Below are 115,343 nucleotides of genomic sequence, written 5' to 3' on the forward strand. Positions count from 1 at the left end.
AATCTAAGCCTGTTCAGGTGTATGGCGTCAACCTAGTTACTGGTGAAACAAACCTACTTGAAGGTAATACAGGAACAACCGGGAATATAAATGCGGTTGGCTTTGATTTCGAAGATAAGTATATCTACGGCTATGACACAACACACAAAGAAGTTGTTCGCTTAGGTAAAGACTTCCAGTCAGAAACATTGAACGTCACTGGGCTTCCTGATCATACATTCTATGTTGGGGATGTTTATGACCACGTTCTCTATTTCTATCGTAAGGGTCAGGGTTTATTCAAGATTGATTTATACCCACTGGACACAAACCCTAATGCAACCCTAGCTCTTGAGCTTATTACTACCACAGCCACTGTTTCACTAACTGATTTCGCCTTTCACCCTGCAAATGGGAAACTGTATGGTGTCGATAACTCTACAGGTGGACTATACGAATTCGATATAACCAACGGTGGCGAAACCTATCTTGGTAACATTGGAGAGACAGGGACATTCGGTGCTGGTTATTTTGACGTTGATGGCTATTACTATATTTCACGTAATGCAGATGGCCACGTTTTCCGTATCAACCTATCAGACCCTGATGACCTTAATGACGACATCATAGCCGCTCAAATTTTTGCTTATGGCCCAGCCTCTGGACAAAACGATGGTGCTCGATGTGCTAATGCGCCTGTTATCGATGAAGATTCAACCATTGATTTTGGTGATGCTCCGGATAGCTACTTGACGCTTCTAGATTCAAATGGCCCTCGTCACGGTATCGGATCTGGATTCTATCTTGGATCTGTTGCTCCTGACGGTGAAGGTGATGGTTTATTAGCGCCACTAGATGACAACAAAGCGGGGCTACAAGATGAAGACGGTGTTGGATTTGTAACCGCAATCGAAGCAGGTATGACAGCACTTGTTTCTGTGCAAGCATCAACAAATGGGTATCTTTCTGCGTGGATCGATTGGAACAAAGATGGCGACTTCACAGACGAAGGAGAAAAAGTATTCTCAGATACGTTGCTGGTACCCGGTAACAACTCCCTTATGCTTTCGGTACCCAACGATGTAACCATGGGTTCTACATGGAGTCGCTTCCGCTTTAGTGACCAAACGGGAATCGATTACTTCGGCGGCGCTCAAAAAGGTGAAGTGGAAGATCACCCAGTATTGATTACAAAAGACGGTGTTGCTATTCGCCACTACCCAAGTGAATCTGGATTCGTTACAGCTGCGTTTGAAGATAACTGGCCATATACGACTGATTACGATATGAATGATCTGGTTATTCGTTACCGCGTCACTGAAACACTTCAAGACGGTAAGGTTTCACGCTCAATCATCGAAGGCTATGTCGCGGCTTATGGCGCCGGTTACCACAATGGCTTTGCTATTAGGCTTGCTGGACTCAATCGCACAGATATTGACGACGCCCTTACCACTATGACTATCAACGGGTACTTACAACCAGCTAATGGATTAGAAGCCATTTCAGAAGAAGCTATTTTTATCATATCAGACAATATGTCTAACGTATTATCGGATACCTGTGAGTACTTTAGAACGCGTCAAAACTGCCAAGAAGCATTGAACACTTCATTTAAGCTTGATATTTCAACGACCGATGCTGCTGATACGTCAGGATTAATGGCTATGCCCTACGACCCTTTCATCTTTGCTTCTCCAGACTATTATCATGGCGATGGGATAACTTTTCAGCCTGGTAGAAAATGGGAAGTGCACGCTGCAGATCAAGCGCCAACAGAACAATTTGATGAGTCACTATTTGGACGAGGCGTCGACACCAGTAACCCTAGTGAAAACCGTTACTACAAAACCGCTAATAACCTTCCTTGGGCACTATTAGTCACTAGTGAATGGATGTGGCCACAAGAGCGAGTAGATCTCGTTACCGCCTACCCAGAGTTTGCCACTTACGCTGAATCTGCAGGGCAAAATAGTCAAGACTGGCATTCCGAGGATAACGCGTCTTCTAACCAATTTTATCTTCCAGAGGAGTAAGGACAATGAATATTAAATGGACTGCATTATCAATCGTATTTGCTCTTACTGCCTGTGGTGGAGGCGGTGGTGGTGAAGGAGGAGGTAGCTCATCATCAACAGGAAGCAGCGGCTCTGGCTCGGCAGGAAGTACGAGCACGATCATTGAAGAGTCTTCGACAGAAAGTGCTGTTGTCGCTAGAACAATGCAAGATCTCGTTGTTCCTGATGACTTTAGCTATAACCCGGTAATGGGCCATCATTTTGATGTGGACATTAGTGCATACTCAAGCCAGCGTGCCTATATATCCGTTTATGGTCAATTCACCGTGAATCAAGATGGTAGCTACAAACCTGATTTCAATAGCCGTATTACCTCTACGTCGTTAGATAACGGTACTGCTTCGCTGGAATTTTGTATCAGTGATTCACAGTCATCAGTATTAGCTGAAATCTGGTTTTACGACGGAAGCGACCCGATTCAACATCAATTTACAACAGCGCAAAATCAGTGGATTTGGTAGCAAGGTTCAAGTATTGAGGTGAGAGACAGGCTAAACTGTCTCTCACTTAGTTGTTTGGGAAATAGTCAGATTCAACAGATGAATAATTCTAAAGTTTACCTATCCGTGTTTGTCGCATCTATCTTATCGCTTCTGCTCCTACTCCAATTGATACCCAGTGACACTAATGAAGCTGAAGTAGTAGGGATCATTATAGATCGCTCTATAACTCAATCTCTCGATGGGCACAGGCAGTACCTTATCGTTGAAGTACCTAATACCGGTATTGTAAGAGTTTCTATCCCCACTACCAAAGAGTGCGATGTCGGCCAATCAGTCAAACTTAAAGCCAATAATCATGATGTTAGCAAAGCCACTAGCTTTCAATTTATATCCTGCTAAGGTTATTTAGTTTATACACTGAGTATTTGGTCTAACCTGTCTATACCTGAATAATAAAACATCAATACAAGGAAACGTAATGACACCTCTAGTATCGCCACAATGGCTTCATGGACAAGCTTCTAACCCAAACTTGGTCATCTTAGATGCAAGTATTGATTTCCAAATTCCGAGTGAAACAGCAAAGGACAAACAAAATATAATCCCAAATGCCATTCGTTTCGATTACAACTCAGATTTTAGTGACCCAGACAATTCGCTCCCACACATGATGCCTAGCGAAACTCGCTTCAATGAGATGGCTAAAAAGATTGGCCTAAACAACGAGTCTGTGATCATTGTTTATGACAACAGCGGTACGTTCGCCTCTCCACGCGCATGGTTTATGTTAAAGGCTATGGGGCATAAAGACGTGTTCATACTCGATGGCGGGTTAACTGAATGGAAGAACTCTGGGTTTGAAGTAGCGCAAACCTATGCCACTCAAAAACAGAAAGGAAATTTTAATGGAGTACTCAACACCGACTATTTCTTATCCGCTCAACAAGTGCTTGATAAGATAGAAGACGACTCAAGTTTAACTGTAGATGCTCGGGGATTAGCTCGTTTCAAAGCAGAAACAGAAGAGCCAAGAGCTGGTATCAGAAGTGGGCATATCCCTAAGTCTGTCTGTCAGCCATTTTCAGAGCTGATGAATGGTCACAAGTTAAAGCCTGTCGAACAACTCAAATCGATTCTAGACCAATCTATTGAACCATCCAAAGATCATTACATATTTAGCTGTGGCTCTGGGGTGACGGCTTGCATTGTCCTTCTAGCAAGTAAGGTCTGTGGTCATGAAAACCTTTCAGTTTATGACGGTTCATGGACTGAGTGGGGGCAAAGACCTGACCTTCCTATCGAGAAATAAACGCCTAGGAACATTGGGGGATATGCTGCCTAAAACAAAAGAGCCGCTCACGTTAGTAAAAACATGAGCGGCTCTTTTTATTTATAACGATTATTTGTGCTTGTCTTGAACAAACTTTTTACTTACATCTACAATAGCCACATCTTTAAAGAAGCTACGACCAAGAAGGATTGAAAACTTCATATGATTGCGATCTGACAAGGTAAATTCTGTTTTCTCTTTTAAATCACCAACTTGAACCCATGCTACAACCACTGGGCGCTTCTCTGATTCTTCACTATTAGATTGACGGATCTTAACCCAACGTTGGATAGGTAGTGCAATTTCTTTACTAAGTGTATCGCCCATATCCATTTTGAATTTAACCCAGTCTTTACCATCTCGCTCAAATTGAACGATATCTTGTGCACTAACTGAAGATGTTGTTGCACCAGTATCGACACGCGCTTTAAAGCTCTGTTTCATACCCGGTATGTACACCCACTCTTGATCACCAAGTATCAACTTGCCATCTTCCGTTTTTTTCGGCTGAGGCTTTGGCTTTTCAACGGGTTTATCTTCAGGAACTGGATCAGGTTTAACTTCTGGCTCTACTTCCGGTAGCTGCTCAGGTATCACTTCCGGCTCAACAGGCTCAGGATCAACCTCAGGTTTTTCAATAGGATTCACTGGCTCAGGTATCGTTTCTTGATCAACTTGGCTAGTCGTTGAACAAGCCGTTAATCCGAGGCTCAACATAACCATTAATATGAGGTTTTTTTGTTTGTTCATATCACTACCTTGTTATTATTATCGTGAAACTTGAGCAATAGCGTTTGCTACGTAAGCGATGTGGTTTTCAGAAAGCCCAGCTATATTGATTCGACCATCGCCCACGCCATAGATGCCATACTTCTCTCTAAGCGTCGCCATCTGTTCACTACTAAAACCTAATACAGTAAACATGCCTTTATGATGTTCAATAAAGTTAAATTCATCGGTACCGTGTACTGTTCTAAATTCATTACATAGGCTATTTCTTAGGCTTAGCAACCTTTGCTGCATTTGACTCAGCTCAGATTTCCAAGTTTCAGTCAGTTTCTCATCATTTAAAATAGTTTTAACTAACGCAGCACCATGGTCAGGTGGCATTGTATAAGTTGAACGAGCAAGAGTAAGTAACTTGCCTTTAGCATTAGTCACATCTTTAACTGATTTACCAACAACAATTGCAGCACCAGTACGTTCTCGGTATAAACCAAAATTCTTTGAACAAGATGTGGTAATCAGCATCTCGTCAACGTTATCCGCCATATAGCGCATGCCTTTTGCATCTTCTTCTAAGCCATCACCAAAGCCTTGATAAGCAATGTCGACAAAAGGAATAAAACCATTTTTTTGTGACAATTCGGTAATCGCTTGCCAAGCAGCAAAGTCAATGTCTGCCCCTGTTGGGTTATGACAGCACCCATGAAGAAGCACGACATCATTTGGACCAGCTTGCGCAAGTTCTTGAAGCATTTTTTCGCTATCAACCTGTTTGGTCTCATAGCTAAAGTAGCTGTAGTGTTTCACTTTTAAGCCAGCAGCTTCCATAACTGGTTTATGGTTAACATAGCTAGGATTCGAGATCCATATCGTAGTGTCTGGTTGAGCAAGCTTCATTAAGTCGCCCAACATTCTAAGCGCCCCACTTGCTCCAGGTGTTTGAATAGTAGCTACTCTGTCCATTGCAGAGGTGCCAGAGAGCAATAATTTAGTCATCGATTGATTAAATTCTTCGCAGCCCGCTAACCCAACATAAGCTTTGGTTTTTTGAGTGTCGACAACAATATCTTGTGCTTGTTTAATCGCAGTCATAATTGGGGTTTGTCCCTGACTGTTGCGATAAACGCCAATGCCGAGATCAACTTTGTCAGGACGTACATCTTGACGGTAAGCAATGGATAAAGAGAGGATAGGATCTAGTGTTGGTTCAGATAAGTGTGAGAACATGAAAGTCACAACCCTTTGAAATTCAAGTAATGACATCACGGTAACATTAGATCCATAAAAATCGAAGCGATATTTTAATGCTTTGTTAAATCGATATTTTATACTTTTTCAAATGCAGCAAAGATACATCGCTAAGTTATTGATGATACGCACCTAAGCCATTGATAATCAGCCGTCTAAAACTCGTTAAAGGTGTGAATTATTTGGTTTTCACTGCCGCGCCACTTAAGACTCGGGTCATATTTGTCTTGTTCAAACTTGCCATCGATAAGCGTATCAATATAAGGCAAAATTTCTTTTTGTTCAGTGTTCAACTCATCAAGTTCGTAACCAGTCCATAACCAGATGTCTTTATCTGGGCACTCGGTTTTAACTCTTTTCACTAGCTTTAGTATTTCAGAGACATTCGCAGGGTGCATTGGGTCACCACCAGAGAGTGACAATCCTCTGCGCTTAATCCGGCTATCGGTTAGATCTGCAATGATCTTATCAGTAAGTTCTTCGGTAAATAGATGACCAGAGTCGAGACGTTGAGTCGATTGGTTATAGCACCCTTTGCACTGGTGTATACAACCAGAGACAAACAGCGTGCATCGTGTACCTGGTCCGTTAATAACATCAATGGGGTGATACTGGTGATAATTCATTTCAAAGATACCGATTGCTAAATTAAAAGCCGCGCTATTGATAGCACGGCTTCTTACTATATCTTAGGGTAAGAACGCTGTTCTAATGACAGGAGCTGTTACCTCAAAACAAGAGCTGTAGCTGCTTCTCTACAGGTGCATCTCTATAGGTGCTTAACGCGACGCTTAACTTCTTCTTGTTTACCGAAGTTAAATGGGCGTGCATCAGGCGAGCCTAAGTAGCCACATACACGGCGGGTCACCGACACTTTTGTCGAGTCATGATTGCCACATTTAGGGCAGGTAAAACCCTTACTTGTACAGTCAAACTCACCATTGAAGCCACATTCGTAACACTCATCTATCGGTGTGTTAGTTCCATAATATGGCACGCGGCTGTAGCTGTAATCCCAAACGTTCTCTAATGCTTCAATGTTATTCTGCATGTTCGGAAACTCGCCATAGCAGATAAAACCGCCAGAAGAGATATGCGGATAAGATAATTCGAAGTCAATCTTATCGTATGGGTTTACTTTCTTTTGAACATCTAAATGGAAGCTGTTTGTGTAGTAACCACGATCAGTGACACCTTCGATAACGCCGAACTCTTTAGTGTCAATACGACAGAAACGGCTACATAGATTCTCACTTGGCGTTGCGTACAAGCTAAACGCGTAGCCCGTCTCTTCCGTCCATTGATTCACTTGATCCTTAAGGTAGCTAACGATCTCTAGTGCTTGTAAGCGAAGTTCCTCGCTATCATAGATATGGCTGTCCGCTCCGTGAAGAGCAGTGATCATCTCATGAATACCGATGTAGCCTAACGAAATTGAAGCACGACCATTTTTAAAAATATCAGCAATAGATTCGTCAGCTTTTAAACGAACACCACACGCACCTTCCATATAAAGGATTGGTGCAACACGAGCTTTAACGTTCTCTAAACGGCTAATACGGGTTTCTAAAGCTCGACGAGCAAGTTTTAGTTTCTCATCAAGTAGTTCATAGAAAGTCTCGATCGAACCATTCGCTTTTAATGCGATACGTGGAAGATTTAAGCTAACAACACCTAAATTGTTGCGGCCTTCATGTATTAATTCGCCATTTTCCTCGTAAGTACCTAGGAAGCTACGACAGCCCATCGGCGTTTTAAATGACCCGGTTACTTCAACCACTTTGTCGTAATTCAAGATGTCTGGGTACATGCGTTTCGATGCACACTCAAGAGCCAACTGCTTAATATCGTAGTTTGGGTTATCAGATGTATGGTTCAGGCCATCTTTAATTGCAAAAACCAGTTTTGGGAATACGGCTGTTTTCGCATTTTTACCAAGGCCTGCAATTCGATTTTTCAAGATAGATTGCTGAATTAAACGTGATGCCCAACTTGTACCAAGGCCAAAGCCAAACGTAACAAATGGCGTTTGACCGTTTGCTGTATGGAGAGTATTTACTTCGTACTCAAGTGACTGGAATGCGTCATAACACTCTTTTTCAGTACGTGTATTAGCAAATGCTTCTGGTTCACGAATGTCCCACTCTTTAGCAATTTCTAGATGCTTCTCGTAGCTTGCTTTAACGTAAGGTTCCAGCACTTCATCAATACGGTTAATGGTTGTTCCACCGTAGATGTGGCTAGCAACTTGAGCGATGATCTGTGCAGTTACAGCGGTTGCTGTAGAGATTGATTTTGGCGTATCAATCTCAGCGTTACCCATTTTAAAACCATGAGTCAACATGCCTTTAAGATCGATAAGCATACAGTTAAACATTGGGAAAAATGGCGCGTAGTCTAAGTCATGATAGTGGATGTCACCTTCTTCATGAGCTTGAACAATATCACGTGGTAATATATGTGTTTTTGCGTAATGTTTTGCAACAATACCCGCTAATAAGTCGCGTTGAGTCGGGATAACTTTTCCGTCTTTATTAGCATTCTCATTGATTAGATCAACATTGCTCTCTTCAATAAGACCTTCTATCTCGCGAGTTAATGCACTCTGTTTTTCACGTGCTATATCTCGGTCATGGCGATATTCAATATAGCCACGAGCTAAAGACTTAAATGGCCCTTGCATGAGTTCATTTTCAACAAGAGTTTGAATTTCTGAGATATGGACTTCATCGTGATCTTTCAGCTTCAGCTCAACCGCTAACGCAACATTCAGTGCGTAAATTGCAATTTCTTTATCCACGTTTTCCGCCGCACTTTCCACTGCTGCTTGAATACGATCCCTACTGAACGGAGCTCTTGAGCCGTCACGTTTGATTACGATTGGTTTCACTATTTCCCCTTACCCTAAGTATACCCACAGACTTATCCACAAACACACTATATAGGGTGATTATTTGACCGACTGACACTATATATTGTGGTGTATTTAACAAAAAGCACAACGCGAGAGTATTGATTTGGATCAAGAAAACGTGATGCCTGTTCAAGATCAATTCGATCTTTTCTCCTCACTTCTCACTTAGAAAAGAAACGATGAAATAAGTATGTTTTATGAAAATCACACTTGATTTTTTTATAACACTGGTAGAATAAAGGCTCTGATTGGATTCACAGTAACTATTGTATGTATCTTAACCATCTACTTCGAATATTCATCACTGCAGCGATTTTTCTATCGTTTTCTATTCAAGCTGAAAAACCATTAAAAATTGCGAGCTGGAACATTGAATGGTTAACCTCGCACCCAAGTCCTAATATTTCTTCATCATTTCGATCCTCAGATGATTACAAAAAAATTGCCCACTATTATTCAATGCTAGGCGCCGATGTTTTAGGCTTCCAAGAAGTCAATGATATTGATGTGATTAAAGGCGTCGTCGGGAGTGACTATACGATCTGGATTTCTGACCGTTCGTTGCAAGAAAACAAACAGCATCAATTTCATGACATAAACCAATACACTGGATTCGCTGTTCATAAAACATTTGCTGTTACATCAATGCCAGATATACGCTTGGAATCGACAGCCACAAGTAAACTCCGCTTCGCATCATACATAGTACTCGGGCCTAACACTGCCCAACCCATTCATATGCTATCAGTTCATTTAAAAGCGGGATGTATTGCGAAATATAGAAATAATAAGAGTTGTAGGCGGCTCAAAGCGCAGGCAAAGCGTTTGAACCTTTGGATTAGAGATCGAGAGTTGGATAATGATGCATATATAATTCTAGGTGATTTTAACCATAATCTTAGCTACCCAAGTGACTGGATGTGGGCACAATTAACCGTCGATACTCAGGCGGCACTAGCAAGTGCAGCAACCAAGGCAGATTGTAAAGTAAAGTCACGTAAACAACCCGAAGAAACCTTTCAGTATCGATCAGTCATTGATCATGTTGTAACCAGTAAAACGTTATCATTTACTGTTGCCAAACAGCAACTCTACGAAAGAGAAGACTTAATTAAATATCACCTGAGTGATCACTGCCCTGTTGTTTCCGAGATACATTATCGCAAGTAGCCAATAGTACTGTTTCTAGTCTAAGGCTATTCGTTCTGCTTGCGCGCCCCAACAAACGGTAACGGCAATCGACCACTTAAGTATTGTTTCGCCAAAGTGATGCCCACCAACATGCTCAATACAAAAACAAGAATCACATTTGAACCACCTGATATACTGCTTACTGCGGGACCAGGGCAGATTCCGGCTATTCCCCAGCCTACCCCAAATATGACTGAACCAGTAAGCAATGTGGAATCTATTTTAGGTTTTACTGGCCAATTAAATTTAGCGCCATCAATTGCTGCTGTCCGCTTTTTTATCACTAAGTGGTAAAACGGTGTGAACACCATAAGCGCACCACCCATAACAAAGATTAAACTAGGATTCCATTGACCAGTTACATCTAAAAAGGCCAAGACTACTTCAGGGTCAGCCATGCCTGATACAATCATCCCTGAGCCAAATAACGCTCCAGAAATAAGGCCCACAACGATATTTGATAGATTCATTACATCCACCCCATCATTCGTTTAAACATTACAACAGAAATCGCCGTAACCATAAATGTTACAGTAGCAACGATAGAACGCATGGAGAATCTTCCCATTCCTATAATACCGTGCCCACTTGTACATCCATTCGCTATTCGAGTCCCAAAACCAACTAAGACACCCGCTATAGCAATCGTTACTAAATTATTGCCTGATACATCTGGAAGTTGGAAATCAAACGGAGCCACTATATATGCACTGAAAATCATCCCTACGACAAAAGCTGCTCTCCAGCTTGAATCATGCTTTTTTAATGACAACAGTCCACCAACTATGCCGCTAATGCCTGCAACTTTCCCGCTAAACAACATCAATATCGATGCTGATAGGCCTAACAACATACCACCAAATAGTGCTTCCAAAGGAATGGAAAAAACCATACATCACCTCTAACTGTAATAACTTTCTTATTTAAGCACCCTAGCACTAGCTAAGGTTCAACTTATTAATTCGGTATTTTTGAAGTATATATGGAAACGCAATATTAGCAATGGCTAATTAAGCGTATTGACATATAACACTACAGACATTAGCATGTCCTAAAGTAAGATATTTCTCGTTGGGCTTAATCAGTAAACAAACCGTACCCTGTTATAGTGAATGGTCGGTAATAGATTGTTAATGTGTTTGCGATTCATCATCAAGACATAAAAAATCAAACGTAATTCGGAGAAAGTAATGACTAAGATCTTAATTGTTGGCGGTGTAGCTGGCGGTGCTTCCGCAGCTGCTCGTGCTCGTCGTTTGAGTGAAAACGCTGAGATTGTGATGTTTGAACGAGGACCATTTGTATCGTTCGCAAACTGTGGGCTTCCGTACCACATAGGTGGCGATATCAAAGAGCGTAGTAAGTTACTATTACAGACACCTGATAGCTTCCTTGCTCGTTTTAACGTTGACGTTCGTGTAATGAACGAAGTCACTAGTGTCGACCGTTCAAACAAGACAATAACAGTTAAAAACCTATTGGATAATAGTGAATACAAAGAATCTTACGACTTCCTTCTGCTTAGTCCAGGAGCAGGTCCGATTGTTCCTCCTATCCCTGGAATTGATAACCCGCTTACTCACTCACTGAGAAACATTCCAGACATGGATAAAATTCTCACCACCCTAGATTGTAATAAACCACAACATGCTACGGTTGTTGGTGGTGGATTTATTGGCTTAGAAATGATGGAAGCCTTTCATCAACAAGGTATCAGAACAACACTTGTTGAAATGGCTGATCAAGTCATGACGCCTGTTGATCGGGAAATGGCAGGCTTTGCTCATAATGAAATAAAAGAAAAAGGTATCGACTTAAAACTTGGCGTTGCCCTTGAGTCTGTCGAATATAAAGATAACTCTCAAAGCCTTCTACTTACCTTAAATAATGGTGAGCAAATAGAAACTGGCATTCTAATCATGGCGATCGGTGTGCGCCCTGAAACAACACTAGCATCGGAAGCTGGTCTTAAAATTGGTGAGCTTGGCGGAATTTGGACCACTCCAACTCTGCAAACTAGTGATCCTTCTATCTATGCAGTCGGTGATGCGATTGAAGAAAAAGACTTCGTGACTGGCTCACAAACCATGGTTCCATTGGCTGGCCCTGCAAACCGTCAAGGTCGCATGGCTGCAGACAATATGCTTGGTGGTCAAGAAACCTATCAAGGTACGCAAGGTACAGCGATTTGTAAGATCTTTGATCTTGCAATTGCATCAACAGGGAAAAATGAAAAGCAACTTAAACTCGAAGGTACCGACTACGAAAAGGTATTCGTTCATACTGCAAGCCATGCCAGCTACTACCCTGGTGCAGAAATTATTTCTTTTAAAATGCTTTACTGCCCTGACACGAAAAAAATCCTTGGCGCACAGGCCGCAGGTAAAGATGGTGTAGACAAACGTATTGATATTATGGCTGTGGCTCAACGAGCAGGCATGACTATCGACCAACTACAACACCTTGAACTTACGTATGCACCACCATTTGGTAGTGCAAAAGATGTCATTAATCAGGCCGCATTTGTTGCCAACAATATTGAAAATGGTGATGCAAAAGCGATTCACTTTGATGAACTTGATAGCCTAACGGATGAACAAATCATCTTGGATGTTCGTACACCAATGGAAATTCAAAACTTCGGTACGCTAGAAGGTGCAATCAATATCCCTGTAGATGAACTCCGCCCTCGCATGAACGAGCTACCAAAAGATAAAGAAATCATAATCCTTTGCGCAGTAGGGTTACGTGGTAACGTTGCTTATAGACAGTTGGTCAACAAGGGATTTAAAGCTAAGAACTTAATTGGTGGGTATAGGACGATCATTTATTCAAAAGCATAGTAATACTATTAGAGGGGAGAATGAGAACTTCTGCTTTAAATTCAGGAGCATGCTTAATCCGTATTTTTTAAGTTGTCATTGCTCATCTCTCTAGTAAGAGTGCTCACTTAATTCCGTTTTCAAAACTTCTGGTACGGGTTATTTGAAAATTGTGTAGTTAAACTATACTTTTTCAAAAGCCTAAAAAAGAGGGACTGAAATGACTAATCATAGCAATATAACGTCTTTTCTAGAGTACTTGGGTGAAGCAACAATTCTAGTGAATAAAGAGTGTATTATCTCATTTGCTAACACTGCTTGCCTAAATCTATTTGCTTATAGTGAAAATGAATTAATAGGTAAATCAATTAATATTGTGGTGGAGCCTAAATTTAATGAGCACCATTCAAAACTAGTTGAGAGTTACATTGCATCTGAATCTATGCCAAAAAGAATGATGTCTCGCACAACGATTAACTGCATAGCGAAGAGTGGCGAAATACTTCAGGTAAAAATATCACTAACGACATTAGAAATTGACGGTGACAAGTTTGGCCTCGCTATTATTCAAGATTACACAGAGCACCATCAGTTTATTGAAAACTTAAAAGAAGAAGTTAACACTGACCCACTTACTATGTTGCACAATAGGCGTTACCTAGATGCCATTATTCTAAGTGACAGTCGTTGGTATAAATCGGTTCATTCAGTTGCTGTCTTATACTTAGACTTAAATAACTTTAAGCCTATCAATGATGATTATGGTCACGACTATGGTGATCACATTTTAAAAACGGTAGCGTTACGAATGAAAGAAACCCTTCGCTATAACGATCTTATTTTTAGGGTCGGTGGCGATGAGTTTGTGATTATGCTTAACTTAGAAGAATCCAAACAACCTTTGCAAGATGTCAGATCTGTTTCGGAAAAATTACATCATAAAATATCATGCCCTATCACTGTCCAAGGTACAGTGTTCACCGTGGGTGCCAGCATTGGTATCGGACTATTTCCGCAGGATTTTGAAGATATAGAAATTGTACTGAAGTTGGCAGACAAAGCCATGTATCACGGAAAGAGAAATATGCAGGCCATTAGTTATGTCGCTGATTTGCCGACTATTAGTAAAGGTGAGTGATCGGAGTAATGTATGACCCAAAGCTTACCGATTGTTAGTTTTAGATAAGCACGTTTAACGATGCTAGGTCGTTTTGATCGTTCGAGCTGGTTTTAAGGGTATTCCTTCCTATAAGTAAAAGAAAGGCAGTGGCTTTGAAACGAACCAGCGCCCCTTTATGTATTACCTTTCTCTTTATGTATTACCTTTCTCTCCACGCATATTCCTACACACTTTCATTAAACAATTTATTTGCATATATATTTGGGTTTCCCTCAATTATTGACCATACTTTTCAATTCATTGCGATAGATATGAGTATGGGATAGCACATAAATGATCAAACTGTTCAAACAACCTCTTATCCATTTTTTATTTGCAGGTGTTCTGTTATTTGTGGTTTTCGGTCAATGGGGAAGCGAAGGTTTTGATGAAAATAGCGGAAAAATAATAGTAGACAAAAATTCTCTGCTCACCTTTATGCAATACAGAGCCAAAGCATTTGATAAGCAACGTTTCGAGCAACAACTTAGTAATATGAACGCGGAGAATAAACAGCGTTTAATCGGGGCTATGATCCGAGAAGAAGCACTTTATCGAGAAGCGAAACGGTTAGGGCTTGAGCAAAATGATTACATTATTAAGCAAAGGCTTCTACAGAAATTAGAATTTATAAATCAAGGCTTTAACAATGCCATGATTGATATACAACCACAGCAAGTTGACGACTTTTATAACCAATACAAAGATATTTATACTGTACCTTCAAATGTGACCTTTACCCATGTGTATTTTGATAAAGATAAGCTTGGCGGTCATCCAGCTAGGGAAATCGCAGAGAAAACAAGATTAAATTTGAACCTTAATAAAGTCCATTTTACTGATGGTTTTACTCATGGAGATCGTTTTCCATATCACGTTAATTATATTGAAAAAGACCAAGATTTTATTCAATCACATTTCGGCGGCGAATTCGCACAAAAGTTATTTACATTAGCAGCTAATGAAGAACTTTGGTTCGGGCCAATCGCTTCTAACCATGGCCAGCACTTGGTTATGATTAGCAATATCACCCAAGAGAGAGTGCCCCCTTTAACTGAAATTCAAAGAGTAGTGCACGATGATCTACACAGGCAGTTGCTCCAGAAGGCAACTGACAGTGCCAATCAAAATATTATAGATAGCTATGAGGTTAAAATATCAGACGAACTACTAACGCCTGATCAGTCCATGAACATTGCTAATCAAGAAATGGGAATGGGTGGTATGAATAAATGAATTCGACCCTATCCATAGCTATAGCCCTATTCGTTTTATTTGGCTCTGTTGGTACTGTCAATGCACATGAATCTCGCCCTATTTTAATAGAAATAACAGAACTTGCTGAAAAACATGGCGCCGGTAAAAATAGCTCGTCACATTTTGCTTATCAACTCTATTGGAAAATCCCTCCCACGGTACCAAGAAATAGCTTGCCAATAGTTACCCTTCCTATAGGTTGCTCTGCACTTGAAAATAGAGGTGTTAGCCAACAAGGTTCGCAGTATTTAGGCAAGAAAATATACTTATGTAAAAAGACCTTATCAGAGCAATCTATTGGATTGAAATATCCTACTGTTAACCCTTCGGTCACTTCTTTATTTCGACTTCACTTTCTTAACGGCGAACAACATAGCCGCCTATTAAAACCTGGTGAGACTAAATGGCAAGTGCCTAAAGCTGAGGACTTTTTCAGTGTGGCTAAAGGTTACACTGTGCTTGGAATACAGCATATATGGGAAGGGATAGACCACTTATTATTTGTCGCTTGTCTAATTTTCATCGCTGGTAAATTCAAGCGCATTTTAATAACGATTACTGGCTTTACAATCTCTCATTCGGTGACTCTTATTTTGGCTACGCTTGGCTGGGTAAGACTCCCTATTCCCCCTGTTGAGGCGGTGATCGCATTAAGTATTGTTTTCTTGGCGCATGAGATCGCGATCAACGACAGGCAATCATGGACATTTAAGTATCCCGTTATTGTCTCTTCATCTTTTGGCTTATTGCATGGTTTCGGCTTTGCTGCCGTGCTTGGCGATCTCGGACTACCGCAGACAGAGCTAGGATCTGCTCTACTATTCTTTAACCTTGGCGTAGAAATTGGGCAGCTGTTGTTTATCTGTGTTCTGGTGCTAATTTTTACAACCTTCACGAAGTTGTATTTGAAACTTTTAAATAGGCGCGTTCTAACTCAGAACGCAATCAACAACCTACAACTCCCAGCAAGCTACGTTATCGGCATTGTTGCCAGCTATTGGATGACAGAGCGTGTTCTTGGGTTTTGGAGCTAACTATGAAACTTAGAAAATCACTACTTCTTATGCTACCCATTTTATCTATACCTACTTTTGCACAAGAAACGACTCTTCTTTGGGGAGATACACACTTACACACAGCCCTATCTCCAGACGCATACGTTCAAAGAAACACAACCGCCATGCCTGATGATGCATATAGATTTGCCAAAGGCGCTCCGGTTATTGATGCCAACACGCGAGCAAAACTACAAATTGAGACACCACTAGACTTTTTAATCGTTGCCGACCATGCAGAATATCTCGGCGTCACCAAAATGATATTTGAGGGCGATGATAGACTCGATTCATCAGAAATTGGACAACGTTTTAAAAAAATGATCGAAGAAGGCAAAGGGCGAGAAGTCTTCTTTGAACTTGTTCAATCAGTTAACAATAATACCCCAATAGAAGAACTTGTAACGCTAGATCTCCGTAACTCGGTATGGCACGAAATAGTTGATGCGGCTGAAAGACATAATGACCCCGGTAATTTCACAGCGATAATCGGTTGGGAATGGTCTTCCTTGCCTAATGGCCAAAATCTACACCGGATTATTTTCATGCCAGAAGGTGGTGACATTGCAAAGCAATTCACACCAATTACGTCATTTGATACTGACATTGAAACAGAGTTTTGGGATTGGCTCGAAAAAACATCTAAGGAAACAGGGGCTAGCTTTGTTGCCATACCGCACAACGGTAACATTTCCGGTGGTCTCATGTATCCATTGAACGACCGGTATGGAAACCCTATAGATAAAACATACGCCAATAAACGTATGCGTTGGGAACCTGTGATGGAAACGACCCAAATCAAGGGTGACTCAGAAACTCACCCTGCTTTGTCTCCTGATGATGAATTTGCTGATTTTGAAACCTATGAAAATCTGATTAGAACCAACGACGGTGAAGAGATCGATATTGATTCCCTGCGAGCAGGTAGCTATACACGTGAAGGGCTTAAAAGAGGATTGGAATTTAAAGAAAGCATAGGTGCCAACCCATTTAAATATGGCCTTATCGGAGCTACCGATAGTCATACCGGTTATGCAACTGTCGAAGAGAATAATTACTGGGGTAAATTCTCTATAGATTCTAACCCTGACAACAAAAACTTTGAGGTCGCTCCAGGAGGTACTGGATGGGACATGTCAGCGTCAGGCTTGTCTGGGGTATGGGCAACAGAGAATACCCGTCAATCGATAACTGATGCATTTATACGTAAAGAGGTTTACGGTACTTCTGGCCCTCGAATCCAACTGCGATTCTTTGGCGGCTGGGACTTTAAGTCAAACGATGCAAATGAGACTGAGCTAGCAAAAGTGGGTTATAAAAAAGGGGTGCCAATGGGAGGTGACCTTGTTAACGCACCTAAAAATAGAGCACCATCGTTCCTAATTCAAGCAGTAAAAGACCCTAAAAGTGCCAATCTTGATCGTGTTCAAGTCATCAAAGCTTGGGTTGACTCAAGTGGTCAGTCACATGAAAAAGTCTTTGATGTCGCTTGGTCCGACGATAGAAAACCAAATGGAAAAGGGAAATTACCTGCAGTAGGAAATACCGTAGATCTGTCTACTGGCCTTTATACTGACGACATTGGTGATGTCGAACTTACAACCGTTTGGTCAGACCCTAATTTTGATGCAGGGCAAAATGCGTTCTATTACGCTCGTGTTCTTGAGGTTCCAACACCTAGAAACTCAACACTTGACGCAATTGCGTTAGACATAGATCCAAAAGAAACTGGACACTCAATTACGATACAAGAGCGCGCCTATTCTTCACCTATTTGGTACTCACCTAAATAATACATAGCGATAAGAAACTGTTTAGAATTGTTCCATCTAAACAGTTTCTTTACTTACGTCTTGTTATTCACTCGTTAATGCTAAGTCTCTACAAGGACTCTTATGGACAATCGATCATCTGTATTAAAGCTTATCGAACAAACGGAGCAGTCTATCATTGGTCAATCCGATGTCGTCAGAGCATTAGTCATCGCTCTACTAACGAATGGAAATTTACTACTTGAAGGGCTACCCGGTACGGCTAAAACTCGATCGATTAAAATGATAGCTAATGTTTTAAACGCCCAACTTGGTCGCGTTCAATTTACCCCTGATCTACTCCCTTCGGATTTGACAGGAACAGAGGTTTACCAAGAAATTAACGGCCACCAAAAACTACACTTCCAAAAAGGACCACTATTCAATAATCTGGTCTTGGCAGACGAAGTAAATCGTTCGCCTGCAAAAGTGCAAGCAGCACTTCTTGAGGCAATGGAAGAAAGGCAAGTGACCATTGCGGGTAAAACCTACCCTTTACCTAAGCTATTTTTAGTCATGGCAACCCAAAACCCTATAGAACAAGAAGGTACATACCCCTTACCTGAAGCCCAACTTGACCGATTCGTTATGAAGGTTTCGGTTCATTATCCAGACGATGATGCAGAAGAAAAAATCGTTGAAATGGTTCGTCGAGAAGAACGAACTAACGATGGTGATGATGAACTTTGTCATATTGAACAACGTGTCATTTTTAGTGCTAGAGACGAAATTAATGCTATCACCGTTGCTAAACCATTACTAAAATATATCGTCGCTCTCGTTATGGCAACTCGACACCCCGATCGTTACCCTTCGACTGACTTGGCAACATGGATCAGCTATGGCGCAAGCTCTAGAGCGACGATTGCATTGGATAAATGTGCGAGAGCCAACGCATGGTTAGATGGTAAATCATTTGCCGATCCTGACGATGTCCGAAACGTTATTCATTGTGTACTGCGCCATCGAATCGTACTTTCATATGATGCCATTGCTGATGGAGTCACGACTGATGACGTCATTAATGAAATGATTAAAGTCGTGACTGTCGTGTAAGGTGAACGCTATGTATCCACTGTTTAGGAAAGTATCTGCTTCGCTAACTGTACAAGATGAACGTGTTTACACAAACCTCAATACATTGATTAAACTACAATTTAGAGCTAAGGCGTTTTCATTAATGCCCAATCAACCTATCAATAGTACTTTGAACGGAAGGCATGGCTCTAAAATTAGAGGGCGTGGATTAAACTTTGAAGAGCTTCGTCATTACCACCCTGGAGATGACATTAGAACCTTAGATTGGAAAGTAACTAATCGTACTAAAAAGCCTCATGTACGGCTCTTTACTGAAGAGCGACAACGTAACGTTATTTTACTCATCGATCAGCGTATATCTATGTTCTTTGCCAGTCAGAATAAAATGAAATCTGTTGTGGCTTCCGAAATTGCGGCGCTCTTGGCATGGAATGTCATCGCGGCAGGGGATCAAGTCGGGGCTGTTATCTTTAATGATAAAAAAATCATCACCCTCCCCCCTAAACAAAATCGAGCTAGCCTTATCCGGTTATTGAGCCAAATAGTAAACATCAATAATGCATTACAGGTGGGACAAGTTCCTAAAGCAACGCAACTCAATACTGCTTTAAAAGTCGCTCATCGTTGCGCTCGTAGCGATACATTAATCATTTGTATAAGTGATGGATTTGGCTGGACAGATGAATCATCAAACTGGGTTCATCTATTGAGTAAGCATAACGAGACTATTGGGGTCACCATTTTTGATGAGTGTGAGCTGTATCTTCCTCAATTGAAAAACATGGTCATTACCGATGGTTCTCAGCAAATTAGTATTTCTACATTTGATAAAAAACTACGCCATCGCTTTACACAAAGCTATATCCATCAAAGTGAGGTGATGCAACGTGCATTCAAAAAGGTTGGAGCACCACTAATTTCTATCAGCACAGATAAAGACACCTCTTGGCAACTGACTAAAGCGTTAGGAGGAATACATGCCTGAACACGTAGCGATTTCACCTATTTCGTTAAGTTGGTCTCATCACTCGTTTCCTGATTTTGTTGAAATCACAACACCAGAACAAATCAGCTTGATGCCACAAACCGTTGGATGGCAAATTTTATTTAGTATCATCATATTGTGGTTAGCTATTGGCATTGTTCGTCTATTTTTACGTTATTGGAATAATAGCTATCGACGCCGCGCGTTAAGGGAGGTTGATGATATTGAGCAACGAATACTCACCGGTGATTGGCTGGCAATACGACGGCTCCCAGAGCTACTTAAATACACAGCCCTGAATGCATATCAAAGAAAGTCGATAGCTCATCTTTATGGTACACAGTGGGAGCTTTTTCTTGATAAAAGCCTCGCTAAACAATCTTTTCACCTACAATGCACGGGGCTGTTGCATTCCTTGACTTATAATCCCTCATACTTCTTGTCACCTGAAGAATGCACTAAGCTCATTACGTTATCTCGATCGTGGATAATGCGACACCCGGGTGAACTATGATCGAATTCGACAACTCTTGGGCATTTCTTTTATTGTTTCTACCACTGCTTGCTCGCTGGATCGCGCCTGCACACAAACGAAGTACTGACGCATTGCAAGTTCCCTATTTTAATAAAATGGTGGAACTTACCGGTACTAAGCCATCCTTAAAAGCCTCTATTGTGACTAGGACTAAGCTACAAGCAGTCGTATTATGTCTTGGTTGGTTGTTTTTAGTTATTGCTGCCATGAAACCAATCCGAGTTGGCGAACCAATAGTAATCCCCAAGTCTGCTAGAGATTTAATGGTTATTGTCGATTTATCAAGCTCAATGCAAGCCCGAGATTTTACCAACTTATCAGGCGTATTACTCGACCGATTAGAGGCTGTAAAACTAGTTCTTAACGAATTTTCTCGCAACCGACAGGGTGACCGATTAGGTCTTATCGTATTTGGCGATGCACCTTATCTTCAAACCCCATTTACTTCTGACATTGAAGTTTGGCAAGCATTACTCGACGAGACTGAGGTCAGCATGGCAGGAGGGAGTACGGTAATTGGTGATGCTGTCGGTCTATCCATTGATGTATTCCAACAATCAGACACCCAAAATAAAGTCATCATACTACTTACTGATGGGAACGATACTGGCTCGAAAGTCCCTCCTCTAGAGGCTGCTTTGATAGCTAAGGCACGAAATATCAAGTTATATACCATTGCTATGGGTAACCCAAAAACAGTAGGCATTGAAGCGTTAGACTTAGACACCCTGAAAAAAATGGCGGCGATCACGGGAGGTAAATCTTATTTGGCAGAAAGTAGCCAAGAACTATCAAATGCGTATGCACAAATTGATTCCTATGAACCAGAGCTGTTTCAATCAGTCTCTTATCGACCACGCCAATCTGTCTATTATTACCCCCTTGGGTTATGGGCGATTATCTGTTTAATTGCGTTGTTGTGGTGTGCTATCCCAACCCTAGTGCATGGGGCTGAGAATGAACATCTTTGATAATATCGCTGCTTTTCACTTTCTACGCCCATTATGGCTAATCGGGGTTGGGGTAATAATATTACTGTATTGGACACAACTGAAAACTCACCGGCGCCTCGTGCAATGGGAAAAAATCATTGAAGTGCATTTACTTGAACATCTTGTCATAAATGCACATAGGCCCTCTTTTTACGGTCCCGTACAATTACTCCTAGTGACTGGCTTAATCCTATTTGTTGCATTAGCAGGCCCAACGTGGGCTCGGACAAACACTCCATTATCACAAGACAAGGCCGCGATGGTTATTGTCTTAGATGTCAGCCTAACCATGCAACAAACCGATGTCGAGCCAACTCGGTTAGACAGGGTTAAACAAAAGGTCGCAGAGCTATTAGAAGCGCGGGGTAACGCTTCTGTCTCATTAATCGCTTATGCTGGATCAGCCCATACAGTATTACCTTTGACAAATGATACCGAATTGGCTCTTTATTACCTTGATGCGATAAGTGCCGACATTATGCCGAGCTACGGAAAAAGAGAGCACCTTATCCCTCCGGTTCTCACTCAACTTCTAACCACTAAGCAGACACCTGCCACTATTGTGTTATTTACTGATGGCGTATCACAAACAAGTACCGGGGTATTTCAACAATATCTAGAGCACTCTTCCCATCAATTACTAGTCATAGGTATTGGTAAGACGAACGCGACTTCAGATTCGTCTATCATTCCATTGATTGTCGATGAATTAGAGCAATTTGCCGTTCAATCAGGGGGACGTTATTTTACCAGCACCATAGACAAAACTGATGTTAATTGGATACTTCGTCGTGCACATAGTCACTACCTCTTGAGCGGTGATCATAATTCAAGACCTTGGAAGGATTCAGGATACTATCTTGTATTCCTACTCATGTTATTAACCCTTAATTGGTTTAGAAAAGGCTGGAGCTTAACATGGTAAGCTGGGTTACTCTTTTTAACCGAGGTTTAAGTTGGGTGTTTCATCACCCACTGACTGGCGCTTCCATCGTCGGTTTTGTTCTTCTTATCGGGGCATGGTCAACGTCTGATAAATTTATAGATTTATGGCTAACGCCCGATCAACAAGGTTACTTCCATTTTAGGCAAAGCGATTACGCTAATGCTTCTCTTCATTTTGAAAACTCTTCATGGAGAGCGACAAGTCATTACATTCATGGAGAGTTTGACAAGGCGGCGACTCTGTTTGCATTAGTCCCAAATGACTCTGCTCAATTTAACTACGCCAATGCACTAGCACACAATGGTCAATACTCTGAAGCCTCGATGATATACCAACTGTTGCGCAGCAGTATATCGCATGGTGCAGGAGCAAATATAAACCTTGCTATTATCAAACCTCTTGCTGAAGAAAGTATCAGCCAGTCTTACAGTCTAAGGGGTGAGATCTATCAGGACGATAACATTCACCCATCACAAAAAAATCGAACTGAAAAACGTGCTCGCAACTCTTCACCAGAGCAGCAATATAGCGCTTATGCTATTTTACGAGATCCCGCTCTTAACGAATTATGGATGCAACAGATAAGAAAAGATCCTGCACAATTTCTTAAAGTTAAGTTTCAATTGCAAAATCGCGATCCGAGTCGCTTTGCCCCGACAACTAATGAGGTAAGTGATGAACAATAAATACTCAGCCTCTATATCCCCTATACTGACGAGAATTTGTCGAGTAGGTTTTATGTTAGTGATACTCACTTTTCCTAATATAGTCAAAGCGTTAACCATTGCTGAGCTACAAAATAAAAACCAGCTTAATGTGATCAGCTACATCAACGTTCAAGAGCCTGTATTAGCGTCTGAAACCATTGAGTTAATTGTCGAGGTCAGTTCATCTCAACGCTTTTTTGGTAAAAGCGAGTTAGTAGATTTTTATTTACCAGAAGCAAGCGTATTTCGACATAATGGACTATTTTCTGTACGAGCTGAAGGTAGCGGCGAAGGTTATAGAATAATTCAGCAGATTCGTGTTCTGATTACTCCGCAATCAATCGGTATTATTGAAATTCCTATCATCGAGCTGAAAGTAGCTGTTATGACCGAGGAGCGACAACGAATTGAAGGCTCTTTGTATACTTCTCCTGTGTCGTTTAATGTTATATCTCCCTCAACCTTGATCAGCAGCACAAGCTGGATAGCGGCTAACGAGCTCAAAATCACTCGTCAAATCGACGGGAAAAAAGAACATTACCAATTAGGCGATGCAATCACTGAAAAGCTTGTGATTCAAAGCGTAGGTATTCCGTCGATGGTGCTTCCATCGTTCACACCGCAAGAATATCCAGGGCTCGCTGTGTATGTGCGTTCGCCATCAGTTATTGAGCATGTAGTAAATAACCGCTTTATTGCGACCAAAGAGCAAGAATTTATTTATACCATTGAGAAAAGTGGGCATTACTCAATCCCTAAACGCCAGTGGACTCACTTTGATACTCTTCAACGCGAAGAGCACATCATTACACTCGAGTCGGTTACTATTAATACTAAGCTCTCATTACCTCAGCATATTGCCATCGCCATAGATACCATTCGACATCACTTGTTCTCATACTCTTCTTTTTACACGGTACTCGCCATTTTTTTTATATTCTTATTAATCAAATTTTCTGACCTAAAGCATTTGTACATTAACCTTAAGCAAGTGAGAGCACACCGGAAGAAATATATTCGAGCGATTTCTCGTCATGATCACATGACTATTCTTCTTCATTTGTATCAAAGACTTGATACCTTAAGAGAAGCTCATATATCCTTAGATAAAGAATTTGCAACTCAGCCTCCCTTTTCACACCAACTACAATCTTTACAAAAAGTGGTCTTTGGCCATGAACTAAATCCTACGCATATTCAACGTAACGTCCTGATACAAATGTATAATTATTTATCGCCCCCTAATTATTGGCAACGGTTAAAAACGAGAGTTCAAAACCTCTATAGACCACTCATCAATTATCCATAACAAATGGATACATCATCAAGAGGTTTATCCGTGAAACATCAAACAATCAAATACAGTAAATGTGAGAACAGAGCGTATAGCCAATTAAATAGATTACCTCTATTAATCATTGTTTTACTATTCCCCACCATGTCCAACGCCTGCCAACTATTCTATCCGATGCTACAAAAAACATTAGCAGATCGTTTAATTGAAAGTGAAAACGTTGTTATGGTTCGCACATCCGCTGATAGTGACAGACTATTTCACGTAAAAAATATATTGAAGGGTGAAGATTTACCTGTGGCTATTGAACAGTATGTGCCTTTGGCTTTTCGTAATTTCATATCAGTTGATCCAGATTATACGATTGTGATGATACAACGAGAAAATGGTCAAGACTGGTTACCACTTGGAGTTGCTCGACGAGGGAACTACGAGCAGTTAGTAAAGCAAATCATTGATAATAAACATTGGATAGCAAATAAAAGAGATGATATCGACAGGCTATTAGTATTTGCCAAATTACTGGGAAACCAGGATCTTAGAATACATGAGTTAGCCTACTTAGAGGTTGCTCGTGCTCCCTATGAAATGATTATGGAAGTAAGTCAAAGTGTAGATCTACCGACTATGCGAAACACACTAAATAACTTCAATTATGCCAATTGGCATGGTCTTGCCACCTTAATATTAGGCTCATCTTCTGAAAAACAAGACGAAGAGTGGTTGAGTAATGAATTGCAATCAAAGCACAAATTCCAGATAAGTCGCAACCTAGCTGCTGTTGTTACTGCGTGGATCGAAATGAAAAGCACTCAGGGCTTAGATGAGATTATCTCGCTGTACATAAAGGATCAAACGCGAACTGAAGTTGAAATAGAAGAAATTATCCTGGCACTGTCTACTCACGCTAATGCCACACCAGCTCTACAAGATGAGGTAGTTGATATTTATTCTCGCTTACTTAAGCGTAACCCTAAGTTAGTGACACGAATAACAAAAGATTTAGTGACTTGGAAAAGGTGGGACCTTGTCAATCAATATCAACAAAGTAAGCTCGTTTTACAGTCAGATCTACGTAGCCAAATACTCATCAACACCTACTTAAACGCCGCTATATCTTATCAGCGGTAAGTGCTAAGAAAATTATTGTTATGGCACCATAAAAATATTGAGGGTCATAATCAAGTAAAAGCCAGAGGCAAGCTTTATTGCATTTCTATTTATTAGGTCGTAAGGCTTTAGCCCTGAATAAGCCTGAAACTTCAATAATGAGTCCTGCAATTGATGATATTGTGACATAGCAGATGATTTGCTGCTTCTTGATGTTCGTAATCATAATGAGTTACAGAATGTTGGGTTTATTGATGGCGCAATTAACATTCCGGTTGAGCGACCCCGTCAAAAGCCAAGTTCGTTACCAAAAGATAAAGTGATCATCATCTACTGCCAAGTTGGTTTACAAGGTGATGTTTCATTTCGAGAATGGGTCAACAATGGTTTCAGAACAATAAACCTAATTGTTGGATTCAAAACATGTACAGGGTCGGAATTATAACTATAGGGATTATGAAACTAGAATCGGCCGGTTTAAATCGCCACATAAAAATGAACACCGCTCGTTACATTCTTCGCATAACTCAGAATTTACGTAACTCAGTGGTGTTCATTTTTGATGTAAAGAAACAATGCATTAAACCGTTTCTACTTTAACGTCTTCGTCAGTGTTAGCAACTTTGCCTTCAATCGGAAGCACTTGTCTCACATATGTTCCCGGAGCAGTACAAATAACAGGGTTATTTTCAGAGCCCTGTGAGTATGGCTCAACTTGTTCTTTCTGGTTATAAGTCAATAACCACTCGTTCCAATGATTCCACCAAGAACCCTCAGTTCGTGTCGCATTCGATAGCCACTCTTCTGGTGAATCATCTAGATTATCATTCAACCAGTAACCATATTTGTTTCTAGAAGGGTGATTAACGATGCCGGCAATATGACCTGATTCGCCCAGAACAAAGGTCTTGTTACCTCCAGATTTCAACGCACCGCGGTAAGTCCCCTGCCAAAGTGCAATATGATCTTCTTTGGTCGAAATAAAGTAGCTCGGTATCTTTATCTTATTAAGGTCTATCCATACACCGCCAATTTTCACACCTTTATCTTGAACCAATTTATTTTCAAGATAGCACTGTCTTATCAAGAAGTTATGGCATGGCGCTGAAACATTTGTACTATCACTGTTCCAATACAACAGGTCGAAATCTACCGGACTATTACCTTTCAGATAATTATCAACGTAGTAATTCCAATACAAACTGTTTTCTCGTAATAGACTGAACGTTACACTCAGAGATCGGCCATCCATATAACCTTTAGCGCTGTTCTGTGCTTCTAACGCACTCACTATGGTTTCATTAATGTACGCCCCGACTTCGCCTGGTTGCGAAAAGTCTAACAATGTCGTGAAGAATGACGCAGATTTAATGCGTTTTTTCATTCGCTTAGCAGCGTAGTAAGCAACGGTTGATGCTAACACGGTACCACCGATGCAATACCCTGCAGCGTTAATCTGCTCTTGTCCGGTGATCTCTTCAATTGCCGAGACGGCTTTAACAACACCTTCAGTAACGTAATCACCAAACTCTACATGCGACTGTTCTTGACCTGGGTTTCGCCATGACATCATAAAGACGGTATGCCCTTGCTCAACTAGCCAACGCATCATGGAATTTTTTTCACGCAAATCCAAAATGTAATATTTATTAATGAACGGCGGAACAATCAGCAAAGGCGTGGCATTAACAGTCTTAGTTAATGGCTTATATTGGATTAGTTCGAACAATTCATTTTGAAAAACAATGTCACCTGGTGTATTTGCAACATCATCACCAATACGAAACGCATTATTATTGGTCATACGAACTTTTAAAATGTCCGCACTAGACTCCATGTCTTCATTAAGCTGCTCTAAACCTTTAAGCAGATTTTCACCATTTTGTTCAAGTGTTAGCTTCAACAATTCAGGGTTGGTCGCAATAAAATTGCTTGGAGATAATGCGTTTATAGCTTGGCGAGAGAAGAACATGATGCGTTCTTTCGTTTTTTCATCAACGCCTTCAATACTGTTTACAGTATCAAAATACGTTTTGCTAAAAAGCAGGTACGACTGCTTTATAAAACTATAAAAGGCATCATTTTTCCACGCTTCATCAGAAAAGCGCTTATCACCCTTTTCTGCTTCAAGAAAACTTTTTGAATTGCCTTCTAAAGCAACATTTTGCCAAATTTGAAGCTGCTGCTCCCACCATTGGGTTTGCAACTGAAGTAACGCGGCGGGTTGATTCGCAGCTTGCTCAAAGAACTTTGCTGAATCTTCAAAGTTTACTTCTTGCATCGCCTTATTAAGGGGAGAGTTAACGGCTTCCTTGTTGACTTCAAGCTCCTTCCACCACTGTTGATTGGTTTCTTGGAGTTTTACAAGGTAGTCCGAAAAGAAGTGTTGGAACATGATTTCTACTCCTATCTTCGGAAAAAAGCCGCCTAATTAAAGGCGGCAAGGGCTGTACTATGCAGGAGTTACAGTTTTAAGATTTTCCGTAGTCATCTGATCAACGTCATCTTTAAACTCTTTTGCAATATTTTGAATCTTATTGCTGTCATCTGTCAGTTGCTGAGACAATTTAGTCATTGCAGACAGCTGTTGACCGCTAAATGCTGTTAGAGAAGTTACGTCGCGAACTTCACTTGCAGCTTTCATTTGGCTGATACCCATTTCGCTATAAGTACGCATTGCGTTTAGCTGGAGCTCAGTCAACACTTCAATATTCTTAGTCACTAGCTTATTGAATTTTACATAAGGCTGTAGAGACTGTTCAGTTTGGTCTGTGAATGATTTGAAAAAATCTGTATACATGGTCTTGCTCCTAAATAAAGGGAATATTCCGTTTAACAACTAGATTGATTTAACTATGACAGCCGTGCCCATGCCGCCACCTACGCAAAGCGAGGCGACTCCATATTGACCACTTCGTCTATTTAGTTCGTGTATAAGAGTTACGAGGATACGATTTCCTGAAGCTCCTAATGGGTGACCAAGTGCAATTGCACCGCCATTTACGTTGGCATTATCTAAAATAGATGATGCCGAAACTTGATGTTCTTTTGCCAAAGAGTGCACAACGCCCAACGCTTGAGCCGCAAATGCTTCATTAAGCTCATAGAGATCGATATCACTAATGCTTAATTGTGCTTTTTCCAACGCTTTTGTGACCGCTTTAACTGGCCCCAGCCCCATCAATTTTGGGTCTAAACCTGTTTGCGCATAACTTGCGATTTCAGCGATTGGTTTAAGGTTGTACGTTTTTACTGCTTGTTCTGACGCTAACACCAATGCACTCGCACCATCGTTAATGCCTGATGCGTTACCTGCTGTTACACTGCCTTCTCTATCAAAAGCTGGACGAAGTTTTTCTAATCCGCTTAGAGTGGCTGTTGCCTTAGGGTATTCGTCCGTATCAAAAACGATAGTTTCTCTGCGTTTTTTTACATCAACGGGTACGATTTCATCCTTAAACACACCACCTTCAATAGCAGCAACTGCTTTTAGTTGGCTTGCCAATGCAAATTCATCTTGCTGCTGGCGACCAATTGAACATTCTTTAGCGACATTCTCAGCGGTTACACCCATGTGATACTGATTAAATACATCAGTTAAACCATCGTTAATGAGTAAATCCGTCAAATTTAGGTTACCCATTTTATGACCATCACGTACCGAAGCAGGGACAGTAAATGGAATTTGCGACATTACCTCTACGCCTGCCGCTACCACAACTTCGGCATCACCAGAACGTATATGCGAAACTGCATCCATAACAGATTTCATTCCGCTGCCGCACACCATATTTAGGCTATAAGCAGGAACACTTGCAGGAATTCCAGCATATATCGCAGCTTGTCTACCGACACTCATACCTTGCCCAGCACTGATAACGTTACCAACGATCACTTCATCAACGTTTTGCGCCTGTATGTTTCCAGACTCAAGTGCACCTTTTATTGCTATAGAAGCAAGTTTTCCAGCAGTTATATCTTTAAGACTTCCACCAAATGAGCCGAGGGGGGTTCTTTTCGCTGCTACTACAAATACTCTTTCCATCATTTCACCTTAGTGCATGTATAATCCGCCATTTACCGATAATGTTTCACCGGTAATGTAGGCCGCTGCATCGCTTGCTAAAAAGCTAACTGATTCTGCTATTTCTTCTGGGGTAGCCAAACGCTTCATTGGAATCTGAGCCTTAATTGAATCAAGGACTTCAGGTCTCATTTGTTCAACCATTGGGGTTCCCGTATAACCAGGAGCAACAACGTTAACTGTCACACCACTACGAGCACCTTCAGCGGCTAATGCTTTTGAAAATCCAATCATTCCAGCTTTTGCTGCTGAATAGTTTGTTTGGCCGAACTGACCTTTTAGTCCGTTTACAGAAGAGATGTTAACGATACGACCGCCACCTTTCTCACACATAGAAGCGAAAAGAGGTTGAGTCACATTGAATAGGCTATTTAGATTGGTGTCGATCACATCACGCCATGCTTCCAAAGACATCTTCTTAAATTGACCATCTTTAGTAATACCGGCGTTGTTGACGACTACATCAATGGTTCCTTCTTCTTCTAAAAGTTGGCTTAAACGTTCTGCACACTCCGGTGCATTAGTAACGTCCAACTCGAATAAGCGAACATCTTCTTCAGTAAACCCTTTTTCGGTAAACCACTCTAACGCGCACTCATAATTACCCGTGTAATATGTAGCAATTACACGAAAACCATCTTCGACGAGTTTAGAAGAGATCGCGGAACCTATTCCGCCTTTTGATCCGGTGATCAAAGCGAGCTTTTTCATTGGGGACTCCATTCTTAACAGCAATATATAAGCGTATTTCAAATGGTGCATGCAATAGCACCAACTAACGTGTTTAATATTTTGATTCTTTCTTAGTTGAAGAACCTTTCTGTTAATTAATCTAAGCCTGTTTTATTACAAATAAAATACTATTTATTTTTTAAGATCCATAAAGTTGAACAAGATCCCACTTATGATGAAATGTTAAGGGCATGTTAAACGCCATAAGTCATTGATATCAAAGCTATTGTTACACTTATCATCAAGAAATTGTTTTTGCTAAGTTATTGATTTGTAATGGGCATTGGTCGTGTAACAAACGCGTTGCAACATTTAATGTAATTTCAAAGCTATTAATTCCAGCTCACATTATTGATAGGTATGTCATTATTTAAAGTTGATTTCAAGGTGCACTAAATTAATTCATAACTTTAATAAGATGCATCGTTTTAGGGCAATAAATATATGTAAGGTAATAATTTAAATATCGTCATTTAATTGTATAACGATATAGATATGTAAAATATTTATGTGATCGGATATTTTATCAATATTACCTATTGGTAATAATTCAAATATTGAAATGGTTATCAATTACAAAGTAGGTGGGGTGTGAGAGGTATTAGCAATTAATAGAGTAATATGAGAGCAAAAGTATTCATGACCAAAAGAGCACCTCTTGGCCATGAATGTAGAGGTTTGAATTATGTGCTATTTGCGCTTGCCACGACCCGCATGTATTTTCATCTTCGCTTTCATTTTTTGTTTCTCTGAAGAGCGTCCACGCTTCTTGGGCGTATGTGCATTAACAACTTCCTCATTCAAACTCGGCTCAAATCCCTCTAACCACTCTTGTGGTAGATGGGTATCAAGTAGCTCTTCTACCGCTTTTAGTAAGTAGTCTTCATCGCGGCTCATTAATGACACAGCTAACCCGGTTGCACCCGCGCGTCCTGTCCTTCCGATGCGGTGAACATAATCTTCAGCTTTGTATGGCAGATCATAGTTAATGACCTGTTCTAGCTGCTGAATGTCTAGACCACGGGCTGCTACATCGGTAGCGATAAGAGCGCGTACTTTCCCAGACTTAAAGTCATCTAGCGCTTTCTGACGCGCACCCTGACTTTTATCTCCATGAATTGATGCCGCTTTTATTCCATCTAACTTGAGTTCTTTAACTAGCGCGTCGGTACCCTGCTTTGTTTTGACAAACACGAGCACTTGTTGCCAGTTTTTTGAACCAATCAAGAATGCCAACAGTTCACTTTTACGTTTTTTATCGACTGGATACACCATCTGCTTCACAGAGTCAGCCGTGCTATTTGATGGTGATACCTGCACTTCAACAGGATCAGCCATCATTTTATGTGCGATAGCTTTAATCTTGTCATCAAATGTTGCGGAAAAGAATAGTGTTTGACGTTCGTCATTCATGCGATTGAGGATCCGCTGAATATCAGGCATAAAGCCCATGTCTAACATTCTGTCCGCTTCATCAAGCACCAGTACCTCTGTCTGACTCAAAACTATGTTTTTGCAAAATAGATGATCTATTAAGCGCCCTGGGGTCGCGACTAGAATATCCGAGCCACCCTTTAGATTGGTAGTCTGCACATTCATGCTCGTGCCACCGTACGCCGTCACGACTTTAATATCGGTATCTATTGCATAACTTTCTATGTTGTCAAAAACCTGCTGAGCTAATTCTCTAGTTGGGACCAGAACTAATGCGCGAACAACACGGCTATTCATTTCTCTGTTCATGGGATTATCGAGAAATCGTTGAATAATCGGTAAGCCAAAAGCTGCTGTTTTTCCCGTACCCGTCTGAGCACCAGCTAATACATTCTTCTTAGCGAGAACGTGAGGAATGGCTTGTTGTTGTACCTCGGTAGGCTGTTTGAACCCGAGCTTTTCTACAACACCAACAAGCGAAGATGAAAGACCTAAATTTTTGAAAGGATGCGTCATGTTTTGTACCCACTATTAAACTCGCGCGGATTCTATCAGAACAAACCTACGAAAGCAGGTAATTGTGAATGTTGTGGCGTTTCAGGTTTATTGTGTTTTCTGGAATTTAGCCCATAAAAGCCATGAGAACCAATCCGTAAACATTAGTATACACGAGTGGATATTCTGCGTTACAAAAAGCTTGCCTTCCAAAGTCAAATACTACAGAATTCAAACCCAACAGACATATAACCTAACAAAGTAGCAATTGTGCAGTTACATACACCACAAGAGCAGCTCCGTACAAAAAAGTATACACATGAAAAACTCAAAGATATTTGGTAGTACTCTGATTATAGCTGGCACTACGATTGGTGCTGGAATGCTTGCTCTTCCTATTGCTTCTGCTGGGATAGGATTTTCCACATCGCTAATGATCATGCTTGGTTTATGGTTTCTGATGGCTTTTACCGCATTGTTAATGCTTGAATTGCACCAACATGCCGATAGTAAAGCGACACTTCACACCCTTGCAAAACAAATACTTGGCAAGAAAGGTCAGTTGTTGACTAGCTTCTCTATGCTGTTTTTATTCTATTCATTGTGTGCGGCATACATAGCGGGTGGTGGTGCACAGTTCTCAGATCGAATCACGTCTTGGACAGGTTCAGACATAAACCCACAGATAGCGACTATATTATTTACCTTGATTGTTGCGGTAATCGTGACTTTTGGAACAAGTACCGTCGATAAAGTAAATCGCGTTTTGTTTATCACTAAATTGATCACCATGGTGGTCGTACTTAGCTTCTTAGCTCCAAATGTTACCCAAGGCTACCTGCTCAGCATGCCTATTCAACAAGGCTTCGTAATCGCTGCTATCCCTGTGATTTTTACGTCATTTGGCTTCCACGGAAGTATTCCGGCTGTCGTAAATTATTTAGACGGCGACACACGATCACTACGAAAAGCAATTATTATTGGCTCTTCAATTCCATTAGTTATTTACATCTTTTGGCAAATCGTCACTTTAGGCGTAGTGAGCCAAGAACAGCTAATTGAGAACTCAGGTTTATCATCACTGATCAATGAACTCGCTATCACTGTACAGCAATCAAATATCAGCCAAATTGTCGGTATTTTTGCTGACCTAGCACTACTCACTTCTTTTCTGGGTGTAAGTCTAGGATTGTTTGAGTTTCTAGCGGATTCGGTAAAAAGTAAGACGAATAAAGTTAACCGAAGCTTTGCAGCTTTGATTACCTTTACTCCCCCACTTGGTTTTGCTCTTTTCTATCCTCAGGGCTTTATCATGGCACTGGGTTACGCTGCTATTGCGCTAGCAATCCTTGCCATTTTCCTTCCTGTATTAATGGTATACAAGGTTAGGAAATCTGACGAATACCAAGCGGATTACCAAGTTTTCGGTGGGCAGCCTGCACTCATCATCACAAGTGCTGTTGGTGTCTTAATTGTGTCAGCTCAACTAGCAATCAGTGTTGGTTTATTGCCTGCTCTTGGCTAATTTAAATCGCTCAGCCCTTTAGCTCGATAATAAGAAACGCTGCTTAGATTAATATAGGCAGCGTTTTTCCTTGTTTTACCTGACGAATCGCTAAGTGCGTGTGAATGTCTTTCACTGTTTGGATTCTCTGCAGGTAACGGGTAAATTGCTCATAACCTTCGAGATCTTTCGTCACCACTTCCAATAGATAATCATACGCGCCAGAAACAACATGGCAGTTAATCACGGCTTGAGTATCATGCATCGACTGCTCAAACGCATCGATTGAATTCGCTTGGTGGTTATTTAAGCTCACTTCAACAAAAAAAGTCATCCCTATCCCTAGCTTTGACTTATTAAGACGGGCGTTGTAACTGTCAATTATTCCGTTGTCTTCCAGCTTTTTTAAACGTCTAGCGCACGGGGAAGCAGAAAGCCCCACATGGTCGGCTATTTCGGCAGTAGGTAATCTCCCTTGCTGTTGTACTAAATCTAATATACGACGATCTATCCGATCCAATTCCATCAAATACCACCCTTACGCTCGATTAACTCAATATTATCAATTTACGCGATATATATCGTCACAGAATTATCACCTCGATACCGAAAACGACCGAAACATGCGTAAAGTTTAAGGGATAATAGTACTTATTAACAAAAATGTAACGATTATGTTTTCTGGATACCTAGCGATCATCACGACCATCTTGTTGTGGTCCGGCTTTTTCTTATCACTAAGAGGCGGAGCGATATCAGCACTTACCCCTGCTGACATGGCCTTAACTCGATTTCTTATCCCAGCATTAGTGCTGCTACCGATTACGTTCTACTCAAGGAAACTGATTTTCTCAGTACCAAAACGGTACCTTGTTGGAATGGTTGTTGGCGGAGGGCTTCCTTATCTTCTAGTCGCGGGACTAGCCATGAATTATGCAACCGTTTCTGACGGCAGTGCACTGGTACCTGGCACACTTCCTTTATTTGTTTCTGCTATTGCGGTTTCACTTTTCGCACAACCACTGAGTCAGCATCGTAAAATCGGGCTCGTCATGATCGTTCTCGGCATTTCACTATTCTTATGGTCTGGCATTTCTGAGGCTGAAACGACGCTTGTACAGGGTCATGTCCTATTCTTATTAGGCAGTATGATGTGGGCTGTTTTTACTATTTGCGCTCGTATCGCGAACTTTCCGGCTTTAGTATGCGCTGGTTTGATTTCGCTCGTTTCATTTCTATTGCTGTTGCTACTTATAGTAACCAATTCGATTGAAAGCTCTTTGTTCGTATTCGGTAGTGGCCAATCTTGGTCGTCAAATGTAGAGAACTGGCCATATCAAGAGCTCTTTGGTCATTTGTTACTTCAGGGAGTTGGGGCAGGCTTGATCGCTTCCTTTACCTATTTGCACGCTATCTCAAAATTAGGCGCAGAACGAACTGCAGCCTTTGGCTCACTCACTCCCGTCATTGCCACACTTTTGGCCATTGTTATCTTTGGAGAAGTACCGCCGGTAACGACATGGTTGGGGTTGGTCTGTATTTGCACGGGAAGTATTGTCGCAAGCAATGTGTTCATGCGTGAGGATGCCTCTTTGGCTTACCAACCACCTAAACACTCATAACTATTGCAGCCATCACTTTAACTAAGCGAAAAAGTGATGGCTAATTTTTTTAAACTTTAAAAAATCGAAGTTCAAGAATCAATCGTTCATTTAAAGCAGATATCAGCCCAACGAGCGAGGCCTGCTGTCACTGAACCAAAATAATTGCCACTCACGACTGGAATATTCGGTAATAGGTCCTCTACGGATTTTCTTAAAAACGGAGATCTCGCTGAACCACCAGTCATAAAGATCACATCCGGTTTAACACCGCTCATCGCGACAGCTTCTTTGACTAGATCAGCCATTTTAGACTTAGGTTGGTCAATGGCATCAATCATTTGTTGTTGGCTAATATCAACAGCAATAGTTTCAGATAGTAAATCAACATGAGCTTTATATTGCGTGTCGGAAGAGAGTGCTATTTTTGCTTCTTCAGCACGACGTACGATGCTATAGCCCAATGTCTCGTTATAGACCTTTAGCAGCCTCGCCAACTTCTCAGGCTCACCCGCTTCTTTTTGCAGTAACTTCAATGCTGCCAAATTCGATCTTGTGTAAAAATCTTTTTGCGCTTCGACATTATTAATGGCAATCGGATTCCAAAACTGAGTAATTGGCATCTCAATACCGGTTGTCGTTTTACTTCCAAAACCAAACGGGCTCATCAACTGTCTAAACGCGAGGTGAATATCGAGGTCATTTCCACCAACCCTTTGCCCACTATGAGCAAGTAGTGACTGGGTTCTATCAGCTTTCCCTTTCCAATCAGGTCCCATCTGGATTATTGAACAGTCAGTGGTACCACCGCCAATATCCACAACGAGTACCGTTTGATTTTCGGTCAATGTCGCTTCATATTCCAACCCTGCCGCAACAGGCTCAAACTGAAAGATAACATCATTAAATCCAGCTCGAGTAGCTGCTTTCATTAAGATATTTTCTGCTTGTTTATTTGCGTCTTCACCACCACGGCCATGAAAGTTAACAGGTCGACCTATGACCGCTTGAGTAATGGATCGCTGTAGATTCAATTCTGCTTTGTTTTTAATATTTGCCATCATGGCGCAAACTAAATCTTCAAAAAAGCTTAATTGAACATCATGTAAACCCGACGCACCTAAGAACGACTTAGGCGACTTTACGTAATAAACATCTCTTGGGTCTTCAAGGTATAGATCAAGAGCCGCTTGACCAAATGCTACATCTTCTGGCACTAGGTCAATGCTTTCTTCCCGATTGAATGCGATTGAACGTCTTAGTACTTGCTCGCCAACAGCGTCTGCAGGTGAAATGTTGCAGTGTCGAAATAGATGCTCAGACACTGACTCCCGAGTGGGGGCACATATAGTCGAGGGAATATAATAGCGATCACCTTCAAGTGGAATGAGGGTAGGACTCCCATCTTGCATAGATGCAACAGAGCAATTTGCTGTTCCGTAATCAAAACCAATAAACATGGCGACCTCAACTTATCTCATCATGAGACAGACAATAAAAAAGGTCGGCAATGCTACACCAACATCGTGATAATTTCTAGAATGAATCAACGTATATCTCCGAGTCTGATATACTCATCCCATCTGCAAAATAGCCACTTAAAAATATGAAATCTCCATGTATCGGTGCGTGTAAAAGTAATGGTGACATGTGCACCGGATGCCAGCGTACAACAAAAGAAATCGCCGAATGGCAAAGCTATAGTGATGCACAAAGAAACGTTATTATGAATGAGCTTAGAGGAGAGGCTTCTAGCCATCAATGCCCTAAATGTAACGCTCAAACCCAATGTGACGTACAAAATGGAAAAGAGACTTGCTGGTGTTTTTACATTGAAAAGCGAGATAGCGCTGACGTTAAGGAGTATGGGGTATGCTTATGTAGAAAGTGCTTAAGTTCACTTCCTATACTCTAGAAACAACATGAGGGAGCGATAAGCTCCCTCTGTTACAACTGTACTTCTTATGTCGATTACGTTTTACTTGGCTTTTAAAGCTTCCCCTTCAAACGTAACCCCTTCCCAACCTGAAACCATGAAGTTTCGAATATTTTGATGATCATCATTCTCAGGATTTTGTAATACATCTTCACGGTAAAAGCGGCCAAAGCACGCTAATGTTTGCTCAACAGATAAATCTAGAAGTTTTCCTAAAGCGAAAATTTTACATGAACCATTATTCTGATTCTCTAGGTTCACTGTTTTTCCATTATTAAATGCGGTTGGAGTAAACTCAAAGTTTTGCTCAATAACAGCCATAGTTTGTTCAAACTCAATAGCGTCAGTTGCTTGATTCAGTTCATCAACAAATAGGTTCAATTCCATTCTATCTCTCTTCATGATTTCCGATTGAATTGGAAACATACCACAAACTCATGCATCTATTGAAGAGTTCAATTTACATTGGATTCCAGTGGATTGGCGGTGTTAACCCCCACCTTTTCATTTCAGCAGGATGATAAACGGCGCGTCCTTTTCGACCAATTTGAATAGGGATCATTGAAGCTAGTTCGCCACCTAAAATCCGCATCACCAATTCACCTGCTTGCTGTCCTTGTAATTCTCCAAATAAAACTACACCACCAGCCGCTTTTCCCCCGCCAATTGAAAAATCCCAAAAACCAAACAATGGAACAGTACTGTGTTGATTTGTCCATCTTAAAACCTCGTCAGCAAGTACACTGCTACCCTGCTTGTCTACAATCGTGTGGTACAAACCAACCACAATCGCACTAACCTCCTCTCTAGCACTATTTTCTACGCTGTGATGCCACTGTTCTAATGTCTCTAGAGCCAATAATTCAATTTCTATATTCAGATTATTACTAATAGATTGAGTCTGAGTTTTCATGTAGTCGATTGCTATTTGAGAGGTGATCCCGCTGTCAAACATGATGCGAATTTTCCGCTTATCATCCGCTATCATTGAACCTATATCTGCCATCGTTTTAACAAACAGTGGCTGCTCTAATACTCCCGTTACAGAAGCGGCTCCTTGATACTTGTTCAGTAATGACCTTGGATTGGAGTTAACCCCTAAAAATACGATTGAAATTGGCTCATCATATAGTTTGGGGTACATGTAACGAAGCGCATTATCATCTCCAAGCACTACAATACTGGGACGTACTTTTTGATAGTATTGATAAGCTTCATCCGCCATTTTCTCATACTCATTCTCTGGAATTCTCTTCGTATCCATCTGAAAAGTGGCTAGCTCAACATCAGAACTAAGAGAACTTTCTAGACCTTGGATATAGCTCTTATCCCAATCATATTCACTATGGTAGCTTTCAATCACTAACACTGAACTTGATGATACTGAAAAGCTGATTAAACTCAGAACAAAAACGAGAAACTTCATTTAACCACCTCAAACTCTGCTAGAACTCATCACTGCAACCCTACTGATAGTTTAGTCGGTTAATTGCTGAACACCGAATTCGAACTAACATCTATAATGTAGTAATCGATATACAGATTAGGTGGCGCATGGGTAAGAATAAACAGTTTGAATACAGCATAAACAACCCACTCTATAGCCGTATTGGTCGCAGAATCATCCTAATCATGATTATTTTGAGTGGTTCGATTACCTTGCTAACTACTCTTATGCAGCTCTATTGGGATTACAACAAAGAGTTCAATGCTGTTGATCAACGTCATTATGAAATTCAAAGTGTCCATGCCCCTCTACTTGCTTCATCACTATGGAGTTTTGATCTGGTTGTTTTACAAGAGCGATTAGATGGTTTGGTTAATTTGCCTAAAATTGATTATCTGCGTGTAGAATCAGGAAATTACTCTTTTAGTGCCGGTGTAAAAGTAGCTGGCGATTCAGTTTCGGTAACCTACCCTCTAGAATACTCGACTAAAGACAGCTCAGAGGCAGAACTGATAGGAAAAATCTATATTGAGTCTGATGCTCAGCACATATATGACGCTCTACTTAAACAATTCTTTATTACCCTAGCGCTAAACGCAATTAAGACAACATTGGTCTGTTACTTAATTTTGATGGTCTTCCACGAAAGCATAAATCGACGAGTGTTTTTAATTGCAAAGTATCTAAGAAGCTACAACCCGAGACACCCTTCTGACCCACTCGTTCTATTCTATAAAAGTTGGATAATGGAAAAAGATGACGAATTAAACTGGTTGGCCGATGAAACAAACAAAATTACGGGAGATGTAACTAAGCTTTATAGCAACATTAAGTTCGAGCAAGAGCGCCTTACTGACTTTACCCACGTTTCCTCCGACTGGTTATGGGAAACGGATGCACATGGACAGCTAACCTTCTGTTCAGAATCAATGTCAGAGGCTCTAACTATAGATCCTTTTAACAAACCACTTATCTTCGATGTACCCCAGTTTGAAGATCTAACCTCGTTGCACAAGGTAATACGTTCTACCAACGACTTTACGATGTGTGAACAGTGTATCGTTATCGATGGCGTTACTTATCATATGCTTTTTCAAGCGTTAGCTAAATTTCTAGACGGCAAATTCATAGGCTATCGTGGAACAAGTATTAACATTACTGCACTTAAATCTGCACAGTTGGAATTGGAAGAGCTTAATGCCAGCTTGGAACACACTGTCGCAGTAAGGACATTAGATTTAAAGCAAAGCATGGAGCAATTACAAGCGACCCAAGAACAACTGATTGAATCAGAAAAATTGGCCGCTCTTGGTGGGTTAGTGGCAGGTGTTGCCCATGAAGTGAATACACCGCTAGGCATTTCAGTAACAGCGGCTTCTGTAATTCGTGATGTTACCTCCGAGCTAAATAGTGCATTTTCCAACCAAACATTAACAAGCACTCAGTTTAGTGAACTTATGGGGCAAATCGATGAAGGTAACAGCATGCTCGAGCAGAACCTTAATCGAGCAGCAAAACTTGTAAAAGACTTCAAACAAACGGCAGTCGATCAAGTCTCTGAAATTCGAACTCAATTTGGTGTAAAACAAGTTCTCGACGCCTTGATAGCGAGCCTTCACCCTGAAACGAGACGAATTCCGGTCACACCAACAATCGCTGGGGACGAACTTATAACCATGAGTAGCTTACCGGGAGTTCTTACACAGATCGTGTCTAACTTAGTGATGAATAGTATCAATCATGCCTTTGAGGAGACTAAAAGCCCTGAAATCTCAATCCACTTTTCCCAACAAGATGACAATATTGTTCTAGAGTATCAAGATAATGGTTCCGGCGTTCATCACTCATTACATCAAAAAATATTTGAGCCCTTCTTTACCAGTAAACGCGGTAAAGGCGGCAGTGGCTTAGGCTTGAACCTAGTTTTCAATCTGGTTAAGCAAAAGTTATGTGGAGAGCTACAATTTGAATCACAACCAGATAAAGGGGTTAAATTTAAGATCACAATGCCCCAACAATTACCCGCGACAGTAAATACCACGTTACCAACGGAGTGATTTCAAGCCGCATACCCAATAGAGATCATGAGTTATCGATAACCGAGAAAGAATACTTCGTGGTAAAAAGGAATGCCTCGGATATTAACGTTGATAATAGTGTGCTAATCAGGAAGATCGTTTCGAATTTGAATAAAATCATCCCAGTTGTCGATCATTAGATCAACCAATTCTGGTTCAAAGTGCTTACCCTTTTGAGCAATGAGTTCTTGCATGATTTCATCATCAGGCCATGGCTCTTTATACGACCGCCACGCCCCTAGTGCATCAAACACATCTGCCAAGGCTACAATTCTTCCGCTAACGGGGATGTCATAACCAAGCAAATTCGAAGGGTATCCAGAGCCATCCCACTTCTCATGATGACTGCTCACTATCTCCTTCCCTGTCACGATGAGCTTTCTCTTAGAGTTACTTAATATGTCGACCCCGAACTCAACATGCTTTTGCATGATTTTCCACTCATCGGCATCCAATTTCCCTGGCTTATGCAAAATGCTATCAGGAATAGCAACTTTACCAATATCATGAAGCGGAGCCGCGTCTTTTATAAGAGTAACCACGGCTGCCGGTAAGCCATACAACTCGGCTAGTCGTTTGCTTATTAGGGAGACTCGCTGTACGTGCGCCCCTGTTTCTTTACTTCGTGCTTCAACGGCATTAGCTAGATTGTGTACGAGCTCTTTAGACGTTTCTCGTAAATCAATTAGTAAGTTCAGGTTTTCAAACGTGAGGCTGATGTTGCGCATGTAGATCTCTAGCAACTGCTCATCTAACGAGTTTAGGTTTCGATTTAAATTCACATACAGAAGGCTATCAGCGCCCTCATCGGTATAGGTGTAAAGCACAAATGCATCATCAAAGCGTGCCGTCTGTTTATTCTTCAATACTTCATGACAGCGTTCTGATACTAATTTAGGTAACTTATCCAGGACACATTCATAATAGAAGTTTACATACCCCCCGGTTGCAGCAAGCGTTAAGGCTCGTGACGCTTCCGCTTCAGGGCCAGGTTGAACGACACAATAAAATGCAGATTCTTCTAGCTTTAACAAAGAGGTTAACTGGCTTAATACTGAAGATGCATACTCCTGTAAGCTACTCGTATTTTGGACCAATGCAGACGCTTTAATTACACGCCTTAACCCTTTTTTCTGGTCTTCTATAAGGCACAAATCTCTGTATGACCGAAGCATTGAATAGAGGAGTGTTTTTAGCTTTTGTGTGGTGAGTTCGGTTTTCTCTTTATAGTCATCAATTTCATATTCTTGAATAACCGTATCTTCAGGAGCTTGTCCTGCTTGCCCTGTTCGCAGTACTAGACGTATTAAATGGTTTTGATCTTGCTCCCTTATATGCCGCACAAGATCTAAGCCTGCGTGCTCGGTTTCCATCACAACGTCAACCAAAGCCAGAGCTATGTTATCTTCTTTAGCCATTAGCTCTTTCGCTTCTTTTGCAGACAAGGCAGATAAAATTTCCAAAGGTCGATCTTGAAATTTAAAGTGACTTAACGCAAGACGAGTGATCTGATGCATTTGCTCATCATCATCTACAAGCAATAAACGCCACGGATTGTTGTTGTGTTTAATCACATTAGATTCATCGTCGTCACTTTTATCATCGCGCCGATCTGCAAACAATTGCATACAACCTCATTTTTTATCTAAACCACCTCTTAAGTTCTAGCACAAAATCGTATATTTGCACCTATATACAGCGAGCTTTAAGCATCTCAATTACACGATTTCACACAACAAAAAGTCAGCGTAATAGATTAAGGATTACGAAGAACATCGTCATTCAATTGTGACGAGATTTTTCACATACAATACATAAATACATAATATAATGAACAAATAGCTGCATAGGTGCTCTGAATGGCGCTATGTCGTGTAACAACTCACCTCTAAGCCGATATGCTTCTGTGTCTAAATATGTTCGGCCTGACGTTATACAAAGCACCTCACATCATCACATTGCACAATTACTCCTTACTCAGCTTTCAATCGTTGAATACAGCCCACTTGAATATTAAGGGCACAAAAAAAACGAGTAATTAGATTACTCGTTTTTCATATCGACTAATTAATCCTAGTATTTAAATTGTGATATTTCTGCACTCAGTTCTTCAGATTGATTCGATAGCCCTTGCAGTACTTCATCGACATCGTTAACTTGCACTGAAACAGCTGAAGACGCATCGGCGATGGATGTGATACTTCCGCTTATCTCGTTTGTTACCGCTTTTTGCTCTTCCGTCGCTGAAGCTATTTGGACATTCATTTCGTTTATCTCGTTTAGCATTGAAACCAATTGAGTGATCATTTCAGTGTTTTTGCCGCAGGTGTCTACGCCTCGTACAACCGTAATATTGGCGCTTTCAATACCTTTAGCCACACTATTGGTCTCTTTTTGAAGAGCCTCAATTTTGTCACGTATTTCTTCAGTTGAAGATTGTGTACGTCCCGCTAATGATCGCACTTCGTCTGCCACTACTGCAAACCCCCGACCCTGCTCACCAGCCCTAGCAGCTTCAATTGCGGCGTTAAGTGCTAACAAGTTCGTCTGCTCCGCAATGCCTTGGATAACATCAAGCACTTCAGCAATAGAGTTTGTTTCTGTATGTAGCCTTGTAATTGCTTCAACAGCAGTATTCATTTCATCGCTTAACTGGCTGATTTCTCCACCAAGGGAGTTCCCAATCTCGACTCCTTGAGTACCCGTATCATTTGCTTCTTGTACATAATCAGCAGCACGGCTTGCATATTGAGCGACCTCGCCAATAGACGCACTCATCTCATTGACTGCCGTAGCAACGGATTCAGAACGATGGTTTTGGTCTTGTACAGCGTCACGCGTGCTATTCATGTTGCTCGACATGGTTTGAGTATTACTATTCAGCGTCTCTGTTGCACTAGCAAATTGTTTGATCATGTTCTGCAAATGAACAAACAGAGCGTTTAGTGAAACGGCTAGGTCTGTCATTTCATCCTGGCCTTGCTCATTTAAACGTGCCGTCAAATCGTTATTCTTACTGATTTTCTGAATCTGGAACGACGCAACACGAATTGGTTTCGATATACCAGAACCGACAAGATATGAGAGTGCAATAGAAATGGCGACAATAACCACAATTGCAATCAGAACAGTTATTAACATCGAATTAACTAATGTCGCTACATCTTGTAGAGCTTCTTGTTCGTCGATCTCTGTTAAAATGCCCCACTGCATCCCAGCGGCATTTATTGGCGCATAAGCAGAGAAAACCATGACTCCTCGATAATCAGCTAAAACCTCAATACCGCTTTGTCCCTGTAACGCACGTTTTGCAGTCGTAGTCTGAACACTCTGTCGTCCAATTGCAGAGCCTTTATCTTTGATCTGGTCAATCAAGTTTTGAGATACTCCAGCCCGACTAAGTGCTGAGAAATAATCGTTTGGTGCTTCAATCAAAAAACGTGATTGACTTCTTAACAACCCGTCTTGCCCTATAAGATAAGTTTCTCCGCTGTCACCTAAACCGGCATAGCTCCAGTTCTCATCAAAGGTCATAATGGCGTTAATAACATCCACTGGCATTTGGAAAATAACGACACCGACTTTATTTCCATTAGAAAATACAGGCGTGGCTATAAACGAAGCCGCAGCCTCATAGGAAGGATAATAAGGGGCAAAATCTTCTAAGTGAAATTGTGATTCTCCCATTCGTACGGCGGAATTAAACGCTTTAGCGATACCACTACCTCTATACGGTCCTTTTTGTAAATTTGTCGCAAAGTCCAACTCTTTGAAAACCGAATAAACAACATTCCCCTCGAGATCAACTAAGAAAATATCATAGTAACCAAACGCCTCTAAATAATGTTTTATGCCTGGATGATACTTACCATGTAGTTCATCGTATTGATTCCCTAGACTGTCTGCTTGGAGCTCATGTTTATTACCTAATCCATTGGGGTTTACCGCTATATAGCGAGCTTGAAGCGCGGTCCCCACCTCTGAAATTTGGGCTAGCTTTTGCAGCTCATTGCCTGAATTTCCGCTATTGGTATTACGATAGGTTGCGCCAAACTCAGACGAGTAATAAGACTTCAACTTTTGCTTATCACCATCAGAAACACTATTGACCGGATACGCATCAAAGGCATCATCAAAACCGACCATCGCTTCTTGAGTAGAAACATCATCGGCAAAGGTTTCAATCTGAAAATGCAGTTGATCGAAATAACGTTCAATTTCTGATTTTTTGATTTCTCGTACTGAAATAAGTTGACTGGATGCCCGATCAAACAAAGCTTGTTCTGACATAATTGATGCGCGCCAACCAACGAAACCGCCGGTAGCAACAACGCCTAAAGTACATAGTAATGTACATGCGATAATAATTTTTGTAGCAATCTTCATAACCAAACCCTACAGCCTCAAGCTGAAATGTTCCCTGTCAATTGTGCATTCAAATAACACAAAGTTAGCCAACTGGTTTGTATGAAATATGTTTTATTATTTGTAATGAGTTTAGATGCAAATTTCCAATATATCGACGCGATTTTAGGCAGTTACTAATGATTTTTTAGAAAACCCTGTCATTTCTTAAACTTAGTTGCATAGTAAATCTAACGCGCGTCGTTATTCTATAATGCAATCGGCACTAGGTATTGATGCTTAACCTGAAGACTCTTGGCGTCATTCCACTCCATGTTTTAAAGCGAGTACTAAAGTTTGATGCATTTGGGTATCCAACGATTTCGCCAATATGCTGCACTGACCACTCAGTTGAAACCAATAAACGCGCGGCGTATTCCATGCGCATTCTCATAACATGCACTTTAGGGCTATGATGATAAAACTGCTGGCACAAACGGTGAAAATGAGGTTCAGAGCAAGGAAATTCAGACGCTAATTGCTTAACCGTCCAATCCTTATGAAGTTGCCTTTGTACGAGATCGAACACACGATTCATGCGGTTTTTTGTTCTCGATTGCTCTAGGTTTATCGGTGCATTTATGAGTAGTTCTATTTGTTCTACCGCCCTTAGGCCGACCGCTCCCCCTAAATCGATAGGTAAAGAGATAGAACGCAGCATTGATAGAATTGCAGCATAGATTACTTCTGAAATTGGGCTCAAGAAATATTGTACTTGGTTACTAATAACCTGTGACCAATCCTTTTCGGGATTTAAAAATACCCAAGCGATTTGCCAGTCTTCTTCTTCAATCCCAAAAGCAATTTCAACAAATGCTGGGGTCGATATCACCGAGCTAGATTCTAAAATATACCGTTTACCATTAACCTCTAGCCAGCCTTTTCCTTTTACGGTGTAAAGTAACATATGCTTATGTTGATTCTTTCTGTAGACAGAAAAAACATCGCGGCAAGTTGCTATGCCACACTGAATAATTCCATGTTCTTCAAGCAGCATAACGTTGCTTTGGTCAATGAATTCATGCTGGGTTTTTTCTGAAATCAAGAGTCTTTCTTGTTTATCGTTCATCTGTTTATTTAGATCCCTTAATCATCCGAAAATTCATTATGATAGTTTTGCAAAAGTTATTGATATATTTAGACAATACATACCGCCAAACAATAATTAAACTTCTCTGTATTAACTAAGAGGAAATTTGCGATGCTCTCTACTTATCAAACACTTGACCGACAGTTTTGGCGTAAGCTGATTGACATAGGACTACCAGTCTCAATGCAAGCGATGCTATTTTCTTTGCTTGGTGTGGTCGATATCTTTATGGTGAGCCAGTTAGGCGAGTCAGCAACTGCTGCTGTCGGCGTGGGAAACCGAATCTTCTTTTTCAATCTTATCGTCATCGTTGGGACAAGTGGTGCAGTCAGTGTGCTAGCTTCACAATACTTTGGCGCAGGTAACATTGACGGAATAAAACGTACTCTAGCGCAAACTTGGGCGGTCGCTATACTCGTTACCCTACCCTTTGTAATTCTATATACATTCGCACCAGTATCGGTTGTATCAATCGTGGCATCAGACCCAGAATACATCACACTAGCAACCGATTACCTCTGGGTTACAGCTGTGAGCTTACTGTTAACAGCCGTTGTTGTACCGATGGAAAGCGCTCTTAGAGCCGTTGGCGAAGCAAAGATGCCAACCAATGTCAGTATTATCGCTATCTTCATCAACGCTTTTCTGAATGCTCTTTTGATTTTTGGTTTATTTGGATTCCCCGAACTCGGTGTGCTTGGTGCCGCTATTGGTACGCTCGTTTCACGCATATTCCATACCGTAATACTGTTTTACCTAGTAAATAAACGTTATTCACATTTACTACCAACTCAATGTAGCTGGCAAGATGCTAAGTTACCTGAACATCGAAGGCGTTATATCAAGATCGCTACCCCTATGATAATTCATGACACCTGTTGGGCTGGCGGTCTAATCATTTACAGCGTAATTATTGGACAGTTAGGGGTAGGTGAATTAGCTATCATCTCTTTGCTAGCCCCCATTGAAAGTGTTCTTATTTCCGCTTTCCTTGGTTTTGCGGTCGCGGCATCAATTATACTGGGCAACGAGATCGGAGCAAAAAACTATCAGCGCGTTTCTGATACCTCTTGGTGGTATGTGATCACTAGTTGCATCTTGTCTATTCTACTCGCTCTGCTTTGCCTAATTGCCGAACCATTGATAACCAAAGCGTTTTATCATAGCCCGCTCAGTGACCCTGAAATGGCCGTGAAGGTCTGTTTAGTTATGGCATTTGGCATGATTCTTAAAGTCTTTAATATGGTGGGGATTGGTGGTGTATTGAAAAGTGGCGGTGACATTAAATACAGTATATTCATCGACCTGTTTGGACAATGGGCTATTGGTATCCCACTCGCCTACTTCACAGGTATTGTATTAGGTTGGCCTTTGCACATGGTTATGATGGTCATACTTTTAGAAGAAGTAATAAAGATTTTTCTTACTGCACAGCGTATTCATTCTAAAAAATGGATTAATAACCTAGTCGAAGAGCCTAGCCCTCAAATGATTTAGTTTTCCCGAACTCACACCCAAAGGCCTTTAGCATTTGTCACTGACCCGTGATGTTGCTCTTGGCCTTTTTTTAGTTACCAATATCTTCCTCTCCAATTTCTAAAGATAAAAGTAATACACAAGTCCAACCGTAGTGCTTACTCCAAACGTATTGCTTACTCAAAATGTATTACTTACTCAAAACGTATTTTTAGTCCAAAAATGAGCCTATTGCTTGTCAGAAGCGAGTAAATGAACTTGCTAGATTAACTGGAATTTCACTGCATCTTAGAATGTGACTATCCACGACATAGGCTTATTATGAATTTTTCACCAACAAAACTGATCACGAGCGCTCTCATTTCAACGCTCTTTCTATCCCCACAGCTAAGCGCTGAAGAAACTGCAATCAAAGAAGGCTCGACTCATAAACAGCAAGAAAAAAACGTCGATATGAGCGACCCAACCGCTGTTTATTCTTCCGTTGGGACGAGCATGTCATCCGATGGTGATATAGACGTATCAGCCGGGTTTGCGTGGGGAAAGAATTTGCTCTCAATTGAAACAAAGCAAGGTACAGACGCTTTAAATACTCGTTATGCTTGGATGACCGAAGGGAAAGGCATCTACGCAGAAGCCTATTTTAATAGGGATACAGAGACTCAATCAGGCAGTGTCGGTTATATCCATACATTTGAACTCTCCGAAACTATAAAGATCTACCCTCTCGCAATGGTTGGAATTAATAACGACGAACTATCTAATACGACCATTGCCACAGGTACTATTGGTATGTATACCCGCATTAACATTGGCAGCGGCTTCCACCTTGGTGTTGACCCATTTTACACCCTAGGTGAAAGCGATCATAAAACCCATTCTGTCGATACATTTGTCGGGAAACAAATCGATAATCACCGTGTACGAGTAGGTGTAAACTCGGCGGAAGAAGAGATGTATTTTAAGTGGCAAATGGCCTTTTAATTCAACATAGGTAATGAGTTAAATGCGTCATATAACAGGCCTTTCGGCATTTAACTCAGTTTGTCTTCAAAGACGCCAAGTTCACGTCCTAGCCAGATTGCTCTTTCGGTGTGGTCAAGTAATTCTTCTTCACTTACAGGGTGAATTAAAACAGCCATTTCACCGCGAAATTCATCTAACCATTTGATAAAATTACGCTCATCATTAGCAAAGTGAATTTCAAACATTGGCATTTTATGCGGGCCAACTAGTCCCATATTTAACGGAAATACTTGTAGAACATCACGCCTTTCAGCGGTGATAAGCTCTTTTAATTGCTCAGCTTGCTTGATGTTTTTTAAAGGAAAGTAAACATGTGCATGAAACATTTTTGTACCTGTTAATTGTTGTGCTTAATAATTGTTGTCGTTGCTTCTTAGGGTAATTAGTTATTGTATTTCAATGATGAGTTTCTATTTCGGCCCATTCTTTTGCCGTTGTATCACTTGGGAGGTACTTTAAAACTTTACAGGGATTCCCCACTGCGATGACATTTTCTGGAATATCTTTAGTCACGACACTACCCGCACCTATTACCGTATTCGCTCCAATAGTGACTCCACCCAAAATAATTGCACCACCGCCAATCCAAGTATTATCTCCAATCTTAATCGGTTCACCACATGCGACTGGGTGACACCGTTCAGATGCGAGTGCAGGATGAGACGCACCACAGATCTGAACGTTAGGCCCAATCAGGACATGTTTACCAATAGTAACAGGCGCGATATCCAAGATAATCAGGCCATAATTACAAAAGCCACCACGGCCAAACGATATATTTTTTCCCAAGTCGCAGCGAAATGGAGGAACGATAATAGTATCTTCAATATGACCAATAATCTCTTTTAAAAGCTCAGTGCGCTTTTGTTTTTCACTCGGTCTCGTCTGATTAAAATCATAGAGTTTCTCTTGGCATTGATCGTATAACTCATCCAGCTCTGATGTGATTTTCGTCTGAACTGAGAAATCACTAATTTTCATTGACATATACAGCCTCTAATACGTCTTTAAATTTGGTAATTAGCCTTATTTCCGATATCAAAATGCAGTGGCATTTGCCATTTTTTTAACGCTAAATATGAGAATATTAAGGCACAAATAGCAGTCAGACCAAAACAGACCAACCAAGCCTCTATGGCCATAAAAAGAGTTGTTAGTAATAACAAAATTGGTATTAGTTTTAATCCAAATACGTTAAAACAAAACGATTCCTTTAATGCTATTCCTGAAAAGGTGACAAAAATAAATCCATAAGCAACCCAAGCAAAGTCACTATTGATTAATACTGTAAATAAGACGATTCCTATCCAACTTGACCACGTTATTACTGCTCTAATATTCTTGTCATAAACATGAAGGTTAGCTGAACTAAGTGCTGCGGATATGACAAACAAAATGGCAGGGTTAAATAAAAACGTCGAGGGTAAATCACCCCAACTCAACTCTACAAAACCAATGACGCAATACCAAGCTAGAGAGATAGAAAACAAGCTGATGCCAGTTCGATAAGCAACCACACTTAATTTATCAAATTGGTCCAATTCTTCTTGATGCTCAGTGTTGGCCATAACTTTCCATTAGTAAAATAAGTGATGAATTTTTTAGGATGCTTTTAACGAAGACTTTAAGTCCATGAGGATAATCTTACCAATGACAACAATACAGATTAACGACAGCACCTCCTCGACCACAATGAGGTAAGAGACCCATAAATCCGATTTGTTCTTTGGTAAGTCAGTCAAAGGTAAACCAAGAACGCCAACCCAAACTATGATATATACGCACACTAAAGTAATACTGATCTTAACCATATTAGACACTGTGTATTTCCTTTCCTAGTTTGTGCGATTTTAGAAAGGCCAATTTTACTGCTCAGCAAGATGAATTACAATCTTACAAATAGCTCAGTTTGTGACAATTCATGTGTAATTTTTAATCAATTGAATCTACAAAGAGTACTTTGCATAATCTCAGCTTTGTCTCCCCTCCCCTTTAACTTATAATGAGCGCGATTTTACTCGAGATTTAAACATGATTTCTAAAAACCAATTAAAAACACTTCGTGCTCTAGGCCAAAAGAAGCAGCGTAAAACGCTGGGATTATTTTTAGTGCAAGGCGAAAAAAACGTCTTAGAACTGGCCAATAGCTCTCTAGTGACTAAACACGTATTTGCAACGCAAGAATTTATATCAGTGAATAGTGGTGAATTAGAAGGTTTAGATTGTGTTGAAGCATCTTTAGATGACTTAACAAAAGCCAGCACGCTGAAAAGTAATAATGCTGCTATTGCCATCGTAGAAATACCAGCAATAGCAATACCAGATTCAAAAGGTCTAATGATTGCGCTAGATGGTGTCTCAGATCCAGGAAACCTAGGAACGATCATCCGATTTGCAGACTGGTATGGCATTAAGCATATTATTGCCAGTAGCGATTGTGCGGATCCATACAACCCTAAAACAATAAGTGCAACAATGGGAAGTTTTGCCCGTGTTGAAGTGACACTTGTTGATTTACCTTCCTATTTGGAAAACTCGCCGCTGCCTGTCTACGGTGCTTTTCTAGAAGGAGAGAGTGTCCATACAACTACCTTTGAGTCGGAAGGCATTCTACTGATGGGCAGTGAGTCACACGGTATTCGAGAACACGCGGCCCCTTTTGTTACAGATAAAGTAACTATACCCGCTTTCGGTGGTGCAGAGTCTCTTAATGTTGCAATGGCAACAGGGATTATCCTCGATAATATGAAACGCCAAGTTACGAACTAGTAGGCATAAAAAAGCGCTAAGTTCTCACCTAGCGCTATCGTTCAATGTATCTATAACAAGCTTTATTTCTCTAACATGCTTTATTTTTCTAACAGACTAAGTTTGTTTGGTACACCGTCCCACTCTTCAGCGTCATCCAGAGCAGGCTTTACTTCGGTAATATTTGGCCAAATTTCCGCAAGTTCTTCATTTAGCTTAATGAACACTTTTTGATCGTCTGCCAGTTCATCTTCTTGAAAAATCGCTTGAGCATTACACTCAGGGACACACAACCCGCAATCAATACAATCAATAGGGCTAATCGCTAAGAAGTTTGGGCCTTCATAAAATGCATCCGCGGGGCATACAGCCACACAATCGGTGTATTTACATCTTATACAGTTATCCGTTACGACAAATGCCATGAATATTAACTCTTAGTTCATCAAATTAAGGATGGGCGATGATACTGATCCTTAGTGAAAATACAATCGTCTGAAAACAAAAAACGATGAAAATCGAAAAAAGGACCCTTCAAATTAATTTCCATCAAGTATATGACACATAGAGCTACTTCACGTAAAATACGCGCCATTGTGAGCTTTGTAATGACCAAAACGCCATTACTCAGCTAAGACACCTAAATAACATCGAGAATGCCATGATACGTTTAACTGAAATTAAGCTTCCACTTGACCACGAAGAAGAAGCACTCTCCGCTGCAATTATTAAGAAGTTAGGAATCAACCCTGAGCAATTACTTTCGTTTACTATGTTTAAGCGTGGGTATGATGCTCGTAAGAAATCCAAAATTTTATTGATCTACACTCTCGATGTTGAAGTAGATGGCGAAGCCGATCTTCTAGAAGCTTTCACTAGCGATCCTCATGTGAAAGTAACACCTGATATGGAATACAAGTTTGTAGCAAAAGCACCCGAGTCTCAAACAGAGCGCCCTGTTGTTATTGGTTTTGGACCTTGTGGTCTTTTCGCTGGGCTTGTATTGGCACAGATGGGTTTTAATCCAATCATCGTTGAACGTGGTAAAGAAGTACGGGAACGTACTAAAGACACGTTTGGTTTTTGGAGAAAGCGCGTACTTAATCCTGAATCAAATGTTCAGTTTGGTGAAGGCGGCGCAGGTACATTCTCTGATGGTAAACTTTACAGTCAAGTTAAAGACCCAAAGCATTACGGCCGTAAAGTCATTACCGAGTTCGTCGAATCTGGTGCTCCTGCGGAAATCATGTACGTGAGTAAGCCGCATATTGGTACATTTAAGCTAGTTACAATGATTGAAAAAATGCGCGCTAAGATCATTGAATTAGGTGGTGAAATCCGCTTTAGCACACGTGTTGATGATCTTCATATGGAAGATGGTCAGCTTACTGGTGTGACGCTTTCCGATGGCGAAGAGATCAAAACTCGCCACGTTGTCTTAGCGATTGGACACAGCGCACGTGACACATTCGAAATGCTGCACGAACGCGGTGTCTACATGGAAGCTAAGCCATTCTCAGTTGGTTTCCGCATTGAACATAAACAATCAATGATTGACGACGCTCGTTTTGGCAAGAACGCTGGAAACCCAATATTAGGCGCTGCGGATTACAAACTGGTTCATCACTGTAAAAACGGCCGCACAGTATACAGCTTTTGTATGTGTCCAGGTGGTACCGTGGTTGCAGCAACGTCTGAAGAAGGTGCCGTTGTTACAAACGGTATGAGCCAATACTCTCGTGCAGAGCGTAACGCAAATAGCGCGATTGTTGTTGGTATTTCACCGGAGCAAGATTACCCGGGAGACCCGTTAGCTGGAATTCGACTACAACGCGAACTTGAAACAAGTGCCTATAAACTTGGAGGTGAAAACTATGACGCTCCTGCTCAAAAAATTGGTGACTTCCTTAAAGGTCGAGATCCTAGTGCGATAGGCAATGTTGAGCCATCGTTTACACCAGGTATCAAATTAACCGACTTATCAAAAGCATTACCTGAGTTTGCCGTTGAAGCAATTCGCGAAGCTATCCCTGCTTTTGATAAAAAGATCAAAGGCTTTTCAACTTACGATGGTCTTCTTACTGGCGTAGAAACACGTACTTCGTCACCTGTATGTATTAAACGTGGTAAAGACTATCAAAGCATAAACCTAAAGGGCTTCTTCCCTGCCGGTGAAGGTGCAGGCTACGCTGGTGGTATTTTGTCTGCCGGTATAGATGGTATTAAAGCAGCAGAAGCTGTAGCTCTATCTATGGTAGAACAATCTTCGTAGAGTTAACCAAATAGCACGTTGAACAAAACAAATGCCCAAGTTGTATACATACACAACTTGGGCTTTTTTGTAGCACATCTAAATATCAATATATACATAACAGTGTAAGGTAAGATTCAATATATGTGATCAATGTACGCATTAATTTGCACTGCTACATTGAATTAACATTTAGAAACATCTTTAATTACCGTACAATCCTCCTATAAATGAATATTGATGGACCTATATAACCCGACACATTCGCTTAGAAACTTGATTTTACAGGGTATTTGTATAGTTTTTGGTATTCTCGCTCTCTTACTAAGCGCCGTTAACTTCTACCTCTCTAATGATTACTATCTAGGTACGGGTCAAGTAATTCTCTCCATCTATTCACTGTTTCTCTTCACAAAATTAAAGCAAAATACCGTAACCAACACGCATATTAATATCTACACAGCAATGTTAACGTTACTCATCATCTACGGTGTTAGCACGACATCGCCGCTGTCTGGTGTTCTTTATTGGTCTTTTCTTTTACCTGCGATATACCATGTTTTCTATTCCATTCGATGTGCGTTATTTGGTTCGGCGCTACTGTTAGTCATCGTTTCTACCATTCTTCTTCATAAACACAACGGTACTGTCCCCTTCCCGATCATAAACTACACGCTCATGTACATCGCTATATGGGCTATATCTTGCTCACATGAAGTAAGCAGAATGAAAATTCAAAAAACACTGGAAAACGCCGCCCTTACCGATCCCCTAACAGGGGTAAAGAATCGACTGTCACTGCAGCAGGATAGCGAGCTGGAGTTAAAGGAAAAATCTGAACTTAGTGCTCTCTATTTAGACATTGACCTCTTTAAGTCAATCAACGACAACTACGGACACGCAGCCGGAGACCAAGTATTGACCTTCACGGCAAAACTCATCACAAACACCGCCAACGTTGATTGGGTATACCGCCTTGGAGGTGAAGAGTTTTTAATTATTGTTGAAGGTGACGTGCAGCACGGCTTTGAAATCGCCGAAGATATTAGGCAAGCAATCTATTCATCCAAACTGATTTATCATGGGCAAGAGTTAATATATTCAGCTAGTATTGGCGTTGCTAAATTGGATCTTTCTCTTAGCCTTGAACAAGCCCTAAATCCATCAGATTTAGCTTTATATCAGGCAAAATCTGATGGTCGAAATAAGGTCTGTGTGAATATCTAGTCTCAGAAGTTACTAGCTTTTTAATTGTTGAAGCACATGCTCATAAACAGCTTCAGCTAAACGATGAGTCGCTATATTTCTTTCAACAATATGATGATCAATTGACCCACGCTGAACCACGTTAAACCAATCTTTAATCATACTTTCAAACCCTTTGCTGGTTAGCATAGGAGTCCAATCTTTTAAGAATACTTGGGTTTGATGGTTGTTTTGCCAAACCTTTCCTTGTAGAAACGAGTCAAATTCAACCGTTTTATTTTCATAGCATGCCATCACTCTTTCACATGTGACCCCATAACTTCGATTCATAGACGCATTAAGAATGGTTTCTCCCGCTTGCCATTGAATATCGAGCCGAGTCAATGCCGCGCCATTCGACTGATGGGTCACGAAGACGTCCTCCAATGTCGCCTGACCATTTAGGTTGATGCTATCAAGCGGGTGAATAAAATCATCGAAAATGAAGGTTCTCAACTCACCCGGTAGGTTATGCCTATGTTTTTCCCATCTCAATGCTGTTAAAGAACCTGTATTACCGTGTTTGAGTTCTTCTATTTGCTGATTGAATAGAGGGATGTGGCGACGATTAAAGCCTACATACAGTGGGACAGATTGTTGACTAGCAATGTCGTAAAGCTGTTCAACCTGCGAAGCTGTGTCTGCTAACGGTTTATCGACAAACGTTGGAATGCCTTGTTTTAAAAAGTAACTCGCAATATTAAAGTGAGCAGCCGTTGCTGCATGTATCATAACTGCATCAACATTCATCATTGGGAGTGAATGGTAATCTACACAATACTCTTTAATTCGAAACTGATCGGCAACGGCATGTAATACTTCCGAATTACGAGTGCAAAGTACCAACTCTAACCCTTTAATTTGAGCCAGGATGGGTAAATACGCCTTAAGGGCGATGTCACCCAACCCTATAATTCCAATTTTCATTTACCTTCCTTCTCTATTGTAGAGTGTTTAATCATTTTTTTAGCGCTTTTAAATAGGCGCTTTCCCTGAGTAATTAACTTCTCACCCTTAAATTGAGCTTCTCTGTTTTGCCTATTTCTTTGTATATTTTTAGCTTGGCTGTATTGTTGAGACAATCTTGTTTTTAGCGCTGCTACGCCAAAAGGTGCGCGTGCTTCTCCTATAGATAAAGCATACAGATCATCAAATTCAAGTAAGCTTTGATTATATTCAAGTGCTGCAACTATCGTAGAGGATTTTTTGCATGTTGGTTTGTCTAAATCATAGGGAGGAGACCATTCAAGTGCAGGGGCCAAACGATCAACTTGATTGAGTACACCTACAATAACAGGCTGTTTTTTAGAAATGTTCTTTCTTTCATTATAGAAATCATGAAAAGCCTGCTTTAGGTTACTATCTAGTTGACGAGACGACTGATTAGCTTTCAAGACCCACAACACGATATCCGCATTGATCATTTCTTCCAGCATCTGCCGCTGAGTTTCAGACGTTCCATCCAGTCCTTCCACATCAATTAGTGTTAATGCTTCCTTTTCGTCAAACTGACAGTTGTATGTGGTTACCCCTTTAGAAGATGGAATCTCATCAGTTTCGGCTGAAAACTCATCTTTTAGTGCATTAACCAATGACGATTTACCTACGCCAGTTTGTCCAACTAATACAATCCGCACGGGCTCAAGTTCAGGTGCTTCTCTGTGTTTATCTATTGTGGCTATTGATGAGGCCGTCACCTCTTCATCATTAATGGTGAAACGACCACTATAGAGATCGATACTGACAGACGCGGCTTCGTGTAGCAGAGCTTTCTTTGCGTTTATTTGAAGTGCTGTATAACGACTTGAAGACTCGGTCATTAATATCTTGTTTCTGATTTCATCATTAACCAATTTAATCGGATTAACATAAGCGAGATAGGCTTTTCGCCCTAAGTTCGCAAGCTGCATCATGGCTAATGCTTTATCACCATATTGATCTTGGGTTTTATAAATCCACTTAATATGAGAAACATTTATCGCTTCGATGCCTGGTACATGCTCACTCAGGGTACAGCGGTAACGTCGGCTAACCTCCTCTAGAAGCTTAAGCCCTTCGGGTACGGTAAATTCAAGTTCTTTCTTACCATAAAATTCTGCGACTTTTTCGACCACACCTAACCCGTGAATGTAAAGAGAAGACCACTCATCATCCTCTTCAAGTTTCTCATCTACATGCTGTTTAACTTGATGCCATATTTCAATTTCATTTTCAGACCAATCACTGGATGCTTGAACAAAATCTTCATCAGGCTTTTCCTCGGCGTGATTTTCTAATTTCTTCGACTCTTTATATCGAATTATCAACATCGGTAGCAATGTAACCACACTAACCAACATCAAAGAAATCGAGAGTTCGATTAGATAGCCATGTTTAAATGAAAGGAAAAGGCCAAAAAGCGCCATAATAAACATTGGAATCACGGCTAATACGATACCAAGGCCAATTCCGCCTTCAGATAAATGCGCCAACACATGTGAAGCTTTTTTCCATTTACTCATCGTTTTTCGTTTCTCCACTACTCTCTTTGGCCTTGCGTCCCTTATCTAATGCTTCTTTATATAACCCCTGCATGACTTCTGCGCTCACTGGCTCATTCCTACTTTTATGATAAAAATAGTAACAAGCCGCTCTTCCTAAGCCATAAGTTGTTCCGAAGCTCAGCGCAGCTGCGGTTACTGCACCTATGGTTTGTCCGTAACCAGGAATTAATTTCGTAAGCTGTCTAGCGCCTAGTTTAAGGCCATATTGAATGCCGAAACTGCTGCCTAACGTGCCAGTCAACTCTGCGAAGGCTCTTTTATCCCACGTAACACCATATTGATTAGCCAAGCTGTGAAGCATTTTTGCTTGTATGGCAGGAACCGAAACTAAACCCACTGCAGGAATAAGCTCAGATGCACTGACTGAACCGCAATACCACAATATTTCGTTTTCTAATTTATCGAAATTGGCTTCTTCTACACTGGCGTGCTCACTCTCTTCTACCATCAAGCCAATGATGGGCAGCAACTTAGCGAGCCTATCTATTAAACGGTCAACATTATAGTTACTCTTACCTTCATTCGAAGGCTCAGGGGCAAGCTCGAAATCAACTTCTATTGAATCAATACCTTTACCACAGGCTTTAGCCAACTTTTCTTTATGGAAAGCAATCAATCTTGTCCGATCAGAATCGGAAACTTGCTTAACTGCAGTATAAACAACAAGAACTTTCTCTATTTTACGGCTATGTTTGACTTTTTTTAGCGCCGACATTAATGAGCTTTGTTCAGGCTCATCTATTTTGATAACGACAACTAATGCCCGCCCTTGTTTTCTTAATTTACTATTTGAAGTGTCACCATGGATAAATAGTTCTAAATCATCACTAGGATCGTAGCCAGCTTCTGCCAGCCCACGCGTATCTAGAAAACGGAAAATAGGCTTATCTAGTGGGAAGTCATAGATTTGAGCGGTTTTAGTGCACGGCTGAAAACCATTACCAACTTCAACCGAGGTGTTTCCTGTCAACGCTTGTATTAAAGAGGACTTTCCAGCGCCTGTTTTTCCTAAGAGCCAAAGAGTTGGTAGACTCTGACGTTGTAGCTGATGAGCTTCGGTCAAGTCTGAATTTTTTTTAGGATTGATAAACTCTTTTATCGACTCGTACATCTTCCGACTCCGTTATTGGTTGTTATAGCTGATCTTCAATGGGCAGCAACCCAGATAACCACGCGCCCATTCTTCGCCATACGCTCGCTTCTGGTTCAGTCGTTAACGTTAAGCTATTTGAAGGATCATACCAAGCGACATTACCGTCATGAATAACGACTTTGTATGCATTCATTTCCAATCGTTGTGCTATCTGGGCAAGCGATTTTCGAACGTACTCTTCGTGCTCAATAACAACCGCCATTTCCGTATTTAGGTTTGCAGAGCGAGGGTCCCAATTCAACGATCCCACAAAAATCTTGTTGTTATCGAATAACATGGCTTTAGCATGTAAGCTTGAGCGACTGCTACCGGTAATTGTCCATTTATTCTCAATATCGGCACTCGCCTTCACTTCCCAAAGTTCAACACCACCTTCAACTAGCTCTTTCCTGTATTTTGCATACCAACCGTGAACGGCAAACACGTCATTAGAAGCGAGCGTATTGGTAATGACGGTGATTTTCTTTCCCGACTGTACCGCTTCAACGAGCTTTTCTGTCCCTTCTTTTGTAGGAACGAAATACGGTGTAATCAGCACCAATGAGTGCTCTACTCTGTTAAGTAACTCAATTAAATTATCCACCAGCAAGCTGTCTTCACCCGACACTTTATCTGGAGAGTCATACCATAGCTTCCCTGGGCCCCAATAAAGCGTAAAGTCACGGTCAAGTAACTGTTGATACAAAGGAAGTTTCGTAAAGTTATACATTCCTGAGGTAAACTTCGATTCTAGCTGCTTCTCTTCAAGAATCTGATCAACGGCTTCCGCTGACAGTACTTGTGCATCTGGGTAAATCCACTTCATTGGCGTTGCGTAAATGCTATTCCAATAAATATCAAACTGGTTCGCAGTCTCTTCTACCGTATTACCATAAAGCAGCAGATCAAAATCACCGAATTCTACGCTGGATTCAAACGAAAAATATTCATTACCTATGTTCCGCCCACCAACAATAGTATTAACGGAGTCTACTGTGAGTGACTTGTTGTGCATACGGCGATTCAAACGATCAAAATCCGACACGAACGCCAAACCTCTAGCCGTTCGATATTGGTGAGGGTTAAACAAACGAACTTGAATATTAGGATGGGCATCAACTGTCGCCATTCCTCTATCATTACGACTTTGCATATCATCCAAAAGAATTCTGACCCTTACTCCTCTCTCCGCTGCTTCGTACAGACGCCATGTAAGTAACTGACTGGTCTCATCGTCTCGGTATATATAGTACTGAACATCAATACTCTTTTGAGCATTTTCAATTAGAGCTAATCTTGCTAGAAGTGCATCGTGACCACGCGTCAGAGGGAAGAAGCCCGTAAATACATCAGTATCAAAGCTAGTTTGGTTGAATATATCATGGAGAGGAGAACTTTCTTGATAACCAAAGTGGTGAGTGACTGTTTTCGGCTGATCTCTGTCTACATAACTCATTGAGCTACAACCGTATAAAGTAACTAGTAGTAAAATACTCACTATCAATCGATTTGGTTTTCGAACTTCCAACACTAACAAACCTATACACTTACCAATGTAAGTAAAACATTATTCAATATAAGGATTATTGCATATTTCAACAGGTTAGTTTTTTATATTAACCAAGTAGGAATGCTATTAGATGTGAAAGATGGATAGTTCAAGAAGAGTAAAAACAAAACTGCCCAAGAGTTGTAAACTCTCAGGCAGCCGAAAATATAGAAACTGGGTGTTTAGTACCACGTCAAAAAATTAACGTGGTTTTACAAAATATTATGAACGACGATTATATCGACCGCCACCTGCAGCACGCGCTTTATGAGAAGAAGCAGCCTTCGCTTGTGAATTAAGAATAGATTCAACCGTTAGGGGCATAGGATCGCGGGGAATAACACCTACTGCATAAGTTCTTTGACGTGGCGGAAGCTGGTATTGCTCATCACTCGCTTTTGGCATGCGCTTAAATCGTGACAAGTAGAAGTTTTCAAGTTTCTCACGCGCCCACTCTGTTTTACGTAAATATTTCAAACTACTAGCGATAGATGGATTAGTATTGAAACAGTTGAAACGCATCGCGGCATCAAGAATATCCCACCCATAGAAGTCAACAAGCTCAGTTAAGAGTTGTTCTAGTTTAAGACCGTGTAATGGATTGTTTTGTTGCTCTTCTAACATGTTTGCCCTATTGATAATATGGTGAGATCTTCGCGATTATACGCGTAATTAGATCTGAATCTAACTATTATCGACATTCAATTCTCTCCTAAACGAGTGAAGATATGAGATGCCCTCGATATGCGTGACTTTTGAACTACCTATGCTCACGAATCGCACTGTTAAGCTCAAACATAAACATTGGATTCTCTTCTACAAAATCATTCGACACATATATGCCAAACTCCTTCTCCTTTTCTAATATGATTTTGTATTTGTTTGATCCTTCAGCTAAATGGCTAAAAACGACTTCTGCTACAAAAATTGCATCTACCTCTTTTTCGTCCAACGCAGTGACTAATGATTTTATATCTGCTGCAGGAGGTAACGCTTTGTACTCATTGCGTAACAACCAATAACTGGTATTGGTATTGAGCAAGCTCATCACTTTCGCATCAGTTTTGAAAGCGAGGCTTTTCGGGCGAAGGTTCTCACTGCCTTCCATTAGTACCACCCATACCCAGCGATTGATCATCAATGACTCTGAAAATACAGCGTATCTGTCTCGTTCGTCATTTTTAGACGCCATATAGAAACCATCAGACCGCCCACGCCTTAACTCTTTTAGAGCCCTGCCGTGATTAGACCCAACTTCGATACTGTATTTAACATCGATAGAATCAAGCACTAAGTCCATTTTATCGATGCCTATACCTACTGGAACACCTTCAGAATTAACGGTTGTATAAGGAGGAAAATCAGGTACGAAGAAGTGCATGTTGTATTGGGCACTAGATGAAAATGAAAAGAGAACTGCAGTACATAAGCCAATAAAAGGACCAATTCGTTTTAACATAGTGTTCTTACTTGTCATTCCAAACTTAATCTAAGTATAGGAATGAATGAACAAATCAGATCATGTTTTGTATTCTTTTCGATTTGCTTATTACTAACGGCCGAATTTATCACCTGAACAACTTAGTTAAAAATAGTACCGATTAGGCTTTAGAACGCACTCAAATAACGATTTTTCCTTTCAAATACAGAACACCATAACCTGAGACCATGACTCTCTCATCAGCAACTTCACAATAAAGCACTCCACCTCGTTTTGATGCTTGATAGGCTACTAGATCATTCCTTTTTAGTACCTCTGACCAATACGGAGCAAGCCCAGTATGCATCGATCCTGTAACCGGATCTTCATCTCCACCATTTGCAGGCCAAAAATAACGAGAAACAAAGTCATACTCTTTTGATTTTGCTGTAACTGAAACATCAAATGGCGCTAGTTGTTTTAGTTGTCCTGTATCGTATTCTACTTTACCAACATCTTCTTCCGATGCCATCACCGCCACATAGGCCTGACGATTCTTAAGCACTTTAACGGGTTTAATTGATAGTCCTTTTAGTAACTCATCAGGGCAAATCAATACAGGCTCTAACTCTTGCTTAGGGAAGTTCATTTCGATACGTCCATCTTGCTGTTGAACGACGGTTAGGTTGCCTACATACAAAGTTTCAAACTCTATTTCACCGATACAAGAGTAATAGTTGAATAGCACAAACGAAGAAGCAAGGGTTGCATGGCCACAAAAATCAATTTCCGTAAGCGGTGAGAACCAGCGAATCTGATATTTGTTATCAGCCAATTTTTTTACAAATGCTGTTTCAGAAAGGTTATTTTCAGCCGCAATATTTTGCATCAGTATTGGATCTAACCATTCCACCAACGGCACAACCGCTGCTGAGTTCCCTTTAAATTTTTCATCTGTAAAAGCATCTACAACGAAGATATCTAACTCTTTTTCCATATTGGACTTGTCCCTATAAGATTATCGCTTGACTATTATTAGTACAATTTAATATCACAGAACACCGGTGCGATGTATAGGATTCTATTTATAGAAACAACCAACGCATTTCTTAGTTACTCATCATATTTACAGCCATGGCTAACAATAACACTGCAAAGATTTTCTTTATCGTTGGAACAGGTAAAGTCTGCGTAGATTTTGCTCCCATAGGCGCCGTGAACCAAGAAGTACTCACAATACCTAATAAAGCGGGCAAATATACAAACCCAGCAAAACCATCGTCTAATGAAAAATGACTGCTACCTGAGCTTATGTAACCGATAGAGCCAAATAGTGCGATGACAATTCCGCAAGCTGAGGCACAACCGATCGCTTTTTTCATATCGAGTGAGAAAAACGTCAACAAAGGCACCAAGAGCGCACCACCACCAATACCTATCATGGCAGACAGCCCTCCAGTAATCGTAGTCAGAATAGTTAACAAACCTTTATGTGGCAGCTGGCGCTCTTTCGGTGACTCATTTTTACTGCTTAAGAACATCTTCAATGCGATAAGGACAACGCTTACAGCGAAGACCATACGAACAACCAGCTCTGGTAACAATGCCGCCATAAAGCCACTGACAAGCGCACCTAGGGCAACGCCTGTCATGATCCAAGGGGCTATTTCCCATGGCACATTACCATTTTTGTGATGAGCGATTGCTGAAGACGTTGATGTAAATAAAATCGAAGCCAAAGACGTTGCAATTGCTGCGACGACCACCTGCTCTGATGGTAAAACTTCAAAGTGAAGCAATATACTGCTGAGGATAGGGACAATCACTAACCCCCCACCAATCCCTAACAGCCCAGCCAAAAAACCAACGCCACTGCCTAGCAATGCGCAATAAATAACTAATAACAGTAAATCACTCACTTAATAAACCTTGTTAATAATATGGATAAACATGCTATGTAAATTAGTCATGTTCGAATTGGTCCAAGTAATATAACGATTTAAAATAGAATGAAACATGAATATTTCTCATGTTGAATGTGAAGTAAATCCATTATTAATCAAGTGCCGATAAGCGTTATAAATAACACTCTGCTCTTAACCACCGTTTTGGATCTTTAGGAATAAATAATAAAGGCAGTGGTAATACAAACTGGGGAAATAAAAAATAATCATTAATCCCTGCAAGAGTAATGAAAAACTCAGCTTTCATCTAGGATATAGGATACAAATCACCATGAACAAAGATTTTACATTTACAGTTAAGAGCCTTAGTCTCGATGAAAATTATCATCCGTCAGACAGCACTCGTATTACAACGAATTTCGCTAATTTAGCTAGAGGCGTTAGTCGTCAAGAGAACTTGCGTAATGCCCTAAAGATGATAGACAACAGTTTCAATGCCTTAGCGCACTGGGATAACCCAAAGGGAGATCGTTATTCGGTCGAGCTTGATATTATATCCGTTGATATGGACATTGAAAGCAGTGAGCAAGCATTCCCTTCGATTGAAGTATTGAAAACCAATATTGTCGATCATAAAACGAACAAACGTATTGAAGGTATTTTAGGGAATAATTTCTCCTCTTACATTCGAGATTATGATTTTAGTGTATTACTACTTGAGCATAATAAGGATCAATCTCAATTTAGCATTCCAGATAATTTTGGCGACCTACATGGAAAGCTCTTCCAATATTTCGTGAACTCTAAAACATACCAGCAGCACTTTCAAAAGTTACCTGTTATCTGTCTCAGTGTTTCAGATAACAAAGTTTATAGCAGAACGGAAAACCAACACCCAGTGTTAGGTTTTGAATATGAACCAAACGAATCGTCTTTAACTGAGCAATATTTTAATAAAATGGGCTTACAGGTTCGCTATTTCATGCCGCCAAATAGTGTTGCACCATTAGCCTTTTATTTCTTTGGTGATTTACTTAATGATTACTCTAACCTTGAACTCATCAGCACCATAAGCACCATGGGTACATTTCAAAAAATATACCGCCCTGAAATTTACAATGCGAACGCAATTGCGGGTAAATGCTATAAACCAAGTTTGAAGAGTTTGGATCACTCATTAACTCAAATTGTTTATGACCGAGAAGAGCGTAGCCAGTTAGCTATTGAGCAAGGAAAGTTTGCTGAAGAGCACTTCATCAAACCATACCAAACTGTACTTGAGCAGTGGTCTGCCAATTACACTCTTTAACTAACTAAATAATATGACGGCATTGATTATGAAAACATTATTACCTACTTCAACGGCAGGCAGTTTACCTAAGCCCTCTTGGCTCGCAGAGCCTGAAACACTTTGGTCACCTTGGAAATTACAAGGTAAGGAATTAATAGACGGTAAACATGATGCGTTACGTTTGTCTTTTCAAGAACAAGAACAATCTGGCGTCGATATTGTTAGTGATGGTGAGCAAACGCGCCAACACTTTGTTACTACGTTTATTGAGCACTTGAGCGGCGTTGATTTTGAACAACGAAAAACCGTTAAAATTCGTGACCGCTATGACGCGAGTGTACCTACCGTAGTTGGCCCCGTTTCTCGCCAAAAACCCGTTTTTGTTGAAGACGCTAAGTTTTTGCGTAAGCAAACCAATAAACCCATTAAATGGGCCCTACCTGGCCCAATGACGATGATCGATACTCTTTATGATGACCATTATAAAAGTCGTGAAAAACTCGCGTGGGAATTTGCCAAAATCCTCAACCAAGAAGCAAAGGAATTAGAAGCTGCAGGGGTTGATATAATCCAATTTGATGAACCTGCTTTTAATGTATTTTTTGATGAAGTCAATGATTGGGGTATCGCTTGTTTGGAAAGAGCGATAGAAGGCCTAAAATGCGAAACTGCGGTACATATTTGCTATGGGTACGGCATTAAAGCCAATACCGATTGGAAAAAGACTTTGGGGTCAGAATGGAGACAATACGAAGAAGTGTTTCCCAAACTCCAAAAATCTAATATCGATATTATCTCATTAGAATGTCATAACTCTCGTGTTCCAATTGAACTACTAGAACTTATTCGCGGTAAAAAGGTAATGGTAGGTGCTATTGATGTCGCAACCAATACTATTGAGACGCCAGAGGAAGTCGCTAATACCCTACGAGAAGCACTTAAATATGTTGACGCTGACAAAATTTATCCGAGCACCAATTGTGGCTTGGCACCTTTATCTCGTCATGTAGCAAAAGGTAAGTTAAGTGCTTTAAGTGCAGGAGCAGAAATCATTCGAAGAGAACTTTCGATTTAGTACTAACCGATAATATAAAACTGGAGGAAACTAGTACGTTCTAAGGAATAATCTTCAATTGACCATAGAAAGTTGTTTTCGACCAAAGTGCTCAGTCATTAGGCTGAGCACAAAAAACAAAAAACTGAATATAGTAACCAATTCCCTTTCGAACAATAGGTTGATCAACTTTTCACTACCATACTTCCACCTAACGAATAACCTAGATTCGTTCTCAAATGGTTAACGCTTACATAGCAAACGCCAAAGTCCTACGACTTGCCTAGTCCCTTTCCTAACTAATAGATAACGACTCGTTTATAACGTACAATATGGCCATCAGTTCCAATCAGAACAGCGCTAGTTTTATGTTCCCCACTATGTAATCCATAACTCTAGTTTTCACAACAAAGGCAATATATTCAAATGGTTAACAACGCAATACAATGGTTCCCTGGGCATATGCACAAAGCCCTTAAAGAAATTGAAGAAGCGATCCCTCAAGTCGATGTCATTATTGAAGTTCTTGATGCTCGTATACCATTTAGTAGTGAAAACCCGGTAATTTCAAAATTACGTGGCGACACACCAGTTGTAAAAGTACTGAACAAAAGAGACTTAGCCGATCCTGAACTCACAAAGCTATGGATCGAACATCTTGAGAAAGAACAAGGTGTTAGAGCAATTGCAATTACTACTGCGCACTCTCATGAAGTGGCTATGGTCATGGATGTTTGTCGTAAGCTTGCACCTCACCGTGAAACAATTGGCAAGAACATCCGTACCATGATCATGGGCATCCCTAATGTGGGTAAATCGACCATCATCAATTGCCTTGCGGGTAAAACAATCGCAGTTACAGGCAACCAGCCTGCTGTAACGCGTCGTCAACAGCGTATCAATCTGCAAAATGGCGTTGTGCTTTCAGATACCCCGGGGGTTCTGTGGCCAAAAGTAGAAAACCCTCATAGTGGGTTCCGCTTAGCAGCAACTGGCGCGGTTAAAGACACAGCAATGGAATATGACGAAGTCGCTTTTTACACGGTTGAGTACTTAGCTAAACAGTACCCTGAAAAGCTTAAAGAGCGTTATATGATCGATGAACTGCCAGAGTCTGATGTTGAGCTCATGGAAGAAATTGGTCGCAAGCGTGGCGCTTTGCGTTCTGGCGGACGTGTTGATTTACATAAGGCATCAGAAATCCTTCTTCATGAGCTTCGTAGCGGTACACTTGGTCAGGTTACTCTTGAATTACCAGAAATGATCACCGAAGAGCTAGTCGAAGTTGAAATTGCTGCTGCTAAAAAAGCGGAACAACAGATTAAGAAGAAAGAAGAACGCCGTAAACGTTATTTGAGAAACAAACGCTAATAGTTCGAAATACCCCAGCTCTGGCAATGACTAAATTCAGAAACAAAAAAAGATACCATCAATTCGAGGGTATCTTTTTTTTCCTGTTTTTAAGTTGCTATAGCTGAAAACAAACCTTTAGTTGAAAAGATTCTTAGGTTGATGCAACCTTAAACTCGCCTACCATTGCCTCTAAAGAGTTTGAAAGCTCATCAAGTTGCCCACTCGATTCTGATATCTGGTGTACTGAACGTTCAGCTTCAATCGACATCAAGCTTATCTCTTGGATATTTCGATTTATCTCCTCAGTCACACTGTGCTGTTCTTCTGCAACCGTTGCTATCTGTGTTGTGATATCGGCTATAACATCCACGGATTCAGACGCCACTTTGAGCGATTCTGTTGTTTTTAAGGCGTAATCAGCAACATGTTCAGCGTGCTCAATGCCATGTTCCATAACCTCTTTCGTTTCTATGGCATCACGTTGCAATACCTCTATCATTTGTGAGACTTCTTCACTGGATTCCTTCGTACTTGAAGCGAGTGAGCGAACCTCATCAGCAACGACAGCAAAACCTCTTCCTTGCTCTCCTGCTCTTGCCGCTTCAATTGCAGCATTTAGTGCCAGTAGATTTGTACGCTCAGAAATTGAAGTAATGGTCGTCAATATGTTCGAAATATTATCAGCGCTGCTATTCAAGCGAGTGATCTTTTCACGGGAGTTATTTAACCCATCAGATAGTTGACGGATCTCACCTGATACGTTGGTGACTTGTCTATAGCTAGTGGTGACTTTTTCCTGTGCCAAAACGGCGGCTTCCGCTGCTTCATTTGTGCTTTTTGTCACCTCAGCTACTGTTGAAGATAACTCATTCATTGCATTGGCGACTTGATCGGTACTTTGTCGTTGTTGATTGACACTTCGGTCAGTGTCACTCGTTACTTCCATCAATTGCTGAGAAGCGGTTGACTGCTGTAGAGCAGCATCAGAGATCTTAATCAACATCTCTTTCAAACTTGTTGCCATTTGGTGCATCGATAGGTAAACACCACCAGCAGACTCATGAATTTCAAGCTCTTCTGAAAGATCGCCATTGGCAATATTACTCGCTATACGTTGCATCGCACTTGGTTCGCCGCCTAATGGTTTCATTATGCTCTTGGTAATAAAGGTCGCTACTGCGAATATGCATAGAACGACTATGCCACTCAACGTAAGCATAATGTCGCGTAACTCATAGAATGCAGCGCACGCTTCTTGTTCATCAATTTCAGTAATGATCGCCCAATTTAAGCCATGTACGCTTAAAGGCTCGTAAGCGGAAAGAACTAACGTTTCATTGTAATCGAATATAGCGCCGATACCTGACTCACCATTCAGTGCTTTTCTTACTGAATCCGTATTTACACGGCCCGTTTCCGGTCTTGCAAACGAGGCGTTAACACTTCTATTCGTCGGGTCTAAAAAAGAGTCCGAGCGCATTAACTTATCGCCACCAACGAGATACGTTTCGCCCGTTTCTCCTAAGCCGGATCTTTCAGACATAATCATATTTAAACGATCGATAGGAAACTGAAACGCCAACACTCCTACTTTAATTCCTTTATCGAAAACTGGAACGGCAATAAAGCCAGCAGGAGCGTTATACGAAGGAAGATATGGTGTGAAGTCTACTAATGAGGCTCCTTGAGTTCTACTGGCTGATTTCGCCTCTTTAAACGCTTTTGCCAAACCACTATTTGCATAAGGACCATCAATCATCGATGTCCCATAATCGACCTCTTTAAATACCGAGTAGATAATATTTCCGCTATCGATATCTAACAAGAAGATGTCGTAATAACCAAACCTATCTAGCAAGTCTTTTAAATACGGATGAATACTTTCATGCACATCATCGTAAATAGAGTTTCTACTAGAGCGAATTTGGCTATCTTTGTTACCAACTTGCGCTTGGTTATTTACTATATAATCAAGCTGAAGCAGTTTCCCGCTAGAACTAATGTCTCTAGTAAGTTGCAGCGAGGTTACCTCACCTTTAGTGGCTGGCGATTTCTCTGTTAGTGTCGATATGAAGTTTTCTTGATAGTAGTTAGAAAGTGTACGATCAATGTCTGCCTCAGACGTATTGTTACTGTCTAAAGAAATTTGATGAAATGCGTTTGTAAATGCTGTTGTAGCATCAATGATCGATTGATTATTTGCTAATGAATTTGCTTGTTCTACTCTGGTATTTAGATATTCAATTACGGCCGATTTCTTCACCTCTCTTAACGCTATCAATTGACTAAACGTTTGCTTTTCGAAATTGCTATTAGCCACATTTAGTGACCAAGCTGAAATAATAATAGCAGGAGTTAGACCGATAACGAGTAACGTTATCAGCAGTTTATATTTTAATGACATGGTTACCTTCCCAATCAACGAGGTATTGCCTATCACTAACATTCAAAGCTTTAAATGATAGGTAGACTGACGGTTACGTATCATTTCTGAAAAATAGCGCAGACACGATGACGTAAGTTGTTTGGGTGCTTAGCGCACCTAGCCTTTTTAGTGACTTTATTGTCACTTATTTATTACTGACTCACTAATCGTAGTAGAGAACTGGTTGCATAAAAAAACCGCCTCTGTATTTTTGACCTAGATCAATTAACAGTGACGGTTCTTGTTGAGTGTTTCATTAATAAAACACAATTGCAATGTGGTTATTGTATCGTAATGTAGGGGTTAACTACTCAATATTTGCTAATTTTATGAGTACACCTTCAAGTTGATCCCAAGGAAGAGGTTGTGAGTCAATCACTTCAATACGAGACTCAAACCCATCCAAAGAAATCTCGTTCACAGAAACAACTCCATTCGCCGAATTGAACGCGAAACAACCTTGATCCGTGTTAACTACGGCCTTAACACGCTCGGCAGTTAACGCACTAAACATTGAGAAAATCTCGTCGAAATCAAATTTATGCTCAGCCCCAAACAGCCAACCACAGCTAAAATAACCCTGACCTTTGTTCTCTTTTCTTATATAAGCTTGACCAGGAGGAAGTTGGAATTGAGGTTCCATTTCAGCGTGTTGATGATGATGCTCTTCAATCTGAGCTGAAGCGCTTGATTGCAATCTAACATTATCAAGGACTTCTAGCGGTAGATCGCCATGCTTAACAAGCTTACTGAACGTTTTGGGTGGGTTTTGATCGGTAATCCAGTCATTAAACGCGTCAATATCAGAAACATTACATTGGTCGACTTTGTTTCCAATGACTACATCTGCGGTATCCAATTGATCATTAAAGTTCTGATTATCTAAATACTTAGTATTCTGTAAGTTTCTTGGATCAACTAAGGCTATCGTCGCTTTTAAATCCACATAATTTTGATACTGCGGCGAAATTAGGGTTGCGACGACTTTTTTAGGGTGACCAAGCCCTGTCGGTTCAATCAGTAACCGGTCGGGCTTTGTACGTAGTAAGGTATTGATACCTACAGACATAGGAACCCCAGCAGTGCAGCACATACAACCACCTGGGACTTCCTTAATTAAAGCTCCTTGTTCAGTTAAAATAGCACCATCAATGCCTATCTCACCAAATTCATTAACCAATACCGCCCACTTTTCATTCTCCGGCTTATTTTTTAGCAAATTCAGAATCGTCGTGGTTTTACCGACTCCGAGAAAGCCAGTTATAATATTTGTTGGGATTCGCTTTTCCATTGAATAGCCTTAACGCAGGAATAATTTTGAAGAGTATATCGAGAATTGAAAATTATTGAATGTAAACTTCACTAGTTTATAAACGACGAAAGGCGCACTACTGTGAGCGCGCCCTATCCCTCGCTACTCAATCGTGAGTTCGCGAATCAAGCCGACTGATGTTGCGACTTGAACTTGTGCGAGGATCTACAAATTTGTTACTTTGAATCCATCCAAATTGTATGTAAGGCCCTAATTATCCTCCATGCGAGTCGGTAGTTCAGAATGCCTTACATATTAACTATGGCTTAGATCCTGACAATTACAAGTGACGTTCGTGAGCTAGATCTCAATTTCAAATACTATTTATTAACGTAAAAATAATATCGATAGAGCAGCTATTTTGAGTAACTTATTTTGCATCTTTAGGTAGTGTAATTTTCAGTATCACCACCAATGCCATCAGTACAAACCTACTTAGATTACAGGACTAAGAAAATAATAGCTTTAAGGTGCCATAATCTATTTCCGTTGATTGCATCTAAGCCTATTAGGTTGTTATTATGCGCACCTTAAAGCCCCTATCCATTGGCTCAATTTTCATCATTCCCAAACGGAGTAAAGCGTTGAACTGGAAGAGATTCACCCAATTTAGCAGTGTGCCCCCATCACAAGCTTCATTGGCATTAGGCATGATTGGTTTAGGCCAAGCATGGGACCTATATATACCAGTATTCGGGGATCTGATTAGACCCTACCTAGCCGGGCTAGGTGCGCTTCTTCTTTTTCCTGTGTTATTGAAATATCTTACAAATCATAGGCTGTTCATTAGCGACTTACGACACCCTTTAAGCGGCAGTTTAATGGCGCCTATTAGCATGTCTCTGCTGATACTCTGCGACTATCTAGCAGCAATATCTCCCATCATTGCATACCCTATCTGGTTTGCAGCGCTGACGCTGCACTTAACGATGATGACATTATTTTTCAGTTTTCAACTCTCAAACTTTAAGATGTCTAATGTAGTACCCAGTTGGTTTCTCTACCCTGTGGGACTAATCAGCAGTTCATTGGCTGGTACACAGTTTGGATACAATGTCTTTTCGTCAACCCTTGTGAATACCTGTATTGCCATCTACTTTTTCATGCTACCACTGGTATTGTATCGATTAGTTTTTGAAGGTGCGCTTTCTATTAGAGCAAAACCAACTTTGGCAATTATGGCTGCACCAATTAACTTAACGTTAGCCAGTTATTTGGTTAACTTCCCTGACCCTGATCCAATTTTAACAGGGGCTCTAGCTGGTATTGCGGTCACCATGACCTTATTTATTTACCTTTGTTACTTCCGTTTGGTACGTCTTCAGTTTCGCCCATCGATAGCTGCACTAACGTTCCCTTCGGTAATAAGCTCTGTTGCCATGTACCGACTCACTGACTTCTTTGAAGAATTTCACCCTCACTGGCACTGGTTACATAAGTTTGGTTTATTAGAGCTGACGATATCCACCGGGCTAGTTATTTGGGTTTCTATCCGTTATGTGAAAATGTATTGGCCTACATTAGGCAAAAATAACTAGGCTCTATATTCACCCTTTAAGGAATAAGGTAGGGGTTCCGCCCTCCTTATTTTTCCACCCTACAACCCTATTAACAAATTACTCATTAACTAGCGCTCTAAAATTGCCTTCCTTTATTTACAATCAATTCAATGCAAAAATTTAATACACTTATAATAATATTGGTCATAATTAAAAATAGATTAGACTTCGTGATGGTACGGATCTGTATCCTTTTGTATTGATGATATATTTTTATTTGTAACCTTAACTAAAAAATAGATATTTCGTAGTCGACCAGTTCATATTTTACTGTCATATATATTTTGTCAGCTGGCACTGAACTATTTACAATTAGAAAGGTATGACTATGAAATATACGACAAAATCATCGTTACCCGATGTGCTGGTTAAGCGATTATCACAAAGCATCGATAATCTGATTTCCCCCAAAGATCGAGGCCGAAACTTAGTCTTAGGAAGAGAACCACAACATAACGATGTGATTTTGCAAAGTAACGATTACTTAAGTTTAGGCAGCCATCCGGCGATTATCGACACACAAGTTACGTCTCTTATCTCTACAACTGATAATGCTTTCATGTCCAATGTGTTTTTGCATAACGATGGCATAACTCAACGAGTTGAAAGCGAAATGGCGGAATTTACCGGCTTCGAACATTGCACAATTGTACCGTCTGGATGGATCGCAAACACCGCTCTAATGCAAACAATATGTAACTCTTCAACGCATGTTTACATTGATTTCTTTACTCATATGTCATTATGGGAAGGTGCCCGTTACGCTGGGGCTAATATTCACCCATTCATGCATAATAACCCCCGTCATTTAAAGCGCCTAATTCGAACTCACGGCCCAGGTATTGTTGTCGTTGATTCAATATACAGTACATTGGGCACTGTCGCCCCGCTTGTAGATATTGTTGAAGTTTCTAATCAAAATGAGTGTGCAACAGTAATCGATGAATCCCATTCATTGGGTACTCATGGTCCTGAGGGGGCTGGATTATTGAAAGAGTTAAACTTATCTTCACAAGTTGATTTTTTAACGGCTAGTTTGGCCAAAACCTTTGCTTTTAGAGCTGGGGGAATATGGTGTAACAATCGATTTGGCGAAACACTGCCCTACGCCGCTTATTCATCCATATTTAGCTCTGCAATGATGGCAAATGAGTTAGACCGAATTAGCGCAACGCTTCGCATCATTAAATCTAGCGATAATGATAGAACAAATCTGTTTAGTCATTCGCATGATTTGATTGAAGGATTAAAAAAGATTGGATTCAATATTCGCAGTGAATCACAAATAATTGCCCTAGAAACCGGGGATTCATCTAATACAATGAAAGTAAGAGATTTCTTAGAAAGTCACGGGATACTAGGTTCCGTGTTCTGTACACCAGCGACACCAGATAATAAAAACATTATTCGTTTGTCGGTCAAAAGTAACATGAAGTATAAGGAAATATCTCATGTTCTAAGCGTATGCGAAAAAGCTTATAGTCACCCTGAACTGTATTTTATTTAGCGGATATCGAGCTAATATTGTAACGTACAGATTACTATTTCAATGCGCTATTTTGAGTAGCGCATATTATATATAATGTTCTAATTTTGACAACAGAGCCTCACTAGTTGCAGGCTTTATAATATAATCATTCATTCCAACACTTTTCATCTGCTCTATACACTCAGTGCTATTATCGCCTGTATGCCCAATAACCGGAATATCAGACCGTTCTATTAATGATTCACGGAGTAACTTAGTGGCTTCGAAACCATTTACATGTGGCATTTCAATGTCCATGATGACGACATCAATATCCTCTGTTTCAACACATCCTAGAACTTCACTCCCATCTTGTGCTTCAATTACTTGAAAGCCTTGCTGAGATAGCAAAATCGACGTTAGAGAGCGGAAAGAGTCGTTATCGTCAACGAGAAGAACTTTACGGTCATAGGAAATTGATTTCTTGGGTATGATATTTCTTCCACAGCAGCCATCTACAAAAATTAACTGATCCAAAGTATCTGTAAATGAGTAAGTCATATCTGACTTGCTGACTGCTGAGAACTGTAAAAAGCGATTGAAGTTGGTGTGGTACTGCTTATCTGAACGATATAGATAAATAATCTTTGCTTCGGTAAAGCACAGCTTTCCTTCGAGTGAATTCAAATCTATCTCTGAGATGGTATCAAGATCAATAAAAATCAAATCGTATTCAAATTGATACTCTTCTAATTCAAGCGCTTCGCCTATACCGACAGAGGTGAGCTGATAACCTAAATAAAAGGAGTGTTCGTTCAAGTTTCGAGTAATGACAAACTCAGTTCCAATAGACAATATGGACTTATTGCGTACTAATTCAAACTTAATATTCTGGACATTTGTCGATTTATACTTAGGAAAACGTAATATAAATTCAGTCCATTCACCGACTTCAGAATTACACTCAATGTCGCCACCAAAAGAACGCATCACTCTTCGACAGAAAGGAAGCCCTAGCCCATAACTACCATTCTTTCCGAACGTATAGAAGTCATTAAATATCGCTTCAATTTTTCCATTTTCAATCCCTTGCCCATTATCTCTTACTCGTAAAGTATTCGTAGTCTCTTCACAAGCGATTTCAATATGGAGGTTAAAGTCCGATTCACTCTGATAATAAAATGCATTCTTAAATAGGTTATATAAAGCATACTTAAGTAACGTATCACTACCGAAATAATCAAATGACTCTGTTTTGGTCACAGTAATGGCATCTTTCGCATTAAACGATTTGTAAGGATAGCTATTGATGGCTTCGGCTAGGACAGTATCAATTTGATGTTTGATAAAGGTTGAGCGCGATACTCGATTCTGATCAATTGAAGTCAGCAACAAATCGATAGCTTCGTTACCATTTTGAATGATGCTATTAGCGTCGTCCAATAACTCATTCATTTTTGTACATTCACTTTTCGACAAGGTCACTTCAGAAGAAACGTTTCTATCGATTGTTCCTTTTAATAAATCGACTGTTGCTTTTAGTGCACTTAACGGGTTTCTCATTTCATGGGCTATGCCAGCACCAAACGATTTTGCTAAAGAAATTCTAGCCTCATGCTCTAACTGATTTCTAAAGTAAAATAAATTACCAAATAGATAGGTGAAAATGAAAACGGGAACATAAGACCAATCAATATCATGAAACTCTGACTGCCCTGTAATTACATGACTCAAAACAAACGCAGCGCCTACTGAAGTAATACATTGCCCTATTAGTACTTTAGGTTCATGAACCAACAGGATATGTAGAAATATCGACGCCATGAACGACATTACCCAAACGCTCGACCAGTCATTCATAATTAACATAAATGAAAAAAAGAAAGGTAAGCACAAAGCAATGCACAACAGGTAATAGTGCGGAAGGTATTTTTTAAGGTAATTAGGTGCAAAGTCCCTTAGCGCAAGGGCGAATAAAGATAAAGCGCACATCAACCTAAATGGTAGGTTCTCATAAGGCTGGGGAAACACGTAGGTCCAAATATAGTAATATGATGGAAAACCAATAGCTCCCATCCACCCTACTATGCTTAAGTTCGGCTCAGCATACTTGTATATTTTGTTGACTACAGCCATGTCACCATCCTAGTAGATATGCTTTGACGTCAATTTCTTAAACTTGCTTGTTCGGTATATCTCATCTTCAAATAGAACAATGGGTGAACAAAATTGTCACCCTTCGTTATTACGTTAGCTTATTAAAAACACTTGGACTATTAAACAAGTCAATTTTTGTCGTGTTAACTAGCTAATCACCTCTATTGAACTGCCTTCCCTGCTAGGTTCAACATCTATTCTTAATGACATTTGCTCTTTCAGCTCACTGACGTGTGAAATTATACCAATCGTCCGACCCCCTAGTTGAAGGTCTATCAGTGTTTCGATCGCTAGATCAAGAGACTCGGGATCTAAGCTTCCAAACCCTTCATCAATGAATAAAGTATCTAAACGAATTCCACCGCTGTATGACTGAACCACATCAGACAGCCCTAATGCGAGAGCGAGTGCTGCCATAAATGACTCGCCACCAGATAATGTCGCTACATCTCTAAGTTTACTGGTATACCCATCTTCAACCATAAGGTCTAGCCCTGAACCCACATTACCTTTGGCGCGCTGTTCTTTACGCTTAAGCTCGTAACGTCCTTTACTCATTTTACGCAAACGTAGTGACGCTTGAATTAGCACATCGTCAAGCAGCACTCCGAGGACAAAACGGTGAAGGCTAATTTTAGAGCCTGTTTTACCATTGGCAACATCACTTAACGTGCCTACGATTCTATATTCTTGGTTAAGCTCTTCGTTTTGCTTAACCAATATTTCAAGCTTTTTTTGTACTTCAATATAACGATCTTGTACTGACTTAAGCTGAGTGTACTGATTCAATATTTCAGCATGGCTTGCCTCCGCCACTTGTCTTAATTCAGACAATTTTTCACATTCTGGCATTTTCAGCCCGACAACACCCTCTTCCAAAGTTGCTACTTCAGCCAGTACCGTTGTCTTAAGCTGCTCAAACAGGTTGATAGCTTGTTCTAACTCGTCAATATCAGTCTTTGAAAGACAAGAGCTTAAGTAGCTTGATTCATCAGAGAATGGGCTCTCTTCCAACTTAATTTGCCACTTCTGAGTAACTTCATCTACCTGAACTTTAGCCTGCGATAGCTGCTTGTTCAGCTCTTCTACGCGTGCCTGACTAGAGATATACATCTGATTGTATTGATCATACTCAGATCTTGTCGATTGTTCATTTTTAGTAATCTGCTCTAGTAGAGTACGTTTTTGCAACAATTGCGACTCAACCCGTGATAAATCTTTCAGTTCTTCTGGAATATCTGACGTTCGAGAATCAACTTCTGTTTGCTCGCGAGCAATCAGTACTTTCGCATTGCTCACTGCTTCTAACTGCTTGTTTAAATTATTTTTTGCATCCGCCAGTTTTTGGCTAACTTGCTGAAGTGCAGTTTCAATTTGTTCAGGCGTTGTTTTAATGAGCTCGGCCATCTCTTGCTCGAGTCGTTTAACCTGTTGACCTATCTGTTCAATTGAAAGTGACTCTTTCGATAATAGTTGCTCATCGAGAGTCGATATCGCCTGTTGTGTCAGCGCAAACTCTTTATCACTCTCAGCTAACGTATCAGTGGCTTTTAGCTCAATATTAACGATCTCTTGCTGATGGGCTCTTGCCACATCAACATTATGCTTTGTCACTTCTTCAGCTGAGAATCGCGCTGGTTCTGGGTGCTCACAACTGCCGCAAACTGGGCATGCTTCGCCCATGTGCAATTGTTTTGCAAGTTGGGCTGCTTGGCTTGAGTGCCACTGATACTCTAAATTATCAGCATAGGCTATTGCTACTGCAGTTTGTTCTTTCGCAACAGCCAGTTTATTAACAGCGTTTAGACGTTGTTCTTTTTGAATATTATGTTTTTCTTGAAGAACACGTTTTTTCTTTTCTAGTTCAAGCTGTTCGAGAAATCCATTATATTGCTGCTGAACAATAGGGATTCTCTGCTGACATTGCTTTGCCTGATCAAGTTGCGATCTCTTGGTCTCGAGATCCGCTTCCAACTGGACAAGCGCCGTCTGTAAGTTATCTCGGTTACCTTCAGCTTGTGAACAATGTCGCTGAGCTTGAAGTAACCGCTGTTCAAATTGAGTTCTTTCCAACAGCTTTGTTCGAACCGATTCCAGATTAAATATCTGGCTCTGCAATTCAGGTGACGCAGCTAGATCTTCTATTGCTAGTTTTAGCTTCGCATCGACAACCAATAAATTTTGCTTAGCCGTTGTAATCATTGCACTAGCTTGAACATGCTCTGATGTTTTTTCTGCCAGATCTTTTTTGCCTACAACAAGCTGAGAGTAAGGAACATCAAGTGTTTGCGCCGATGCAGCGTTACTGCGATATACACGCTTTTGGTTCACATTCACTTCACCAGAGAGCAGCTCTTGTAACTGAATCTTTTTTTGCGCTAACTGAGTAAAACGATCGGCAAGTTCTTTCGCTGACTTCTCTTGAAGCTGGGCCTGCTCTAACTCAATACTAGATTGTGTCATCTTCTCAATAGCTAAGTCCAAACTATTGCCGTTCTCTTTCAAACTCAGAGCTAGTTGAGATTCGTCTTCCACGTTGGCTACATCAAGCACGCCCTTAGTCTGGTTATCAAACTCATCTTTTGCCTTTCTAATCCCGGCTGCTCTTTCAAACAGTGCTCTTTCGATAGCTGAATAAATATGAGTTTGAAACAGTTGACCAAAGATCTGCTCTCTCTCTTTTGAGGTAGCCGTCAGTAGCTCACGAAACTTCCCTTGCGGCAATACCATAACCTGACGAAACTGTTTCACATCAAGGCCTAGTAGGTCACGAATCTCTTTTAACACTGGTGTGGGTTTATTTGCTAGAAGCTTCTCTTCACCTTCGACTAGCTCGTACAACGTGGCGGAGTGAGTCCGTTTTGTTGTCCCATCGCCTCTCTTTTTTGGTACTTCTTGATCCGGTGAACGTACCACTTTATAAATACGATCAAACAATTTGAACTCAAACGTCACTTCCGTAAGCAATTCAATATCCGCATAATCACAACGCATCTGATCACCAGTGCGCTCACTACCGGTCGTTTCGCCATAAAGTGCGTAACAAATCGCATCTAAGATCGAGCTCTTACCCGAGCCTGTCGGGCCATTTATCAAAAATAACGGTGCGTTACCCATTGAAGTGAAATCAATGCACTGTTTTCTAGCAAAAGGACCAAAAGCTTGCAGGGTTATTGTAATAGGCTGCATGGTTATTCCTTATGACCAAGTGTTAGTTCTTTGATAACTTCTGAGATGGTGGCATTTTGTTCATCAGATAAAGTACTCTGCTGTGCTTCCAAGAAAAAGTCTCTGAACATGTCAATCTCGCCTCTTGCTAGTCGTGCTTTACCCATCTCTTGATCAACACCAATCAGCATACCTGGCTTTTCTATATGTAATACGTTTGGGTAGACCTTACGCAGCTTTTCCATTGGGTCTAATATGGCGTGTTTGTCAGTTAAACGAACTAATAGGTAGTCATGAGAATTTGAGTCGTTTTTCCCTTGTTCTAAAATAGCATCTAGTTCGTCTTCAATGATTCGCATTTGATGGGGAGAAACTAAATCAATATGTGTGGCCGATTTAAAACCCTCTTGATCAAGTTCGACAAGCGTCATTCCCTTCTTTTGATGCTGCTCTGAAAAGCTATACTTCATCAATGACCCAGAGTAGCGAATAAACTCTTCACCTTTTTTCTGAGGCTGATGTAAGTGACCTAAAGCCACATAATCAAACGATGTAAAGTGTTCATAACTGACTCTGTCAGAACCTCCGATGGAAAGTGGACGTTCGGATTCTGACTCAATCGCACCATCCATATAACAATGGCTTAATAGCACGTTCTTATGCTCAGCTTTAAAATGGGCAGCTAGCTCAGAAGACAGAAGTTGATGAGCCTCATCATGATTAGAGACTGGCTTCTTATAATGATGTCGTACGAGTTCAGGATCGTTATATGGCATGCCATAAAAAGCAACGTTACCAGCCTGCTCGGTATTGATAACAATAGGCGCAAGCATCTCATCAAATGAACTAATGATATGCAGCCCTGACTCACGCATTTGACTGGCACCAAAGCCTAAACGTTTAGCGCCATCATGATTGCCGGGAATCATAATAATAGGGGTTTCTAGCTCACTACAAATAGTGTTAACCGTCTCATCCATCAACTCGATTGCAGCTGTAGGGGGGACTGAACGATCATAAATATCGCCAGCAATAATCAGTGCATCAACAGGGTTTTCACGTATATATTGAATCATCTGCTGTAAAACGGCTTTTTGATCGTTGAGCAGTGAAACATTGTGAAATTGACGGCCTAAATGCCAGTCAGAGGTGTGAAGAAACTTCATAGGTCCCTGGAATTCTAATGACTATATTTGAGCCTAATAGTAACAAGAAAACAAAAACAATAGGAATGCTAAATCAGCAGTAATACTTATACTTACGAAAGAAAACTGACGCTTAGAAAAGAAAACAGCCACCTTCAGTGGCTGTAATTTGATTTATACCCCAGCGAATGGAGCAAAGTAAACTAAGGCTGACCAAAATCCAAGCCAAGTCATGACAACCATGACATCAAACCAATCGCGACTCCACATTGCATACCTCCCGTCATCTTCGCATCCTCTCCACGAAGATGCCTTTAGATTAGGTTTAGATATGCAAACAATAAGCCATGGTAAGTCTACCTGCTTTTTACTGCTGTTTTATCAAATGCTTGATTAAGTTTTTCAGGAAAATGAGTTAATAACTCCGTAAAACAATCAGCCATGGATAACGAAGTGACAATCCCATCGCCTTTCATTTTGAGAATCGAATCATAACCTTCTTTACCTTTCATGGTATAAGCTGAAGAGGCCCCCGTATAGAGACATTCAGGCTCAACGTCGCGCCAGCCTTGACCATCAACATATATTCTAAGGTTTTGTATTCTTTGGCCTAAATCAGCTGATTCTTCATAAGTAAAACTTAGATTATGAGTATAGGGATATGAGCCAGAACCCGTCCCATTCACACCGTTATTGGTCGCATTATTAATTGCACCTTCTAGAGCACTCGCCAAGTGTTTACCTTTTATGTGGTAAATACCAATAGGAACGGCAAATGGCAGTAATTTTCCGGCAATATCGGCGACAGATACATCACCAGGATTGAGTGAGTTCCTGACACCGCCAGCATTGTGAAGAGCAAAATCAACACTGTGTCCACGGCGATTCATCGCGACTAAAAACGACTCGGCAACCATTGGAGCCAAATCACTGCCACCTTGGGCATCAGGTAAGCGTATGTGCCGTAACTTTTGATTTGCATGAGCGATAATCTGCTTTTGTAATAGTCGAACTTGGGGAATATATTTTTCAAGCAAGATACTTTGTGTGCTTTTGTCTTTCTTGCAGACTACGACGTTAGGGTGCAGCTTCAAAAACTCACACGCTCTAACATGAGTGTTATCACAACCTGTGGTATGCATATTAGCATCTAAGAAAAGACGACGACCTAACAACAGCTCGTTTTTACCAATTAAAGATATCACTTCACCAGATTCATCAAAGTGTATTTCACAGTGCCCCATACTGAGCGCATGAAAACCAGCTTGAACAACGTAAGTTTGATTAACTTTTACGCCATAATCATCATCTTTGCCTAAGCCTAGAGAGCTAAAATCCCCCTGAAGACGGTGGCTATGCCCACCGACAATGACTCCAATACCATTCACTTTTTCAGCTAACTTCAGATCGGCTTCATAACCCAAGTGGCTTAACAGGATGATTTTATTGCTCCCTTGAGCGTGTATTGCTTCAACTGTTCTCTTCGCTGTTTCAGTCGCGTCGACAAACGGAGTATCAAAGTCTGGGTTAGCAATATCCGCCATTTTATCCAGAGACAAGCCAAATATAGCGATTTTTTCTCCTTGTACATCTTTCGTAATCCAAGGTGCTATCTTTTTCTCGGCACAGTAACTGAATACATTATTTGATTCTGAAACTCTATATTCCTTATCCTGTCGCTCATTAGATAAATCCCAATTACCACATAACAATGGGAAGTTAGTGCGTTTTACAAACTGAGCAACTGGCTCGTTACCCATATCAAGTTCATGATTGCCCAATGCCATGGCATCTATTTCTAAAGCGTTAAGCAAGTCAGCATTCGCTTTACCTTTAAAAAGAGAGAAATACAGCGTTCCTTGGAAGCAATCACCGGCATGTAAAAAGACAAAGGCTGTACCTAAGGCCTCTGCATTCGCTTTAATTTGTTTTGCGCGTGTTGCTATACGCGCAAATCCACCTGCGCTCACGAACGGCGTAAGTTGTTGGTTTTCGACATTCAGATTCAACTGTAGTGAGGTAGGCTCAAAATAGGAGTGGGTATCATTAATATGTGCCAGAACGATCTTTGCTGGTCTATTTATCATCTCTTCATTCTTCATCTATCTTCTATTCCTCCTCATCCTAGCGTCTAAATCATGACAGAATCGTGACTTTTATGAAACGTCCTTGAAAAAGAAATTTATCATTCGCAAACTCGGTCAACTTAATTAGACGAATATTAAAAGGTACTAAGTAAGGCTCTACAGAATCTGTGAACTAATAGCCTGCTTATTCACTGTTTTTCAATTATGCTTATTATTGCAGGAGATAAGTAAAGGCAATTTAAGTTGTAGTTTGAGGCTTTAGCTAAAAAGCTATAGCCAACTGGATAGGAGTAAGCCTATGCAAATTGAGCGAATTGAAATTTCCGGCTTTCGAGGAATCAAACGATTATCACTGCCTCTTGGAGAGCTAACTACTCTTATAGGCGAAAATACTTGGGGAAAATCCTCACTATTAGATGCACTCTCTGTAGCATTACCAGCAAATGGAAAGCCTTATCAATTTGAAATGCAGGATTTCCATGTCGATTATTCTATCGCTCACCCGCAAACACAGCACCTACAAATTGTTTTAGCATTAAAATCAACAGATAAGCATGAAATTCGTGCAGGGCGCTATCGAAAAATAAAACCTATTTGGGTTTATGATGAAGACAGCAATGCCTACATCTACTATCGAGTGAGTGCCACACTAGATCAATACGATGTCACGACCAATTTTGCCTTTTTGGACACAAAAGGAAATCCACTTCCTCTACATCATTCAGAAAAACTTGCTCAAGAATTGATGTCACTACACCCTGTGATACGCCTTAAAGATTCTAGACGATTTGAGCGACCATTTGACGAAAAACAAGGGCTAAACACTCGTGTTGAAAAACGGATCAACAATACTTGTCGACGCTTATTAGCGACTCCTGGCCATGTTAATAAAGGGGAAATGCGCAGCAGTTTGAATTCTATGAACATGTTAGTTGACCACTATTTCTCCTTTAAAAGTAGCTCACGCAGAAGCCCACGAAAGCAAAGAGACGGTCTGTTTTTTACTAGTGCGCCTACTGAAAAAAGTGTTTCTCAAGTAGTTGAAGAAACAAAGAGCAAACCAACAAGGCTTTTAATGATGGGGTTGCTTAATGCCTACCTTCAAGCAAAAGGGCCAAATGATTTACGACGGTGCGCTCGCCCATTACTGATTTTAGAAGACCCCGAGGGCCGATTACACCCAACACACCTCGCAAGGGCATGGAGTCTTTTGCAACTGCTTCCGATGCAAAAAATTCTGACTACCAACAGTGGCGAGCTTTTATCTCAAGTTCCTCTCTACACCATCCGTCGTTTAGTTAGGCAATCAGACAAAACCATTGCGACGTCGCTACCAAGCAAAGGTTTTAATAATGATGAGTTGCGTCGAATTGGGTTTCATATACGTTTTCATCGCTCCGGCGCATTGTTTGCGCGGTGCTGGCTACTCGTAGAGGGTGAAACTGAAGTTTGGCTATTCAATGAATTGGCAAACCAATGTGGTTACAACCTTGCAGCAGAAGGCGTTCAAATTATTGAGTTTGCTCAATCAGGGCTGAAATCACTAATAAAGGTAGCGAAAGCATTTGGGATTGATTGGCACGTAGTCACAGACGGAGACGCAGCAGGTAAGAAATACTCAGCTTCAGTTCGAGGTCAACTAGGGAAAGATCAAGAACGCCATCGATTAACTGAGCTCCCTGACCGAGATATAGAACATTATCTCTATTCGCATGGGTTTGAACATTTCTTTAGAGACATGGTCAGAATTCCATACGACCACCCTATTCCAGCTAAAAAAGTGGTTGCTAAGGTATTAAAAAAGCATGCAAAACCTGACCTAGCATTGGCTATTGTCTCTTATTGTGAAGAGCAAGGGGTCGATTTTATCCCCGTCCTTCTTCGATGGACACTGAAAAGAGCGATTACTATGGCAAACGGAAATACCTAAATTCCCCATGTATTTAAGGTGTTACTAATAAACACAGCATACTAACTCTTCATCACAGAATTGCGATAATCAAAGGCACATTGCTTATCAGCTGCTAAGATCAAAAAGATCGAACCAATCTACAAGTTGCATATCTCGTGCTACAAGACGAAAATCTTGCAATTGTTCGGCACACGTATCGTATCGCCAAAACACAAGAGCTAACACAGCCAGATTTTGGATATATATAAAAGCAACACAACGTCTAATGATGAGGCTTGCATGCAAAACCAAGAGACTGACTCAACGCTGTTGGCTAGGGGACAGCGCGTTATTATTGATGAGTATGACAATTCCAAAACAGCTTATAGCTTCCGGTTAGGCGAAGATAAAAACCTAGAAGTCATTGCGCTTATGCTTTGGGATGAGTCTAAACAAAAAGGTGGGAGATCGATAACTAACTCAGCAGAAAAAGTGCTCAAAGATGTTATTACTCTATGTCCTCAAACCCCAAACATTGTCGTGTATAGAGACAGTTCAGGACGTTGGGATCGTATATTTTGTTTACCTGATTCTCGAAGAAGGCTTCGATTTGTTTCTATTGGCCCCATACGCAGGGGAAGCCCCGCATTGTGGGAGGATTGCCTAATCTTCAATATATGTATCGAAGTCTTCATTAACGAACGTTAGAAAGCTGGTGGATAAGTTTTCCCACTCTCTAAGTTTCTACGTTGTTGCTTTAGTAACTAACGATCCGTGGTTCAATTTTTGGTGTAACCATAGGCCGCTTGCTTTCATTAAGTAACCAAATACACCACCAAGAATTAACGACGGAATGACCAATTGCCACTGTCCTTCCGCGGCAAACGTTGCACAAGAGCCAATAAATGTCCCAGGGATATATGCCAGCCACTGCTGTTTTGCTTGAATACACATAAAAAACGCGACGACCGCTGTTACTATGTAACCTACAATTTCTAGACTCAATAGAGAAGAAGTATGTATGATCACCAAAGCCCAAAAAACACCGGTCATATTGGTAATCAAGCTTTGACCTAGCCCTTTTAGTCCACTAGTAGGTGAAGCAAAATAACTCGTGCAGCCTAAAAATCCTGCCCAAGACAATAAACCTAATGAAATGGCTATCCATCCCCACAAGCCAGATAGAATTCCAGTTGTTAACGAAATCGCGACTAAGGCACTCATGTACTCTTCTCCCGCCTCGAACTTTTGAATCAAGGCATCAAACAATTATCAAGAAAAAATACTAATGTAAAAACCACTCCAAATAGGTGACGAGAACCTCATATTTCAGCAAGCATCATGCAACAAAATACTAATTATCCCACAGCAAACGTTTAACCAACACAAACTGTTATTAGAATGAGAGAATATTTGCCCTGTTCATGAATCTCAGCAACAGAACTCTCAATCTAGTAAATACATTCCCATTGCCTACATTACGAAGATGAATGTATAGAATTATGATTCCAACCTTAACTTTCACTATCAAATAAATTTATGATAATCTAACTCTTTATTAGATTGACTTATATTCAACATTAGATAGCTATTCAAATCTTTCGGTTGTGCCAAATCGAAAGCTTTTACAATGCAACCAAGACAAAGGATCTGTAATGGCAGTCACGCAACCCAATAATAGTGAAATGTTTTCACCAAATGAAATGATGGCTGAAGCTGAGAAGTTCGCACTCAGTAAGGCTCAAAAAACCAGTGGCATGATTTTAGGTCTTTCTGTTATGGCTGGCGCTTTCATTGGTTTGGCTTTTATCTTCTATATAACAGTGACAACAGGCAGCGCGGTTGCCGGTTGGGGACTTAGCCGTCTTGCGGGCGGTCTTGCCTTCAGCATGGGCTTAATTTTGATTGTTCTCTGCGGAGGAGAGCTATTTACTAGTTCAGTACTTTCAAGTATTTCATGGGCGAATAAACAGATAACGTTTGGGAAAATGTTATCCATATGGGGGAAAGTCTATCTAGGTAACTTTTTAGGCGCGATGTTAATACTGCTTTTGGTAACTGCTGCGGGGCTTTACCAACTCAATGATGGGCAATGGGGACTAAATGCACTTAATATTGCACAGCACAAATTGCATCATACCCCAGTCCAAGCTTTCTCTCTTGGCATTCTTTGTAATCTACTCGTCTGTCTTGCCATATGGTTAACTTTTTGTTCAACAAATGCGATGACTAAAGCCATGTTGACGGTATTGCCTGTCGCTATGTTTGTTTCGACAGGTTTTGAACACTGCGTTGCCAATATGTTTATGGTTCCTTTAGGTATCGTTTTACAGAACTTCGCACCAGATAGCTTTTGGTTACAGATTGGAGCGACACCTACCCAATATGCAGATCTGAATATTTATCAGTTCCTCACGGCTAACTTGCTCCCAGTTACGTTAGGAAATATTGTTGGGGGCGCTGTTCTTGTTGGCCTTGCTAACTGGAGTATCTATCGAAGACCTCAATTGAAAGCAGCTAAACTAGCGACTATCCAATCTACAACTAGAATAATGCCAATTAAAGCGAGCACAAGCCATAAGCATATTCTTGTTAAACAAATAATGAATGTTAAGCCAACAACTCTAAATGCCGAAATACCGACTTCCGTCGCTATCGATATATTACTAGACAATAAACTCGTTGGAGCGCCTGTTTGTGATATTGAAGGTCGCCTAGTTGGTTATTTCTCGGTGCATGATGTGATGGTTGACCTATGGTGTCAGGACTACTCGCCAGATACAAAACAAAAAGTTGTCGATCTGATGTCACGTGATGTTATTGCAGTACAAGTAAATGAGCGTTTAACCGATATTTCAGAGTTCTTGTGTATCGACAAAGATCAACTCTACCCAACTAACAGCACAGGGATCGCAACTCACTTGAGCACCTTCTCACTAGAAGAACGGGCAAAAGTAATGAAAGTCAGTAAACCACATACACTTCCTGTCTTAGACGATGGAAGGTTTGTTGGGATAATAAGTAGAAAAGAAGTGTTACTTGCGCTGAGGCCTATATACGGTGAGCGGTTGAGTATCGTAAACGACAGTGTAAAAAATATGGCTTAGTCTAATTGAGTCGTTATCAAAACGAAAAAGCCCACGGTAACTACCATGGGCTCTCTATATCGAGTTTAAGCAATATCTTACTTCTTGATACCTTCGATATGCAGTTCCATATCGACATAGCTTGAGTCACCCATTACTTTAATTGCAAAGTCGGCTAGTTCTAGTCGAGTTGTTCCAACAAAACCAATACGCTCCCCACCCCATGGGTCAGTGCCTTCACCAATGAGTTCAGCGTTAATAGTGACGGGTTTAGTGTGGCCGTGTAACGAAAGTTCGCCAACGATGTCAAATTGCCCTTCACCGTTATCAATCACTTTATTACTCGTAAAGGTTGCTGTATTGAATTTTGAAGCATTGATGAAATCATCGCTGCGTAAATGTTTATCACGTTCAGCATGATTAGAATCTAGACTACGTGTATCAACGTTAACTTTAATCTTTGAGCTCGCTACATCAGTGGCGTCATAAGAAAACTCACCATCAAATTGATTAAAACGACCTTTGATAAAGCTGTAACCAAGGTGGCTTACTTTAAAGTTAATAGAGGCATGCGCACCTTTTGTATCGATCACGTAGTCCGCAGCGTTTGCTCCCATTGACGAGAACATAGCCATTGCTAATCCAGTTGCCATTAGTGCTTTTTTCATTTGATTCTTCCTATCATCTTGTTGAGCGTATTATCTTTAGTTATTAGGTGATGCTTAAAAGCTGCAAGGGCATGAACAAGGCTCATAATAATGAGTGCCCACGCCGCAATGCGGTGTATTAGGCCAGCTAGATCAGCTTGCCCTTCAAAAAATGATCCCATTCCTGGTACTGTAAAGAAGCCGAACACATCGATACCACGACCGTCTTCAGTTGAAATAAGGTAGCCAGTAATAAATATTGTAAACAGCAAACAATAGATTGCAGCATGCGCGAGCTTAGCTGCTACAACCTCTACCTTATGCCCCTCTATTGAAGGAGAAGTTGTCATCGTTTTCCAGACTATGCGAAATAACGTGACAAAAAATAACAATATTCCGATTGATTTATGCCAATGTGGCGCGACACGATACCATTCGCTGTAGTAGCTTAGATCAACCATCCAATAACCAACAGCAAATAAGCCAAATATGACGATAGCGGATACCCAATGGGTAACGCGGGCTGGCAAATTATAGGTTTGTACATTACTACTCATCATGTAATCCATTTATTTTCGAGAATGAGAATCTAACTCAGTTAAGAATACGGTCGATTTATTTGATGTATACATTATTTACCAAGCTTTACAGTCGTAAAAGCACTAAAACCCGATGGAGTCATTCAGTTTTTTCGAAGAACTTTTCTCGTAAAGCCAAATCGCTTAAATTCCCGAACCTAACAAACAAAGTCATTACATCAAGAAATTAAGGGCATAACTCCCCACCTTAGAAGTCAGAGATTTTTTCTATTTGGTAGATTTCATCAGTAATATCCATCACTTTTTTCTCTAGAATGGTTTGTGCGTCTTGGAGCCCCTTATTGTAGAACGCAGGACCGAAATGTTTGCATATATGATCAAACAGAAATTCAGCGTCAAACTGCCCCAGTTCAACATCAAATTCGCTCTCAAGATACTTTTGAAGATTTTCACTCATTGCTTGTTTTTGTTGGTTGGTAAACTCTATCTCGATCATAACAGTCATCCTTTTGGCTAATCTATATTCATACAATCAAGTATTTCTTATTTTCTTGCTAATAAAAGTGGTAACGATCATGAAGTTACACATTCTGCACCGCACAGAAGCATAGCTATGGTAACCTTTAGAAACAAATGATTGAGGTTGTCATTCTATATTTGGGGTATATCCGTTGCTGTTAGATGTATTGATTCAAAGTGTTAACGAATTTCAGGTTGATTGCTTAAAGCTATGCGAAAAGCACTACCCGACGATTCACAACCAAGGTATGAGTCAACATCACCTCGGACTGGCTTTCTCTCGCAGGCTTTCACGCACTTTAAATGAGTTTGGTCATCACTGCGACTATACCGCCCTAGAATCAATACGAAATACCGACGCACCACATCACTATCGTGTTAGCTCGGATGCAGGTACAGTTTGGATTCTTACCCATCATATGGTTAGCGCAGGTAAAACCTGTCGCCAAAAGCTAATGAAAGATATTGGTGAATGGCAACAAGAGTACGGATTTGCAATTCAGCCTAACGACCTCTTATTATTGCTGTCTGATCATTGGATTAGCCGGAGCAAACAGAGCCGTGAGTTATTACATTGGTGGACAGGACGACTGCCCGATGAAATTGATCAGTATAGTGCCCAAGGGATCAGCCTGTATGAAAGTGATTCCCAACTGACCCACCTGCTTGAAAGTCAGTATAAGCTTAGCCCCTATTATATTAAGTTTTCACACCCATTAAAGCACTCCAAAAATAAGCAGCTCGTTCGAAAATATATTCAGCTTTATGCCATCATTCAATGGAACTAGTAAAGTAGATTTATCGTCATCTGGATGTCAAAAGCTCGTCATTAATCTTTCATGAAATCTCCCTACACTATACAGAACGCCCGCCATTCGTAGTTATAGTGAAAAAGCTTAAAAGATATCAATATGAACGCTATGCTGTTCTTTGTAACCTAAGTTATCACAGGGTCTTCAAACAAAGTAATTATGGCTTTTCAGCTCAGGGCCAACAGATCATAAACAATCGTTTTGGCCAAACATTTATTCGTGTTCTTTGGAATAAAAATGATGAAGAAGTCATCATTGTTATTAAAGGTTCACATAACTTATGGGATTGGCTACTTACTGCTCAGTTATGGCTTAAGAGCTGTCGCTGTTTTGGGTTGAACTATTCCATTCATTCCGGGTTTCATTATCTATTACTCCAAGATAGTGTTCCGAAATACAATAAAGACCAACTTGGCCTCTCCGTTTTTGAACGACTGTTTAATATAATCACTCCCCTTATCCAGCAGGGTAAGCGAATTACATTGACCGGACATTCATCTGGAGGGGCAATTGGTTGTGTTATCGGTGATGCTATTGAGCAACGACATCCAAAAGCCGTTAAAAGAGTCGTCACTTTTGGTCAGCCAGCAATTGGTGGGACAAGGTTCTGGCATAATTATTCACTAAAACACAAAACTTACCGTATTTGCTGTGATCTTGATATCGTCACTTTTTTGCCACCGATTCCATTGTTATATCGTCATGTTGGTAAGCTACTGTGGCTATACAACGGGCGGATATATGAGAACACACCAACAGTTATAAGGCTTATACGCTCTGTAGCATCTTGGGTACTGAGACCTTTTACCTATCATCTAATGAGTAAATACATTCGTAAAAAAGATTATTTTGACAAGCGCTGATAAAAATTTGAATTCAGTCTGAATTTTTATATATTAAATTATAGAATTTGAGTCATGATCTCATTTACTTACAAAATTGGTTTAACTCTTCAGCTGAGCAATTATTATACAGGTTCTTTATAACCAATGATTTGTTCATTAATTATACAGGCATTATGATTTTAACTACAAAATCACAATTTCAACCTTTGATTTCTACCGATGTGAATGGTGAGTATATTGCTCAATATTCAAACTGGCATCTGCGAAGTGTTTTTCAACCAATATTTACTAATGACCAAGTATTAATAGGTGTAGAAGCACTTGTACGAATCACGACATCTGAAGGTCAAACAATCCGCCCGGATCTATTTTTTAGCTCTACTAATATCTCCATTAAAGATAAAATCAACTTAGACAAATTAAGTCGTGTCATTCATATACGAAACTTTTCTATTTCCCAATACAATCATTTAACTTTATTTCTAAACATACTACCCAGTGTGAGTGAATACTTTGCATTAAATGATGTTGAGACGTGTTTATTATCGAACCGACTCAATGAGCTAAGAATTGATCGCTCGCAGATAGTGATGGAAATTGTTGAGCTCAACGCTAACAATGAATTTCTCTTCTTAGAGGCTATAAAAAAACTCTCTCATGCTGGTTATCAAATAGCTATCGATGACTTTGGTGCTTGTGCATCCACCATTGAAAGGGTGAAGTCTTTACAGCCCGACATTGTTAAACTCGACAGAGATCTACTCCTTGAGCATATGCGAGGCCACTCTTCTCGGTTTATGGAGGGGATTAACGTCGCTCGCTCTATAGGAGCAAAAATCATCGTAGAAGGTATAGAAACTCAAGAACATTTAGATACGATGATCAAGCTCGAACTTGATATGTTTCAAGGTTTTTTTCTTGCTACACCACAACCTATTCTCTCTAGAGTCAAAAATGCAGTTTAATTATTCAGCACATTTATAATACCTACTCTCCAATTAATGTTAATAATCAACCATAGCAAAACAGCCACAAGCACAACACACCAATAACACAATGTATTTACAAGCTACATTCATTTGCGTTACTCCATTAATTCCTTATTGCTTTAGATCATGTAGAGCTGATGTTTTACTCGTGCTACATAGGAAACTTTTGTACATTCATGGTTACAAATTGAAATATCCATGAAGTTATTACAATAGTTTAGAGAGGGATTTATGTTGGAGTTATTCATCGGCATAGCAGTAACAGTTGCTGTCGGTTACTTTATTGTTAAAGGCTACAAACCAGCTGGTGTTTTATTAACCGCCGGATTATTACTACTTATTACGACAGGTATTATCGGTCATACTGTGTTACCTGACTCTATTGCTTCAACCGGTAATATGTTCACAGACTCATTAGAGTATGTAAAATATATGCTTCAATATCGTGGCGGCGGCTTAGGGATGCAGATCATGTTGCTGTGTGGATTCGCCTCTTACATGACTCATATTGGTGCAAATAACGTCGTTGTTAAACAATTTTCAAAGCCTCTATCTATCATTAAGTCCCCATACGTTTTATTAGTCGCTGCTTATATTGTTGCTTGCTTAATGTCGCTTGCGGTGAGCTCTGCAACTGGTCTAGGTGTTCTATTAATGGCCACGTTATTCCCAATGATGACCGCGATGGGTATTTCTCGCCCCGCTGCTGTTGCTGTTTGTGCATCACCAGCCGCTATTATTCTTTCCCCTACTTCGGGCGACGTTGTTATTGCAGCGGAAAAATCCGGCTTACCTCTGCATGTTTTTGCAGTTGAAACCGTTTTGCCAGTGTCTATTTGTGCCATAATCGTCATGGCTGGCGCTGCGTACTTTTGGAATAAATACCTAGATAAGAAAGAAAGTACGCCAATGGAGCGTATCGACATTTCCGAGATCGAAGTTAATGCGCCTGCGTATTATGCGATATTGCCATTCTTGCCAATAATTGGGGTATTCCTCTTTAACGGCGAAACAATTCCTGGTCTTTATTTAGACATCTACACCATCGTTGTGCTTTCAATCTTTGTTGGTGCGATGACAGATTTCATCACCAAGAGATTCAATGGGCAGAAAACTCTAGAAGATCTTGAGTCTTGTTACCAAGGCATGGCAGATGCATTCAAAGGTGTTGTCATGTTGTTAGTCGCTGCTGGCGTTTTTGCACAAGGTCTAATGTCAATTGGTGCTATTGATAATCTGCTTCATTTAGCTGAAGCCGCAGGGGCTGGTGGTATCGCACTTATGTTTATTCTTACGGGTTTAACAGTAGCAGCAGCAATTGCGACAGGTTCAGGAAATGCGCCATTTTACGCTTTCGTAGAGCTCGCTCCTTCACTTGCTGCAAAGATGGGCTTAAACCCGGCTTTCTTGATTATTCCAATGCTTCAAGCCTCCAACTTAGGTCGTACAATTTCTCCGGTTTCTGGTGTTATTGTTGCTACCTCTGGTATGGGCAATATTAGTCCATTTGAAGTGGTAAAACGAACATCGGTGCCTGTACTGTTTGGTCTCATCACCGTCATTATCGGTACTGTTATTTTAGTTCCAATGACTGCATAAAAAGTTATTGATAAAAGTAGTTATCAAGAAAAAATAAAAAAGGCTCCCATTGGGAGCCTTATGTATATTTAACGCTTTAGTTTCAAATTAATGGCGCTTACTTTGAATCACCAAATCGCTCCAAATATAAAACGGTTGCGGCAGTACGTGAAGGTACTTGAAGCTTTTTCAACAAGCTTTTCATGTGTACTTTAACAGTCGATTCAGAGATAAACAGGCGATCTGCAATCTGTTTATTTCTAAACCCCTTTGCTACTTCCTGAAGTATCTGCCTTTCACGAGTCGTTAATTGAGAGAAGATATCCTCCTCACTTCCTCGGTGTGCTAGGTATTTAACAACTTCTTCACTGTACGCTTTATCACCTGCAGTTGCCTGTTTCAATAGAGCGACCAAATCATCAGGCTCAGTATCCTTTAACAGATAACCATCGGCACCCGCTTTGATAATAGCTTCAATGTCTCCACCGTTATCAGAGACTGTCAAAATGACGATAGCGGCTGTAGCGCCATCCGCTCGTAGTGCTTTTAACGTATCTAACCCTGACATTCCTTTCATGTTTAAATCGAGCAGTATTAAGTCCGGCTCAATCTCATGGGCTTTGGCTATTGCATCGGCACCGTTGCTCGCTTCGGCAACAACGTCAAATTCATCCTCAAAAGCCAAAAGCTGGCTAATACCACGTCTCATTAACGGGTGATCGTCCACCAACATTACTTTACAATTTGTCAAAATCTACGTCCTTAAGCTCGTTGATATTTAAGAATGACTGAACACCCGTTGTGTTTCGAAGAGTTTATTTGTAAATCACCTTTTAAACGAGAAGCACGTTCATGCATTATTGTCGTTCCGTAGTGATTTAGTTTCTCTCCGTTTTTTTCAAAGCCGACACCATCATCGACTATTGATACAGTCACCATATTGTCTTTTTCTACGCAATTTACTTCTATTTTCGAAGCATTTGCGTGTTTAATTGCGTTAATCGTTGCTTCACGTATAAGTTGCAACAAATGCACTTGCTGGTGTGCATCCAATTCAATTGACGACAGTTCGTTATTCAATTGAATATCAGCTTCCGTTCTCTGCTCTAACTGTGACAACATTTCATGTAATGCTTGACCGAAGCTACCTTCTTTTATCGTCAAACGAAATGTTGTTAATAGCTCTCTCAGTTGCGTATACGCAGATGAAATTCCACTGTGAATTTCACCAATTACTTGGTTAGCTTGTTCCGTATGTCCATTAGGCTCTTGCTTAGCTAACACTTTTTTTAACAAAGATACTTGGATTTTCAGGTATGAAAGCGATTGAGCCAATGAGTCATGTAACTCTCTTGCTATCGTCGCTCTCTCTTCCATAAGAAGCAGTTGTTCTGCTTGTCTTTGGGCCTGATTATAATAAATAGCTCTTGATAAAATCTGCACAAAATTATCTATCAACGCCTGATCTGGGCAAGGTAACCCACTTTGCCAGTAGAGAAAACCTAAATGAACGCCATCAAGCTCAAACGGCTTCCTTTTGTTGTAATCATCACAAATTTCTCCCGCGACAAGTACAGTATTTTTTTCCCCTACTTCACTGATCTCTATTTTGGCGCTTTTAATACCTTCTACATTGGCGATTTGATCCAGTATCGCTTGGAAATTGTCTTGGGTAATGCGTGAGGCAGTCAGCTCCTGAGAAGATTTATACAAAACGCCCAAGGACTGATTCGCATGCTGTAATTTGTGCGTTTTCTCGTTCACGGCTTTTTCCAAACCAGAGTACATACTCCCCAAATCTGCAGCCATCTGATTAAACGCGCGAGTCAGAATACCCATTTCACTTTTACTTGAGGTATCAAGCCATACATCAAATGTTCTATCTTTTATTTGTTCACTGGCCGTGACCAACGATTTGAGCGGGCCTACAATTTCTTTTCGAATATATCGAACGACAAAAACACTGACAATCAGAATGGCACCTAAACCAATACCACCGACCCAAGCCAACACCATTAGTTTTTTTTCAGAGAACATCTGCAGTTTGAAAACAAAATCGTCTATTTGTGAAACAAATTTTGCAACGACAACTGAATATTCTTCTTTCTCGTCACTCTGTAATATTTTCTTGAGCTGATGCCATCGTGAAATCAAACGATAGTAATCTTGTGTAATGTCATCAGGAACGATAAAGCCCTGAAGCTGCTTCATAGATGTTGAATAAATTGAACGCTCAAATTGATAAATATGAGAAGAGTAATTTCCCGATTCAGTTTCAATATCATAAGCCAATCGATAACTTTGCATTCTCATCGAGCCTGCTACGTTAACAGCCTCTGCGTCGTTTATACTTGATGCTAGCGTAATAATAGCCAAACTCGTCGTAACTAATGACAGCAATACAATCAACAACATAGCTTTCGCAATTGTACTCGTTACCGAGTGCTTAACCCTTTTGAGCAAAGATTTCTCCTTGAGATATTTTTATAATTTTTCTCATAAACAATAATTTCTTTTCGTCTTCTATAAATATGTGATCACTCACCATGGAATTTATTGATCTAAAACATAAAAAGTACCCAATTAACCCCTTCTGGGTATTTATTCAAATATGTCAAAAACTACAATTTATGTACAGATAAATACTGTTTATTAACAAGAAATATAGACTACCCTTAAGAGGTATTTATCAATTTAAGGCGGAGCAGTGGTAAACCTTTCTAGAAGAAGACTATTTTCAAGGACTAAAGTGGATGATAAATCAGTCCGCCTCCCTTGGCTTAAAAGCCCTGACGAATTTGTTTACGACTGTACACGATGCGGAAAATGCATTGAGAGTTGTGAAAATAAAATCATCGTTAAGGGTGAAGGTGGTTTTCCTACGATTGATTTCTCTATCGACGAGTGCACATTTTGTTACAAATGTGCAGATTCATGCCCTGAATCTCTATTTAAGTCGCAGCATGATTCACCTTGGTATGCTGAAATAACTATTGAAGATCAATGCTTAGCGTACAAAAACATTGAATGTCGAAGCTGTAGTGATGTGTGCGACGCTATGGTGATTAAGTTTAAACCAGAAATAGGGAAAGTCGCACAACCCAATTTGGACCTTGATGAGTGTAATGGATGTGGTGCCTGCGTTTCAGTTTGCCCGACGTCATCCATCAAAGTAAGTAATGTCAATAATAACGAGATATAACTATGGCACTAAATGAAGTGCACATTTCTAGTTTAGTGGTGCATGTTGCCCCTGAGCATCTAGATACGATTAAAGCTCAAATCGAAACATTCGATAATGCTGAGATATATGGAGATAGCCCAGAAGGAAAAGTCATTGTGGTTTTGGAAACTGAAAACCAGGGATTTGTAACAGATACCATCGACGCTATTAACAATTTACCAAACGTTCTAAGTACTGCATTGGTGTACCACCAGATTGAATCAAACTTAGACGATACGGATATAGACACTGGAACTAACCATTCCCACACTGAGGGTGAAGTATGAAAATGACAAGACGAGCGTTTGTGAAAGCAAACGCTGCAGCATCAGCAGCTGCAGTTGCAGGCGTAACATTGCCAGCAACAGCAACGAATCTGATTGCTAGCTCCGATCAAACAAAAATCACATGGGATAAGGCGCCTTGTCGTTTCTGCGGTACAGGCTGTTCCGTACTTGTTGGTACTCAAAATGGTAAAGTTGTAGCCACACAAGGTGACCCAGAATCACCAGTAAACAAAGGCTTAAACTGTATCAAGGGTTACTTCCTTTCAAAAATCATGTACGGAAAAGATCGTCTTGAGCAACCGCTACTTCGTATGAAAGATGGAAAGTACGATAAAAACGGCGATTTCGCTCCAGTTTCATGGGATCAAGCATTTGATACTATGGCTGAAAAATGGAAAGAGGCCCTTAAAAAACATGGACCTACTGGTGTCGGTATGTTCGGTTCAGGCCAGTGGACAGTAATGGAAGGTTACGCTGCAGCCAAAATGATGAAAGCGGGTTTCCGTTCTAATAACATCGACCCTAATGCCCGTCACTGTATGGCCTCTGCTGTAGGCGCATTCATGCGTACATTTGGTATCGATGAACCAATGGGTTGTTACGATGACTTCGAGCATGCTGATTCTTTCGTGCTTTGGGGTTCAAACATGGCAGAAATGCACCCGGTACTTTGGACTCGTATCACCGACCGCCGCCTAAGCCACCCACACGTTAAAGTTAACGTACTATCGACTTACTATCACCGTTCTTTCGAGCTTGCGGATCAAGGTTACATCTTTGAACCACAAAGTGACTTGGCAATTGCCAACTTTATTGCCAACTACATCATCGAAAACGATGCTGTAAATTGGGACTTTGTTAATAAGCACACTAACTTCAAGCAAGCGACAACTGACATTGGTTACGGTCTTCGCGACGACGACCCACTACAGATGAAAGCAGCGAATCCAAACGTTGGCGCAATGAAGCCGCTTGATTTTGAAGGCTATAAAGCGTCTGTAGCTCCTTACACGGCAGAGAAAGCGTCTGAGATGTCAGGTGTCTCGGTCGAGAAACTTATCGAGCTCGCTAAACAATACGCCGATCCAAATATTAAAGTAATGTCGCTTTGGACGATGGGTATGAACCAACATACTCGTGGTGTTTGGATGAACAGCTTGGTTTATAACATTCACCTGCTTACGGGCAAGATTTCAACTCCGGGTAACAGCCCGTTTTCACTAACTGGCCAACCGTCTGCTTGTGGTACCGCTCGTGAAGTTGGTACTTTCTCTCACCGTTTGCCTGCTGATATGGTTGTGGCGAACCCTAAGCACCGTAAGATTGCAGAGAAAATCTGGCAACTACCTGAAGGCACCATTCCTCCAAAGCCTGGCGCTCACGCCGTTGCTCAAGACCGCTTGCTAAAAGATGGAAAAATCAACGCTTACTGGATCATGTGTAACAACAACCTTCAGGCCGGTCCAAATATTAATAATGAACGTCTGCCAGGATACCGTAACCCAGATAACTTTATTGTTTGTTCTGACCCGTACCCTACTGCAACAGCGCAAGCTTCAGACCTTATCCTTCCTACAGCAATGTGGATTGAGAAAGAAGGGGCTTACGGTAACGCTGAACGTCGTACCCAAGCTTGGTATCAACAAGTAGGTACAGTTGGAGAAGCAAAATCTGACCTTTGGCAGATCATGGAGTTCTCTAAACGCTTCAGCATCGAAGAAGTTTGGGGTGAAGAACTTCTAGCGCAAGCTCCACAATATCGTGGCAAATCAATGTACGACATGCTGTTTAAAAACGGCGAAGTTGACAAGTACCCTATTGAAGAATCTCGTGAGCTAAATGACGATGCTCATGCTCAAGGTTTCTATGTACAAAAAGGCTTGTTTGAAGAGTACGCAGAATTTGGTCGCGGTCATGGCCATGATTTAGCACCTTACGATACTTATCATCATGTTCGCGGTTTACGTTGGCCTGTTGTTGATGGTGAAGAAACACTTTGGCGTTATAAAGAAGGTTCTGACCCATATGCTAAAAAAGGATCTGGTTGGGACTTCTATGGTAAACCAGATGGTAAAGCACTGATCATTTCAGCGCCTTTCGAACCTGCACCTGAATACCCTGATTCAGAATTTGACCTTTGGTTATGTACTGGTCGAGTACTAGAGCATTGGCATACAGGAACAATGACTCGACGCGTACCTGAGTTGTACAAAGCGGTCCCTGATGCTCTGTGTTACATCCACCCAGAAGATGCAAAAGCTCGCGGTTTACGTCGTGGTGATGAAGTTCTTATGGAAAACAAACGTGGTGAAGTACGTGTTCGTGTTGAAACACGCGGCCGAAACCGTCCACCAAAAGGTTTGGTATTCGTACCATTCTTTGATGCACGAATCCTCATTAACAAACTGATCTTAGACGCAACTGATCCTCTATCAAAACAGACGGACTTTAAGAAGTGTCCAATCAAGATCACTAAGGTTTCTTAATAGGTAAATTTTCACTTACTAAGAATGAGAACGTATGGCAGTTGTTTACTTAAAAAAGCCAACAACTGCCAATCAAAGGATTAGCCATTAGGCGGAGAAATGAACATGAAAAAACTGATTACGGCTCTATTGTCAGTTGGTCTTTTATTTACTGGTGTAGCTCAAGCAGAAAGTGACAACCCTGGCGGTATCGGTGGCGTTGAATCACTACGTGGTGCAAGTGAACTAGAAGTAACACGCCCAGCTGATGATTTTAAAAAATTCCCAAGAGAACAAGTATTAGACAGTGAATATGTCTATCAGCCACCTCTTGTACCCCACTCAATCAGAAGCTACGAAGTTTCACTGAATGCAAACAAATGTTTAGCGTGTCACAGCTGGAAAAACGCGAAAGAGATGGGCGCAACTAAGATCAGTGTGACTCACTATGTCAACCGTGAAGACGCAGTACTTGCAGATGTGTCGCCTCGTCGATACTTCTGTCTTCAGTGTCACGTTCCTCAAGCAGCCGCTAAACCACTGGTTGAGAATGAATTTAAACCTGTTGACTCGTTACGCTAATCGTAGCCTGAGTGGAAGAGAGGCTATTTTATGAAATTACTTAAAGCGTTTTGGAAGCGACTATCGAGCCCAAGTAAAGCAGCGGTTGGCGTTGTGTTATTTATGGGTTTCGCAGGTGGCTTGCTGTTCTGGGGTGCATTTAACACGGGTATGGAAGCAACCAACTCAGAAGAATTCTGTTCTGGTTGTCACGCACCAATTGTTAAAGAGATTCAAGAAACGATTCACTATTCAAACCGTTCTGGTGTTCGTGCAATCTGTTCGGATTGTCACGTACCTCATGAGTGGAGTGACAAAATTGTACGTAAGGTACAAGCATCAAAAGAGCTATTTGCTCACTTCGTGCTTGATACTATTGGTACCCAAGAGAAATTCGAAGACCGCCGAGCTTATTTAGCGGAACGAGAATGGTCGAGGTTTAAAAACAACGACTCACTTGAGTGTCGAAATTGTCACGAGTTTGAGTTCATGGACTTCTCGGAACAAAGCTCTCGAAGTGCTAAACAGCACTCAACGGCTTTAGCATCAGGTGAGAAGACTTGTGTAGATTGCCACAAAGGTATTGCACACAAACTGCCAGACATGCATGGTGTTGAAGGCTGGTAATAAGGAGTCAGAATATGAGTACACTAGAATCTGCTTTTTGGCATATTCTCGGCTACAGCGCGATGCCAGTTATTATACTTGCAGGTTTTGCAGGTGTCGCTGCGGTTAGTCTTTGGTTACTTTCGCTAGGAAAGGACAAAGAAGTTTAATCTTCGCTATTTGATTAACTAGCTAAAAAATAAAAGCCACCGTTTGGTGGCTTTTTTGTGTACGCAATAACTAGAAACGAAACACTAATAGATACAATTCTTTGCAGTGAGACTAGTTACTTGGGTAACCTTGTGGATTCGTTGATTGCCAACGCCAAGTATCTTGCGTCATTTGTTCTAACGTACGCTCAGCTTTCCATTCTAGCTCATTGATTGCCTTACTTGGGTCTGCCCAACATTCAGCGATATCACCAGCGCGACGTTCAACAACTTTATAAGGAACAGGCTTACCGGAAGCCGATTCAAAGGCTTTAACCATATCTAGAACACTGTAGCCATTTCCTGTACCCAAGTTGTATATATGAAGCCCTTGTTTCGTGCCCACTTTTTTAAGAGCAGCAACATGACCATCAGACAAATCCATCACATGAATATAGTCACGTACTCCAGTCCCATCTTTAGTTGGGTAGTCGTCACCAAATACAGAGAGAAATTCACGTCGACCGACAGCAACTTGGGATACAAAAGGCATTAAGTTATTTGGAATACCTTGCGGGTCTTCACCTAGTTCACCAGTTGGGTGTGATCCTACTGGATTAAAGTAACGTAATAAGGTGATACTCCAATCAGGGTTAGCATTTTGGAAATCCGTTAAGCACTCCTCAACCATTAGCTTACTACGGCCATAAGGGTTCGTAGCACTTGTTGGAAAGTCTTCAGTGATAGGAACTGAGGCAGGATCGCCATATACAGTTGCTGAAGAGCTAAAGACTAAGCTTTTAACGTTGGCTTCGCGCATCGCATCAACCAGTACCAACGTGCCATTGACGTTGTTATCGTAATACTCAAGTGGCTTCTCAACCGATTCTCCGACAGCCTTAAGTCCAGCAAAGTGAATAACGTGATCAATATTGTGATCCGTCATTACTTTTACGAGTAACGCTTTATCACGAATATCTCCCTGAACAAAAGTAGGACGAGAACCAGATACCTTCTCAATGCGCTCTAAAACACTGCTCTTGCTGTTATAAAGATTATCGAAAATGATCGGTGTCATATCCGACTCAATCATTTGAATGCATGTATGACTACCAATGTAGCCCATGCCACCTGTTACCAATACGTTCATGTCACCTAACCTTTAGCTAATTCTTAGTATTTGAAAACTTGTTTAAGTATATACAAACAAGTGTAGACCTCATAGAAAAATGCCTATCGCTTTGAAATTTCAACCACTTTTCTTTACTGTAAGAAGTCTTACTTGTTACTTTTATCACCTTTATTAATCATAGGTTTGGTTACTATCATTAAATAACGTGTAATGAGACTTTTGAATAGCAGCCAAACACTAGGTATAGCGATGACACAGACAACAATTACCTTGAATTGCGATATGGGCGAAAGCTATGGAGCTTGGACGATGGGATCTGACGAAGCAGTCATGCCCCATATCAATATGGCCAATATTGCTTGTGGATTTCACGCCTCTGACCCCAATATCATCAGCGATACTATTGATTTAGCTTTGAAATACGACGTATCCATAGGTGCACACCCTAGCTACCCTGATCTACACGGCTTTGGTCGGCGTTCAATGGCATTTGAACCTCAGCAGCTTTCTAACATCTTGATTTATCAGATAGGTGCAATGAAAGCGTTATGCGAAAGTAAAAATGCACAACTTGACTATGTTAAGCCTCACGGTGCTCTATACAATGATATGCAAAAAGGCGATCAAATCTTCGAGGCCGTAGTTGATGCCGTATCCTGTTTTCACATTCCACTAATGACATTAGCAACACAGCAAAACCAATCAAAGTTAGAAGTTGCCGACCGCTATGATGTTCCTCTGCTGTTTGAAGCCTTTATTGATAGAGCCTATCTCGCAAATGGTTTACTTGCACCCAGAGATACTCAAGGCGCAGTTCATACTCGCCACGAAGATATTCTTAATCAATTAAAGCAAATAGTGCATTATCAGAAAGTAACGACGCTCGATGGATTTGTGATTCCTATCGAAGCAGACACCATTTGTGTTCATGGTGATAACGAAGATTCTATTCAGCTTATCCAAACCATATCTCGCTTTATTAATGAAAACTAAACACTTTTGGCTTACTCACATCGACTCACTAGGAGGGCGTTATGTCTTTTCCTTACACTATTGAGCCTATCGCTGAGTGCTCGCTGTTAATTAAATTTAATGTAAAACCATCAAATGAATTGTCACTCTATATCGGTTCTTGTGCACGAGTACTGTCAGACACATTCCCTGATTGGTTGATGAATATCACGCCTTCTTACTGCACGATTCTGGTTGATTACCTTCCTCATCGCATCGCAATGAGTGCATTCATCCCTTTGCTTGAAAAATCCTTAGAGCAAGTTGACCTTCAAAATGCGTCATCGGATCCCATAATCCTTCTTCCTGCCTTTTACGACCCATCTGTAGGTCCTGATTTAGACATGTACTTTGAAGATGGCTTAACACTTGATGACATCATCACTTTTCATACCCAACAGGTGTATACCGTTTCCGCTATTGGTTTCTCAGCAGGGTTCGCTTTCTTAACTGACGTTCACCCTGCTTTGCAAAAGCCTCGGCTCGGCTCTCCTAGACTGAAAGTCCCTCAAGGAAGTATTGCGATTGCCAACAATCAAACCGCAGTTTATCCAGATCAGTCTCCCGGAGGTTGGAACATTATTGGTAATTGTCCTTACGAGTTGTACAACCCTAACAAAGAGCCAATGACGCCTTTCTCTATTGGCGCTACAGTCCAGTTTACGTCAATCTCTAGAGATAAATTTCTCGCGCTTGGCGGTAAAATTCCTCGTAAGGAACGACTATGAAACATCTTCATCAAGGGCTGAAAATCCACAAGCCTGGTCAACTGAGCCTTATTCAAGATTTTGGTCGATATGGTTTGAGCCACCTAGGCTTAACTCAAGGAGGCCCAATAGATGAATACGCATACAGCTGGGCAAATCACCTTTTAGCTAACCCTGTTAACAGTGCAACAATTGAAATAACGCTCGGACAAGCAGACTTTGAGGTTTTGAAGCCTTGCACCTTATCCATTGCTGGAGGAGAGCTGGGGGTAACCCTCGATGGTATTAAGGTTAGAAACTGGTCTACCTTCAATGCTCAGAAAGGTCAAAGACTCAAATTTGGCTTTGCTAAGAACGGCTTAAGGTCTTATTTGGCCGTTGTAGGTGGTTTTAATGTTAAGCAGCAACATGGAAGTTGTGCCACTGTCATGAGAGATCGCCTTGGGGGACAAAACGAAGATGGAAAACCAATAACACACGGCGACGTGATCTCTTTTAGTACGCATCGACAGCAACTTAAACCCAACTCTCTCACTTTCCGCTTCACACCAGATTACAACCTTCCACTTAAACTTAGGGTCATTGAAAGCTATCAACACAGCCAGTTCTCAAGTGACTCTATGACTGCTTTTTATCAACAAACCTTTTCGGTTAGCCAGCATATAAACCGGATGGGCTACCGATTGACTGATGGTAAAATAACACCCCCAGTGGGTGATATATTGAGTGAAGGTATAGCATTGGGAGCAATCCAAGTCCCCCCAAATGGTGAGCCCATCATTTTACTGAACGACCGCCAAACAATTGGAGGTTACCCAAAGATTGGTTGTGTTGCGCGAATTGATTTGCCTAGGCTTGCTCAAGCAAAACCAAGGCAAGCCGTTCAATTTGTAAAAGGTGATCTGAAGGGATTACAAGACGTATGGTGCCAGTGGGCTCGATTTTTCGGCTATTGATTGTATTTAGAATTGATTTCTTTCTAATTACACTTTAAGCCCACATAACATAGAAAGTCTTTTTTCTGCCTTGCTACGAGCCCGTCAGCATTGCTAGTTCTATTGGATAAGAACGTGCGGCTGCAAGTTCCTTAGCTTTTGTTTCAACATCTTGATAGCTTAACGAAAGCGAAACAGGATGTAGTTCTTCAACACTTGCTTTTGTATCTTGCTTCAAACCCCAGTTAGTCACGAGTTTTCTTGCTGCTTCTAACGCAGAAGACCCTTTTACCACTTCAATTCGAGCATAGTTTTGAGGTTCAAAACTTACATCTGTAGATCGCAATGTTGAATCTGTGCCTGGAATTTGCTGGGCGCCATATAACGGTTTAGCCACCATTTCTGCCGAGCCAAAAGATGGTATAAACTGTTCCATATGATGGACTGCTTTTAGAGTTCTTTCCGCCATAACATCGTCAGGCCAACCTGTATTGATCTTGCCTACTAATCGACATGGCAATTTAGGCTGTGCAGAGTCGGAGGTGGAAGATGCCAGACCATCCTTGAACAAGGTAATCTCCTCAGTCATTCCATGTAATTGGAAAATACCGTTTGCATAAGGAGTCAATTGCGCCATGCCTTTCGATGTGCCTCTTGGTCCATGAAAAATAACTTCTGGCCATTGCTGTTCACACGATGCCCACTTAGTAAGGTAGGCCGCTTTAAACTCCACCATACGTTTACGCTGATAATCTGCTTTATCATCAACGGTACCCGTTTGATAACCACAAGCATTGACTAAGTAGTCGCAGCGTATTTGCTTTGTCTCATGCTCTGAATCCTGGTAGGTCAATAGCCAACTACCTCCGTCGAATTGCGCTCGAATTAAGGTTGTTTGGGTCATCACTTCACACGATTTAACCTGTTCAAGAATTAAACTCGCACTCGCGGCCAAACGAAACACACTCCAACCATACTCTTGTACCGCGATTACCGGATACTTCAAGGCATCGAGGTTGGTATGTTGAGCGAATGGGATTACCCAATCATCTAGCTCGATTGGATTTTCACCTTGCTGTTTTTGTCGAAGTTTGACTAACTGAGATTTACTGTAGGATTTGAAATAGTGTTCTGGCTTTCCTAGCACTTCATTTTTTGGATCACGCGTGATCAGCTTTTCATAACAATCTTTGATGATATCTAAGCGGTGTAAAATGTCATTGGGGTTACCCTCATCAGTCAGGGGAGTGGCAATGACCGTTGGTCGACGGTTGATTGTATGCGGGAAAAGTCGAACTGTATTTATCGATTGCTCTAGCAGTTCTAGACACTGCTGCGCCGATATTTCTCTATAGAGGTTACCACCAGCATGTAAATGGCAAATAGGAGGGCCGTTAACAAGCCCTTCACCCTTTTCAATTAGAGCTACGGAAATACCTAATTCACTTAAATGTACCGCAGCAGTAGAGCCGGAAACTCCACCACCAATAACGGCGACCTTAACGCGTTTTAAGCTCTGTACTTCATTTTCCATGACAAACATCAGTAATTTTATTCTGTGCGTATTTTAGAACCTTGTAACTCTTAATCAACCGATATTTGTAAGTAGTTATCAACATAATTTCCAAATATAAATGTTAAAAATAATCGAAAAAATGCTTGACGCATTAATTCTAAATACAATTTTTTACAGTCATGTGAATAACAACATTCTCCCAGATCATGTATTCAAAGGGCTCGGCTATGATCACACTTATCTACAGGCTAAGTTATCCAAAACTTTATCCACCGTTTTTGTGGATAACTGTTCAAAACGTTTAAGCAAATACTAATTAATCTCTTTGTTCATAGGGGTTAACAGTGTTTTAACTAAACTACCCACAACTACGAAAAGTGTGCAAAAAGCAATCAAAGGAAGAGCCAGCCATAGTGAATTATGCCAAGAAATGGGAAGTTCAAAGCCGAATTTCAAGATCGCAGCCACCACCAGTTCTGCACCTAAACTAGCAACAACCCCAGCAACCAATGCCATGAGCCCATATTCGGCCCATATCGTTCGTTTTATAAACTTATGTGTCGCTCCCAAAGTTCGATATAAACGAAGTTCTTGCTGTCGCTGGGCAATGCTAAGCTGCAGTAATGTGAAGATGAGCAACAACCCAGCCACCCCGCCTAATCCCGCTAGCAATGTTATTGCCCATACGAACTGTTGCAGCAATTTTTCAATTTTATTCCCCATCTCGCGAATATCCATCAAGCTAACCGTTGGATACTGACGAGATAAACGCGACAGTAGCGCTTCATTTTCTGGTTCTACTCGAAAACTAACCAAATAACTCGCCATATGTTGAGACATTAAATCTGGCGTAAAAATGAAATAGAAGTTTGGTTTCATTTCTCGCCACTCGACATGTCGTATGCTATTGACCGTCGCTTCTACTGCTTGTGCGCTCACAGTAAATGTCAGTGTATCACCAACCTCAATACCCAAGTCTCGCGCTACTTGTCCCTCTACGGATACGCCATTGTTTGTCGTCCACGCTCCATCTAATATTGGGTTGTAATCTGGTAAAGATTCCCCCCAAGTAAAGTTGAGTTCTCTTCTAAGTGCGTCGCTTTTCTCTTCGTCAGATTGACTAAGTTTTGCGTCCACTCCATTGATCTGAGTTAATCGCCCACGGATTATAGGGAAAGCCTGTGAACGTTCGATGCTATGCTCATCAAGTTCTGTTAGGTAGGGCTTGATCTCATGCTCTGAAATATTAAGTGCAAATGCGTTAGCAGCATTACTAGGAAGCGTTTGCTGCCAATCTTGCAGTAGATCGGTTCTTACTAGCCACAACGTCGCCATCAACATTAACGACAAGCCTAGAGCGCTATATTGCAAACCTGTCATAAATGGCGTTCGATGAATACGATTAAGCGCCAACTTATAAGCCGGAGACAGCGATATTTTAGCAAGCACTTTTGTAACCAAAAGGCTGATAATAGCCAAAATCAACAATATGCCGACAAGCCCCGCAAACAACATCCAAACTAGAGTATTCGTTGCGTAGTAGGTAAGTAGTGGAAGAATTGGAACAGCTATGAGCCCATAATATCGACGTTTCATTACAAATGAAGTGGTTGGCTGCATCGCTTGCGCAGCACCAATATCAAGTAAGTTCAGTAATGGAATCCCAAGCGCAGGAATAGCAATCAGTACACATGTAAACAGCGAAAGTATATAAGGTGATAGGCCATATGGGGGTAACTGTTCCGGCAGTACATCTACCAACGGTAGCCTTAACAAATACTCCAATAACACTCCAGAACTAAAACCAATCACAGTTGAAATCACAAGCAAGATGCTCATTTGAAGTAATAGCCAACGAGTCAGCCAGTGCTTTGTTGCGCCTAAGCTTTTAAGCATTGCAATCGTAGTTCTTCTTGATGCCACGTAGTTCTGACAGGTTAGAACTAACGTAGCTGCTGCCATCAAGATCACGATAGCGACACTAAGCGACAAGTACTGGGTAGTATTGTTGAATACGTCACTTGTTCGGCTTGCTGTATTGGTGTCCTTCCAACGTTCACTTGCCGTCAGTTCCACTTGTTCTTTCAGCAGTTCAAGAGGTGTAGATTCACCGTTGATATACAATTGATATCGAACTCGACTGCCTAGCTGGATTGCTCCCGTTTTATTGATATCTGAGTAGTGAATCAAAACCGTTGGCATCTGCTGGAATGGATTAAAAGAGAGGCCAGGCTCTTCAGCGATGGTGCCCGTTACGATAAAGTCAGCATCACCAATTGCCAATGTATCGCCAATCTCAACATTGAGCTGAGCGAACAACCTTTTATCAAGCCATAACTGGCTTTCTTCGACATGGTTTTTCTCTTCATTTTTTGCCGATAATCGCATTGTCCCGCGTAGCGGATAGCTGCTTTCCATTGCCTTAACCGAGACTAGTTGCATTTCGGTGTCGCTAAATGCCATAGTCGCAAAGCTTGTGACACGACCAACCTCAACCGGAGTCTCACCAATGGCGGCTTCCAATGACTCAGGAATAGGGTTCGAGGATTGAAAAACTAAATCTGCGGTTAGTGCCTCTTTCCCTTGCTTTACCACAACTTGTTCAATGCGTTCAGCAAGTGCTGATAATGCAAACACGCAAGCAATGATCAAAGAGAGTGACAACATTATAGGCCAAAGTTGGCCCTGCCTAATCTCTTTCACGCTCCAACTCAATAACCAAGCATTATTAGAAATTGGCGTTGTTCGATTCAAAGAAGCGGTCATTCTACTTCACCTGATGTTTCTTTCTCGACAGAGCCAGTCTGTAGATGGATGGTTCTGTCGCACTGTTTCGCTAATGCTAAATCATGAGTCACCAACACTAATGTCGTTCCGTGTTGCTTATTTAAATCGAAGAGTAATTCAACAACTTTACCCGCTGTCTTTTGATCTAAGTTACCTGTCGGTTCATCGGCAAAAAGAATTTTAGGGTTAATCATAAACGCACGCGCTAACGCCACTCGTTGCTGCTCTCCCCCAGATAATTGAGAGGGTATATGCTCAATCCGACTGCCAAGACCTACTTGTTCAAGTAACTCTTTTGCTCTTGTTTCATCAACAGCCCCTCCATTTAATAAACACGGCAAAGTAACGTTTTCGAGTGCCGAAAGTGTTGGGACTAATAAGAAGCTTTGGAAAACAAATCCAATTTTATTAGCTCTTAACGAAGCACGATCATCGTCATTCATATCTGAAATAGTGTGTCCTAACAACTCAATATGCCCATTAGAAGGCGTATCTAGTCCAGCTAAGAGCGTCATCAACGTCGACTTCCCTGCGCCTGATGTACCGACAATAGCGATGGTCTCGCCCTCTTTGACATCGATATCAATATCGTTAAGGATAGTTAGAGACTCGCGGTTATTCGAAATAACCTTTGATACTGACTTTGCACTGATAATGGATGGTTGCATGATTCGACTATTTTCCTTGGTTCTTGTTTCTTTATTTTCAAACTTACTTTTGTTTTCTAACGTGGCAAACAGCAGCACATTACTGGTACTTGGTGATAGCTTGAGTGCTGGCTATAACATGCCAATAGAACGGGCCTGGCCTTCACTTTTAAGTGACGAACTGGCAAAACATAACAAAACCGTTCAGGTTATTAACGGTAGTATCTCTGGCGATACCATAGGTAACGGATTATCGCGTTTACCGTTATTAATCAAAGAGCACCAACCAAAGTACGTGTTAATTGAGCTGGGTGCAAATGATGGTTTACGTGGTTTCTCCCCTAGCCTGATCTCCGGCTCTCTCACAGAGCTAGTAAACCAAGTAAAAGAGGCCAATGCGATCCCTTTGCTGATGCAGATACGCATCCCTCCTAACTATGGAAAACGTTACAGTGACGCGTTTTATCAGATATATCCAACTCTTGCACAGAAAGAGCAAATTGCTTTGATACCTTTCTTTTTAGAACAGGTCGTTATAAAGCCGGAATGGATGATGGAAGATGGGCTCCACCCAAAACCAGCTGCACAACCTTGGATCGCAAGTTTTGTTGCGCAAGAATTATCTGTTCATCTTTAATTTTAATGGTCTAGCTCAATGATAGAAACAAAGGGTTAGGGTATTTTTAAGATCAGTTTGTTGTAAGAAGGTCCAAAAATGATCATAAAACCCATCATCCAAGGCATGGTTGCTCGCTCTGCTCATCCTCATGGCTGTGAACAAGCTGTGCTTGACCAAATTGAATTTGTTAAAGCAGCTAAACCCATAACAGACGGCCCAAAACGCGTACTTATAATCGGAGCTTCCTCCGGATTTGGCCTTGCATCTCGAATTGCCCTTTCATTTGGTGGCTGTGAAGCTGATACCATCGGTATTTCATTAGAGAGAGATCCAAAAGCTAAGGGAGGCGCGAGTGCTGGTTGGTACAATAATTACTACTTTAAACAACAAGCAGACATAGCAGGCCGCCTAGCAATTAATATTGACGGTGATGCATTTTCTTCCGAAACTCGCAATAAAGTCATCGAAGCCATCGAAACCTACTTTGAAGGTGAAGTCGATTTAATTATTTACAGTCTGGCCACTGGTGCAAGACCAAATCCAGAAACGGGTGAATTATGGCGCTCAGCTATTAAACCTATTGGGCAAAGCATAAACAGTAATCTAATAAGCCTTGAGGACGATACTTGGTCTGATGTCATCTTAGAGTCTGCCAATGAAGAAGAAGAGCAAGCCACCATCAAAGTAATGGGGGGTGAGGATTGGGAAAGCTGGATAGATACACTAATCAATTCAGAATCTGTGGCGCAAGGGTGTCAAACTATCGCTTTCTCCTATGTTGGTCCAGAGGTCACTCACCCACTCTATCTTGATGGAACTTTAGGTCGAGCAAAAATTGATTTGCACCAAACGAGTCACTCTTTGAACTTAAAACTCGCAAATTACTCAGGCGGAGCATACGCCACCGTTTGTAAGGCGCTTGTCACTAAAGCCAGTGTATTTATCCCCGGCTTAACGCCATACATGATAGCGCTATATAAGGTAATGAAACAGAAAGGCTTACATGAAGGTTGTATCCAACAGATGCAAAGACTGTATCGTGACAATCTTTATTCTGAGAATCACATCCCATTGGATGGTGAGCGCCTATTGAGGATCGACGATTTGGAGTTAAAACCTAGCGTTCAGACGGAAGTTTCTAAAATATTAAGTGAAATGACAGAAGACAATTTCAAAGAAATAGCCGACTACCAAGGGTTTAAGTCTGAATTTTTAAATCTCAACGGTTTCAATTATGAGACAATTGACTATGACAGCCCAGTTAATATTGATAAATTTGTAACTCCAAGTAACTAAAATATAAGAAGTCTCACATTTGAGACTTTAATTAATGAACACGGCCCCTTACTATTTATGGGGCTTTTTTTTGTTACATTACCAAAGCGTTCTTATAATTAAGAAGTTGAATAACATTGAGCAACCAAATTAACAGTCTAGAAGCAATGGATGCTTTATCAGACTTAAAGGAACAAGGAGCAATAGATATGTCAAAAATCGATGCTCAACAATTAGCTATCCCATCATCTATGTTGTCGGGGTGGCAAAATACATTGAACTTACTTGCTGAGATCGTTTCGGTCCCTTCAGCTTTAATCATGCGAGTAAAAGAATCGACTATTGAAGTTTGCAGCTCAAATAACAACTTCTCTAACCCATACAGTGTTGGCGACAGTGAGAAACTCGGCCAAGGTTTATACTGTGAAACAGTGATCAATCAAGGTGTAGAACTATTAGTCCCTAACGCCACTCTTGAACCAAACTGGTGTCAAAATCCTGATATTAAGTTGGGAATGATTTCTTATTGTGGCTTGCCGCTTAATTGGCCCAATGGTGAACCATTTGGCACCATTTGCATTCTTGACGAGAAAGAGAATACCTACAGCCCTAAGTATCGCAACTTGCTTGATAGCTTTCGAGTTTCAATTGAGTCCCAACTGATGACTCTTTATCAAAATGAAAAACTTTACATTTTAAATCATGAACTGCAAAACCGAGTGAACAATCGCACCAAAGATCTCGCAAGTCTAAATTACTCGCTCAATAAAGAAATCGATAAAAGACGAGCAGCAGAAGAACAGGTTCAGTATCAAAAACTGCATGATATAGGCACTGGGTTTCTAAATCGCAACGCCTTAGAAAAAGAGTTGTCATATCAACTCGACTTAACCGGTGATGGCCAACACGACATTGCACTTGTACATATCGGTTTCACTAATGGGCGACGACTGCAATCTAAATACGGTTACCATGAGTGGGATCGTATTTTGACCCATTATCGCTACCGACTTAATACGTGTATCCAAAATCTTGATGTTATTACCGCTCGACCTACCTCGACTGATCTTGTGCTCATTGTTAAGTCATCTCAACTGAAAGGCCAAGTGGAAGCACTTTGCCACACGCTTGTTGAGGTGGGACATTCTGAATTTATGATTGAGCAAGAGAGTATTCACCTTCATGCCTATATCGGTATAGCGACGTCGGAAGATACGACTGACAGTTCAGAGCTTATCAAATACGCTGCAGAAGCGATGCTTTCTTGTAAAGACTCTGGCCACAAATTTAGTTTTTATTCGCAAACATTTTCAGAAAATCACAGCCACATGAACCAGCTTGAAAGTTATTTGCTGCAAGCGGTAAGAAGTGATGATCTATTACTTTACTTTCAACCTAAGGTTTCACCGGTTACACGGCGTTGGACAGGCGCTGAAGCGCTATTAAGGTGGCGTCACCCTATTTTAGGCGATATCTCGAATGAGCGTCTCATCCACATAGCAGAGCAAAACGGGTTGATATTTGAAGTCGGTAACTTTGTATTACGTTCAGCGGTAGAAAAGGCGGCTCAATGGGCACAGCATGTCTCTGACTTTAAAGTAGCGATTAATATCTCAGCAATTCAGCTTAAAAATGTCAATTTTGCTAATCAGGTAAAAGATCTTCTAGAAGCTTATCAGTTACCAGCGCACTATTTAGAACTTGAAGTAACTGAGAGTGGTTTGATTGGTGATGAAGCCGTTGCTAGTAATACATTAATGGCATTGCACGATATTGGTGTAACCCTGTCACTGGATGATTTTGGTACTGGATATGCTTCGTTTCAATATCTTAAAAAATACCCATTCGACTGTATTAAGATTGATAAGAGCTTTATTCAACAGCTTGAAAGCAATGAAGAAGACAGAGCTATCGTTCGTTCAATTATTAACGTAGCGAAAAAGCTAAATTTGAAGGTCACCACTGAAGGAATCGAAACATTGAGCCAAGAAGCTTTTATCATCGGTGAAGGTTGCGAATATGGACAAGGTTATTTGTACGCGAAGCCCATGCCCTGCGATGAATTTGAGGTCGGATTAATCAATCAAAATCTCTCAAGTGGCGACCAATTAGCAATGCCTCATTAAAGTGTTGAATTGTCTTTACTCTATGGGCGGTGGTTTCTATAATCGCCGCCTTAATATTTTTACGTGAGCAAAATGGATATGGACCAACTAACCGCTGTCCTTAAGAAACTAGAAAAACAAAATTACCGTGCCTACCAGCAAATCAAAGGGCAATATGATTTCGGTGATTTTGTACTACACATTGACCATATCCAAGCTGACCCATACGCCTCTGCTTCTCGTTTTCGTGCGACTCGAGCATGGTCACTCACCGGTCTAGATTGGTTAAAAGAACAATCTTACGACTACCAAGTGGCGGCACGTGATTTTATTGCACGTAGTTTTGCCGAGTTTGCGAAACAAGATAACAACATAAGCATTGCTCATTCTGGCCAAACGGTACTTGATAGCACTTCAGTACTATTTACTGATGAAGGTATCGAGCTGCGTTTTCGCATTAACTTACCTGCAGACAGCCGAAACATTCTGGCAAAGAAAGCTCTGAACATCATTACTTTCTACCTGCCAAAGTTTATTCGTAAATGTACACTTGAACGTGAATTGAATAAAGACGCTCTTATTAATCACTGTCAGGTGATTGAAGACCAAGCAGCAATGCGTGCTCAGCTAGCAGAAAACAATCTAACTGCATTTATCGCTAATGGCAGCGTTCTTCCACGTATTGCCGGTAACTGTGATTTCCCAATGAAAGATGCGGTTGCATTTACCGCGCCAGAGTCATTACAAGTCACACTGGATACCCCACACCAAGGTAAAGTAACCGGTATGGGTATTCCAAAAGGCATCACACTTGTTGTTGGCGGTGGCTTCCATGGTAAATCTACACTGCTTAATGCCATTGAACGTTCAATTTACAACCACATTCCTGGCGACGGTCGTGAAGGGATTGTTACTGACACTGATGCAATGAAGATTCGTGCTGAAGATGGACGTTGTGTGCATCATTTGAACTTATCAAACTACATTAACCATTTACCTATGGGTAAAGATACAGCTGATTTCACAACGCAAGATGCCTCGGGTTCAACCTCTCAAGCGGCTTGGTTACAAGAGTCTATCGAAGCGGGTGCTCGCTCTATCCTAATTGATGAAGATACCTCGGCAACCAATTTCATGATCCGTGATGAACGTATGCAGGCTCTAGTATCTAAGGGACAAGAACCCATTACTCCACTTGTGGACCGAATTGGACAACTGCGAGATTCATTAGAGATCTCAACAATTGTTGTAATGGGCGGTTCAGGTGATTACTTAGATGTTGCTGATACAGTTATTCAAATGCATGATTACCAACCCGTTGATGTGACTGAAAAAGCCAAGCAAGTTATCTTGCAGCACCCATCGGAAAGAACGAATGAGTGTGAGTCTCCACTTGAAACTTTCAAGCCACGCGCAATTCACTGCGCTGCACTGCAAACACTTCTAGCCGAAGGAAAGTTCCGTGTTTCAGCTAAAGGCAAAGAGTCTCTTCGTTTTGGTAAAGAATTTACGGATCTAACAGCGTTAGAGCAGCTTGAGTCTAGCTCCGAAATCAATGCTATCGGCTGGGCGTGGTTCCAATTTGCTCAAACTCCTGGATGGTGTCAAAACCCCGCGAAAACATTCGCTGAACAACTTGGTGACGATTGGCATGTGAACATGCCAAATAATGGT

99 protein-coding genes and 1 pseudogene (2 of these 100 only partly in view) are annotated in these 115,343 nt (G+C 40.9%); 53 read left to right on the forward strand and 47 right to left on the reverse strand.

The window, feature by feature from the left end; all coding sequences use genetic code 11:
* The 4 genes from L4D20_RS04560 to L4D20_RS04575 form a co-directional block, all read left to right on the forward strand.
* On the forward strand, positions 1–2,015 hold the 3' portion of the coding sequence (locus tag L4D20_RS04560; protein WP_428800361.1) for an LruC domain-containing protein. 97 nt of this gene lie to the left of the window's left edge; the window shows 2,015 of its 2,112 coding nt (coding positions 98–2,112); the start codon falls outside the window, past its left edge; its stop codon occupies positions 2,013–2,015.
* Positions 2,016–2,020: 5 nt separating this feature from the next.
* Entirely contained in the window at positions 2,021–2,518 is a 498-nt protein-coding gene (locus L4D20_RS04565) for a hypothetical protein (protein ID WP_428800362.1), read from the forward strand.
* Positions 2,519–2,596: 78 nt separating this feature from the next.
* A complete protein-coding gene (locus L4D20_RS04570; RefSeq protein ID WP_428800363.1) occupies positions 2,597–2,899 on the forward strand; it encodes a hypothetical protein in 303 nt (100 codons plus the stop codon).
* Positions 2,900–2,978: 79 nt separating this feature from the next.
* Entirely contained in the window at positions 2,979–3,809 is an 831-nt protein-coding gene (locus L4D20_RS04575; protein ID WP_428800364.1) for a sulfurtransferase, read from the forward strand.
* 90 nt (positions 3,810–3,899) lie between these two features.
* Here the strand turns inward: L4D20_RS04575 and L4D20_RS04580 are convergent, their stop codons facing one another.
* The 4 genes from L4D20_RS04580 to nrdD form a co-directional block, all read right to left on the reverse strand.
* Entirely contained in the window at positions 3,900–4,580 is a 681-nt protein-coding gene (locus L4D20_RS04580) for a putative ATP-dependent zinc protease (protein WP_428800365.1), read from the reverse strand.
* Positions 4,581–4,598: 18 nt separating this feature from the next.
* Positions 4,599–5,783: an amino acid aminotransferase gene (locus L4D20_RS04585; RefSeq protein WP_428800366.1), complete on the reverse strand. Its 1,185-nt coding sequence runs from the start codon at positions 5,781–5,783 to the stop codon at positions 4,599–4,601.
* A gap of 176 nt (positions 5,784–5,959) precedes the next feature.
* On the reverse strand, positions 5,960–6,430 hold the full coding sequence (gene nrdG, locus L4D20_RS04590) for an anaerobic ribonucleoside-triphosphate reductase-activating protein (protein WP_428800367.1): 471 nt from the start codon (positions 6,428–6,430) through the stop codon (positions 5,960–5,962).
* 143 nt (positions 6,431–6,573) lie between these two features.
* Complete coding sequence (gene nrdD, locus L4D20_RS04595; protein ID WP_428800368.1) at positions 6,574–8,694, reverse strand: anaerobic ribonucleoside-triphosphate reductase; 2,121 nt, start codon at positions 8,692–8,694, stop codon at positions 6,574–6,576.
* Between the two features lie 294 nt (positions 8,695–8,988).
* On the opposite strand from nrdD, the gene L4D20_RS04600 reads away from it, so the two are divergent.
* Positions 8,989–9,888: an endonuclease/exonuclease/phosphatase family protein gene (locus L4D20_RS04600; protein WP_428800369.1), complete on the forward strand. Its 900-nt coding sequence runs from the start codon at positions 8,989–8,991 to the stop codon at positions 9,886–9,888.
* A gap of 26 nt (positions 9,889–9,914) precedes the next feature.
* On the opposite strand, the gene L4D20_RS04605 is transcribed toward L4D20_RS04600, so the two are convergent.
* Positions 9,915–10,379 carry a DUF6691 family protein gene (locus tag L4D20_RS04605; protein WP_428800370.1) on the reverse strand — a complete coding sequence of 155 codons (465 nt, stop codon included), beginning with the start codon at positions 10,377–10,379 and terminating at the stop codon, positions 9,915–9,917.
* Positions 10,379–10,801, reverse strand: a complete 423-nt coding sequence (locus L4D20_RS04610; protein ID WP_428800371.1) for a YeeE/YedE family protein — start codon at positions 10,799–10,801, stop codon at positions 10,379–10,381. Before L4D20_RS04610 ends, L4D20_RS04605 begins: the two co-directional genes overlap by 1 nt.
* Positions 10,802–11,099: 298 nt before the next feature.
* Between L4D20_RS04610 and L4D20_RS04615 the strand changes: the two genes are divergently transcribed.
* The 14 genes and pseudogenes from L4D20_RS04615 to L4D20_RS04680 form a co-directional block, all read left to right on the forward strand.
* Positions 11,100–12,752 (forward strand): FAD-dependent oxidoreductase, encoded by a 1,653-nt coding sequence (locus L4D20_RS04615; RefSeq protein ID WP_428800372.1) that lies wholly within the window; start codon positions 11,100–11,102, stop codon positions 12,750–12,752.
* A gap of 199 nt (positions 12,753–12,951) precedes the next feature.
* On the forward strand, positions 12,952–13,869 hold the full coding sequence (locus L4D20_RS04620) for a sensor domain-containing diguanylate cyclase (protein WP_428800373.1): 918 nt from the start codon (positions 12,952–12,954) through the stop codon (positions 13,867–13,869).
* Between the two features lie 315 nt (positions 13,870–14,184).
* Positions 14,185–15,126: a peptidylprolyl isomerase gene (locus L4D20_RS04625; RefSeq protein ID WP_428800374.1), complete on the forward strand. Its 942-nt coding sequence runs from the start codon at positions 14,185–14,187 to the stop codon at positions 15,124–15,126.
* Positions 15,123–16,181, forward strand: coding sequence for a HupE/UreJ family protein (locus L4D20_RS04630; protein ID WP_428800375.1), 1,059 nt, complete (start codon positions 15,123–15,125; stop codon positions 16,179–16,181). Before L4D20_RS04625 ends, L4D20_RS04630 begins: the two co-directional genes overlap by 4 nt.
* 2 nt (positions 16,182–16,183) lie before the next feature.
* Positions 16,184–17,995 (forward strand): DUF3604 domain-containing protein, encoded by a 1,812-nt coding sequence (locus L4D20_RS04635; RefSeq protein ID WP_428800376.1) that lies wholly within the window; start codon positions 16,184–16,186, stop codon positions 17,993–17,995.
* Between the two features lie 102 nt (positions 17,996–18,097).
* Entirely contained in the window at positions 18,098–19,069 is a 972-nt protein-coding gene (locus L4D20_RS04640) for an AAA family ATPase (protein WP_428800377.1), read from the forward strand.
* A gap of 10 nt (positions 19,070–19,079) precedes the next feature.
* Positions 19,080–20,036: a DUF58 domain-containing protein gene (locus L4D20_RS04645; protein ID WP_428800378.1), complete on the forward strand. Its 957-nt coding sequence runs from the start codon at positions 19,080–19,082 to the stop codon at positions 20,034–20,036.
* A complete protein-coding gene (locus L4D20_RS04650; protein WP_428800379.1) occupies positions 20,029–20,550 on the forward strand; it encodes a DUF4381 domain-containing protein in 522 nt (173 codons plus the stop codon). Before L4D20_RS04645 ends, L4D20_RS04650 begins: the two co-directional genes overlap by 8 nt.
* Positions 20,547–21,542, forward strand: a complete 996-nt coding sequence (locus L4D20_RS04655; protein WP_428800380.1) for a VWA domain-containing protein — start codon at positions 20,547–20,549, stop codon at positions 21,540–21,542. Before L4D20_RS04650 ends, L4D20_RS04655 begins: the two co-directional genes overlap by 4 nt.
* Positions 21,529–22,488, forward strand: a complete 960-nt coding sequence (locus tag L4D20_RS04660) for a vWA domain-containing protein (protein WP_428800381.1) — start codon at positions 21,529–21,531, stop codon at positions 22,486–22,488. Before L4D20_RS04655 ends, L4D20_RS04660 begins: the two co-directional genes overlap by 14 nt.
* Complete coding sequence (locus L4D20_RS04665; RefSeq protein WP_428800382.1) at positions 22,482–23,195, forward strand: tetratricopeptide repeat protein; 714 nt, start codon at positions 22,482–22,484, stop codon at positions 23,193–23,195. Before L4D20_RS04660 ends, L4D20_RS04665 begins: the two co-directional genes overlap by 7 nt.
* Positions 23,185–24,525 (forward strand): hypothetical protein, encoded by a 1,341-nt coding sequence (locus L4D20_RS04670; protein WP_428800383.1) that lies wholly within the window; start codon positions 23,185–23,187, stop codon positions 24,523–24,525. The genes L4D20_RS04665 and L4D20_RS04670 overlap by 11 nt, the downstream gene beginning before the upstream one ends.
* 30 nt (positions 24,526–24,555) lie before the next feature.
* Positions 24,556–25,641, forward strand: a complete 1,086-nt coding sequence (locus tag L4D20_RS04675) for a hypothetical protein (protein ID WP_428800384.1) — start codon at positions 24,556–24,558, stop codon at positions 25,639–25,641.
* A gap of 166 nt (positions 25,642–25,807) precedes the next feature.
* Positions 25,808–26,065, forward strand: a pseudogene (locus L4D20_RS04680) (rhodanese-like domain-containing protein); the annotation flags it as partial.
* 135 nt (positions 26,066–26,200) lie between these two features.
* Here the strand turns inward: L4D20_RS04680 and phaC are convergent.
* The 5 genes from phaC to L4D20_RS04705 form a co-directional block, all read right to left on the reverse strand.
* Positions 26,201–28,015 carry a class I poly(R)-hydroxyalkanoic acid synthase gene (gene phaC, locus L4D20_RS04685; protein WP_428800385.1) on the reverse strand — a complete coding sequence of 605 codons (1,815 nt, stop codon included), beginning with the start codon at positions 28,013–28,015 and terminating at the stop codon, positions 26,201–26,203.
* A gap of 57 nt (positions 28,016–28,072) precedes the next feature.
* Positions 28,073–28,420 (reverse strand): phasin family protein, encoded by a 348-nt coding sequence (locus L4D20_RS04690; RefSeq protein WP_428800386.1) that lies wholly within the window; start codon positions 28,418–28,420, stop codon positions 28,073–28,075.
* Positions 28,421–28,459: 39 nt separating this feature from the next.
* Entirely contained in the window at positions 28,460–29,665 is a 1,206-nt protein-coding gene (locus L4D20_RS04695; RefSeq protein WP_428800387.1) for an acetyl-CoA C-acetyltransferase, read from the reverse strand.
* Positions 29,666–29,674: 9 nt separating this feature from the next.
* The gene (locus tag L4D20_RS04700; RefSeq protein ID WP_428800388.1) at positions 29,675–30,415 is read right to left on the reverse strand and encodes an SDR family oxidoreductase; all 741 of its coding nucleotides are present in this window, start codon (positions 30,413–30,415) and stop codon (positions 29,675–29,677) included.
* Positions 30,416–31,126: 711 nt separating this feature from the next.
* The gene (locus L4D20_RS04705) at positions 31,127–32,386 is read right to left on the reverse strand and encodes a DEAD/DEAH box helicase (RefSeq protein ID WP_428800389.1); all 1,260 of its coding nucleotides are present in this window, start codon (positions 32,384–32,386) and stop codon (positions 31,127–31,129) included.
* A 298-nt stretch (positions 32,387–32,684) separates the two neighbouring features.
* On the opposite strand from L4D20_RS04705, the gene L4D20_RS04710 reads away from it, so the two are divergent.
* On the forward strand, positions 32,685–33,890 hold the full coding sequence (locus tag L4D20_RS04710) for an aromatic amino acid transport family protein (protein ID WP_428800390.1): 1,206 nt from the start codon (positions 32,685–32,687) through the stop codon (positions 33,888–33,890).
* Between the two features lie 43 nt (positions 33,891–33,933).
* Here the strand turns inward: L4D20_RS04710 and L4D20_RS04715 are convergent, their stop codons facing one another.
* Complete coding sequence (locus tag L4D20_RS04715; protein WP_428800755.1) at positions 33,934–34,389, reverse strand: Lrp/AsnC family transcriptional regulator; 456 nt, start codon at positions 34,387–34,389, stop codon at positions 33,934–33,936.
* 154 nt (positions 34,390–34,543) lie between these two features.
* Here L4D20_RS04715 and L4D20_RS04720 point away from each other — a divergent pair, with 154 nt between their 5' ends.
* Positions 34,544–35,491 carry a DMT family transporter gene (locus L4D20_RS04720; RefSeq protein ID WP_428800391.1) on the forward strand — a complete coding sequence of 316 codons (948 nt, stop codon included), beginning with the start codon at positions 34,544–34,546 and terminating at the stop codon, positions 35,489–35,491.
* Between the two features lie 86 nt (positions 35,492–35,577).
* Here L4D20_RS04720 and yegD read toward each other — a convergent pair whose 3' ends face one another.
* Complete coding sequence (yegD, locus tag L4D20_RS04725) at positions 35,578–36,930, reverse strand: molecular chaperone (RefSeq protein WP_428800392.1); 1,353 nt, start codon at positions 36,928–36,930, stop codon at positions 35,578–35,580.
* A gap of 146 nt (positions 36,931–37,076) precedes the next feature.
* On the opposite strand from yegD, the gene L4D20_RS04730 reads away from it, so the two are divergent.
* Positions 37,077–37,385, forward strand: coding sequence for a cysteine-rich CWC family protein (locus tag L4D20_RS04730; RefSeq protein ID WP_428800393.1), 309 nt, complete (start codon positions 37,077–37,079; stop codon positions 37,383–37,385).
* 63 nt (positions 37,386–37,448) lie between these two features.
* Here L4D20_RS04730 and L4D20_RS04735 read toward each other — a convergent pair whose 3' ends face one another.
* On the reverse strand, positions 37,449–37,793 hold the full coding sequence (locus L4D20_RS04735; RefSeq protein ID WP_428800394.1) for a HopJ type III effector protein: 345 nt from the start codon (positions 37,791–37,793) through the stop codon (positions 37,449–37,451).
* Positions 37,794–37,866: 73 nt separating this feature from the next.
* Positions 37,867–38,832, reverse strand: a complete 966-nt coding sequence (locus tag L4D20_RS04740; protein ID WP_428800395.1) for an ABC transporter substrate-binding protein — start codon at positions 38,830–38,832, stop codon at positions 37,867–37,869.
* 128 nt (positions 38,833–38,960) lie between these two features.
* Between L4D20_RS04740 and L4D20_RS04745 the strand changes: the two genes are divergently transcribed.
* On the forward strand, positions 38,961–40,910 hold the full coding sequence (locus L4D20_RS04745) for a PAS domain-containing sensor histidine kinase (RefSeq protein ID WP_428800396.1): 1,950 nt from the start codon (positions 38,961–38,963) through the stop codon (positions 40,908–40,910).
* A gap of 104 nt (positions 40,911–41,014) precedes the next feature.
* Here L4D20_RS04745 and L4D20_RS04750 read toward each other — a convergent pair whose 3' ends face one another.
* The 3 genes from L4D20_RS04750 to L4D20_RS04760 form a co-directional block, all read right to left on the reverse strand.
* Positions 41,015–42,559, reverse strand: a complete 1,545-nt coding sequence (locus tag L4D20_RS04750; protein ID WP_428800397.1) for a DUF3369 domain-containing protein — start codon at positions 42,557–42,559, stop codon at positions 41,015–41,017.
* Between the two features lie 445 nt (positions 42,560–43,004).
* Complete coding sequence (locus L4D20_RS04755) at positions 43,005–45,317, reverse strand: methyl-accepting chemotaxis protein (protein ID WP_428800398.1); 2,313 nt, start codon at positions 45,315–45,317, stop codon at positions 43,005–43,007.
* Positions 45,318–45,561: 244 nt separating this feature from the next.
* Positions 45,562–46,404 carry an AraC family transcriptional regulator gene (locus tag L4D20_RS04760; protein WP_428800399.1) on the reverse strand — a complete coding sequence of 281 codons (843 nt, stop codon included), beginning with the start codon at positions 46,402–46,404 and terminating at the stop codon, positions 45,562–45,564.
* Positions 46,405–46,536: 132 nt separating this feature from the next.
* On the opposite strand from L4D20_RS04760, the gene L4D20_RS04765 reads away from it, so the two are divergent.
* Entirely contained in the window at positions 46,537–47,922 is a 1,386-nt protein-coding gene (locus L4D20_RS04765) for an MATE family efflux transporter (protein ID WP_428800400.1), read from the forward strand.
* Between the two features lie 300 nt (positions 47,923–48,222).
* Positions 48,223–48,885 carry a hypothetical protein gene (locus L4D20_RS04770; RefSeq protein ID WP_428800401.1) on the forward strand — a complete coding sequence of 221 codons (663 nt, stop codon included), beginning with the start codon at positions 48,223–48,225 and terminating at the stop codon, positions 48,883–48,885.
* 50 nt (positions 48,886–48,935) lie between these two features.
* Here the strand turns inward: L4D20_RS04770 and L4D20_RS04775 are convergent, their stop codons facing one another.
* The 4 genes from L4D20_RS04775 to L4D20_RS04790 form a co-directional block, all read right to left on the reverse strand.
* Positions 48,936–49,253, reverse strand: coding sequence for a DOPA 4,5-dioxygenase family protein (locus L4D20_RS04775; protein ID WP_428800402.1), 318 nt, complete (start codon positions 49,251–49,253; stop codon positions 48,936–48,938).
* Between the two features lie 70 nt (positions 49,254–49,323).
* Positions 49,324–49,914 (reverse strand): sugar O-acetyltransferase, encoded by a 591-nt coding sequence (locus L4D20_RS04780; protein WP_428800403.1) that lies wholly within the window; start codon positions 49,912–49,914, stop codon positions 49,324–49,326.
* 20 nt (positions 49,915–49,934) lie between these two features.
* The gene (locus tag L4D20_RS04785; protein WP_428800404.1) at positions 49,935–50,495 is read right to left on the reverse strand and encodes a DUF2301 domain-containing membrane protein; all 561 of its coding nucleotides are present in this window, start codon (positions 50,493–50,495) and stop codon (positions 49,935–49,937) included.
* A gap of 33 nt (positions 50,496–50,528) precedes the next feature.
* On the reverse strand, positions 50,529–50,738 hold the full coding sequence (locus L4D20_RS04790) for a transporter suffix domain-containing protein (RefSeq protein ID WP_428800756.1): 210 nt from the start codon (positions 50,736–50,738) through the stop codon (positions 50,529–50,531).
* Between the two features lie 220 nt (positions 50,739–50,958).
* On the opposite strand from L4D20_RS04790, the gene L4D20_RS04795 reads away from it, so the two are divergent.
* Complete coding sequence (locus L4D20_RS04795) at positions 50,959–51,696, forward strand: RNA methyltransferase (protein WP_428800405.1); 738 nt, start codon at positions 50,959–50,961, stop codon at positions 51,694–51,696.
* An 80-nt stretch (positions 51,697–51,776) separates the two neighbouring features.
* On the opposite strand, the gene fdxA is transcribed toward L4D20_RS04795, so the two are convergent.
* On the reverse strand, positions 51,777–52,100 hold the full coding sequence (gene fdxA, locus L4D20_RS04800) for a ferredoxin FdxA (RefSeq protein WP_428800406.1): 324 nt from the start codon (positions 52,098–52,100) through the stop codon (positions 51,777–51,779).
* 236 nt (positions 52,101–52,336) lie between these two features.
* Between fdxA and L4D20_RS04805 the strand changes: the two genes are divergently transcribed.
* Entirely contained in the window at positions 52,337–53,947 is a 1,611-nt protein-coding gene (locus tag L4D20_RS04805; protein WP_428800407.1) for an NAD(P)/FAD-dependent oxidoreductase, read from the forward strand.
* A gap of 219 nt (positions 53,948–54,166) precedes the next feature.
* Positions 54,167–55,153, forward strand: a complete 987-nt coding sequence (locus L4D20_RS04810) for a GGDEF domain-containing protein (protein ID WP_428800408.1) — start codon at positions 54,167–54,169, stop codon at positions 55,151–55,153.
* A gap of 12 nt (positions 55,154–55,165) precedes the next feature.
* On the opposite strand, the gene L4D20_RS04815 is transcribed toward L4D20_RS04810, so the two are convergent.
* From L4D20_RS04815 to L4D20_RS04850, 8 genes are all read right to left on the reverse strand, one after another.
* Positions 55,166–56,098 carry a Gfo/Idh/MocA family protein gene (locus L4D20_RS04815; protein WP_428800409.1) on the reverse strand — a complete coding sequence of 311 codons (933 nt, stop codon included), beginning with the start codon at positions 56,096–56,098 and terminating at the stop codon, positions 55,166–55,168.
* Entirely contained in the window at positions 56,095–57,672 is a 1,578-nt protein-coding gene (locus L4D20_RS04820) for a GTPase family protein (RefSeq protein WP_428800410.1), read from the reverse strand. The genes L4D20_RS04815 and L4D20_RS04820 overlap by 4 nt, the downstream gene beginning before the upstream one ends.
* Positions 57,665–58,825, reverse strand: coding sequence for a YcjF family protein (locus tag L4D20_RS04825; protein WP_428800411.1), 1,161 nt, complete (start codon positions 58,823–58,825; stop codon positions 57,665–57,667). The genes L4D20_RS04820 and L4D20_RS04825 overlap by 8 nt, the downstream gene beginning before the upstream one ends.
* Positions 58,826–58,847: 22 nt before the next feature.
* Positions 58,848–60,302 (reverse strand): phospholipase D family protein, encoded by a 1,455-nt coding sequence (locus L4D20_RS04830; RefSeq protein ID WP_428800757.1) that lies wholly within the window; start codon positions 60,300–60,302, stop codon positions 58,848–58,850.
* Between the two features lie 315 nt (positions 60,303–60,617).
* Positions 60,618–61,019 (reverse strand): VF530 family protein, encoded by a 402-nt coding sequence (locus L4D20_RS04835; RefSeq protein WP_428800412.1) that lies wholly within the window; start codon positions 61,017–61,019, stop codon positions 60,618–60,620.
* A gap of 136 nt (positions 61,020–61,155) precedes the next feature.
* Positions 61,156–61,854, reverse strand: coding sequence for a substrate-binding periplasmic protein (locus L4D20_RS04840; protein WP_428800413.1), 699 nt, complete (start codon positions 61,852–61,854; stop codon positions 61,156–61,158).
* Positions 61,855–62,014: 160 nt separating this feature from the next.
* The gene (locus L4D20_RS04845; protein WP_428800414.1) at positions 62,015–62,812 is read right to left on the reverse strand and encodes a PhzF family phenazine biosynthesis protein; all 798 of its coding nucleotides are present in this window, start codon (positions 62,810–62,812) and stop codon (positions 62,015–62,017) included.
* Positions 62,813–62,924: 112 nt separating this feature from the next.
* Positions 62,925–63,734, reverse strand: coding sequence for a sulfite exporter TauE/SafE family protein (locus tag L4D20_RS04850; protein WP_428800415.1), 810 nt, complete (start codon positions 63,732–63,734; stop codon positions 62,925–62,927).
* Between the two features lie 316 nt (positions 63,735–64,050).
* Between L4D20_RS04850 and L4D20_RS04855 the strand changes: the two genes are divergently transcribed.
* From L4D20_RS04855 to ylqF, 3 genes are all read left to right on the forward strand, one after another.
* A complete protein-coding gene (locus L4D20_RS04855) occupies positions 64,051–65,028 on the forward strand; it encodes a DUF1852 domain-containing protein (protein WP_428800416.1) in 978 nt (325 codons plus the stop codon).
* A 28-nt stretch (positions 65,029–65,056) separates the two neighbouring features.
* On the forward strand, positions 65,057–66,085 hold the full coding sequence (locus L4D20_RS04860) for a methionine synthase (protein ID WP_428800417.1): 1,029 nt from the start codon (positions 65,057–65,059) through the stop codon (positions 66,083–66,085).
* A gap of 405 nt (positions 66,086–66,490) precedes the next feature.
* A complete protein-coding gene (gene ylqF, locus L4D20_RS04865) occupies positions 66,491–67,435 on the forward strand; it encodes a ribosome biogenesis GTPase YlqF (RefSeq protein WP_428800418.1) in 945 nt (314 codons plus the stop codon).
* A gap of 133 nt (positions 67,436–67,568) precedes the next feature.
* On the opposite strand, the gene L4D20_RS04870 is transcribed toward ylqF, so the two are convergent.
* Together L4D20_RS04870 and L4D20_RS04875 are read right to left on the reverse strand one after the other, a co-directional pair.
* Positions 67,569–69,821: a methyl-accepting chemotaxis protein gene (locus L4D20_RS04870; protein ID WP_428800419.1), complete on the reverse strand. Its 2,253-nt coding sequence runs from the start codon at positions 69,819–69,821 to the stop codon at positions 67,569–67,571.
* A gap of 328 nt (positions 69,822–70,149) precedes the next feature.
* On the reverse strand, positions 70,150–71,133 hold the full coding sequence (locus L4D20_RS04875; RefSeq protein ID WP_428800420.1) for a CobW family GTP-binding protein: 984 nt from the start codon (positions 71,131–71,133) through the stop codon (positions 70,150–70,152).
* Between the two features lie 605 nt (positions 71,134–71,738).
* Between L4D20_RS04875 and L4D20_RS04880 the strand changes: the two genes are divergently transcribed.
* Together L4D20_RS04880 and cqsA are read left to right on the forward strand one after the other, a co-directional pair.
* Positions 71,739–72,692 (forward strand): TDT family transporter, encoded by a 954-nt coding sequence (locus L4D20_RS04880; protein ID WP_428800758.1) that lies wholly within the window; start codon positions 71,739–71,741, stop codon positions 72,690–72,692.
* A gap of 349 nt (positions 72,693–73,041) precedes the next feature.
* Complete coding sequence (gene cqsA, locus L4D20_RS04885) at positions 73,042–74,220, forward strand: alpha-hydroxyketone-type quorum-sensing autoinducer synthase (protein ID WP_428800421.1); 1,179 nt, start codon at positions 73,042–73,044, stop codon at positions 74,218–74,220.
* Positions 74,221–74,286: 66 nt separating this feature from the next.
* Here the strand turns inward: cqsA and L4D20_RS04890 are convergent, their stop codons facing one another.
* The 4 genes from L4D20_RS04890 to L4D20_RS04905 form a co-directional block, all read right to left on the reverse strand.
* A complete protein-coding gene (locus L4D20_RS04890; RefSeq protein WP_428800422.1) occupies positions 74,287–76,317 on the reverse strand; it encodes an ATP-binding response regulator in 2,031 nt (676 codons plus the stop codon).
* Between the two features lie 168 nt (positions 76,318–76,485).
* Positions 76,486–79,527 carry an AAA family ATPase gene (locus tag L4D20_RS04895; RefSeq protein ID WP_428800423.1) on the reverse strand — a complete coding sequence of 1,014 codons (3,042 nt, stop codon included), beginning with the start codon at positions 79,525–79,527 and terminating at the stop codon, positions 76,486–76,488.
* A 2-nt stretch (positions 79,528–79,529) separates the two neighbouring features.
* Positions 79,530–80,672, reverse strand: coding sequence for an exonuclease SbcCD subunit D (locus tag L4D20_RS04900; protein WP_428800424.1), 1,143 nt, complete (start codon positions 80,670–80,672; stop codon positions 79,530–79,532).
* Between the two features lie 335 nt (positions 80,673–81,007).
* Positions 81,008–82,753, reverse strand: coding sequence for a bifunctional metallophosphatase/5'-nucleotidase (locus tag L4D20_RS04905; protein ID WP_428800425.1), 1,746 nt, complete (start codon positions 82,751–82,753; stop codon positions 81,008–81,010).
* A 283-nt stretch (positions 82,754–83,036) separates the two neighbouring features.
* Here L4D20_RS04905 and L4D20_RS04910 point away from each other — a divergent pair, with 283 nt between their 5' ends.
* Together L4D20_RS04910 and L4D20_RS04915 are read left to right on the forward strand one after the other, a co-directional pair.
* On the forward strand, positions 83,037–84,668 hold the full coding sequence (locus L4D20_RS04910) for an ATP-dependent endonuclease (protein WP_428800426.1): 1,632 nt from the start codon (positions 83,037–83,039) through the stop codon (positions 84,666–84,668).
* Between the two features lie 261 nt (positions 84,669–84,929).
* A complete protein-coding gene (locus tag L4D20_RS04915; RefSeq protein ID WP_428800427.1) occupies positions 84,930–85,337 on the forward strand; it encodes a hypothetical protein in 408 nt (135 codons plus the stop codon).
* Positions 85,338–85,373: 36 nt separating this feature from the next.
* Here the strand turns inward: L4D20_RS04915 and L4D20_RS04920 are convergent, their stop codons facing one another.
* Positions 85,374–85,853, reverse strand: a complete 480-nt coding sequence (locus L4D20_RS04920) for a DUF1097 domain-containing protein (RefSeq protein ID WP_428800428.1) — start codon at positions 85,851–85,853, stop codon at positions 85,374–85,376.
* 431 nt (positions 85,854–86,284) lie between these two features.
* Here L4D20_RS04920 and focA point away from each other — a divergent pair, with 431 nt between their 5' ends.
* The gene (gene focA / locus L4D20_RS04925; RefSeq protein ID WP_428800429.1) at positions 86,285–87,736 is read left to right on the forward strand and encodes a formate transporter FocA; all 1,452 of its coding nucleotides are present in this window, start codon (positions 86,285–86,287) and stop codon (positions 87,734–87,736) included.
* Positions 87,737–87,813: 77 nt separating this feature from the next.
* Here the strand turns inward: focA and L4D20_RS04930 are convergent, their stop codons facing one another.
* From L4D20_RS04930 to L4D20_RS04940, 3 genes are all read right to left on the reverse strand, one after another.
* Positions 87,814–88,383: a YceI family protein gene (locus tag L4D20_RS04930; protein ID WP_428800430.1), complete on the reverse strand. Its 570-nt coding sequence runs from the start codon at positions 88,381–88,383 to the stop codon at positions 87,814–87,816.
* Positions 88,380–88,919 carry a cytochrome b gene (locus L4D20_RS04935; protein WP_428800759.1) on the reverse strand — a complete coding sequence of 180 codons (540 nt, stop codon included), beginning with the start codon at positions 88,917–88,919 and terminating at the stop codon, positions 88,380–88,382. The genes L4D20_RS04930 and L4D20_RS04935 overlap by 4 nt, the downstream gene beginning before the upstream one ends.
* A gap of 229 nt (positions 88,920–89,148) precedes the next feature.
* On the reverse strand, positions 89,149–89,397 hold the full coding sequence (locus L4D20_RS04940) for a DUF2164 domain-containing protein (RefSeq protein WP_428800431.1): 249 nt from the start codon (positions 89,395–89,397) through the stop codon (positions 89,149–89,151).
* A gap of 175 nt (positions 89,398–89,572) precedes the next feature.
* On the opposite strand from L4D20_RS04940, the gene L4D20_RS04945 reads away from it, so the two are divergent.
* The 4 genes from L4D20_RS04945 to dcuC all read left to right on the forward strand — a co-directional run bounded on the left by L4D20_RS04945 (position 89,573) and on the right by dcuC (position 93,665).
* Positions 89,573–90,208, forward strand: a complete 636-nt coding sequence (locus tag L4D20_RS04945) for a hypothetical protein (RefSeq protein ID WP_428800432.1) — start codon at positions 89,573–89,575, stop codon at positions 90,206–90,208.
* A 98-nt stretch (positions 90,209–90,306) separates the two neighbouring features.
* Positions 90,307–91,095: a lipase family protein gene (locus L4D20_RS04950; RefSeq protein ID WP_428800433.1), complete on the forward strand. Its 789-nt coding sequence runs from the start codon at positions 90,307–90,309 to the stop codon at positions 91,093–91,095.
* A 155-nt stretch (positions 91,096–91,250) separates the two neighbouring features.
* A complete protein-coding gene (locus L4D20_RS04955; RefSeq protein ID WP_428800434.1) occupies positions 91,251–92,042 on the forward strand; it encodes an EAL domain-containing protein in 792 nt (263 codons plus the stop codon).
* A gap of 255 nt (positions 92,043–92,297) precedes the next feature.
* Positions 92,298–93,665, forward strand: a complete 1,368-nt coding sequence (gene dcuC / locus L4D20_RS04960) for an anaerobic C4-dicarboxylate transporter DcuC (RefSeq protein WP_428800435.1) — start codon at positions 92,298–92,300, stop codon at positions 93,663–93,665.
* 97 nt (positions 93,666–93,762) lie between these two features.
* On the opposite strand, the gene L4D20_RS04965 is transcribed toward dcuC, so the two are convergent.
* On the reverse strand, positions 93,763–94,395 hold the full coding sequence (locus L4D20_RS04965) for a response regulator (protein WP_428800436.1): 633 nt from the start codon (positions 94,393–94,395) through the stop codon (positions 93,763–93,765).
* 11 nt (positions 94,396–94,406) lie between these two features.
* Positions 94,407–96,107 (reverse strand): nitrate/nitrite two-component system sensor histidine kinase NarQ, encoded by a 1,701-nt coding sequence (gene narQ, locus L4D20_RS04970; RefSeq protein WP_428800437.1) that lies wholly within the window; start codon positions 96,105–96,107, stop codon positions 94,407–94,409.
* A 244-nt stretch (positions 96,108–96,351) separates the two neighbouring features.
* On the opposite strand from narQ, the gene napF reads away from it, so the two are divergent.
* From napF to L4D20_RS05000, 6 genes are all read left to right on the forward strand, one after another.
* Positions 96,352–96,846 (forward strand): ferredoxin-type protein NapF, encoded by a 495-nt coding sequence (napF, locus tag L4D20_RS04975; RefSeq protein ID WP_428800438.1) that lies wholly within the window; start codon positions 96,352–96,354, stop codon positions 96,844–96,846.
* 2 nt (positions 96,847–96,848) lie between these two features.
* Positions 96,849–97,154 carry a chaperone NapD gene (locus L4D20_RS04980; RefSeq protein WP_428800439.1) on the forward strand — a complete coding sequence of 102 codons (306 nt, stop codon included), beginning with the start codon at positions 96,849–96,851 and terminating at the stop codon, positions 97,152–97,154.
* A complete protein-coding gene (gene napA, locus L4D20_RS04985; protein WP_428800440.1) occupies positions 97,151–99,640 on the forward strand; it encodes a periplasmic nitrate reductase subunit alpha in 2,490 nt (829 codons plus the stop codon). Before L4D20_RS04980 ends, napA begins: the two co-directional genes overlap by 4 nt.
* 105 nt (positions 99,641–99,745) lie before the next feature.
* Positions 99,746–100,201: a nitrate reductase cytochrome c-type subunit gene (locus L4D20_RS04990; protein WP_428800441.1), complete on the forward strand. Its 456-nt coding sequence runs from the start codon at positions 99,746–99,748 to the stop codon at positions 100,199–100,201.
* 30 nt (positions 100,202–100,231) lie between these two features.
* A complete protein-coding gene (locus tag L4D20_RS04995) occupies positions 100,232–100,807 on the forward strand; it encodes a NapC/NirT family cytochrome c (protein WP_428800442.1) in 576 nt (191 codons plus the stop codon).
* A 14-nt stretch (positions 100,808–100,821) separates the two neighbouring features.
* Positions 100,822–100,956: a TIGR02808 family protein gene (locus L4D20_RS05000; RefSeq protein ID WP_428800443.1), complete on the forward strand. Its 135-nt coding sequence runs from the start codon at positions 100,822–100,824 to the stop codon at positions 100,954–100,956.
* Between the two features lie 112 nt (positions 100,957–101,068).
* Here L4D20_RS05000 and galE read toward each other — a convergent pair whose 3' ends face one another.
* Entirely contained in the window at positions 101,069–102,085 is a 1,017-nt protein-coding gene (gene galE / locus L4D20_RS05005) for a UDP-glucose 4-epimerase GalE (RefSeq protein WP_428800444.1), read from the reverse strand.
* 231 nt (positions 102,086–102,316) lie between these two features.
* On the opposite strand from galE, the gene L4D20_RS05010 reads away from it, so the two are divergent.
* From L4D20_RS05010 to L4D20_RS05020, 3 genes are read left to right on the forward strand one after another with little or no spacing between them, the layout of a single operon-like run.
* A complete protein-coding gene (locus tag L4D20_RS05010) occupies positions 102,317–103,060 on the forward strand; it encodes a 5-oxoprolinase subunit PxpA (protein ID WP_428800445.1) in 744 nt (247 codons plus the stop codon).
* Between the two features lie 41 nt (positions 103,061–103,101).
* Positions 103,102–103,806, forward strand: a complete 705-nt coding sequence (locus tag L4D20_RS05015) for a 5-oxoprolinase subunit B family protein (RefSeq protein WP_428800446.1) — start codon at positions 103,102–103,104, stop codon at positions 103,804–103,806.
* Entirely contained in the window at positions 103,803–104,741 is a 939-nt protein-coding gene (locus L4D20_RS05020; RefSeq protein ID WP_428800447.1) for a 5-oxoprolinase subunit C family protein, read from the forward strand. Before L4D20_RS05015 ends, L4D20_RS05020 begins: the two co-directional genes overlap by 4 nt.
* 73 nt (positions 104,742–104,814) lie before the next feature.
* On the opposite strand, the gene L4D20_RS05025 is transcribed toward L4D20_RS05020, so the two are convergent.
* The 3 genes from L4D20_RS05025 to L4D20_RS05035 all read right to left on the reverse strand — a co-directional run bounded on the left by L4D20_RS05025 (position 104,815) and on the right by L4D20_RS05035 (position 109,691).
* A complete protein-coding gene (locus L4D20_RS05025) occupies positions 104,815–106,254 on the reverse strand; it encodes an FAD-dependent oxidoreductase (RefSeq protein WP_428800448.1) in 1,440 nt (479 codons plus the stop codon).
* A gap of 294 nt (positions 106,255–106,548) precedes the next feature.
* Complete coding sequence (locus tag L4D20_RS05030; protein ID WP_428800760.1) at positions 106,549–108,990, reverse strand: ABC transporter permease; 2,442 nt, start codon at positions 108,988–108,990, stop codon at positions 106,549–106,551.
* A gap of 8 nt (positions 108,991–108,998) precedes the next feature.
* The gene (locus L4D20_RS05035; protein WP_428800449.1) at positions 108,999–109,691 is read right to left on the reverse strand and encodes an ABC transporter ATP-binding protein; all 693 of its coding nucleotides are present in this window, start codon (positions 109,689–109,691) and stop codon (positions 108,999–109,001) included.
* Here L4D20_RS05035 and tesA point away from each other — a divergent pair.
* The 4 genes from tesA to L4D20_RS05055 all read left to right on the forward strand — a co-directional run.
* Positions 109,690–110,307, forward strand: coding sequence for a multifunctional acyl-CoA thioesterase I/protease I/lysophospholipase L1 (gene tesA, locus L4D20_RS05040; protein ID WP_428800450.1), 618 nt, complete (start codon positions 109,690–109,692; stop codon positions 110,305–110,307). The genes L4D20_RS05035 and tesA overlap by 2 nt on opposite strands.
* Positions 110,308–110,385: 78 nt before the next feature.
* The gene (fabV, locus tag L4D20_RS05045) at positions 110,386–111,585 is read left to right on the forward strand and encodes an enoyl-ACP reductase FabV (RefSeq protein WP_428800451.1); all 1,200 of its coding nucleotides are present in this window, start codon (positions 110,386–110,388) and stop codon (positions 111,583–111,585) included.
* 188 nt (positions 111,586–111,773) lie between these two features.
* Entirely contained in the window at positions 111,774–113,690 is a 1,917-nt protein-coding gene (locus L4D20_RS05050) for a bifunctional diguanylate cyclase/phosphodiesterase (RefSeq protein WP_428800452.1), read from the forward strand.
* 78 nt (positions 113,691–113,768) lie between these two features.
* Positions 113,769–115,343 carry the 5' portion of a P-loop domain-containing protein gene (locus tag L4D20_RS05055; RefSeq protein WP_428800761.1) on the forward strand. It continues 81 nt past the right edge of the window, so only the first 1,575 of its 1,656 coding nucleotides appear in the window; its start codon is at positions 113,769–113,771; its stop codon lies beyond the right edge, outside the window.

Source organism: Vibrio kyushuensis (assembly GCF_050337325.1).
Classification (GTDB): Bacteria; Pseudomonadota; Gammaproteobacteria; order Enterobacterales; family Vibrionaceae; genus Vibrio; species Vibrio kyushuensis.

What these genes read in the sequence shown, in the direction of transcription:
- L4D20_RS04670 (WP_428800383.1), top strand. Translation starts at nt 23,185, where the DNA reads ATGAACAATAAATACTCAGCCTCTATATCCCCTATACTGACGAGAATT.
- L4D20_RS04930 (WP_428800430.1), bottom strand. Translation starts at nt 88,383, where the DNA reads ATGAAAAAAGCACTAATGGCAACTGGATTAGCAATGGCTATGTTCTCG.
- L4D20_RS04720 (WP_428800391.1), top strand. Translation starts at nt 34,544, where the DNA reads ATGTTTTCTGGATACCTAGCGATCATCACGACCATCTTGTTGTGGTCC.
- L4D20_RS05035 (WP_428800449.1), bottom strand. Translation starts at nt 109,691, where the DNA reads ATGCAACCATCCATTATCAGTGCAAAGTCAGTATCAAAGGTTATTTCG.
- L4D20_RS04745 (WP_428800396.1), top strand. Translation starts at nt 38,961, where the DNA reads ATGGGTAAGAATAAACAGTTTGAATACAGCATAAACAACCCACTCTAT.
- L4D20_RS04710 (WP_428800390.1), top strand. Translation starts at nt 32,685, where the DNA reads ATGAAAAACTCAAAGATATTTGGTAGTACTCTGATTATAGCTGGCACT.
- tesA (WP_428800450.1), top strand. Translation starts at nt 109,690, where the DNA reads ATGATTCGACTATTTTCCTTGGTTCTTGTTTCTTTATTTTCAAACTTA.
- L4D20_RS04855 (WP_428800416.1), top strand. Translation starts at nt 64,051, where the DNA reads ATGAACAAAGATTTTACATTTACAGTTAAGAGCCTTAGTCTCGATGAA.
- L4D20_RS04620 (WP_428800373.1), top strand. Translation starts at nt 12,952, where the DNA reads ATGACTAATCATAGCAATATAACGTCTTTTCTAGAGTACTTGGGTGAA.
- L4D20_RS04605 (WP_428800370.1), bottom strand. Translation starts at nt 10,379, where the DNA reads ATGAATCTATCAAATATCGTTGTGGGCCTTATTTCTGGAGCGTTATTT.
- L4D20_RS04860 (WP_428800417.1), top strand. Translation starts at nt 65,057, where the DNA reads ATGAAAACATTATTACCTACTTCAACGGCAGGCAGTTTACCTAAGCCC.
- L4D20_RS05025 (WP_428800448.1), bottom strand. Translation starts at nt 106,254, where the DNA reads ATGGAAAATGAAGTACAGAGCTTAAAACGCGTTAAGGTCGCCGTTATT.
- nrdG (WP_428800367.1), bottom strand. Translation starts at nt 6,430, where the DNA reads ATGAATTATCACCAGTATCACCCCATTGATGTTATTAACGGACCAGGT.
- L4D20_RS04760 (WP_428800399.1), bottom strand. Translation starts at nt 46,404, where the DNA reads ATGAACGATAAACAAGAAAGACTCTTGATTTCAGAAAAAACCCAGCAT.
- L4D20_RS04770 (WP_428800401.1), top strand. Translation starts at nt 48,223, where the DNA reads ATGAATTTTTCACCAACAAAACTGATCACGAGCGCTCTCATTTCAACG.
- L4D20_RS04995 (WP_428800442.1), top strand. Translation starts at nt 100,232, where the DNA reads ATGAAATTACTTAAAGCGTTTTGGAAGCGACTATCGAGCCCAAGTAAA.
- fabV (WP_428800451.1), top strand. Translation starts at nt 110,386, where the DNA reads ATGATCATAAAACCCATCATCCAAGGCATGGTTGCTCGCTCTGCTCAT.
- L4D20_RS04615 (WP_428800372.1), top strand. Translation starts at nt 11,100, where the DNA reads ATGACTAAGATCTTAATTGTTGGCGGTGTAGCTGGCGGTGCTTCCGCA.
- yegD (WP_428800392.1), bottom strand. Translation starts at nt 36,930, where the DNA reads ATGTTTATTGGTTTTGATTACGGAACAGCAAATTGCTCTGTTGCATCT.
- L4D20_RS04920 (WP_428800428.1), bottom strand. Translation starts at nt 85,853, where the DNA reads ATGAGTGCCTTAGTCGCGATTTCGTTAACAACTGGAATTCTATCTGGC.
- L4D20_RS04585 (WP_428800366.1), bottom strand. Translation starts at nt 5,783, where the DNA reads ATGTTCTCACACTTATCTGAACCAACACTAGATCCTATCCTCTCTTTA.
- L4D20_RS04845 (WP_428800414.1), bottom strand. Translation starts at nt 62,812, where the DNA reads ATGGAAAAAGAGTTAGATATCTTCGTTGTAGATGCTTTTACAGATGAA.
- L4D20_RS05010 (WP_428800445.1), top strand. Translation starts at nt 102,317, where the DNA reads ATGACACAGACAACAATTACCTTGAATTGCGATATGGGCGAAAGCTAT.
- L4D20_RS04755 (WP_428800398.1), bottom strand. Translation starts at nt 45,317, where the DNA reads ATGAAGATTGCTACAAAAATTATTATCGCATGTACATTACTATGTACT.
- L4D20_RS04980 (WP_428800439.1), top strand. Translation starts at nt 96,849, where the DNA reads ATGGCACTAAATGAAGTGCACATTTCTAGTTTAGTGGTGCATGTTGCC.
- L4D20_RS04730 (WP_428800393.1), top strand. Translation starts at nt 37,077, where the DNA reads ATGAAATCTCCATGTATCGGTGCGTGTAAAAGTAATGGTGACATGTGC.
- L4D20_RS04750 (WP_428800397.1), bottom strand. Translation starts at nt 42,559, where the DNA reads ATGCAATTGTTTGCAGATCGGCGCGATGATAAAAGTGACGACGATGAA.
- L4D20_RS04915 (WP_428800427.1), top strand. Translation starts at nt 84,930, where the DNA reads ATGCAAAACCAAGAGACTGACTCAACGCTGTTGGCTAGGGGACAGCGC.
- L4D20_RS04565 (WP_428800362.1), top strand. Translation starts at nt 2,021, where the DNA reads ATGAATATTAAATGGACTGCATTATCAATCGTATTTGCTCTTACTGCC.
- L4D20_RS05050 (WP_428800452.1), top strand. Translation starts at nt 111,774, where the DNA reads ATGTCAAAAATCGATGCTCAACAATTAGCTATCCCATCATCTATGTTG.
- L4D20_RS04780 (WP_428800403.1), bottom strand. Translation starts at nt 49,914, where the DNA reads ATGTCAATGAAAATTAGTGATTTCTCAGTTCAGACGAAAATCACATCA.
- L4D20_RS04655 (WP_428800380.1), top strand. Translation starts at nt 20,547, where the DNA reads ATGATCGAATTCGACAACTCTTGGGCATTTCTTTTATTGTTTCTACCA.
- L4D20_RS04825 (WP_428800411.1), bottom strand. Translation starts at nt 58,825, where the DNA reads ATGTACGAGTCGATAAAAGAGTTTATCAATCCTAAAAAAAATTCAGAC.
- L4D20_RS04940 (WP_428800431.1), bottom strand. Translation starts at nt 89,397, where the DNA reads ATGATCGAGATAGAGTTTACCAACCAACAAAAACAAGCAATGAGTGAA.
- L4D20_RS04695 (WP_428800387.1), bottom strand. Translation starts at nt 29,665, where the DNA reads ATGGAAAGAGTATTTGTAGTAGCAGCGAAAAGAACCCCCCTCGGCTCA.
- L4D20_RS04690 (WP_428800386.1), bottom strand. Translation starts at nt 28,420, where the DNA reads ATGTATACAGATTTTTTCAAATCATTCACAGACCAAACTGAACAGTCT.
- L4D20_RS04640 (WP_428800377.1), top strand. Translation starts at nt 18,098, where the DNA reads ATGGACAATCGATCATCTGTATTAAAGCTTATCGAACAAACGGAGCAG.
- L4D20_RS04785 (WP_428800404.1), bottom strand. Translation starts at nt 50,495, where the DNA reads ATGGCCAACACTGAGCATCAAGAAGAATTGGACCAATTTGATAAATTA.
- L4D20_RS04805 (WP_428800407.1), top strand. Translation starts at nt 52,337, where the DNA reads ATGATACGTTTAACTGAAATTAAGCTTCCACTTGACCACGAAGAAGAA.
- L4D20_RS04840 (WP_428800413.1), bottom strand. Translation starts at nt 61,854, where the DNA reads ATGTTAAAACGAATTGGTCCTTTTATTGGCTTATGTACTGCAGTTCTC.
- L4D20_RS04600 (WP_428800369.1), top strand. Translation starts at nt 8,989, where the DNA reads ATGTATCTTAACCATCTACTTCGAATATTCATCACTGCAGCGATTTTT.
- L4D20_RS04635 (WP_428800376.1), top strand. Translation starts at nt 16,184, where the DNA reads ATGAAACTTAGAAAATCACTACTTCTTATGCTACCCATTTTATCTATA.
- L4D20_RS04890 (WP_428800422.1), bottom strand. Translation starts at nt 76,317, where the DNA reads ATGGCTGTAGTCAACAAAATATACAAGTATGCTGAGCCGAACTTAAGC.
- galE (WP_428800444.1), bottom strand. Translation starts at nt 102,085, where the DNA reads ATGAACGTATTGGTAACAGGTGGCATGGGCTACATTGGTAGTCATACA.
- fdxA (WP_428800406.1), bottom strand. Translation starts at nt 52,100, where the DNA reads ATGGCATTTGTCGTAACGGATAACTGTATAAGATGTAAATACACCGAT.
- focA (WP_428800429.1), top strand. Translation starts at nt 86,285, where the DNA reads ATGGCAGTCACGCAACCCAATAATAGTGAAATGTTTTCACCAAATGAA.
- L4D20_RS04580 (WP_428800365.1), bottom strand. Translation starts at nt 4,580, where the DNA reads ATGAACAAACAAAAAAACCTCATATTAATGGTTATGTTGAGCCTCGGA.
- L4D20_RS04900 (WP_428800424.1), bottom strand. Translation starts at nt 80,672, where the DNA reads ATGAAGTTTCTTCACACCTCTGACTGGCATTTAGGCCGTCAATTTCAC.
- L4D20_RS04955 (WP_428800434.1), top strand. Translation starts at nt 91,251, where the DNA reads ATGATTTTAACTACAAAATCACAATTTCAACCTTTGATTTCTACCGAT.
- L4D20_RS04990 (WP_428800441.1), top strand. Translation starts at nt 99,746, where the DNA reads ATGAAAAAACTGATTACGGCTCTATTGTCAGTTGGTCTTTTATTTACT.
- napA (WP_428800440.1), top strand. Translation starts at nt 97,151, where the DNA reads ATGAAAATGACAAGACGAGCGTTTGTGAAAGCAAACGCTGCAGCATCA.
- L4D20_RS05015 (WP_428800446.1), top strand. Translation starts at nt 103,102, where the DNA reads ATGTCTTTTCCTTACACTATTGAGCCTATCGCTGAGTGCTCGCTGTTA.
- cqsA (WP_428800421.1), top strand. Translation starts at nt 73,042, where the DNA reads ATGAAATATACGACAAAATCATCGTTACCCGATGTGCTGGTTAAGCGA.
- L4D20_RS04625 (WP_428800374.1), top strand. Translation starts at nt 14,185, where the DNA reads ATGATCAAACTGTTCAAACAACCTCTTATCCATTTTTTATTTGCAGGT.
- ylqF (WP_428800418.1), top strand. Translation starts at nt 66,491, where the DNA reads ATGGTTAACAACGCAATACAATGGTTCCCTGGGCATATGCACAAAGCC.
- phaC (WP_428800385.1), bottom strand. Translation starts at nt 28,015, where the DNA reads ATGTTCCAACACTTCTTTTCGGACTACCTTGTAAAACTCCAAGAAACC.
- L4D20_RS04790 (WP_428800756.1), bottom strand. Translation starts at nt 50,738, where the DNA reads ATGGTTAAGATCAGTATTACTTTAGTGTGCGTATATATCATAGTTTGG.
- L4D20_RS04875 (WP_428800420.1), bottom strand. Translation starts at nt 71,133, where the DNA reads ATGGAAAAGCGAATCCCAACAAATATTATAACTGGCTTTCTCGGAGTC.
- L4D20_RS04820 (WP_428800410.1), bottom strand. Translation starts at nt 57,672, where the DNA reads ATGAGTAAATGGAAAAAAGCTTCACATGTGTTGGCGCATTTATCTGAA.
- L4D20_RS04735 (WP_428800394.1), bottom strand. Translation starts at nt 37,793, where the DNA reads ATGGAATTGAACCTATTTGTTGATGAACTGAATCAAGCAACTGACGCT.
- L4D20_RS04795 (WP_428800405.1), top strand. Translation starts at nt 50,959, where the DNA reads ATGATTTCTAAAAACCAATTAAAAACACTTCGTGCTCTAGGCCAAAAG.
- L4D20_RS04815 (WP_428800409.1), bottom strand. Translation starts at nt 56,098, where the DNA reads ATGAAAATTGGAATTATAGGGTTGGGTGACATCGCCCTTAAGGCGTAT.
- L4D20_RS04740 (WP_428800395.1), bottom strand. Translation starts at nt 38,832, where the DNA reads ATGAAGTTTCTCGTTTTTGTTCTGAGTTTAATCAGCTTTTCAGTATCA.
- L4D20_RS04610 (WP_428800371.1), bottom strand. Translation starts at nt 10,801, where the DNA reads ATGGTTTTTTCCATTCCTTTGGAAGCACTATTTGGTGGTATGTTGTTA.
- L4D20_RS04870 (WP_428800419.1), bottom strand. Translation starts at nt 69,821, where the DNA reads ATGTCATTAAAATATAAACTGCTGATAACGTTACTCGTTATCGGTCTA.
- L4D20_RS04895 (WP_428800423.1), bottom strand. Translation starts at nt 79,527, where the DNA reads ATGCAGCCTATTACAATAACCCTGCAAGCTTTTGGTCCTTTTGCTAGA.
- L4D20_RS04575 (WP_428800364.1), top strand. Translation starts at nt 2,979, where the DNA reads ATGACACCTCTAGTATCGCCACAATGGCTTCATGGACAAGCTTCTAAC.
- L4D20_RS04765 (WP_428800400.1), top strand. Translation starts at nt 46,537, where the DNA reads ATGCTCTCTACTTATCAAACACTTGACCGACAGTTTTGGCGTAAGCTG.
- dcuC (WP_428800435.1), top strand. Translation starts at nt 92,298, where the DNA reads ATGTTGGAGTTATTCATCGGCATAGCAGTAACAGTTGCTGTCGGTTAC.
- L4D20_RS04835 (WP_428800412.1), bottom strand. Translation starts at nt 61,019, where the DNA reads ATGTTAGAAGAGCAACAAAACAATCCATTACACGGTCTTAAACTAGAA.
- L4D20_RS04570 (WP_428800363.1), top strand. Translation starts at nt 2,597, where the DNA reads ATGAATAATTCTAAAGTTTACCTATCCGTGTTTGTCGCATCTATCTTA.
- L4D20_RS04910 (WP_428800426.1), top strand. Translation starts at nt 83,037, where the DNA reads ATGCAAATTGAGCGAATTGAAATTTCCGGCTTTCGAGGAATCAAACGA.
- L4D20_RS04775 (WP_428800402.1), bottom strand. Translation starts at nt 49,253, where the DNA reads ATGTTTCATGCACATGTTTACTTTCCTTTAAAAAACATCAAGCAAGCT.
- L4D20_RS05000 (WP_428800443.1), top strand. Translation starts at nt 100,822, where the DNA reads ATGAGTACACTAGAATCTGCTTTTTGGCATATTCTCGGCTACAGCGCG.
- L4D20_RS04810 (WP_428800408.1), top strand. Translation starts at nt 54,167, where the DNA reads ATGGACCTATATAACCCGACACATTCGCTTAGAAACTTGATTTTACAG.
- L4D20_RS04830 (WP_428800757.1), bottom strand. Translation starts at nt 60,302, where the DNA reads ATGAGTTATGTAGACAGAGATCAGCCGAAAACAGTCACTCACCACTTT.
- L4D20_RS05020 (WP_428800447.1), top strand. Translation starts at nt 103,803, where the DNA reads ATGAAACATCTTCATCAAGGGCTGAAAATCCACAAGCCTGGTCAACTG.
- L4D20_RS04935 (WP_428800759.1), bottom strand. Translation starts at nt 88,919, where the DNA reads ATGAGTAGTAATGTACAAACCTATAATTTGCCAGCCCGCGTTACCCAT.
- L4D20_RS04660 (WP_428800381.1), top strand. Translation starts at nt 21,529, where the DNA reads ATGAACATCTTTGATAATATCGCTGCTTTTCACTTTCTACGCCCATTA.
- L4D20_RS04905 (WP_428800425.1), bottom strand. Translation starts at nt 82,753, where the DNA reads ATGAAGAATGAAGAGATGATAAATAGACCAGCAAAGATCGTTCTGGCA.
- L4D20_RS04705 (WP_428800389.1), bottom strand. Translation starts at nt 32,386, where the DNA reads ATGACGCATCCTTTCAAAAATTTAGGTCTTTCATCTTCGCTTGTTGGT.
- L4D20_RS04665 (WP_428800382.1), top strand. Translation starts at nt 22,482, where the DNA reads ATGGTAAGCTGGGTTACTCTTTTTAACCGAGGTTTAAGTTGGGTGTTT.
- L4D20_RS04700 (WP_428800388.1), bottom strand. Translation starts at nt 30,415, where the DNA reads ATGAAAAAGCTCGCTTTGATCACCGGATCAAAAGGCGGAATAGGTTCC.
- L4D20_RS04650 (WP_428800379.1), top strand. Translation starts at nt 20,029, where the DNA reads ATGCCTGAACACGTAGCGATTTCACCTATTTCGTTAAGTTGGTCTCAT.
- L4D20_RS04630 (WP_428800375.1), top strand. Translation starts at nt 15,123, where the DNA reads ATGAATTCGACCCTATCCATAGCTATAGCCCTATTCGTTTTATTTGGC.
- L4D20_RS04645 (WP_428800378.1), top strand. Translation starts at nt 19,080, where the DNA reads ATGTATCCACTGTTTAGGAAAGTATCTGCTTCGCTAACTGTACAAGAT.